The sequence below is a fragment of the Streptomyces sp. NPDC102278 genome, assembly GCF_044766345.1.
In the GTDB taxonomy this organism is placed as follows: Bacteria; Actinomycetota; Actinomycetes; order Streptomycetales; family Streptomycetaceae; genus Streptomyces.
The window spans coordinates 1-115,027 of the sequence record NZ_JBIWLV010000016.1; the positions used below are offsets into that span (position 1 = coordinate 1).

98 protein-coding genes, 9 pseudogenes and 3 CRISPR repeat arrays (1 of these 110 cut by a window edge) are annotated in these 115,027 nt (G+C 69.4%); of the genes and pseudogenes, 54 read left to right on the forward strand and 53 right to left on the reverse strand.

Features of this window, described 5'->3' with window-relative positions:
- Positions 1-253, reverse strand: a pseudogene (locus tag ACIRO3_RS29500) (hypothetical protein); the annotation flags it as partial.
- 136 nt (positions 254-389) lie between these two features.
- On the opposite strand from ACIRO3_RS29500, the gene ACIRO3_RS29505 reads away from it, so the two are divergent.
- Positions 390-830, forward strand: a complete 441-nt coding sequence (locus ACIRO3_RS29505) for a hypothetical protein (protein WP_404141785.1) — start codon at positions 390-392, stop codon at positions 828-830.
- On the opposite strand, the pseudogene ACIRO3_RS29510 reads toward ACIRO3_RS29505, so the two are convergent.
- From ACIRO3_RS29510 to ACIRO3_RS29520, 3 genes and pseudogenes are all read right to left on the reverse strand, one after another.
- Positions 780-2,030 (reverse strand): annotated as a pseudogene (locus tag ACIRO3_RS29510) (IS110 family transposase). The gene ACIRO3_RS29505 and the pseudogene ACIRO3_RS29510 sit on opposite strands and share 51 nt — an antisense overlap.
- A 494-nt stretch (positions 2,031-2,524) precedes the next feature.
- Positions 2,525-2,899, reverse strand: a complete 375-nt coding sequence (locus tag ACIRO3_RS29515) for a toxin Doc (protein ID WP_404141787.1) — start codon at positions 2,897-2,899, stop codon at positions 2,525-2,527.
- On the reverse strand, positions 2,900-3,145 hold the full coding sequence (locus ACIRO3_RS29520; RefSeq protein WP_404141789.1) for an antitoxin MazE7: 246 nt from the start codon (positions 3,143-3,145) through the stop codon (positions 2,900-2,902).
- Between the two features lie 361 nt (positions 3,146-3,506).
- Here ACIRO3_RS29520 and ACIRO3_RS29525 point away from each other — a divergent pair.
- Positions 3,507-3,811: pseudogene (locus tag ACIRO3_RS29525) on the forward strand (IS5/IS1182 family transposase); the annotation flags it as partial.
- Here the strand turns inward: ACIRO3_RS29525 and ACIRO3_RS29530 are convergent.
- Entirely contained in the window at positions 3,798-4,958 is a 1,161-nt protein-coding gene (locus tag ACIRO3_RS29530) for a helix-turn-helix domain-containing protein (protein WP_404141791.1), read from the reverse strand. The pseudogene ACIRO3_RS29525 and the gene ACIRO3_RS29530 sit on opposite strands and share 14 nt — an antisense overlap.
- Positions 4,959-5,125: 167 nt before the next feature.
- Here ACIRO3_RS29530 and ACIRO3_RS29535 point away from each other — a divergent pair, with 167 nt between their 5' ends.
- Complete coding sequence (locus tag ACIRO3_RS29535; protein WP_056789649.1) at positions 5,126-5,731, forward strand: hypothetical protein; 606 nt, start codon at positions 5,126-5,128, stop codon at positions 5,729-5,731.
- Positions 5,732-6,061: 330 nt separating this feature from the next.
- Here the strand turns inward: ACIRO3_RS29535 and ACIRO3_RS29540 are convergent, their stop codons facing one another.
- Together ACIRO3_RS29540 and ACIRO3_RS29545 are read right to left on the reverse strand one after the other, a co-directional pair.
- On the reverse strand, positions 6,062-6,493 hold the full coding sequence (locus ACIRO3_RS29540) for a ribosomal protein L7/L12 (RefSeq protein WP_404141793.1): 432 nt from the start codon (positions 6,491-6,493) through the stop codon (positions 6,062-6,064).
- A gap of 282 nt (positions 6,494-6,775) precedes the next feature.
- Positions 6,776-7,663, reverse strand: coding sequence for a hypothetical protein (locus ACIRO3_RS29545; RefSeq protein ID WP_404141795.1), 888 nt, complete (start codon positions 7,661-7,663; stop codon positions 6,776-6,778).
- A gap of 203 nt (positions 7,664-7,866) precedes the next feature.
- Here ACIRO3_RS29545 and ACIRO3_RS29550 point away from each other — a divergent pair, with 203 nt between their 5' ends.
- Positions 7,867-8,112: a hypothetical protein gene (locus ACIRO3_RS29550; protein ID WP_361777738.1), complete on the forward strand. Its 246-nt coding sequence runs from the start codon at positions 7,867-7,869 to the stop codon at positions 8,110-8,112.
- 1,087 nt (positions 8,113-9,199) lie between these two features.
- Here the strand turns inward: ACIRO3_RS29550 and ACIRO3_RS29555 are convergent.
- Positions 9,200-9,502: a hypothetical protein gene (locus ACIRO3_RS29555; protein WP_404141797.1), complete on the reverse strand. Its 303-nt coding sequence runs from the start codon at positions 9,500-9,502 to the stop codon at positions 9,200-9,202.
- 844 nt (positions 9,503-10,346) lie between these two features.
- On the opposite strand from ACIRO3_RS29555, the gene ACIRO3_RS29560 reads away from it, so the two are divergent.
- Positions 10,347-11,078: a hypothetical protein gene (locus ACIRO3_RS29560; RefSeq protein ID WP_404141799.1), complete on the forward strand. Its 732-nt coding sequence runs from the start codon at positions 10,347-10,349 to the stop codon at positions 11,076-11,078.
- Positions 11,079-11,114: 36 nt separating this feature from the next.
- Here ACIRO3_RS29560 and ACIRO3_RS29565 read toward each other — a convergent pair whose 3' ends face one another.
- A complete protein-coding gene (locus tag ACIRO3_RS29565; protein ID WP_404141801.1) occupies positions 11,115-11,981 on the reverse strand; it encodes a recombinase family protein in 867 nt (288 codons plus the stop codon).
- A 324-nt stretch (positions 11,982-12,305) separates the two neighbouring features.
- Here ACIRO3_RS29565 and ACIRO3_RS29570 point away from each other — a divergent pair, with 324 nt between their 5' ends.
- The 5 genes and pseudogenes from ACIRO3_RS29570 to ACIRO3_RS29590 all read left to right on the forward strand — a co-directional run bounded on the left by ACIRO3_RS29570 (position 12,306) and on the right by ACIRO3_RS29590 (position 15,393).
- The gene (locus ACIRO3_RS29570) at positions 12,306-13,160 is read left to right on the forward strand and encodes a hypothetical protein (RefSeq protein ID WP_404141978.1); all 855 of its coding nucleotides are present in this window, start codon (positions 12,306-12,308) and stop codon (positions 13,158-13,160) included.
- Complete coding sequence (locus ACIRO3_RS29575; protein ID WP_404141971.1) at positions 13,100-13,513, forward strand: Mu transposase C-terminal domain-containing protein; 414 nt, start codon at positions 13,100-13,102, stop codon at positions 13,511-13,513. Before ACIRO3_RS29570 ends, ACIRO3_RS29575 begins: the two co-directional genes overlap by 61 nt.
- Positions 13,514-13,867, forward strand: a pseudogene (locus ACIRO3_RS29580) (hypothetical protein); the annotation flags it as partial.
- Positions 13,868-13,995: 128 nt separating this feature from the next.
- Positions 13,996-14,271, forward strand: coding sequence for a hypothetical protein (locus tag ACIRO3_RS29585; RefSeq protein ID WP_404141980.1), 276 nt, complete (start codon positions 13,996-13,998; stop codon positions 14,269-14,271).
- A 63-nt stretch (positions 14,272-14,334) separates the two neighbouring features.
- Entirely contained in the window at positions 14,335-15,393 is a 1,059-nt protein-coding gene (locus ACIRO3_RS29590) for a hypothetical protein (RefSeq protein WP_404141803.1), read from the forward strand.
- Between the two features lie 111 nt (positions 15,394-15,504).
- Here the strand turns inward: ACIRO3_RS29590 and ACIRO3_RS29595 are convergent, their stop codons facing one another.
- From ACIRO3_RS29595 to ACIRO3_RS29605, 3 genes are all read right to left on the reverse strand, one after another.
- Positions 15,505-16,296, reverse strand: coding sequence for a recombinase family protein (locus ACIRO3_RS29595; protein ID WP_404141805.1), 792 nt, complete (start codon positions 16,294-16,296; stop codon positions 15,505-15,507).
- 64 nt (positions 16,297-16,360) lie between these two features.
- Positions 16,361-16,732, reverse strand: a complete 372-nt coding sequence (locus ACIRO3_RS29600) for an STAS domain-containing protein (protein WP_404141807.1) — start codon at positions 16,730-16,732, stop codon at positions 16,361-16,363.
- Positions 16,729-18,174, reverse strand: a complete 1,446-nt coding sequence (locus tag ACIRO3_RS29605; RefSeq protein ID WP_404141809.1) for a PP2C family protein-serine/threonine phosphatase — start codon at positions 18,172-18,174, stop codon at positions 16,729-16,731. The genes ACIRO3_RS29600 and ACIRO3_RS29605 overlap by 4 nt, the downstream gene beginning before the upstream one ends.
- Positions 18,175-18,499: 325 nt before the next feature.
- Between ACIRO3_RS29605 and ACIRO3_RS29610 the strand changes: the two genes are divergently transcribed.
- The 5 genes from ACIRO3_RS29610 (at position 18,500) to mobF (ending at position 27,686) form a co-directional block, all read left to right on the forward strand.
- Positions 18,500-20,083 carry a Mu transposase C-terminal domain-containing protein gene (locus tag ACIRO3_RS29610; RefSeq protein ID WP_404141811.1) on the forward strand — a complete coding sequence of 528 codons (1,584 nt, stop codon included), beginning with the start codon at positions 18,500-18,502 and terminating at the stop codon, positions 20,081-20,083.
- Positions 20,083-20,847 carry an AAA family ATPase gene (locus tag ACIRO3_RS29615; protein ID WP_404141813.1) on the forward strand — a complete coding sequence of 255 codons (765 nt, stop codon included), beginning with the start codon at positions 20,083-20,085 and terminating at the stop codon, positions 20,845-20,847. Before ACIRO3_RS29610 ends, ACIRO3_RS29615 begins: the two co-directional genes overlap by 1 nt.
- Complete coding sequence (locus tag ACIRO3_RS29620; RefSeq protein WP_404141815.1) at positions 20,844-22,376, forward strand: hypothetical protein; 1,533 nt, start codon at positions 20,844-20,846, stop codon at positions 22,374-22,376. Before ACIRO3_RS29615 ends, ACIRO3_RS29620 begins: the two co-directional genes overlap by 4 nt.
- On the forward strand, positions 22,373-23,170 hold the full coding sequence (locus tag ACIRO3_RS29625; protein WP_404141816.1) for a hypothetical protein: 798 nt from the start codon (positions 22,373-22,375) through the stop codon (positions 23,168-23,170). The genes ACIRO3_RS29620 and ACIRO3_RS29625 overlap by 4 nt, the downstream gene beginning before the upstream one ends.
- A 211-nt stretch (positions 23,171-23,381) precedes the next feature.
- Positions 23,382-27,686: a MobF family relaxase gene (gene mobF, locus ACIRO3_RS29630; RefSeq protein WP_404141818.1), complete on the forward strand. Its 4,305-nt coding sequence runs from the start codon at positions 23,382-23,384 to the stop codon at positions 27,684-27,686.
- 284 nt (positions 27,687-27,970) lie between these two features.
- Here mobF and fxsT read toward each other — a convergent pair whose 3' ends face one another.
- The 8 genes from fxsT to ACIRO3_RS29670 all read right to left on the reverse strand — a co-directional run bounded on the left by fxsT (position 27,971) and on the right by ACIRO3_RS29670 (position 35,723).
- Positions 27,971-30,478, reverse strand: a complete 2,508-nt coding sequence (gene fxsT, locus ACIRO3_RS29635; RefSeq protein WP_404141820.1) for an FxSxx-COOH system tetratricopeptide repeat protein — start codon at positions 30,476-30,478, stop codon at positions 27,971-27,973.
- A gap of 170 nt (positions 30,479-30,648) precedes the next feature.
- Entirely contained in the window at positions 30,649-31,002 is a 354-nt protein-coding gene (locus tag ACIRO3_RS29640) for a hypothetical protein (protein WP_404141822.1), read from the reverse strand.
- A 219-nt stretch (positions 31,003-31,221) separates the two neighbouring features.
- On the reverse strand, positions 31,222-32,343 hold the full coding sequence (locus tag ACIRO3_RS29645; protein ID WP_404141824.1) for a hypothetical protein: 1,122 nt from the start codon (positions 32,341-32,343) through the stop codon (positions 31,222-31,224).
- Between the two features lie 121 nt (positions 32,344-32,464).
- Positions 32,465-33,079: a hypothetical protein gene (locus ACIRO3_RS29650; RefSeq protein ID WP_404141825.1), complete on the reverse strand. Its 615-nt coding sequence runs from the start codon at positions 33,077-33,079 to the stop codon at positions 32,465-32,467.
- Positions 33,080-33,105: 26 nt separating this feature from the next.
- The gene (locus tag ACIRO3_RS29655) at positions 33,106-33,621 is read right to left on the reverse strand and encodes a C40 family peptidase (protein WP_404141827.1); all 516 of its coding nucleotides are present in this window, start codon (positions 33,619-33,621) and stop codon (positions 33,106-33,108) included.
- Complete coding sequence (locus ACIRO3_RS29660) at positions 33,606-34,562, reverse strand: lytic transglycosylase domain-containing protein (protein WP_404141829.1); 957 nt, start codon at positions 34,560-34,562, stop codon at positions 33,606-33,608. The genes ACIRO3_RS29655 and ACIRO3_RS29660 overlap by 16 nt, the downstream gene beginning before the upstream one ends.
- Complete coding sequence (locus ACIRO3_RS29665) at positions 34,559-35,317, reverse strand: hypothetical protein (protein WP_404141831.1); 759 nt, start codon at positions 35,315-35,317, stop codon at positions 34,559-34,561. The genes ACIRO3_RS29660 and ACIRO3_RS29665 overlap by 4 nt, the downstream gene beginning before the upstream one ends.
- Before the next feature lies 1 nt (position 35,318).
- Positions 35,319-35,723, reverse strand: a complete 405-nt coding sequence (locus ACIRO3_RS29670; protein WP_404141833.1) for a hypothetical protein — start codon at positions 35,721-35,723, stop codon at positions 35,319-35,321.
- A 307-nt stretch (positions 35,724-36,030) separates the two neighbouring features.
- Here ACIRO3_RS29670 and ACIRO3_RS29675 point away from each other — a divergent pair, with 307 nt between their 5' ends.
- On the forward strand, positions 36,031-36,636 hold the full coding sequence (locus ACIRO3_RS29675) for a hypothetical protein (protein WP_404141835.1): 606 nt from the start codon (positions 36,031-36,033) through the stop codon (positions 36,634-36,636).
- A 285-nt stretch (positions 36,637-36,921) separates the two neighbouring features.
- Positions 36,922-37,518 carry a hypothetical protein gene (locus ACIRO3_RS29680; protein WP_404141837.1) on the forward strand — a complete coding sequence of 199 codons (597 nt, stop codon included), beginning with the start codon at positions 36,922-36,924 and terminating at the stop codon, positions 37,516-37,518.
- Positions 37,519-37,850: 332 nt separating this feature from the next.
- Here ACIRO3_RS29680 and ACIRO3_RS29685 read toward each other — a convergent pair whose 3' ends face one another.
- Both ACIRO3_RS29685 and ACIRO3_RS29690 read right to left on the reverse strand, forming a co-directional pair.
- Entirely contained in the window at positions 37,851-38,024 is a 174-nt protein-coding gene (locus tag ACIRO3_RS29685; RefSeq protein WP_404141839.1) for a hypothetical protein, read from the reverse strand.
- A 167-nt stretch (positions 38,025-38,191) separates the two neighbouring features.
- Positions 38,192-38,380: a hypothetical protein gene (locus ACIRO3_RS29690; RefSeq protein WP_404141841.1), complete on the reverse strand. Its 189-nt coding sequence runs from the start codon at positions 38,378-38,380 to the stop codon at positions 38,192-38,194.
- A gap of 107 nt (positions 38,381-38,487) precedes the next feature.
- Here ACIRO3_RS29690 and ACIRO3_RS29695 point away from each other — a divergent pair, with 107 nt between their 5' ends.
- Positions 38,488-38,985 carry a glycosyltransferase gene (locus tag ACIRO3_RS29695; RefSeq protein ID WP_404141842.1) on the forward strand — a complete coding sequence of 166 codons (498 nt, stop codon included), beginning with the start codon at positions 38,488-38,490 and terminating at the stop codon, positions 38,983-38,985.
- An 85-nt stretch (positions 38,986-39,070) separates the two neighbouring features.
- The gene (locus ACIRO3_RS29700) at positions 39,071-39,730 is read left to right on the forward strand and encodes a glycosyltransferase (RefSeq protein WP_404141844.1); all 660 of its coding nucleotides are present in this window, start codon (positions 39,071-39,073) and stop codon (positions 39,728-39,730) included.
- Positions 39,731-40,136: 406 nt separating this feature from the next.
- Here ACIRO3_RS29700 and ACIRO3_RS29705 read toward each other — a convergent pair whose 3' ends face one another.
- From ACIRO3_RS29705 to ACIRO3_RS29715, 3 genes are read right to left on the reverse strand one after another with little or no spacing between them, the layout of a single operon-like run.
- Entirely contained in the window at positions 40,137-41,351 is a 1,215-nt protein-coding gene (locus ACIRO3_RS29705; protein ID WP_404141846.1) for a glycosyltransferase, read from the reverse strand.
- Entirely contained in the window at positions 41,348-42,148 is an 801-nt protein-coding gene (locus ACIRO3_RS29710; RefSeq protein ID WP_404141848.1) for a MerR family transcriptional regulator, read from the reverse strand. Before ACIRO3_RS29710 ends, ACIRO3_RS29705 begins: the two co-directional genes overlap by 4 nt.
- A 28-nt stretch (positions 42,149-42,176) precedes the next feature.
- A complete protein-coding gene (locus ACIRO3_RS29715; RefSeq protein WP_404141850.1) occupies positions 42,177-43,727 on the reverse strand; it encodes a hypothetical protein in 1,551 nt (516 codons plus the stop codon).
- Between the two features lie 354 nt (positions 43,728-44,081).
- A CRISPR array of direct repeats spans positions 44,082-44,659; the repeat unit is 29 nt; unit sequence GGGGTCATCCCCGCGCGTGCGGGGAGCAG.
- Positions 44,660-45,400: 741 nt separating this feature from the next.
- Here ACIRO3_RS29715 and ACIRO3_RS29720 point away from each other — a divergent pair.
- The 6 genes from ACIRO3_RS29720 to ACIRO3_RS29745 all read left to right on the forward strand — a co-directional run bounded on the left by ACIRO3_RS29720 (position 45,401) and on the right by ACIRO3_RS29745 (position 51,023).
- The gene (locus ACIRO3_RS29720) at positions 45,401-45,742 is read left to right on the forward strand and encodes a lamin tail domain-containing protein (RefSeq protein ID WP_404141852.1); all 342 of its coding nucleotides are present in this window, start codon (positions 45,401-45,403) and stop codon (positions 45,740-45,742) included.
- Positions 45,743-45,949: 207 nt separating this feature from the next.
- A complete protein-coding gene (locus tag ACIRO3_RS29725) occupies positions 45,950-46,213 on the forward strand; it encodes a hypothetical protein (protein WP_404141854.1) in 264 nt (87 codons plus the stop codon).
- A gap of 270 nt (positions 46,214-46,483) precedes the next feature.
- Positions 46,484-47,305, forward strand: a complete 822-nt coding sequence (locus ACIRO3_RS29730) for a S8 family serine peptidase (protein WP_404141856.1) — start codon at positions 46,484-46,486, stop codon at positions 47,303-47,305.
- A 57-nt stretch (positions 47,306-47,362) separates the two neighbouring features.
- Entirely contained in the window at positions 47,363-48,364 is a 1,002-nt protein-coding gene (locus ACIRO3_RS29735; protein WP_404141857.1) for a hypothetical protein, read from the forward strand.
- A 1,993-nt stretch (positions 48,365-50,357) separates the two neighbouring features.
- Positions 50,358-50,678: a hypothetical protein gene (locus tag ACIRO3_RS29740; RefSeq protein WP_404141859.1), complete on the forward strand. Its 321-nt coding sequence runs from the start codon at positions 50,358-50,360 to the stop codon at positions 50,676-50,678.
- 141 nt (positions 50,679-50,819) lie between these two features.
- Positions 50,820-51,023, forward strand: a complete 204-nt coding sequence (locus tag ACIRO3_RS29745; protein ID WP_404141861.1) for a hypothetical protein — start codon at positions 50,820-50,822, stop codon at positions 51,021-51,023.
- Positions 51,024-51,225: 202 nt separating this feature from the next.
- A CRISPR array of direct repeats spans positions 51,226-51,804; the repeat unit is 28 nt; unit sequence GGGTCATCCCCGCGCGTGCGGGGAGCAG.
- 180 nt (positions 51,805-51,984) lie between these two features.
- Here the strand turns inward: ACIRO3_RS29745 and ACIRO3_RS29750 are convergent.
- Positions 51,985-53,274, reverse strand: coding sequence for a multiprotein-bridging factor 1 family protein (locus ACIRO3_RS29750; RefSeq protein WP_404141863.1), 1,290 nt, complete (start codon positions 53,272-53,274; stop codon positions 51,985-51,987).
- A 359-nt stretch (positions 53,275-53,633) separates the two neighbouring features.
- Between ACIRO3_RS29750 and ACIRO3_RS29755 the strand changes: the two genes are divergently transcribed.
- The 7 genes from ACIRO3_RS29755 (at position 53,634) to ACIRO3_RS29785 (ending at position 59,154) form a co-directional block, all read left to right on the forward strand.
- Positions 53,634-54,749 (forward strand): methyltransferase domain-containing protein, encoded by a 1,116-nt coding sequence (locus tag ACIRO3_RS29755; RefSeq protein WP_404141864.1) that lies wholly within the window; start codon positions 53,634-53,636, stop codon positions 54,747-54,749.
- Positions 54,750-54,846: 97 nt separating this feature from the next.
- Positions 54,847-55,008, forward strand: a complete 162-nt coding sequence (locus ACIRO3_RS29760; RefSeq protein WP_404141866.1) for a hypothetical protein — start codon at positions 54,847-54,849, stop codon at positions 55,006-55,008.
- 215 nt (positions 55,009-55,223) lie between these two features.
- Positions 55,224-55,730 (forward strand): ATP-binding protein, encoded by a 507-nt coding sequence (locus ACIRO3_RS29765; protein ID WP_404141868.1) that lies wholly within the window; start codon positions 55,224-55,226, stop codon positions 55,728-55,730.
- Between the two features lie 19 nt (positions 55,731-55,749).
- A complete protein-coding gene (locus ACIRO3_RS29770; RefSeq protein ID WP_404141870.1) occupies positions 55,750-56,019 on the forward strand; it encodes a hypothetical protein in 270 nt (89 codons plus the stop codon).
- Positions 56,020-56,447: 428 nt separating this feature from the next.
- Positions 56,448-57,083 carry a hypothetical protein gene (locus ACIRO3_RS29775; RefSeq protein WP_404141872.1) on the forward strand — a complete coding sequence of 212 codons (636 nt, stop codon included), beginning with the start codon at positions 56,448-56,450 and terminating at the stop codon, positions 57,081-57,083.
- Positions 57,084-57,397: 314 nt separating this feature from the next.
- Positions 57,398-58,846, forward strand: a complete 1,449-nt coding sequence (locus tag ACIRO3_RS29780) for a hypothetical protein (RefSeq protein WP_404141874.1) — start codon at positions 57,398-57,400, stop codon at positions 58,844-58,846.
- A gap of 125 nt (positions 58,847-58,971) precedes the next feature.
- Positions 58,972-59,154 (forward strand): hypothetical protein, encoded by a 183-nt coding sequence (locus ACIRO3_RS29785; protein ID WP_404141876.1) that lies wholly within the window; start codon positions 58,972-58,974, stop codon positions 59,152-59,154.
- A 371-nt stretch (positions 59,155-59,525) separates the two neighbouring features.
- On the opposite strand, the gene ACIRO3_RS29790 is transcribed toward ACIRO3_RS29785, so the two are convergent.
- Entirely contained in the window at positions 59,526-59,669 is a 144-nt protein-coding gene (locus ACIRO3_RS29790) for a hypothetical protein (RefSeq protein WP_404141877.1), read from the reverse strand.
- A gap of 20 nt (positions 59,670-59,689) precedes the next feature.
- Between ACIRO3_RS29790 and ACIRO3_RS29795 the strand changes: the two genes are divergently transcribed.
- Positions 59,690-59,866 carry a hypothetical protein gene (locus ACIRO3_RS29795; protein WP_404141879.1) on the forward strand — a complete coding sequence of 59 codons (177 nt, stop codon included), beginning with the start codon at positions 59,690-59,692 and terminating at the stop codon, positions 59,864-59,866.
- A 70-nt stretch (positions 59,867-59,936) separates the two neighbouring features.
- Here the strand turns inward: ACIRO3_RS29795 and ACIRO3_RS29800 are convergent, their stop codons facing one another.
- From ACIRO3_RS29800 to ACIRO3_RS29815, 4 genes and pseudogenes are all read right to left on the reverse strand, one after another.
- A complete protein-coding gene (locus ACIRO3_RS29800) occupies positions 59,937-60,962 on the reverse strand; it encodes a PHP domain-containing protein (protein ID WP_404141881.1) in 1,026 nt (341 codons plus the stop codon).
- A 184-nt stretch (positions 60,963-61,146) separates the two neighbouring features.
- A complete protein-coding gene (locus tag ACIRO3_RS29805) occupies positions 61,147-61,794 on the reverse strand; it encodes a GPR1/FUN34/YaaH family transporter (RefSeq protein WP_404141883.1) in 648 nt (215 codons plus the stop codon).
- Positions 61,791-64,049, reverse strand: a pseudogene (locus ACIRO3_RS29810) (molybdopterin oxidoreductase family protein); the annotation flags it as partial. The pseudogene ACIRO3_RS29810 and the gene ACIRO3_RS29805, both read right to left, overlap by 4 nt.
- A 254-nt stretch (positions 64,050-64,303) precedes the next feature.
- Positions 64,304-64,807, reverse strand: a complete 504-nt coding sequence (locus ACIRO3_RS29815) for a hypothetical protein (protein WP_404141885.1) — start codon at positions 64,805-64,807, stop codon at positions 64,304-64,306.
- Positions 64,808-65,168: 361 nt separating this feature from the next.
- Between ACIRO3_RS29815 and ACIRO3_RS29820 the strand changes: the two genes are divergently transcribed.
- The 5 genes from ACIRO3_RS29820 to ACIRO3_RS29840 all read left to right on the forward strand — a co-directional run bounded on the left by ACIRO3_RS29820 (position 65,169) and on the right by ACIRO3_RS29840 (position 70,456).
- Positions 65,169-66,530: an APC family permease gene (locus tag ACIRO3_RS29820; protein WP_404141886.1), complete on the forward strand. Its 1,362-nt coding sequence runs from the start codon at positions 65,169-65,171 to the stop codon at positions 66,528-66,530.
- Between the two features lie 73 nt (positions 66,531-66,603).
- Complete coding sequence (locus ACIRO3_RS29825) at positions 66,604-67,857, forward strand: aromatic acid exporter family protein (RefSeq protein WP_404141888.1); 1,254 nt, start codon at positions 66,604-66,606, stop codon at positions 67,855-67,857.
- Positions 67,858-68,194: 337 nt separating this feature from the next.
- Positions 68,195-68,653 carry a hypothetical protein gene (locus ACIRO3_RS29830; RefSeq protein ID WP_404141889.1) on the forward strand — a complete coding sequence of 153 codons (459 nt, stop codon included), beginning with the start codon at positions 68,195-68,197 and terminating at the stop codon, positions 68,651-68,653.
- Between the two features lie 82 nt (positions 68,654-68,735).
- Positions 68,736-69,440: a DUF6766 family protein gene (locus tag ACIRO3_RS29835; RefSeq protein WP_404141891.1), complete on the forward strand. Its 705-nt coding sequence runs from the start codon at positions 68,736-68,738 to the stop codon at positions 69,438-69,440.
- Between the two features lie 536 nt (positions 69,441-69,976).
- Positions 69,977-70,456 (forward strand): MSMEG_6728 family protein, encoded by a 480-nt coding sequence (locus tag ACIRO3_RS29840; protein WP_404141893.1) that lies wholly within the window; start codon positions 69,977-69,979, stop codon positions 70,454-70,456.
- Positions 70,457-70,681: 225 nt separating this feature from the next.
- Here the strand turns inward: ACIRO3_RS29840 and ACIRO3_RS29845 are convergent.
- Both ACIRO3_RS29845 and ACIRO3_RS29850 read right to left on the reverse strand, forming a co-directional pair.
- Positions 70,682-70,798: pseudogene (locus ACIRO3_RS29845) on the reverse strand (hypothetical protein); the annotation flags it as partial.
- A gap of 119 nt (positions 70,799-70,917) precedes the next feature.
- Entirely contained in the window at positions 70,918-72,342 is a 1,425-nt protein-coding gene (locus tag ACIRO3_RS29850) for an MFS transporter (RefSeq protein ID WP_404141895.1), read from the reverse strand.
- A 273-nt stretch (positions 72,343-72,615) separates the two neighbouring features.
- Here ACIRO3_RS29850 and ACIRO3_RS29855 point away from each other — a divergent pair, with 273 nt between their 5' ends.
- Entirely contained in the window at positions 72,616-72,990 is a 375-nt protein-coding gene (locus ACIRO3_RS29855) for a ricin-type beta-trefoil lectin domain protein (protein WP_404141972.1), read from the forward strand.
- Between the two features lie 122 nt (positions 72,991-73,112).
- On the opposite strand, the gene ACIRO3_RS29860 is transcribed toward ACIRO3_RS29855, so the two are convergent.
- From ACIRO3_RS29860 to ACIRO3_RS29880, 5 genes are all read right to left on the reverse strand, one after another.
- Positions 73,113-73,283, reverse strand: coding sequence for a CsbD family protein (locus ACIRO3_RS29860; protein ID WP_404141974.1), 171 nt, complete (start codon positions 73,281-73,283; stop codon positions 73,113-73,115).
- On the reverse strand, positions 73,280-73,831 hold the full coding sequence (locus tag ACIRO3_RS29865) for an EF-hand domain-containing protein (protein ID WP_404141897.1): 552 nt from the start codon (positions 73,829-73,831) through the stop codon (positions 73,280-73,282). Before ACIRO3_RS29865 ends, ACIRO3_RS29860 begins: the two co-directional genes overlap by 4 nt.
- Before the next feature lie 136 nt (positions 73,832-73,967).
- A complete protein-coding gene (locus ACIRO3_RS29870; protein WP_404141899.1) occupies positions 73,968-76,280 on the reverse strand; it encodes a molybdopterin-dependent oxidoreductase in 2,313 nt (770 codons plus the stop codon).
- Between the two features lie 696 nt (positions 76,281-76,976).
- On the reverse strand, positions 76,977-77,111 hold the full coding sequence (locus ACIRO3_RS29875; RefSeq protein WP_404141900.1) for a hypothetical protein: 135 nt from the start codon (positions 77,109-77,111) through the stop codon (positions 76,977-76,979).
- Between the two features lie 252 nt (positions 77,112-77,363).
- Entirely contained in the window at positions 77,364-77,684 is a 321-nt protein-coding gene (locus tag ACIRO3_RS29880; RefSeq protein ID WP_404141902.1) for a hypothetical protein, read from the reverse strand.
- A 351-nt stretch (positions 77,685-78,035) separates the two neighbouring features.
- Between ACIRO3_RS29880 and ACIRO3_RS29885 the strand changes: the two genes are divergently transcribed.
- Positions 78,036-78,521, forward strand: a complete 486-nt coding sequence (locus tag ACIRO3_RS29885; protein WP_404141904.1) for a lamin tail domain-containing protein — start codon at positions 78,036-78,038, stop codon at positions 78,519-78,521.
- Positions 78,522-78,925: 404 nt separating this feature from the next.
- Here the strand turns inward: ACIRO3_RS29885 and ACIRO3_RS29890 are convergent, their stop codons facing one another.
- Positions 78,926-79,627 carry a transferase gene (locus ACIRO3_RS29890; RefSeq protein WP_404141906.1) on the reverse strand — a complete coding sequence of 234 codons (702 nt, stop codon included), beginning with the start codon at positions 79,625-79,627 and terminating at the stop codon, positions 78,926-78,928.
- Between the two features lie 82 nt (positions 79,628-79,709).
- On the opposite strand from ACIRO3_RS29890, the gene ACIRO3_RS29895 reads away from it, so the two are divergent.
- Positions 79,710-80,591: a glycosyltransferase family 2 protein gene (locus ACIRO3_RS29895; RefSeq protein ID WP_404141908.1), complete on the forward strand. Its 882-nt coding sequence runs from the start codon at positions 79,710-79,712 to the stop codon at positions 80,589-80,591.
- A 26-nt stretch (positions 80,592-80,617) separates the two neighbouring features.
- On the opposite strand, the gene ACIRO3_RS29900 is transcribed toward ACIRO3_RS29895, so the two are convergent.
- The gene (locus ACIRO3_RS29900) at positions 80,618-81,712 is read right to left on the reverse strand and encodes an NAD-dependent epimerase/dehydratase family protein (RefSeq protein WP_404141910.1); all 1,095 of its coding nucleotides are present in this window, start codon (positions 81,710-81,712) and stop codon (positions 80,618-80,620) included.
- A 278-nt stretch (positions 81,713-81,990) separates the two neighbouring features.
- Between ACIRO3_RS29900 and ACIRO3_RS29905 the strand changes: the two genes are divergently transcribed.
- Together ACIRO3_RS29905 and ACIRO3_RS29910 are read left to right on the forward strand one after the other, a co-directional pair.
- Complete coding sequence (locus ACIRO3_RS29905) at positions 81,991-83,352, forward strand: tetratricopeptide repeat protein (protein ID WP_404141912.1); 1,362 nt, start codon at positions 81,991-81,993, stop codon at positions 83,350-83,352.
- Positions 83,349-84,272 carry a glycosyltransferase family 2 protein gene (locus tag ACIRO3_RS29910; protein WP_404141914.1) on the forward strand — a complete coding sequence of 308 codons (924 nt, stop codon included), beginning with the start codon at positions 83,349-83,351 and terminating at the stop codon, positions 84,270-84,272. The genes ACIRO3_RS29905 and ACIRO3_RS29910 overlap by 4 nt, the downstream gene beginning before the upstream one ends.
- Positions 84,273-84,341: 69 nt before the next feature.
- Positions 84,342-85,343: a CRISPR direct-repeat array (repeat unit 29 nt; unit sequence GGGGTCATCCCCGCGCGTGCGGGGAGCAG).
- A gap of 167 nt (positions 85,344-85,510) precedes the next feature.
- Here the strand turns inward: ACIRO3_RS29910 and ACIRO3_RS29915 are convergent.
- Positions 85,511-86,659 (reverse strand): tyrosine-type recombinase/integrase, encoded by a 1,149-nt coding sequence (locus tag ACIRO3_RS29915; RefSeq protein WP_404141916.1) that lies wholly within the window; start codon positions 86,657-86,659, stop codon positions 85,511-85,513.
- Between the two features lie 300 nt (positions 86,660-86,959).
- Between ACIRO3_RS29915 and ACIRO3_RS29920 the strand changes: the two genes are divergently transcribed.
- Positions 86,960-87,403: a hypothetical protein gene (locus ACIRO3_RS29920; protein ID WP_404141918.1), complete on the forward strand. Its 444-nt coding sequence runs from the start codon at positions 86,960-86,962 to the stop codon at positions 87,401-87,403.
- A gap of 1,286 nt (positions 87,404-88,689) precedes the next feature.
- Here the strand turns inward: ACIRO3_RS29920 and ACIRO3_RS29925 are convergent.
- The 6 genes from ACIRO3_RS29925 to ACIRO3_RS29950 all read right to left on the reverse strand — a co-directional run bounded on the left by ACIRO3_RS29925 (position 88,690) and on the right by ACIRO3_RS29950 (position 97,363).
- Positions 88,690-89,361, reverse strand: coding sequence for a response regulator (locus ACIRO3_RS29925; protein ID WP_404141920.1), 672 nt, complete (start codon positions 89,359-89,361; stop codon positions 88,690-88,692).
- On the reverse strand, positions 89,358-90,464 hold the full coding sequence (locus ACIRO3_RS29930) for a sensor histidine kinase (RefSeq protein ID WP_404141976.1): 1,107 nt from the start codon (positions 90,462-90,464) through the stop codon (positions 89,358-89,360). The genes ACIRO3_RS29925 and ACIRO3_RS29930 overlap by 4 nt, the downstream gene beginning before the upstream one ends.
- 107 nt (positions 90,465-90,571) lie before the next feature.
- Positions 90,572-91,117 (reverse strand): hypothetical protein, encoded by a 546-nt coding sequence (locus ACIRO3_RS29935; RefSeq protein ID WP_404141921.1) that lies wholly within the window; start codon positions 91,115-91,117, stop codon positions 90,572-90,574.
- A gap of 317 nt (positions 91,118-91,434) precedes the next feature.
- Positions 91,435-92,034, reverse strand: a complete 600-nt coding sequence (locus ACIRO3_RS29940; protein ID WP_404141923.1) for a hypothetical protein — start codon at positions 92,032-92,034, stop codon at positions 91,435-91,437.
- Positions 92,035-92,105: 71 nt separating this feature from the next.
- Complete coding sequence (locus ACIRO3_RS29945; protein ID WP_404141925.1) at positions 92,106-96,755, reverse strand: putative T7SS-secreted protein; 4,650 nt, start codon at positions 96,753-96,755, stop codon at positions 92,106-92,108.
- Entirely contained in the window at positions 96,755-97,363 is a 609-nt protein-coding gene (locus tag ACIRO3_RS29950; protein WP_404141926.1) for a hypothetical protein, read from the reverse strand. Before ACIRO3_RS29950 ends, ACIRO3_RS29945 begins: the two co-directional genes overlap by 1 nt.
- A 606-nt stretch (positions 97,364-97,969) precedes the next feature.
- Between ACIRO3_RS29950 and ACIRO3_RS29955 the strand changes: the two genes are divergently transcribed.
- Positions 97,970-98,881: a sigma factor-like helix-turn-helix DNA-binding protein gene (locus tag ACIRO3_RS29955; RefSeq protein WP_404141927.1), complete on the forward strand. Its 912-nt coding sequence runs from the start codon at positions 97,970-97,972 to the stop codon at positions 98,879-98,881.
- 220 nt (positions 98,882-99,101) lie between these two features.
- On the opposite strand, the gene ACIRO3_RS29960 is transcribed toward ACIRO3_RS29955, so the two are convergent.
- Both ACIRO3_RS29960 and ACIRO3_RS29965 read right to left on the reverse strand, forming a co-directional pair.
- The gene (locus ACIRO3_RS29960) at positions 99,102-99,983 is read right to left on the reverse strand and encodes a hypothetical protein (protein ID WP_404141929.1); all 882 of its coding nucleotides are present in this window, start codon (positions 99,981-99,983) and stop codon (positions 99,102-99,104) included.
- A 707-nt stretch (positions 99,984-100,690) separates the two neighbouring features.
- Positions 100,691-100,837: pseudogene (locus ACIRO3_RS29965) on the reverse strand (HNH endonuclease); the annotation flags it as partial.
- Between the two features lie 1,032 nt (positions 100,838-101,869).
- On the opposite strand from ACIRO3_RS29965, the gene ACIRO3_RS29970 reads away from it, so the two are divergent.
- Positions 101,870-106,345 carry a ricin-type beta-trefoil lectin domain protein gene (locus ACIRO3_RS29970; protein WP_404141930.1) on the forward strand — a complete coding sequence of 1,492 codons (4,476 nt, stop codon included), beginning with the start codon at positions 101,870-101,872 and terminating at the stop codon, positions 106,343-106,345.
- Between the two features lie 407 nt (positions 106,346-106,752).
- Here ACIRO3_RS29970 and ACIRO3_RS29975 read toward each other — a convergent pair.
- Positions 106,753-107,722, reverse strand: a pseudogene (locus tag ACIRO3_RS29975) (serine hydrolase domain-containing protein); the annotation flags it as partial.
- A gap of 466 nt (positions 107,723-108,188) precedes the next feature.
- On the opposite strand from ACIRO3_RS29975, the gene ACIRO3_RS29980 reads away from it, so the two are divergent.
- The 3 genes from ACIRO3_RS29980 to ACIRO3_RS29990 all read left to right on the forward strand — a co-directional run bounded on the left by ACIRO3_RS29980 (position 108,189) and on the right by ACIRO3_RS29990 (position 110,043).
- A complete protein-coding gene (locus ACIRO3_RS29980; protein ID WP_404141932.1) occupies positions 108,189-108,377 on the forward strand; it encodes a hypothetical protein in 189 nt (62 codons plus the stop codon).
- 279 nt (positions 108,378-108,656) lie between these two features.
- Positions 108,657-109,049: a hypothetical protein gene (locus tag ACIRO3_RS29985; RefSeq protein WP_404141933.1), complete on the forward strand. Its 393-nt coding sequence runs from the start codon at positions 108,657-108,659 to the stop codon at positions 109,047-109,049.
- Between the two features lie 193 nt (positions 109,050-109,242).
- Positions 109,243-110,043: an SAM-dependent methyltransferase gene (locus ACIRO3_RS29990; protein WP_404141935.1), complete on the forward strand. Its 801-nt coding sequence runs from the start codon at positions 109,243-109,245 to the stop codon at positions 110,041-110,043.
- 32 nt (positions 110,044-110,075) lie between these two features.
- On the opposite strand, the gene ACIRO3_RS29995 is transcribed toward ACIRO3_RS29990, so the two are convergent.
- The 3 genes and pseudogenes from ACIRO3_RS29995 to ACIRO3_RS30005 all read right to left on the reverse strand — a co-directional run bounded on the left by ACIRO3_RS29995 (position 110,076) and on the right by ACIRO3_RS30005 (position 112,779).
- Positions 110,076-110,993 (reverse strand): helix-turn-helix domain-containing protein, encoded by a 918-nt coding sequence (locus ACIRO3_RS29995; protein ID WP_404141937.1) that lies wholly within the window; start codon positions 110,991-110,993, stop codon positions 110,076-110,078.
- Between the two features lie 84 nt (positions 110,994-111,077).
- Positions 111,078-111,314 (reverse strand): DUF397 domain-containing protein, encoded by a 237-nt coding sequence (locus ACIRO3_RS30000; RefSeq protein ID WP_404141939.1) that lies wholly within the window; start codon positions 111,312-111,314, stop codon positions 111,078-111,080.
- A 369-nt stretch (positions 111,315-111,683) separates the two neighbouring features.
- A pseudogene (locus ACIRO3_RS30005) lies at positions 111,684-112,779 on the reverse strand (glycosyltransferase family 4 protein).
- Positions 112,780-112,785: 6 nt separating this feature from the next.
- On the opposite strand from ACIRO3_RS30005, the gene ACIRO3_RS30010 reads away from it, so the two are divergent.
- The 5 genes in view from ACIRO3_RS30010 to ACIRO3_RS30030 are tightly spaced (at most 44 nt apart) and all read left to right on the forward strand, a layout consistent with a single transcriptional unit that may run on beyond the window.
- Positions 112,786-113,094 carry a hypothetical protein gene (locus ACIRO3_RS30010; RefSeq protein WP_404141940.1) on the forward strand — a complete coding sequence of 103 codons (309 nt, stop codon included), beginning with the start codon at positions 112,786-112,788 and terminating at the stop codon, positions 113,092-113,094.
- A complete protein-coding gene (locus ACIRO3_RS30015; RefSeq protein WP_404141942.1) occupies positions 113,091-113,279 on the forward strand; it encodes a hypothetical protein in 189 nt (62 codons plus the stop codon). Before ACIRO3_RS30010 ends, ACIRO3_RS30015 begins: the two co-directional genes overlap by 4 nt.
- A gap of 1 nt (position 113,280) precedes the next feature.
- Positions 113,281-114,063: a hypothetical protein gene (locus ACIRO3_RS30020; RefSeq protein WP_404141944.1), complete on the forward strand. Its 783-nt coding sequence runs from the start codon at positions 113,281-113,283 to the stop codon at positions 114,061-114,063.
- 44 nt (positions 114,064-114,107) lie between these two features.
- The gene (locus tag ACIRO3_RS30025; RefSeq protein WP_404141946.1) at positions 114,108-114,698 is read left to right on the forward strand and encodes a hypothetical protein; all 591 of its coding nucleotides are present in this window, start codon (positions 114,108-114,110) and stop codon (positions 114,696-114,698) included.
- A gap of 39 nt (positions 114,699-114,737) precedes the next feature.
- Positions 114,738-115,027, forward strand: partial view of a DUF2637 domain-containing protein gene (locus ACIRO3_RS30030; RefSeq protein ID WP_404141948.1) — the 5' portion only. 466 nt of this gene lie beyond the right edge of the window; only the first 290 of its 756 coding nucleotides appear in the window; it begins with the start codon at positions 114,738-114,740; its stop codon lies beyond the right edge, outside the window.

The window sequence follows — 115,027 nt, forward strand, 5'->3', positions numbered from 1 at the left end:
CGAACACCACTGCATTCGCCGGCGGGGCGAGATAGAGGCCGACGACGTCCCGGACCTTGTCGATCAGGAACGGGTCCGGGGAGATCTTGAACGTCGTGTTGGTCGACGGCCGGGGATGGGGGTCATCCCCGCGGCGCGGGAAGCAGATGGAAACGGTGCCGGTGCCGGTGCCGTCTGCTCGACGGGAGTCACGCCCGCGGGTGCGGGGAACAGATGACCGAACGGATTTCGGACCTCGATGATCAGGGGTCATCCCCCGAGGGTGCGGGGAGCAGTCCGGGCGGCGACAACTCGGGGGGGGTGCCCCTATGGGTTTCGCCAAGCGGTGGGTAACGTCCGCGACAGTTGGCCTTGAGTCGGGGACGCCCGGTTGACCAGGGGCAACGGCTTTGATCGTTGAGTCTGGCGTTGTGGAACCGAAGGGGTTGTGGCGGATGAGGGTTTTGTTCTTGCCCGATGAAGGGTTGGACGTCTCGGGCGATGCGGCGGAACTCGTCGTCCTGGCGCTTGCCCTCGTCGCGGGGAAGGGCAGCGTGGAAGCCACCGCCTCGGCTGAACCGAGCTTCGGCGGCACTGAACTGGCTTCGGTCAAGGTGGTAAGCACCAGCGGTCCGGGTGTCCACATCAGAGTTGACTCGGAGCGCAGCGCTCTGCTCATTGAGGGTGACCGACTGGGCTTGACTGCTCTCGCTGACGAGGTTGGGTCGATTGCGGAGATGGACGACGGCGGGCACCAGCACATCGAGTACTTCCCGGGTCACTACTACCTTGCCGCTGGGTCACTGGCCATGGTCGTGAACAGTCCGCATGGGGGCATGCCGACTCGGTGAGCGACTGATGGCAGTGGCTGGCCGGGGTTCGTAGAAGGTGCCGTCACGGAGCATGGCGAAAAGGACGTCGGCCCTGCGGCGGGCGAGGCAGAGCAAGGCTTGGGTGTGGTGCTTGCCCTGATTGATCTTCTTGTCGTAGTAGGCCCGCGAGGCAGGGTCGGCCAGGGCGGCGAACGCGGAGAGAAAGAAGGCCCGTTTGAGCTGCTTGTTTCCCCTCCGGGAAGGCTGTTCTCCTCGGATCGAGGAGCCGGAGTTGCGGGACGCTGGGGCGAGACCTGCGTAGGCTGCGAGGTGGGCGGCGGATGGAAAATTGCTGCCGTCGCCGACGTCGATGAGGATCCTGGCTCCGGTCCTGATGCCGACTCCCGGCATCGAGATCATGACCTTCGAAGGAGGGTGGGCTTCCAGCAGTTCCTCGATCCGCCCGGCCAAAACTTCCGCTGGTCAAGGACCGCGGTCAGGGAGCCTGCGAGGCTCGGGACGATCAGCGCGGCCGCCTCGGTGCCGGGCACCACCACGGTCTGCTCGTCCAGCGCGTTGAAGATGTCCTCGACCAGCCGCTCTGCCATCCGCGGGGCCTTCGGCCGCAGCAGCGTGACCAGCCGTCGTCGGCCGGCTTTGCGGATCTGGGCCGGAGACCCGAACCGTTCCAGCAGGGCTAGCACTGCCGGGTGCTGCAACCGCGGCTCCACACCCGCTCCAGGGACGGATGGATCTGCGTGAGCAGGCCGTGGAGCCGGTTCGCGACCCGAGTCGCTTCGCCGGCCAGGTCGTCGTCGAAGCCGACGATCATTTGCAGCTCGGCGATCGTCTCGTCTTCGAGGTCGATGGCCCGGAGTGTGTGAGGCATCGCGCGGGCGGCGTCCGCGATGATGAGCGCGTCCTTCGCGTCGGTCTTGGCCTCGCCTGGGTAGAGGTCGGCGATCCGCCGCATCGTTAACCGGGCAGGTAGGCGACCGGGCAGCCCATGTCCCTCGCCACTGCCAGAGGCAGGGCGCCGATCGAGGCTGGCTGGTCGACGACCACCAGCACGGTCCCGTGCTTGGCCTGCAGTTTCGCGAACAACTCGCGGAGCTTGGGCTCGGTGTTGGGCAGCCGCTTGTCGAAGGCCTTCTTCCTGGCCGGGGTCACAGCCGTGGCGTGGTGTTCTCCCTTGCCGACGTCCAGGCCGAGGAAGACGTCGATGTCGCCGGTGTCGATCACGTGCAGGCCCCTCCGGTCGTGCTCCTGCCCGGCCTCACCCACGGCACCGATCGCCACATCCACATTACGAAGAGCCTCCCGACCTGCGAACAAGCCAGTGGTCAAGCCCCTAATCAGCGCTCAGCCAGTGCCTCCGGGGCCGGTGACACCACCGCCCGGATCATGGTTAACAAAGGGGGGAAGTCATGCCGGGCCCGGAGGCCGGGAGCCCCGTTGCGGAGCCAACGAAAACGGTAATGGGGGGGCATCCCCGCGGGTGCGGGGAGCAGCGGAGTCCACCGTTATGACCACGCGGCGCACCGGGGTCATCCCCGCGGGTGCGGGGAGCAGAGGGGCGAGTCCAGCCCCTGAAGAAGAAGATCGGGGTCATCCCCGCAGGTGCGGGGAGCAGGCTTCGTGACCTGCCGTTCTGTCTCGACTCTGGCCCAGTGTCGCGCACTTGTTGAGATTCCGGCATAGTCCCTAAAACGCTCGAATGCCGTCCTCCGTCATTACGTCTGCTGCCAGGAGCGGAGACGGTCGGCGACGTCGTACACGGTGATGCGGAGCGCGCGGATGTCGGCGATGAGTTCGCGCCACTGTTCGTACGGGGCGTCAACCGACTTGCCGGATGCCTCGATGTACGCGACGGCCACTCCGTAGGCGAAATACTCGTTGGACTCGGGGAGCGGGCGGAGGAGGACCATCGCTTCGAGGAGGGCGGCTGCGCGCCAGTAGGCGTCGGGATGGTCGACGGTGAGACTGGGGGAGTCCACGCGGTGTCTGGCGACCGCGGCGATCATCGCCGAGTGGTCGGCCACCTCCACGTCCTTGAACAGGCTTTCCTGCCGTTCGAGCAGCCAACGGTGGTCGATGTGCAGTTCCACTCATGCCGCCCGGGCATTGGTGCGGCCCTTGGCGGGGCCGAAGTCGCGCTCGAATCCCTCGCGGAATCCGGGGCGTCGGACGGCTTCGTCGAACGCCTGGGCGGCGCGGACAAGTCCGGCCTCGTTCTCCTGCGCGGCGACGAGTTCGGAGAGATAGGCGGGCAGGCTGAGGCCCCTTGCCGTGGCGAGTGCGGTGAGACGCTCGTGCACGGCGGTGTCGACCTCGAAGGCGGTGGTGTCGGCCATCCTCCGAGTATGCGCTCCCGGGGTTCGGCGGGAGAGCCATTCGCCAGGGTCAGGGCCAAGCAGGACCCGAGGCCACCGGTAGCGATGCGGTGTCTCAGATGTGACCGTGGTTTACGGACCTGGGCGGCCTCGTTCAGCGCGGCGAGGGAGAACGGCTTCCCACCAGTCCGGCGGACGCCTGCTTCAGGCGGCATACGACCCGGTCTGCCCCTTAACAGCGGGGAGCAGACGGCGACTCCGACCGTGCGCCGGCCGACAGCCGGCGGGGAAACGAGATGGAGCGCCATGACGGGATGCCGATCAATGAACTGTTGTCACTGATGCCTCCCCATGCCGGGGCGGGCTCGGACGTCGACTGGGACGAGGCCGAGCGGGCGTGGGGCTACTCGTTCCCCACCGACTACAAGGACTCCGTGGGGCGCTACGGTGCCGGCGCCATCCGCGGCCGGCCCTGATCCCTCTCGTGAGGGGCATCCCGCCGATCCGCTCGCGCCGTGGCCGACGGCGGCGCAAGCCTGGCACGCTCCACGCCGACAAGGGCTACGACTACAACCACCTGCGACGATGGTTACGCGGGCGAGGCATTACCCACGCATCTCCCGCAAGGGAGTTGAGTCCCCACAACGCCTGGGCCGCCACCCCTGGACCTCGGTCACCCGGTCTGTCCAAGGTCCGAGTCTGTGATCCAGCGCCCTTCGGCGGAGTCGTGCACGTACGCCGGCCTCCCCCTGGTCCCGCTCGCGCGGAACGGCTTCCCGCCGTCCGTGATCCGCACCGTCCCCGTACGGCCCCCGGCGCTCCACTCCAGCTCCAGGTACCAGCGACAGTCGCAGCTCACCGTCCGCGCGGAGACCAGCAGCTCCTCGGGGTCGGAGGAGGTGACCTTATACGGGAAGGAGACGGCCGGGATCTTCCGGACCTCGGCGCCGGAGGCGTCAAGGCCGTCGACGGGCCTCGCGAGCGGGCGCGGCCGGTCGAGGTCCACGGCGAAGTGGCGCGGGGTGACGGCGCCGCCACAGCCGTTGTCCATCCGGTACGCGTTCCACGGCAGCGGCGCGGCGCGGTCGACCACGCGCACGTGCAGGGCATGGAGGACGACGGCGTCGGACGGCGACCGGCCCTGGACCGTGATCCGCACCATCGCCTCCCCGCCGTGCACGGCACCGTGCGTCCCGGCCCACGCCCCGGAGTCGGCCGCGACCGGCGGCGGGGCGACCGCGCGGGGGGCCCGGTCCACGAGGTAGGTGTGCCCGCAGCCGCCCTCCCAGAGCTGGGAACCGGTGCTCCAGGTGAAGGGGAGGGGGGCCGCGGTCCGCCCCGGAGCGGTGGAAGCGGGAGTGGGGGCGGAAGCCGTACGGGTGGGGTGGCTGAGCAGGGCGGCGGCGAGGGCGAGCACGACGAGGGCGACGGCGGCGGCAACGAGGAGGGGAGCGGGGGCGCCACGACGGGGGCGGGCGCGGGGCGCCTCCGGCGCGGTCGGGTCCGGGGCGGTCGGGTCCGGGTTCGATTCCGGCGCGGCCGACACGGCCGGCACAGGCGTGGGCGCGAGCGAGGCCGCTCGGCGGCGGGCGCGGTCCGCCTCCGTCCAGGCCGCCTCCAGGACCCGCCGTTCCTCCTCTTCCGCCCCGCACAGCAGGGCGAGGCGGTCGACCACGGCGAACTCCTCCGGGACGGTCGCGCCCGAGCAGTAGCGGTGGAGGGTGGACGCGCTGACGCTCAGCCGCCGGCCCAGCGCCTCGTAACTCCTCCCGTCCCGCGCCTTCAGCGCGCGCACGAGCCCCGCGAACTCCTCGACGGCGGCATCCTTCGACATTCCATCCCCCTCGCCCCTGCGTCCCATCCTTCACGTCCTTGCACGTCAGCGGGGGTGGAATGGTTCCGGGACGGCTGGTGGGCGCGTGATCGTTGCAGCCGGCGGGTGTCGGCCCCACGCTGGTTGAGCACAGACCGAACGAACGACCCGACGGGGGATCCACCACCATGAACAAGCTCCGCACCGCACTCGCCACCGCAGCCGCTGCCGCACTGGGCCTCGCGGCCCTCGCCACAGCCCCGGCGCAGGCCGCTGCCCAGCCCGCCTTCCTCGCCGCCTCCCAGATGCCGCCGTCGTCGACGCCGTGGACCGCCACCCAGGTCTTCACCGGCGTCCCGGAGAACGGCGGCGTCCTCTGCGCCCCGTACAAGATCCCGGCGCAGAACACCCGCTACCGCGAGTTCAGCACCGAGCTCGACACCAACGGCGTCCAGGTCACCACCGTCGCCCGTACCGAGGCCGACGCCGTGAAGCTGGTCGACACCCTCCGCGGGGCCCTCGCCGGCTGCGGCCCCCTGCTGGAGCAGCAGAACCCGGGCCTGCAGGCCGTCAGCGCCTCCCACGGCAAGCTCGCGGTCGAGGAGGGCGCCTGGGTCTACAGCCTGGACACCGCCGACCCGCAGATCGGCATCTCCGACATCCACCTGTTCTCCGTCGGCCGCGACGGCCGCACCGTCACCCTCGTCCGCTGGGGCCAGATGGGCGACCTCGAGGACGCCCCGCTGACCGCCTTCCGCACTACGACGAAGACCGCCGTCAACAAGCTCCACTGACCCGGGGCTGACCACAGCTCGACAGCGGCGCGGCCGGAGCCCGGGCGCGCCGCTGTCGTGCCCACCTGCTCCGCCGGCGGCGACCACTTCCTGGCCTTCACCAGCACGCCTGCACTCTCATCTGCTACCGCAGACTCGCCACATGAGATGGTCTCTGAAGACCGGGTGGCGCCTCCGCCCTGGGAGAGTTGTGGAACACCTGCGGGACGAGTTTCCTCGTCGCCGGTGTTCCTCAACCGGCGCCAGATCGCCCGCGCTGCTTCGGACATGGTCATCGCATCAGGCTCGCACCGGGCCACCACTCGGAGAGGCATGCTGCGAGGTTGAAACTCAAGCTCGGAGCGTGTCCCTCAGGCTTGGCCGTAAGTCCGTCAGCAGTGGCCGTGTCCGGTCCGTCGTCGGCGGGTAACCCGCCCGACAGGTCTGAGGAGGCCATGGCCCACTACACGGACCCGGGTCAAGCGGGCCGGCAACTCGCGTGATGGTGCGGTCGCACCAGTCGCAGAGCACTGTCGCGTGGGCACCCGCGGCTTCAAGGACACCGGCCGCGTCCTGGGCGGCTTCGAGCCAGTCGGCTTCTGTGACCGCTACGGGCGCACTGTTCAGCAGAAGTCTGCTGTTCCAGAGGCTGAGGCCGGTGACCTTTCGGATCGCACGGATCACGTCTGTCTTCCGGTCTCCTGACTCCGTCAGCAGGACTCGGAATCCTGGCTCCTCCACACACCCTCCCCGGCGCCGCAAGCTGTCCGGCAAGTGAAACACCCCCGCAGCTGAACCCCACCGGGCAGGCCATCGCCGGGCCCAGGCTAGGGCGGCGGCGAGGTGGAGTGCGGCCTGGTAGGAGATGGCGAGCTCGTCCCGTTCGCATGGCCAGGCCGCGCCACTGCTGGATTCACCAGCGGCGGTGGGCTGTCAGCTGCGGCGGAGACAACCGGGCCTCCTCCGCCCCCTCTGCCGGCATCTGCCGGGCGTACGAATCGTGCCTTAGCGGGGCATGCGCGCAGGACCGGTGACCGGTCTGCTCCAGACTGTCGCGGCCCCTGCTCATCCCGAGTCCGCGCCGCGATAGGGCTCGGCGACGTCCCAGACACGGACGAACTGCTCGCAGAAGTAGTCGAACCACTCACCGTCGCCTTCACGTGCCAGCCTGAAGGTGGGGCGCATGTCGTGGTCTCCCAGGAACGAGCCCAGGCGCAGATCCATCCGTCCGGAGGGAAGCCCGGGGTCGTAGGCGTACAGGGTGTACGGGGCGAGGTAGTCGACCTGCCGTACTTCGAGATTGGGGTGGCTGCCCGCAACGCGGGCGAGCAGCCCCAGGTGGTAGTCGAGACCCGCTTGGAGGTGGGACACGTCCGCGGGCCGCAGTTGGCCCGACATGCGGAAGGCGTTCATGTCCATGGCTCGCCCTTGACGGGTAATCAACAACACCTTGATCGACACGTCGCGCACGGCTGCCGCGCCGAAGTACTTGACGAGGTAGTCGAGGTGCATCGTCAGTGTGGCGCCCCACAGCCACACCTCGCTCTGTGCGCTTTTGATCTGTTTGCTGATGTCGAAGAGATCGTCACGCCGGTCGAAGAACATGGCTGCGGGCACCTGTCCGACGGCCTGGGCAGATGTGCTCTGTGGTGTGGCACTCGAATCACGAGTCACGCGTTCGAGTGCCTGGACCCACACGCTGAGGTGGGCCGGGTCGGTTACCCCAAATGCTTTCAGCAGATCCATGAGCAATCGCTGTTGCGGCGGACGCTTCGCCCGCAGCACATCACTCACCGTTGACGTAGCCAGTTCCTTGCCCCGCTCTGCCCCCCACTTTTCGATTCGCTTGAGCGGCCAGCCGCCGGCGCTGTGGCGTAATTCCTGCAAGCAGGCTGCCAGGTCCTCCACCGTCTCCAGACGTGACAGGCGCATGTACAGGTCGTTCTCGTCCAACAGTTTCTCCCCATGACTGGATGGTCTTGGGCCAGAACGCTAGAGCTCCCCACCGCATCCGGCACTGGTTCTCGCTGAACTCGTATCCGGCCGGATACGGCGGACGAACGTTGAGCACCCGGAATTCCGATCGTCGCCCAATCCGTTGCCGGATGCCCACCGGACAGGCGTCATGGTCACAACCGACCCGGGGAGGGAAACCGATGACCGCCATCGATACACAGAGCACTGTGGAATGGCTGACCTTGCTGACGGTGGCGCTGCAGTTCGTCACCGTCGTGCTGACCATGATGACGACGACCCGCGCAGCCCACCGGCACGCCCGCAGCACTGAGTCCCTGCCGGCCTCCCCGGAGACCGGCAGCGGACCGACGCTGTGTGCGCCTGCTCCAGCCCCCACTCATGAGAACGCAGACCGGTCCCGGCTCCCCGGCACTGACCGCTCCTGAGGCGCATTGACGCAGCCAGAGCCGTCTTCCCCTGCGGACGTCCGGGCCATGACGTGATCGGGCCTCATCCGTGGCCGATCCGACCCGATCCAGGGCCCGGGCCGGCAGACCGTGCCACGTTGGAGAAGGGGTGGTTCCACCGGCTCTCGCCCCGGGCGTGGCGCGCACTGTCGGCGTGTGGGGCGATGAGCGCCAGCACCTGCTCGTCACGGGGGTCGACTCGTAGCTCGCGGGACTGTTCAATGCCCACGTGGTGAACTGGGAAAGCCGAGACCTTGATGCGCGAAGCCATCGCCGCATGGCCCGTCCCGCATGCCCGTCCCGCTTCTTCGTCGCGTCCGCCGGTGGCGAGACGCCTTCCGGGACGGCTTCTTGAGTTTTCCGCCCTGCTGCAACTGATCGACGAGCGGTCGGCCGCGTTCCGGAGTGCGGTTGCCGCCGCGTCCAGCCTAGAGGTGATCTTGCCTGGCGGGCGAGCAACTTCGGCGGCCTTCGGTGGCCAGCTCGCGCAGCTCGTCGAGCCGGCTGTGACGGGCCACTTTGGACGGGGCAGTCCGTCGGGTGCCGAGTAGATGTCAGGCGTGCACCATGCGGGTTGGGTGGAACGGCTGACACCGGCCGGCGGTCGTGGGGGAGAGGAGGCGATAGCGGTTGACTGCTCGACGCAGAGATCTCGCTCCATGATTGCTCCGGCCAGGTGTCGTGCCTTCGTGCTGCCCGAGGCGAGGCGCACCAGCCGGGGCAATGCCGCATGGTGACGCGGCGGGCGGCCGTCCCGGAATCGGGCGACCGTCCCGCAATCGCTTACCGAGCTTCTGGCTCTGGTGGAGCGTGAGGACGACGCCGAAGCGTGGACCGAGCTGGGGTACCGGCTGATCCTTGAGCACGACCTGCCATCGCCGGCCGGCCCTGCGAACTGCCCCGTCCTGCGGTAGCACCGTGTGGTCTTGGCTCTTGCCTCATCCCTGCTGGCCAAAGGGCCCACCTCGCGCATGTCGCCTGCGGGACCTGGGTGGCCGAGGCCGAGAAGGCTGCGTGTTGATCGCGTATTGATCGAAGTGTTTCGCGCTGCTGGGCGAGGTCAAGTTCAGGGGATGAGTCCTCCGTTCACGGCGCGAAGAAAGAGCCGTTGGTGCCACTCGTTGGCGTCCGGTCCGGGATCGGTGGCCAGAACAGGGTTCGGACCGGTCTCTATGAGGTGCATGAGCGCCCAGGCGACGCCGTAGCAGTCCTGCGGGCCGAAGCAAGAGACGAGTGCTCGGGCTTCCTCGCTCGTGACCGGCTTCGGAATCTGTTCGAGCTGCTCGGCGCACCTGTCGATCTCTTTTTCGCTTGCGTCCCGGTCGGGGAGCGGGCCATCGACGACGAACGCCCGTACTTCGGGTCTCATGGGCGAATGATCGGTTGCCTTCGCCACGGCGGGCAAGTCGTCTTGGCTGGTCGGGCTGCCGTCCACGCCGCCGCACCGCCGCACCCATCAGGCTGACGGAGCCCGCAGGCCGTTGACCGCAGTGACCACACGAGACGGGACGCGGTGGACGTGCTGCCATGCCCAGCTGCATCCGAGGTCAAGCTAGGTGGTGTCGAGGAGTCCGCTCGCCGGCCACTGATGTCGGGCGCAGAGTAGATGTCAGTGAGACGCGGGGGATTTGTCAGCGGTCCCATCGATCGCGAATACGCCCCGCGGGGAATCACTGCGGGCGTGGGGCGGGGCTGGTAATGCGAGCGGAGGAGGGCATGGTTGGCGTCGCCGTGCTTGCCGCCGGCGGGGACCTATAGGCACCTCGTAGAACACGGCAACCCCCGCGTACAGATCATCGGGCCAACCGGCCTTGGCCGTGGTGCGCTCGGTGTAGCGGGTCGCCGCCGGGTAGCTGGGGCAAGCCGTGCGCGCTGTGCTCCTGCTATCGACGGTGCGCGAGCTGGGCGGCCGACCACGGTGTACAAGTTGCCCCTTCACCCTTTTTCTTCGGTCCCGCATGGGTCGAGACCTATTTGCGGGAACATGGCGAGGAGGAGGAGTATGAGCTGCACAGGGCGGCATTTACACCGTCGGCTCAATTCTGGTCCGGGCGCCGCAATTTGTCACTGTTTCAACAAGCTGAGCCCCTGGGGGTAAGCGGTAAAGCGCTTCACATAAAGCGCTAACCATCTACACGCACATGGATATCGTAATGACTACCAATGCCCGGCGGAGAATTCCCCGGCTAGTCTGCACTTCTGGCGTTAGCGCCTTGCTCCTCGTTTCCGGAGGAGCTACCGCAGCCATAGCGGCCTCCCAGTCACCCTCGGATGTATTGGTTTCGGCGGTTCCCCGGGTCGGCAGTTCGGATCCATCGGGTGATGATCAAGAAACAACGGACTCTTCCACCGACACCGGATCGGACACCGGCAACACGAACGAGGACGCCAGTCACCCGCGCACGGACACCGGCAACACGAACGAGGACGCCAGTCACTCGCGCACGGACACCGGCAACACGAACGAGGACACTGGCGCCAAGCACGGCGACAGCACGGACAATCAACAGACTGGCAACACCAATAGACAGTCCAGTAATGATGGAGGTGGCGCAGCTGATCTGAAACGCGCTTGCGACAAGGTAGGACGTTTGTGGGTCAAGACCTCAAACGGCGGTTACTGTGGCGACTCGTCGCCTAGCAGCAAAGTGAACGACAAAGAGGCGGCCGACGCTCTCAAGGAGACCTGTGCTGGTCTGGTATCCCACAAAATATACGAGCTACTGAACCTCCAGAATGTGGCTGCATCGTACGTACGGGGTGAGGTCGCCAAAGCAGTCGGGCTCAATGAGGCCCTTAGAGGCGCATCAGGACAGGTAGCTTCGGGGATCAGCTCTACTTGGGGCTACATAGACAGCGCCGGGAAGGAGCAGGTGTTCCCAAGCGCATATAAGTGGTGCAGCATCGCTGTTGATTCTCTTCCGCTCGGCTTGAACGGCTCATGAAAGCACTCTCGTTCCCCTGGCTCAGACGGTATGGTTTCAACCTTTCGGACTGTCGGGCTCGCGGCCGGTGGTTATTGCTTCGTCGTACGCGGCGAGGGTGCGGTAGAGGGTGGAGCGGCCGACGCCGAGGTGCTTGGCGATGGCGGTGACGGACTCTTCTGCGTCGCGGCGGCGGAGGGCGACAGCGAGCATGTCGCCGTCGATGGCGGGCGGGCGTCCGCCGTGGTCGCCGTTGGCCGCGGCGGTGTCCAGGCCGACCAGGGTCCGTTCGTGGGTGAACTCCCGCTCGACCTCGGCCATGGCGGCGAAGACCACGAACAGCACCTTCCCGGCGCCCTGCGGGTCGTACATGCCGGACAGTGGGCCGGTGAGGATCTCCAGGCGGTGGTCGCGCTCGGCCAGGTCCTGCGCAGAGGTGATCAGCTCGACCATGTTGCGGCCGAGCCGGTCGAGCATGGTGACGGTGAGGGTGTCGGCTGGGCGGAGGTCGGCGAGGGCGGCGTTGTACTTGGGGCGGATCTTCTCCCGGGTGCCGATCTTCTCGACGTAGATGCGTACGCACCCGGCTTCCTTGAGGAGGCGGACTTGTCCGACGAGGTCCTGGCCCTTGCTGGAGACGCGGGCGTAGCCGATGCGGTCGCCGGCCCGCGCGAGTGCGACGCCGACGCCGAGGTCGGGTTCGGGGCCGGGCTGCCGTGGCCGGTCCGGCCCTCGCGCGGCGGGGATGCGGATCGCGGGCCCGGACTTCAGTGCGGGGATCTTGCCGTAGCGGCCGGTGTGATAGTCGACGGCGACGACGCCGGAGTTCGTCCGGCATGGGGAGCCGGGTGGCGCTCCGCACCGCGGGCAAGGTTCGCGCTCGACGAGCTCGGCGCGGGCGATCTCGTCCAGGTCGCCGTTCACGTGCTCCCCTCCCGTCCGGCCGCTCGAAGCAGCCCGTCCCGAATATCCGTCCCGCTTCTCCGCCGCGCCCACAGGTTTCGGGACGCCTTTCGGGACGGCTCTCGCGTTCCAGTCGCCGTGGCGGGCAGCCGTCCCGGATTCGGTCGTTTCCGGGACGTACGGGCGAACGGCGGCCGTGCAAAGCTCCGGCCGGACCACACGCCGCCATGATCAGCGTGGACGCGGCCGGGGAGACTGCCCGCCGATCACCCCTCGTTCGCTCGTACGGATGAAGGGGCCCGGTGCCCTGAACACGTTTCGGGATGCTGCCGGAGACTTCCGATCATGGAGGGGGCGGACGATTCGAAGCGTGCTGCGGTGGTGGCCCGGCTGGTCCAGCTGCGGGACGCCGAGCAGCTGTCGGCCGCGCACGTGCGCCTCGCCGCCGAGGGCCTGGGGGTCAGCGAGCGCACGGTGTGGCGGTGGCTGTCCGCCGGCACCCGCGTTCCCGAACACCGCGGGCCCGAGCCGTACGTGCTGAGCGAGACCGACCGGGAGGCGTACGCCCTCTCCCGGGGCAACGTTGCCGCCGTGCACCGCGCCCGCCAGGCCGTGGTCGATGGCGACGGCACCACCGCCGGCGCCCCGGTCCCCGACTTCCTGCGCGAGGGCTGGGCGGATGCCGCCCCCGTCGCGCTGCGCACGATGCAGGTCGCCTTCGCCCGTGAGCTGACCCCGGCCCAGCGGGCCGCGTGGAAGGTCGGCGAGTCCGGGCGCCGGGCGAAGTCGGTCCACCTGCGGCGCCCTGACGAGGTCCGGGGCCGGGTGTGGGAAATGGACCACAAACAGCTCCCGATCCTCGTGCACCCGCCCAAGGGCAAACCGATCTCCCCGTGGATGACCACGATCGTCGACGACGGCACCCGCACCCTGCTGGGCTGGTCGCTCGCGGTGAGCCCGCACGCGGGCACGGTCCTGACCGCGATGCGCATGGCCCTGGTCCACGATCCCGAGGTCTCCCCGTTCGGCGCGGTACCGAGCCGTGTACGGATCACGAGGCACCCCTGCACCGGATCGACGCGGACAAGCTGCGCCACCTGCTGCTGGCCGGCGACGAGCGCACGATCCAGAAGGACGGCATCCACCGGGGCGGCCACGCCTACGTTGCGCCCGAGATCCACGGACGGGTCGGCCAGGTAGTCCAGATCCGCTACATGCCGCACGACGACCGGTCCATCGAGGTCTACCTGGGCGGCAAGCACCTGTGCACCGCACTGCCGACCGGCCAGCTCACCGCCGAACAGACCGACGCCTTCCGCACCCAGCAGCGCGAGGAAGCCGCCCGACTCGGCCGCGAACGCCGCAAGGCCTCCCGCCGGGCCCGCCGCGAACTCGCACCCATCACTGGAGACAGCCCGGCCACCGAATCCCGGCTCGTGACGGGCAGAGTCGGCCGCGGCTCCTCCCGCCAGGCACTCGACGCCGCCCTGCGTGCCCGCTCATCGACCTCCCTGCTCGGCATCACCCCGATCACCAAGAACGAGGAGAGCTGAATGCCCCGGCACTTCGCCGACCTGACCGGCGCCGCGACGCTGCCGACCGGCACCTTCCAGCTCGCACACCGCATCGTGGACGACCTGGTCGCCAACAACGCCACGGGCGTCATCCATGGCCCGGCCAGCACCGGCAAGACGTACGCGGTCGAAGCCGCCCTGGAATACCAGGCCGCCCGCGGCGGGCCCACCGTGTGCACACTCGCCTTCACCGCCCGCCCGACCATGCGCCTGGTCGCCGACCACCTCCTGGCCGCGCTTACCGGCACCGAGGCCCCCAAGTCCCGCAACCGGTTCCACATCACCAACCGGCTCCTGGACCTGCTCGCCCACCCCAAGCGCCTGGTCGTCGTCGACGAAGCCCAGCGCCTCAACAGCGACTGCATCGAACTCTTGCGGCATTTGCACGACGAGCCGAAGACGAAGTCCATCTGCTCTACGTCGGCGGTAACGGCTGCTGAGAGGTCCTCTCCCGCGAACCGATGTTCCGCTCCCGCGTCTTTCGCCGTCTGCCCTTCCGCCCGCTGGCCACCGGCGAGATCCCCACTCTCATGCGGGACTACCACCCCATCTACGCGGACGCCGACGACGCCCTGCTGCGCCAGATCGACGAGCTGTACGGGCAGGGCACCATGCGCGACTGGGCCGCCTTCACCCACACCGCCGCCGGACTGTGCCAGGCCGCCGGGCGCCCACGTATCGACGTCGAGGTCATCGAGAACTCCCTCACCCTCCTCGGCGGCGGCGTGTATGCCTGACACCACCCCCACCGAGGAGCCCGCCGGAGCCCCCAACCGTGCCCGGGTCGCCGGGCCCGGCTCGTGTTCGTCCACAATCGCGATGACGACCACCGCGTCGTGCCCCGTCTGGCCGCCATCGAAGGCCCCAGCCGGCTCGTCGTCCGGCCCACCCCCGGTGGCCGCACCAGCGACCTCGCCCTCGACATCCTCACCGCCACCGGCCGCAGTCCCGCCACTCTGCTCGCCGATCGCCCCTCGACCCCGGACGCCTGGCGCCAGGCCGCCGCCTGGCTGACCACCGACCAAGTCCGCCACATCGTCATCGACCGCAGCCACTGCCTCCCCGACGGCGCCCTCGACCTCCTCGCCGAACTCGGCGCCCGCACCACAGCCACCATCTGGCTCATCTGGCCCGATACCGAGGACAACGACTACGCCGCACCACCTCTGCGGGCATTTCTCAACGCTGGGTACGACTTGCACCAGATCGACCTCGAAGAACTCCCCGACCTGCCCGTCCGCGTCCTGCTCGAACTCGCCCGCCGCCTCGACATCAACCCGGCTGACCTGATGCCCGGCTCCGACGAACTCTTCGAGCGCCCCCGCCACCGCCAGATCGTTGACCGCCGCCCAGCCGGCGCCGACCACGACGCCCTCACCCTCATCACCGCACTCGCGTACACGGACGGCCCCCTCACCACTGCCACCCTCGCGCTCGCCCTGTCCTGGACTAGCCACCGGCTCGACGCCGCCCTTGACCACGCCCGCGCCCACCCCGACACAGGCGGCGTGCTCGCCCTACGCCACGTTCCGCCCGACGCGTACACCGTCACCCCACGCCTCGACGTCCTCGCCCCGCACCAGGCCGATGCCCTCACCGGACGGAAGAACCCCCGCCCCGACATCCGCGGCCCCATCCAGCCCGCCGAGGCCGAGGTACTCCTCCGTGTCTGGGTCGACGGCGGAATCGACACACACGACGCCGCCCAGCGACAGGCCTTCGAAGACCTCGCTGCCGCCGAGATGGTCACCCGCGGCGAGATCATCGACCGCTTCCACGACAACGTGCTCTACAGCCTGCGGATGCTCCCCGAGCCGCCAGCGCCTACTGACACGGACTCTGCGCCGCCATTGTCATAACCCTGCGCATCCCACTGACATCAACCCTGCGCACGATAACTGACATCCGACTGTCGTCCGAAATCCTTGTCGGCCGACGCGGAAGTGTCAGTGCTTCCGACACCGGAAGTGTCAGTGGTCCGTACGGTCGTTGTCCGGCGCGGCGTGCGCTTGGTCCCGCTCGTCGACGTCGTTCTCGGTGTCGCCTACGGCCAGAAGGCGCGGTCTCTTCGGCGGGGCGGGGATTACCGGGTGCTTTTTTCGAGCTGCGGCGGGGAGGCGGGAGGTCCGCAGTTCCCTGAGGTCGGGGATGTGGTTGTAGAGGGTGCCCACCGACACGCCGAGCAGGGCGGCGATGGTCTCGATGCTGTTCTGCGGGTTGGGCAGCATGTCGCGGGCGGCGCGCAGCAGCTTGTCGTTGACGACGGTGGGGCGGCCGCCGACGCGGCCGCGGGCCCGCGCGGCGGCCAGGCCCTCGTTGGTGCCCTGCACGATCAGCTCCCGGATGAACTCCGCGAGCGCGGCGAAGACGTGGAAGATCAGGCGACCGCCGGGGGTGGTGGTGTCGAGCCGCTCGTGCAGCGAGGTGAAGCCGATCCCGCGTACGCGTAGCTCGGCGACCATGTTCACGAGGTCCTGGAGGCTGCGCCCGTACCGGTCCAGGGAGGGGATGACGAGGGTGTCCCCGCTCTGGAGGAAGGCGTGGCATGCCTTGAGTTCGGGGCGCAGGTCGTTCTTCCCGGACTTCTTGTCCGCGAAGATGCGTCGGCATTGCGCGAGGGTGAGGGCGTCCATCTGACGGTCGAGTTTCTGTCCGCCGGTGGAGATCCGGGCGTAGCCGATGCGGATCTCGGTTGGGTGGAGGGGGAAGGCGCTCAGGGGGCCGTCGTCCACTGTGTTGAGGGCGCTGGTGAGGCTGTCCACGTGTCGATCGGGCCCTCTCTTGACGCTGCGGTGGCCGCCTTTGCCTGGCGGCCACCGCAGGGGGTTACGCGGTGGCCGTGTCCTGGCTGGGGGTGTGAGCGACGAGTGCGTGGGCGGCGGTGGGGTGGGCGGGCAGCAGGGCGCTCAGGCCGGTGAGGTCCAGCAGCCGCTCAAGACGGTCAGGGACGGCGGCAAGGGCCAGGGTGCCGTCGGCGGTCTTGGCGCAGCGGTAGATGCCGACGAGAGCGCTGAAGCCCGTGGAGTCGCAGAAGGTGACGGCTCCGAGGTCCAGGATCAGGTGGCGGTGACCTTGGTCGATCAGGGCCAGTGCCTGAGCGCGAAGGTGGGGGGCGGTGGTTATGTCGAGGTCTCCGACGACATGGGCCAGGGCGAGGTCGCCGTCGGTGTGCTGTGCGGTGAAGCGGAAGTCGGTCACGGGCGGCTCTCCGACATCTCGTCGGCGGGGGCGATGGTGTGGGCGATGGTGTGGGCGGTGGCGGTGGCGGTGAGGCCGTCCGCGGTGCCGGTGAGGGGGACGGACAGGGCCAGCAGGGCGACGTCGTCTCCGGCCCCGTGGGGCGTGGCGCTGATGAGGTCGACGGTGTCGTCTATGACCGCTGCCGCGCTGATGGGCCCGGTGCGTGCGGATAGGAAACGGGTCAGGCCCTCTTCTCCGATCATTCCGCCGCCCAGGGTGCGGGCCTCGGTCAGCCCGTCGGTGTAGAGGAGCAGTCCTTCGCCTGGGGCGAGGTGGATGGTGTGGGAGGCGAAGCGCGCCTCGGCGAGGGCGCCGATGAGCATGCCGCCCGGGGGGCGCACCGCTTCAACTGTCGCCTGGCCGCGCAGGTGGTAGGCGGGGGGGTGCCCGCCGGTGGCCACCGTGACAGTGAACCCGTCCTTCTCGTGGGGTTCGAGGATGCCGAAGACGGCGGTGCAGAACCGGGTACCGACGGCGGGGTCGAGGAGCAGCGCCGTGTTCAGGGCGGTGAGGACTTTTTCGGGGTCGGGGTCGATCTGGGCGGCGGCGCGCAGGGTGTAGCGGGTCAGTGAGGTGACGGCGGCCGCTTCGGGTCCTTTGCCGCACACGTCTCCGAGGAAGAACGCCCACCTCGTGCCGTCCAGGGGGAAGACGTCGTAGAAGTCACCGCCCACGTCCTGCGGGGAGGCGGTGGCGTAGTGGCAGGCCAGCTCCAGCCCCGGTACCACCGGCAGTGCCGGGGGCAGCAGGGTGCGTTGGAGGGTGGAGGCGAACGCCTGGATGGCGGCCATGTCGCGCTCCGCGCGCTCGCGGGCGGCCTCCTGCTCGATGCGCCGTTCCTGCTCGGTGCGCAGGGCGTTCAAGGCCGCCAGGCGCATCTCCAGCTCATCCAGCACGATCGCGGCCAGGTCGGCGAGGGTGGCGGTGTCGTCCTCGGTGATCAGGCGCGGCTTGTTGTCGAGGATGTTGACGGTGCCCAGCCGGTGCCCGTCGCTGGTGATGATCGGGGCTGCGGCGTAGAAACGGACCGCCATCGGACCGGTGACCAGGCCGTTGTTGAAGGCGACGGGGTCGGTGAGCGTGTCCGGGATCACCAGTGTCTCGTCGGCGAGGATCGCCGATCCGCACAGGCCCGGCTCCCGGCCGATCTCACTGACGCCTTCCAGCCCATGGGCGGCCTTGAACCAGATCCGGTCCTCATCCACGATCGTCACGCTCGCCACCGGCACCTTGAACAGCCGGGCCGCCATCGCCGCAACGCGGTCGAACGCGCCGTCGGGCGGGGTGTCGAGGATGTCGTAGCGGCGCACCGCGTCCATCCGGGCCGCTTCTTCTGCCGCACTGAGCGTCTGCCGCCCCGGCGTGTCCGCCGGGCCGATCGCGTGTCCCGCTTGCGGCATCGATTGCCTTCCTTGCCGCGCCGGCCTCGATGGCCAACGACTGTCGCAGCCTAGACGGCCTCCTGTCGTCAAGAAACCAACGTTTTCTGAGGATCGGCCGACGATCACCGAAAGGGGCCCCAGAGCCTTCAACAACTCCCTCAAAAACCCCGGCCCGTCAGAAAGCCCGCACCACCCTTTGATGAGGGAACCCGGGTCCCTCCGGCCGTATCTGAATCATGCCGGACCCACGCACGCCCACCGGTTCGGCAAAGGTCCATCCGGACGTGTGGATGCGGGCGCATGTTCGGGGACGGCGGCGCCGACACCACTGACACTTCGGTTCATGGGGAGGGTGTCGGCGGAGAAGCGCCGGGCGGCCGTCGAACGGCTGTCCCGGCTGCGGGAGGACGAGGCGCTGACCGCCGCGCATGTCCGTACCGTCGCGGACGCGCTGGAGGTCTCGGAGCGGACGGTGTGGCGGTGGCTCGCGCCGCCGAATCCCGATGAGCCGGCCGCGCGGCCCCGCTACGAGCTGAGCGACACCGACCGGGCGGCGTTCGCGTTCTACCGGGGCAACGTCGCCGCCCTGGCCCGCGCCCGGCACGCGGTCACCGCCGGAGACGGCACTACCGCCGGGGCACCGGTGCCCGACTTCCTCGCCGAGGGGTGGGCGCGGGCGAAGGCCGTCACCGAGCGGACGCTGCAACGCGCCTTCATCGCCGACATGACCGCCGCCGACCGGGCGGCGTGGAGGACCGGCGAGGCCGGACGCCGGGCCGCCGCGGTCTACCTGCGCCGCCCGGACGCGCTGCGCGGGCGGACCTGGGAGATGGACCACAAGCAGCTCCCCCTCCTGGTCCTGCCGCCCAAGGGCAAGGCGCTCGCACCCTGGCTGACCACCGTGGTCGACGACGGCACGCGGGCCCTGCTCGGCTGGGCCATTGCTGTCACCCCGACCTCCGGCACCGTGCTGACCGCGATGCGCATGGCGCTCACCCACGACCCGGCCCGCTCGCCGTTCGGCGCGGTGCCCGAGCGCGTACGGATCGACCGGGGCCTGGAGTTCGCAGCCGGCTCCGTGAAGGAGGTCCTCGGCGGCCTGGCCGTGGTCATGCACCGCCTGCCCGCGTTCACCCCGCACCGCAAGGGCAAGGTCGAGCGGCTGAACCTCACGATCGAGCAGACGCTGATCTCCCAGCTCCCCGGCTTCACCGGCGGCCCGCGCGACGCCGGCGGGAAGCTGTACGGGCCGGTGAAGGACTCCGTCGCCGCCCAGCGCGCCGCGAAGACGGCCGCCGAAGGCGCCGGCCCGTTGCGTATCGAGCGGTTCGTGGACCGCTTCGCCGCCTGGGCCCGCTGGTACAACACCGAGCGCCCGCACCGCTCCCTGGCCGGACGCACCCCGCTGACGGCCTGGAACGAGGACACCGCGCCACTGCGACGGATCGGCGCCGACCAGCTACGCCACCTCATGCTCGCCGGGGCGCAGCGGACCGTGCAGAAGGACGGCATCAACTTCGCCGGCCTGGCCTACGTCGCCCCCGAGCTGTACGGACGCGGCGGACAGCGGGTCCAGATCCGGTACATGCCGCACGACGACCGCAGCATCGAGGTCTACGACGGTGAGACGCACCTGTGCACCGCGTTCCCGACTGGGCAGCTCACCGCGGCCCAGACCGACGCCTTCCGCGAGCACGCCCGCGCGGAGGCCGAGCGTCTCGGCCGCGAGCGGCGCCGTGCCTCCCGCCAGGCCCGGCGCACCCTCGCGCCGATGACCGGCGACGGCGCCCCGCCCGCCGAGTCCCGCTTGGTGCCCGAAGGCGACGGCCGTACCCGTACGCAGCGCGAGCACGACCAGGCGCTCGCTGCCAGGGCCAGCACGAGCCTGCTCGGACTGATCGACCCCACCGCCGACCCGGAGAGCTGATGCCGCGCCACTTCGTCGACCTGACCGGGGCCACCGCCCTGCCCACCGGCCACTTCCAGATGACCGCCCGCATCGTCCGCGACCTCGTCGCCAACGCCGCCACCGGCGTCGTCCACGGCCCGGCTGGCACCGGCAAGACCTTCGCCGTCGAGGCCGCCCTGGAAGCCCTCGACCTGCTCGACCCGATCGCCCGGCCGCGGGTGACCGTGCTGACCTTCCCCGCCCGCCCCACCATGCGGATGATCGCCGACCAGCTGCTGCGCGAGCTCACCGGCACGGAGAACCCCTCCTCCCGCAACCGCTTCGACCTCACCACCAAGCTCGTCGGCCTGCTCGCCACCCCGATGCGCCTGGTCGTCGTCGACGAGGCCCAGCGCCTGACCGGCGACTGCATCGAGCTGCTGCGCCACCTCCACGACCACCCCAAGACCCGCTTCGCCCTGCTCTACGTCGGCGGCGACGGCTGCTGGGAAGTCCTGTCCAAGGAGCCGATGCTCCGCTCCCGCGTCTTCCGCCGCCTCCCCTTCTCCCCGCTCGACCCCCTCAAGGTCCCCGCCCTGATGCGCCGCTACCACCCCATCTACGCCGAGGCCCACGCCGATCTCCTCATCGAGGTCGACAGCTCGTATGGCCACGGCACCATGCGCGACTGGGCGGTCTTCACCCACACCGCCGCCTCCCTGTGCGAGGAACAGGGCATCACCACCGTCGACGAGGCCACCGTCCACAACGCCTACGCCCTCCTCGGCGGCGGCCTCCAGTGACCGAAACCCTGGACACCGCCCTCACCGACGATCCCGCCGCTGCCCCGCCCACCCCGCACCGCACGGTGCGCGTCGTCATCGACGGCAACGACGATCCGAATCTCTCCCGCCGCCTGGCCGCGCTGGAGTCCGCCGACCGGATCGTGGTCCGCCCCAACCCGGTGCGCTCTGCCAACGACCTCGTGTGGGACGTCCTGGCCGGCTCGGGCAAGAACCCGGCCGCCGTACGGACCTGCCGCCTGAGCATCGCGGACGCCTGGAAGGCCGCCACGGCGTGGATCACCGCCGCGCACATCACCGACATCCTCGTCGAGCGCGCCCACCGGCTCAGCTCCCGCGAGGCGCTCCAGCTCGCCGAACTCGCCGACCGGGCCGACGCCGACCTGTGGCTGATCTGGTCCTCCGCCAACAGCCCGACCCGGCTGTGCAACGCGATCGAGAGCCTGGGCCGATCCGAGCGCAAGGGCGCCGCCCGCGGGCACATGCCCTTCGGCGGACCACACCGGCCCGTACGGGCAATGGGCGGCGACACCTTCGAGCGCGTCCTGCCGCTGCCGGCCCCGGCGTTCTCCTTCCCTCTCCAACCCGACGAGCACGCCGACCCCGACGGCGACTGGCCCCCGCTGCCCGCCGCCGACTTCCCCCTCTTCCTCGCCGCCTGCCGCCGCCGACTGGCCGGGGACACCTTCGAGGAGCTCCACCTCACCTACCGGAGGGAGGCCCAGGCCACCGACGCCTTCGTACGCCGCAACCGCAACGAACTCGCCGAAGGCCGCACCGGCAACACCTTCAAGCGGGCCCTGAACGCCTACCTGCGCGACGAACGCCTCGGCCCCGCCGCCGGCGGACGCCTCGCCCTCATCCGGCTCCGCGCGATCCAGGCGTCCCTGCTCACCCGCGGCATCCTGCTGCGTTGGCAGTCCGCCGCGCTCGGGCCGGCCGCCCCGGACAAGCTGACCACCTGGCTCACCCCCGGCATCTGCCGGGCCCTGCGCGCCACCGTCTCCACCCACGCGGCCGCCGCCACCGTGCTCTCCCTGCACCTGGCTGCCGCCCCCGACCACTTCTCCCACCTGCTGTGCCGCAACATCGACGAGCACGGCCGGTACCTGTACCTGCCGACGCATCCGGACTCCGCCGTCTTCCTCCGCGCCGACTGGGCCCACGAGCTCGACCGGCGCCCCGAGGACGAGACCCCCAGCTACGGGCACACCACCGGCAAGACGACCCTGCCCCCGTACGCCGCCGAACTCCTCGCCGCCCACCTCGCCCACCGCCGCGCGGACGGCTCCGGCACCCGCCGCCGCTACTTCGCCGACCCCAAGAACCTCGCCCTCGACGCCTCCTACCGCTCTCTGGTCGAGACGATCGGACGGACCTGCCGCCGAATCGGCGTCAACCCGTTCTGGCTCCACCGCGGCATGTGCGAAGTCGCCGGGATCGGCGCCGGCCCCGCCCCCCTGACCGAATGGATGACCGCCCGCCGCATGGACGTGGTGATCCTCTCCGAGGACGGCCCCGACCAGTGACCGACCGCTTCCACCCGCCCCCGCGCTACAAGCCCTCGGGCTGGGGCAAGGAACTGCGCCGCCGCCTGCACAACGCGGGCCTGTCCGCGTGGGAGCTCGCCGACCTCCTCGGCGTCCACGAGAACGCCATCACCATGGACGCCCTGCCCAACCAGCCACTGCACGTCGTCCTCGAACTGGCCCGGCGCCTGGACCTGCACCCCTCAGACCTCACCCCGTACGCAGAGGCCGTCTACCGCCTGCCCCGCTACCGCGACGCCGAGCACCCGCCCCAGGACCCCGGCGCCGACGCGGACGCGCCCGCCGTCCTCAACGCGCTCGCCCACGCCGGCCGCCCGCTCACCGCGGACTACCTCGCCGAGTCACTTCGCTGGACCTACGACCGCACCGCCGACGCCCTCGCCCACGCCTGGGCCCACCCCGAGCTCGGCGGCCCGTACGCCCTGCGCCGCGCGGCACCCCACCACTTCACCCTGAGCCCGCGCAACGACGTCCTCACCGACCAGCAGATGGATTGGCTCCACCCCGCCGACCACGACCGGTCCTGGCGCACCCCCCACCGGCCCCCGGATCGCGACGTCCTCACCGACCTCGACGCCGCGGTGCTCTTCCATGCGCACCATGTCGGAAGCGTCTCCCCGCACGACCGGGACTCACCGGAGTGGGCCACCGCCATCGCGGGGCTCATCGACTCCGGCCTCCTCGTGCACACCAACGGCCACACCGCCGTTCTCTCCGACGACGTTCAGTACGGCCTACGTCTCATCGACTCCGATGAGACCACTACCTACTGACACACCTCATGTCGGAACTACTGACGTCACCTGTCGGAACCCACTGCCATCCTCATGTCGTCCGACAATCCTGGTGTCGCCCGACAGGATCATGCACCGGTCGAGTCTCGACCGGTGCATGATCAAAGACAGAGGATGGACAAAGGCAGTTCCCCTCTGCCAGGGGGAACTGCGGGGCGCCCGGTAAGGCGCGAGCGGTGGGGGATCTCGGGTGGCGTGGCTGACGGCGATCGGCGCTGACGAGCAGGTCGAGTACCGGCTCAAGGAGCGAGCCGGCTGTGACCTGCTGGTCGAGGAGCGGACCGAACTCGACGAGGGCACCGACCGGGCGGTCGACTACCGAACGCGACAAGAGGGGGAGACCCCGCTGGTGTGGATGGGCTCCGGTCTGGATGCCGTGGGGCTGTCCGCCGGGCAGGTCCTGGATGAAGAGGGCAAGGCGGCGGCCCGTCGTCTGATGAACGGCTGTCACCCCCGGACCGGGGCCAGGCTGTGCACGTCACGGAACGCCTCGCGCGCCCACCCGAAGGCCAAGCTGACGGTCGCCCGGGTCACCGCCGCGATCGAGGCCGCCGCCGCCCAGAGGGGTGTCGAGCCGGCCGCGCTCTTGGCGGGCAAGGCGAAGCAGCAGCGGCTCCTGGCCCAGCAGCAGCGGATGGTCCACCGCTTCGGCGAGGGGCATCGACTCCAGGTCGCCACACTCCAGAAGCTCGCCGGGGCCGCAGGCATCGACATCGCGGACGTGTTCTCCGCGGCCGAACTCGCGACGGCGCGCGAACACCAGGACGAGCGCGTCGACACCCGCGTCCGCGGCTTCGACCTCGTGCTGGACATCCCCAAGTCGGACAGCGTCCTCGCCGGGCTCCTCCCCGACGACGCCGAGCGCACGTACCGGACCCTGGTCCACAAGGCTGGCCGCGACGCCCTCGCCCTGTACGAGCGGTGGATCGGGTACTCCGTCGGCGGTGAGGACGGCGAGATGGTCCGGCTGGCGACCGGCGGTCTGCTCGCCTGGTCGACCGAGCACCGCAGCGCCCGCCCGGTCGGCGACGGCACCCCCGGGGACCCCCACCTGCATCTGCACATCAGCATCGCGAACCTCGGGCTGTGCGAAGACGGCGTCTGGCGCTCGATCGCCGCCCGCGGCCGGGACATGCACCGGCACGCGTCCGCGATCGACGGGTTCTTCAAGGCGCGGCTGCGGGCGCTCACGTACGAGCGGTTCGGGGTGCGGCGGGAGCAGGCGGAGCGGACCGGGGCGTGGGAGGTCGCGGGGATCCCCGCCGGAGTCCGGGACATGTACTCGCGGCGGGCGAGGGCGGTTGTCGAGATCGCCGGCGAGGGTGCGGGACGGGAGGAGATGGCGCGGGCATCGGCGGCCACGCGCCGAGCCAAACACCCGACCGGCTCGGCGGCGATGCGGGAGTCGTGGCGGGCGCGGGCCGAGTCGAGGGGCATCGACGTCGAGGCGTTGCTCGCCGCGGCCGCGCCGGGACCGCCCGGACCGGACGGCGGGGCCGGCATCGACCCGGTCGGGGGCGGCCCGCGCATCCCGCCGCCGGCAGAGCTCGCGGCGATCGTCTTCGACCCGGACACCGGGGTGACCGCGTTCCGGAAGGACTTCGACCGCGCCCAGCTCCTGGCCGCCGTCGCGGGCGCGTTGCCGTACGGGATCGGAGCCGACATCGGCGACCTCGACCGGCTCGTCGACGAGGTCCTGCGCGTCGAGGGGCACGCGGTCGCCCTGCCCCATCTCGGCGCCACCTTCATGTCCTCCACCGACCGGTACACGACCCGCGACGTCCTGGACGCGGAGGACGTCGCCGTCACCCAGGCGAGGTCCCGGTTCGGGGACCGCAGCGTCGTCCTGACGCGGGACCAGGTTGCGGCGGCGCTGTCCGTGTTCGAGGTCGCCTCAGGGTTCGCGCTGTCCGGGCAGCAACGCCAGGCGGTGACCCGACTCCTGACGGCCGGCCACGGGATCGAGGCCGTCATCGGCGTGGCCGGTGCGGGGAAGAGCACGCTCATGGACGCCTGCCGCATCGCGTGGGACGCCACCGGCACCACGTACGCGGGTGCCTGCCTCTCCGCGGTCGGCGCCCAGGGCCTGCAGGACGCCTCGGCGATCCCCTCGCGGACCGTCGCCGCCTGGCTCGGGCAGATCGAGACCGGCACCGGCCTCACCGGGATCGACGTCATGGTCCTCGACGAGGCCGCGATGACCGACGACCGCTCCGCGGCGCGACTGCTGACGGAGGCCGCGCGGACCGGCACCCAGATCATCGCGATCGGCGACCCCCAGCAGCTCCAGGCGATCGGCGTCGGCGGTTGGTTCCGCGAGGTCCACCGCCTGGTCGATGGCGAGGTCCTCACCGAGAACCGGCGCCAGGAAGTCGAGGCCGAACGGTCCGCGCTGGAGGTGTGGCGCACCGGCGACCGCCAGGGTGCGCTGGAGATGCTCGCCGCCGGCGGCCGGGTCCACGCTGTGGAGACCGCCGACGAGGCCCGCTGCGAGATGCTCACCGCGTGGGACGAACTGCGCCGACAGTGGCCGGGCGAACAGGACCTCCTGGCGAACCTGGTCGTCCTCGCGGCCCGCAACGCCGACGTCGACGCGCTGAACGCGGGCGCCCAGCAGATCCGGCGGGCCGCCGGTGAACTCGGCACGGAGCACACCTACGCCCTGCCCGGCGGGACCAGGCTGACCCTCGCCGAGGGCGACGTCGTCCGCGTCCGGATCAACGACTACCGTTCCCGCCGCAGCGAGGGACCCGACGTCCTCAACGGTTACCGCGCCGTCGTCGCCGAGGTCGCCGACGACCACCGCGTCCGGATCGAGTGGGAGGCCAAGGACCGCACCGAGTCGAGCGGCCGGCGGACCGAGACGGCGTGGATGAGGCCCGACGACATCGCCGCCGGCTCCCTCTCCCTCGGCTACGCGATGACGATCGCCGCCTCGCAGGGCATGACCTGCCACACCTCCCTGATGTACGGGCTCGGCGCGAACGCGTACGCGACGTACCCGGGCATCACCCGCGCCCGGCGGGCCAACCACCTGTGGCTCCCCTTGCAAGCCATCGAGACCGAGGACACCCAGGCCCGCCTCGGCGCCGCCCGGTCCGAGACCGAACTCCTCCAACGCGCCGTCCTCGCCTTCGCCCAGTACCTCGGGCAGTCCCGCCCGGACGGGATGATCTCCGACGAGCTGCGGGCCGCCCCCGAGCCGGTACGCCTGCCGCAGCAGGTCGAGCACGTCGCCGCGCGCGACGGAGCCGCCGGCGCTCTGCGCCGAGCCGAACGCGACCCGCAGGACCGCGCACCCCAGTCCGGCGGCCGTCCCGGTACGACCCGGGAGGAGACCGACGCCGACGTGCGACAGGCAGCCTCGGCCAGTGCCGCGCGGACCAAGCCGCCGTCCGTGCGGACGATGGCCGAGGAGGAGAGCAGGCGCGACGCCGACCGCCAGGCCGCCCTCGCCGACAAGCTCGCCGCCCGGCCCAGCCAGGAGCCGGCCCGCAGACAGAAGGAAGGCTCCGCCCATGCCGCCCTCAGTACCGAGCAGGAGGGGCAGGTCGCCCAGCTCAAGCTGGACCGGGAGATGCGGGAAGTGCCCGCGGCCACCGCGCGCCCGTACGGCCTGCGCACCGACGAGGAACTCGCCGGGAACCTCGCCTACTTCCTCGCCCAGGCCGAGGACTATCGGGTGAAAGCCGCAGCCGCCCGGGAGGCACACCAGGCGTTCAGGGACCAGCTCGATCGGGAAGCGGCCATCGGCACCACCCGGGGGCTCCGGTGGGCCAAGGACGCCGAGGCCGTCCTGCACACCGCCATCGCACTGCTGTGCACCCACCTCCAGGAAACGCAGAACGCCGAGAAGGGCGCCGACAACGCCCAGAAGGCCCGGGAGACCCTCCGGGAGGCCGAGAAGCACAGGAACGCGGGGTGGCTCGCCCTGCGCCTGGCCGGCACCAGCCGCAAGGAGCTCGACGAGCTGCACGCACATCAGCTGGGGCAGGCCGCAGCCGGCGACGCGGAGACCCAGCGGGCACGGGAGGCGAGCCGCGAGGCGATGCTCGCCTCCTGGGAGACCGTCCGTGCCGGCGCGTACGCGAGCCGGCTCGGCGCGACCGGCTACCCGCCCCGGGACGCCCACGAACTCGGCGAGAGGCTCGCCGCGATGCGCGCAGGGCTCATCCAGCACGCGCAGGACATCGACGGAGACAACGAGCGAAAGGCCGGCCGACTCCACGGCGACGCCGTCAGGGCAACCGAACAAGCCGCCTACTGGCACGGGCACGCCCGGTTGGCGATGACCGAACAGGCCCAGCGGCGGGAGATCGCCGTACGGTTCCCGCAGCTACACGAGCACGAGACCGCCGCACGTCTCGCTGTGGCTCGACAGCAGCGGGCTGCGGCGGCGGCCGAGCGGTCAGACCAACGGGAGGCCGCATGCCGGCACGCCCCTCCGGCGACTCCGTTGGGACCCCAGCAGCGAAGCCCTCGCGCGAGCTACTGAAAACGGTCCAGGCGCAACTACGCGCAGAGCCGCAGCAGTCTTACGGCTCGGGGGTGGCGCCGGGGCCGAGGGCTCGCCCGGCGACGACCTGGGGCGCTGCCGCTCCCAGGGGAGCGCTGGCCTTCGGGATCGTCGTCGAGAATCAGGTCGCGGTCCGTGTGGCCGCGGACCGGAGCGGGCGGCTCGTGCGGGCGGCCGCAGTGCGGTCAATGACGGCAGCCGGGGGCTTACTACCCCGGGGCGCCCGTCAGAACTCTGTCATCCACCGTGAATGAGAATGTTCATTACGTAGACGTGTCGATACTCGATGCCCCGGGCGTCCTCTCCGCTTCCGTCCGCCAGTGGTCGAGGTTCCGTCGAACGATCCGCACTTGAGGGTGGTCTTCGCCGAGCACCCGCACCATGGACTCCAGCAGGTCGGTGAAGGCCTGCGCCGCTCCGGCCGCGTCCCCCGACCGCCGCCGCCAGACGGCCAGGTTGTTCCGCGCGGTGAAGGTGTTGGGGTGGCCTTCGCCGAGCACCCGCATCATGGGCTCCAAAAGGCCGGTGAGGGCCTGCGCCGCTCCGGCCGCGTCGCCCGATCGCCCCCGCCAGGCGGCCAGGTTGTTCCGCGTGGTGAGGGTGGCGGGGTGGTCTTCGCCCAGCACCCGCACCTGGTCGGCCAGTAGGTCGGTGAAGGCCTGCGCCGCTCCGGCCGCATCGCCCGATCGCCCCCGCCAGGTGGCCAGGTTGTTCCGGGTGGTGAGGGTGTTGGGGTGGTCTTCGCCGAGCACCCGCACCACGGACTCCAGCAGGCCGGTGAAGGCCTGCACAGCGCCGGCCGCATCCCCCGCCTCCCCCCGCCAGGTGGCCAGGTTGCCCCGCGCGGTGAAGGTGTTGGGGTGGTCTTCGCCCAGCACCCGCACCATGGACTCCAGCAGGCCCCCGAACGCGGTCGCGGCGCTGGCCGCATCCCCCGCCTCCCCCAGTACGGTGGCGAGGTTGCCCCGCGCGGTGAGGGTGTTGGGGTGGTCTTCGCCCAGCACCCGCACCATGGACTCCAGCAGGTCGGTGAAGGCCTGCACAGCGCCGGCCGCATCTCCCGCATCCCCCAGCATGGTGGCGAGGTTGCCCCGCGCGGTGAGGGTGTTGGGGTGGTCTTCGCCCAGCACCCGCACCATGGACTCCAGCAGGTCGGTGAAGGCCTGCACAGCGCCGGCCGCATCTCCCGCATCCCCCAGCATGGTGGCGAGATTGCCCCGAATGGTGAGCGTGTCGGGATGGTCGGGGCCCAGGCGGCTGGAGGCGGTGTCGGCGAGGTGCTGGAAGTGGTCAATGGCGACGGTTACCTGACCGGAATCGCTGAGGCTGTGGCCAAGGCGGTACAGCACCGCGTGCGCGTCCGGCCGGTACAGGGCGTCTTGGGCGTGGCGGGTGAGGGCTTCGGTATTGGTGCGCAGGGTCTGGGCGAGGTCGGTGTCGCGTTCGATCTCGGGCCAAGCCGCCGTGAGGGCGTCGGCGGCGGTGAGCGCGGCCTGGTCGTGCTGGTGGGGGGTGAGGGTGTCGCGCGTGGCGCGCTGGATGAGCTGGTGTACGCGGACGGCTTGATGGGGGGTGTCCGGTTGGTGGTCGATGAGGCTGAGCCGGTCCAGGGCACGCAGGGCGCGTACCGCGTCGGCGGGGGAGACGGTGTCCGGTTGCGGGGCGGGGCTGGTTGCTCTCCGGTGTGCGGCGAGGTGGTTTCGGGCACTCTGGCTGGTCAGGACGTCCTGGGGGATGCCGTTGGCGTCGAGCAGGGCGGCCAGGTGAAGCATGGGCCGGGCCAGGCCGGCGGGGCGGAGCGTGTCGGCTCGGTCGATGGACAGGGACCAGGCGGCGGCGAGGGCGGTGGCCTGCTCATCGGGCAGGGCGTCGGGGGTGAGGTGGTCGAGTTTCGTGGCGCGGTCGGCCAGCAGGTCACGGTAGGCGGCGGCGGTCTCGCCCGAGTCGACGAGATAGGCGGCGGCCTGGGCCAAGGCCAGCGGCAGGTGCCCGAGGTCGCGGGCAAGGGCGGTGAGCTGGTCAGCGGGCTCGATCCGGCCATGGGCGGTCAGGGACGCGGTGAGATAGGCGACCGATTCGTCGGGGGTGAACAGGCCCACCTCGATCCGGCGGCGGCCTTCTCCGAACAGGGCTGCATCGCGGCGGCGGGTGGTGATCAGGGTCCGGCCGTGCGGACTGGCCGGCGGCCACAAGCTGTAGCGGTTGGCGGGGTCGTCCGGGTGGACGATGAGGTCGCCGGGGTCGGCGACGTCATCGAGGACAACCAGCCACCGGCAGGGCCGTTGCCCGGGTTTGGGGGCCAGCCAGGCCAGGAATTGTTTCGCGGCCTGCTCAGTGTCCTCGGGGTCGGCCCGACACAGGGCGACGCCGGCCTGCGCGTAACCGCTCACCACGGGCGACTGGGCGCTTGCGGTGACCCAGACCAGGACGTCCAGGCCTCCGTCGTCCCAAGCGGCGCGGGCGTAGTCTGCGGCGAGTTGGGTCTTTCCGACCCCGCCCATCCCGGTCAGTACCTGGGACAGTACGGCGGTCCCTCCTCCCTCGACCGCCGATCGCAGCCGGCCCACCTCCCCGCGGGACTGGAAGGACCGCGCCGGAGACGGGATCACACCGACCTGATGCGGCCAAGAGGCCGGCTCCCGCAGTGGGCGCTGCCCTACGGTCAGCGTTTCGATGCTCACCCGGTGGATGTAACCGGTGTTGACGACCGCGCCCTCCGAGCCGGTGGCGTTCCCGGTGCCGGACACCCGCACGGCAGCGGCTTCCGGCACCGGTCCGCGGTAGCCGGTCGACGCGCTGGCCCCGGATCCGGATGCAGCGTTTCCGGTATCGGTCACCGTGACCGCTGCGCCGGCAACGTCCGCGGCTGGTTGGCGGCTCTTGTCTCCCGTGCCCACGCGTCCGTCTCCCCGTTGCGTCTGTGCTCTTGTCGGCTGGGTGGTCAGCTGTAGTCGATGCCGGTGACGGCGCTGCTGCCGTTACCGTCGGCAGTGGCGTCACCGGTTCCCTCGGCGGTTGCCGACCCGAGCCCCTGACCCCCGGGACGCTTGACACCCGTCACAGCCGAGCCCCCGTCGGTCGTTCGTGCGCGTCCGGTCTGGTTCGCAGTGTCGTCCGTACGGTTCTCCGGGTGCTGAAACAGAGCCCAGACCAGGGCGGCGATGCCGGCGGCGGCCTGGACAGTGGCCCCGACCAGTTGCCCCGCACCCGGGCCATCGAGAAGCCAGATCACCGGTGTGGACAGGACACCGACCGTCGCCAACAAAATGACCGTGATCTTCCATCCCTGCGACACAACGGTTCCCCTCGCCAGACATGTTCACCGCCACATGACTGACGGCCCACCACTTCGCATTGTCTCGCGAACGCTTCACCCGAACCAGAAGAACCCAATTCTTCGGCAACGCGGTCCCTGTGAGACCCGGCGCCCGCCATGTTGCCCAGCCGGGCCCCCGCACATCGCCGAACCGTGGCCGGGCCGGGACGCCCACAGGTCGCCTGGACGGAGTTCCGATCAGAAGATGCCGGCCTGCAAGAGCTGCGTGAGGTCGTCGAGGATCGCGCGCAGCCAAGGACTGCGGACGGCCGGCAGGCGAACCAGCGTGTGTTGGAAAGTGCCCGGATCGGCCCGGAAGAGGTGACGTGCGTGTGGCGCGGGGGAGTCGAAGTCGTCGCGGAGGACGCCGTCGGGTAGGACGCCCGAGGCGGGCACGGGCAGCTCGGGCTCGGGGAAGGCCAGCCACAGCCACACGCCGAACGGAAGCGGTACGAGGTACGCGGTGCTGTCGGCCGAACCCCACACCACGCCGGTCTGTGGATGGGTCGGCACGAGGAGGATGTCGGCCTGTCCGTCGGGAACTGGTCGTCCTGGTCCGGCCAACACCGCGCGCCGCGCCTGCGAACCCGCCGGCAGCATGGTGTCGAGCGCCCGCTGGAACACTTCCCCGGCCAAGCCGTCCGGGACGACCACCGGCCGGCCCTCCGAGGCCGTCAGCAAATGGGCGAGCGCCCGGCCGGCTGCCGCCTCCCACTGCGGGCTCCACGACCACACGTGGTTCGACCAGTGGCCCGCATTCAGCCGCAGCCCCCACCCGGCGAGCGGCTCGAAGGGAGGAGTGCCCCTTGCGTCCGCCATCAGCTGCGCCCAGGAGGACGGAACAGCGTCGGCTCCGTCCACGGGTAGACGGTGTACGGCGTTCGGGGCGAGCCACAGTGCCTGCCAGAGCGAGCAGTCGTCGATGCGGCTCGCCACGGGCAGCGCGCACTCCGCGCAGGCCACGTTGGGACCGTCGGCTCCGTCGAGGCCGCAGCAGTAGCCACCTCCCCGACCTTCCGGGACCAGCACGGTGTTGCGGGCATCGCCGGGAGCGATGGCGATTGCGCCCGGCAGGCCGTCGGACAGGGCGTAGACCGGCGCGTGGACACCGCGGGCGGCGGCTTCGTCCGGATCAAGGTCCTCCCATGTCCGCCACGGCGGGCCCCAGGGCTCGGAGTCGAGGGCGAACGTGCCCGACTCCATGAGCACCGGGAGCTGAGTCCCGTTCCCGTACTTCTGATGGGCATGGACCGGCAGGGCCACCTGGGACAGCGCGGTGGTCAGCTCAGCGCCGCACCCCGCACACACGAAAACGAACAAACGTCCTCCGTCTGGGAAACAGAGGCAGCATCGCAGCTCGGCAAGGGCCGGCCAATCCATTTCTCGGGCGGTCGCGGTCGCCCGGGCGATGACGATCCGTCACGCCAACACGTCGCCGTCCTCAGCAGGCACTGCCCCGAGGAGCGGGGTCGGCGGTCTCCCGAAGCTGTTGCAGATGCTCCCGCATCCGAGGGACTGCCCGGGTCCCGGCGCCCTGCACCTCGGTGAAGACCTCGATGAGATCGCCGGCGACCCGAACCGCGTCCGGGGCGGGCAGTGCCTTCCACATGCTGTAGGCCCTGCGGACCGCGAGGTCCGTCTCGGGGTGTTCGGGGCCGTGGAGGCCTGCGTGCAGGCGGACCACGTGCAGGTACCAGGCCACCGCGCTCTCGTGGTGACCGGTCATGAGCGTGAGGTAGGCGCGGACCTCCCGGATCCGGATCGTCTCGATGTGCGCCTCGCCGCGTGCGGCCGTGGTCGTGGCGTCGAGCTCCTCGGCGAGGATGTTCGCCCGCGCGAGGTCGACGGCCGCGGCCGCCTGGATCTCGGCCAGGTGTCCGGCGACGTCATCGCTCACGGTGGCCGTGTTGTCGACGGCAACCGCGTCCTCTACGAGGGAGTCCTCGGCGGGGAAGTCCGCGGCGGGGGAGCCCGCGGTGGGTTCGGTGGCTTCCGCGCCCGCCCAGAACCTCGGGTCGACGACGCCCCAGGGGCGGAAGAGGGGTTGATCGGCCATGGGAGTTCCGCCGTCGCTCGTGTCGGTCACCAGGCCACCACTCGGCGGATGCCCGTGGCCCGGGTCATGTAGTGGGTCGAGTTGCGCCAGCTGCTGTACGGGACGATGCGCGTCCGGACCCCGGTGCGCGGGGATTCGATCAGCAGACCCGACCCGATGTACATGCCCACGTGCCCGGGACTGGCCGCAGAGCCGTCGCTTCCTGCGTTGAAGACCAGGTCGCCCGGCTTCGGGTTGTCCAGGCCGACCTGGATGGGGAGGTTGATCTGGTCGAAGGTGACGCGGGGGATGTCGATGCCCGCCGCCTTGTACGCCTGTTGCATCAGGGAGGAGCAGTCGCACCAGTGCTTCGGGAGCGCCCCGAGGGCGTTGGTGCAGTCGCCGCCGAGCTGGTACCAGCCGCCCTTTTGCGCGAGTGCCCAGGCCACGGTGGTGCGGACCTGCGGCGGGGTGTCCGAGGGGAGCTCGAAACCGGCCGGCAGCTCGACCGCCGCACCGCTGCCGCCGACTCCCGAAGCGGTGTACTTCACCGACTGAGCCATGATCGCCTTGACGTACTTGTACGTCTGTCCCTGCGCGAACCCGATGGGTGGCACGCCTTGAACTGGTCGACGCGTCCCCAGCCCGCGTTGTAACCGGCCAGGGCCAGCTCGATGGGCGACCCGTTGTACTGGGGATGTGCCTTCGCCGTCCTGAGTAAGCCGCACATCATGCGGCCCTGACTCGGGATGGCGTCCTTGGGGTCCCACACGTCCTTGTCGCCGTCGCGGTCCCCGTCGATCCCGTGGCGGGCCCAGGTCTCCGGGATGAACTGGGCGATCCCGCTCGCGATCGGATTGCCGGCGGAGTCCCGGGACACCGCCGTCGGGTCGAACTGACTCTCGGCCCAGATTTGTGCGGCGAGGATCGACGGAGGAAGGCCCTGATCGCAGGCTGCCGCCGCCTCCAGGATGAGGTCCGCGTACTGGGCCGGGACACCGGCCGCAGCCCGCCGGACGACCCATGGTGCGGCTGCGGCCATCTGCCATCCGGTGGCGGAGAGCCGGTACGCGGAGGCGGCCAACCCGCCTTCTCCGCCGGCGTCCGCGACGATGTCGGCGGCCGGCCGGGCCGCTCCGGGCGGCTGCTCAGGGGTCCACCGCGGGCCGAACAGCAGCTGCCCCGAACGCACCACGCTCGTCCGGGCGATCGCCACGGCGGGATGCGGGTCGGTCGTCGGAATGGACACCGGCTTCCCGTTCAGGCCCTGGGCCTCGCCCCGGGAAGGCTCCTTCGGATGGCTCGTGTCCACGAGGGCCTCCCACCCTTGGGCGGCGGTTCTCCAGGCCTGCGAGGCCGCCCTCAGCTCCGCTGCGGCGTTCTTGAAGCCGTCCCGCACCGCTCCCTCCTGCATGTCCGCGGTGACGTGGAGCAGGGTCCGCCCCGCCAGCAGCCGGCCCATGGCATTCCAGCGGGAGATCTGCTGGAGATCTGTGCCGCTCAACCGCTGTTCGGCGCGGTCGTGGAGGGCTTCGTACGCGGCGCGAGAGAGGCGTTCGCCGTCCTCGGCAAGGAGGCTGGTGAGGGCACTGGTCGGATCCGCCGGCCTGCATGGGTGGGCCGTACCGGGAGGGCCGCTGAGAAACTCCCGAAGACGCGATCCGTGTCGGGGGAGGAGGCCCGCACGTTGACGGACGCGCGGTCGAGGGAGCGCCAGGCCCGGTCAAGGGCAGCGCCTGCCCGTGGATATTCGGCTTCCTGAGCCAGCCGATGCACTACTTGACCGGCGGCCCAGGCCACTTCGGAGTACCGACTCGCCAGGTAATCGAAGGCGTCCTGTTCCCGCAGGAGGTAGGCGTACGGAGTCAGTGGCGCCCGGTCGGGGCCCAGATGACTGCCGATCGTGTCCCGCACGGCCCCCACAGCCTGCGACGCGGCAATAACCCCCTTGGCTGCCGGGCCGCCCGTTTCTGCCTGCGGGGACAGGTACTGCCGCGCGGTGCCCAGCGCACCCCGGGCCTGCACCAGCCACCCCCTCAGGTCCCGCTCCATGTCGGTCAGCTTCCGCTCCTCCGACGTGGGAACCGGCGTGTACGCCTGCGGGCCGAGGCCGTCCTGTACGCGTAAGAGCAGACCGTCCACTTCCCTGGCGGGCAGGGACCGTTCACCGGACTGGAGGGATCCGAGCGGCGTTCGCGCGACTTGGCGCAGATGCGTGACGGCGACGTCGAACAGGTCCCCGATCGTTGTCGTTGCCACGTCAGCCTTCCCGGACCCTGGCCAGCGCCGCAGCCGCATCGGACGCGAGCTCGGCAGCCCGAGCCAGAACGTGCGCTCCCGCCTCGTCGCCACGCAGCCCGGACAGCGCCCCACCGACGTGCTCCAGGAGCCGTACGTACGGTACGAGGCCGGCGGTGCCAGGGGCCGGCGGCGAGAACGTGACCGGCCGCCCGGTCTCCGGCAGCGGAAGGAGACCCCGGGCCTCCGCACACTGCTGCGCGGCCACCATCGCCTGCAGTTCGTCGCTGCCCTCCTCGAACGTGATCCGGTCGCATACTTCGGTCGCCATGCGGAGCGCGTCCCAGGCCGTCGCCAGTACCACTGCCGCGTCCTCGGAGCCCAGCCGGTCTTCCAGTTGTTCCATCGCGCATGCGGACATCGACATCTCCTCCTTCGTGTCGGAACAGGCCTGATCGTCCCAGCCCGAAGCCCACCGCCGCATGCCCTGTGGATAACCCCCGGAGACGGGCGGGCCCCGGGTACCGGGCAACACCTGTGGGCGGTTCATCCCTGCGGGTGCGGGGAGCAGAAGGCCTGCACCCTGAATGGCCCTGCCCGATGGAGGACGCTCCGGACCCGCACCCACAGCAGAGGTCCTCAGGTTCGGCCGATTCGCCAACACGGCTGCCTGGTGTGCGAGATCGTCCGACGAGGGCGGGGAATCCGCCCACGGTGCGGTGTGGGAGGTACTGGTGGAGAAGGACGAGATCTGGACGTCTGACGAGTACGGCAAGTCGCACGAGGGTCGGGTCGGGACGCTCCTGGCAGACGGAAGCAGTCCCAAGCCGGTGTACTTCGACTCGAACTCCGGCAGCTTCGGTTGGGAAGTCCGCCACTGGTCCGTCTACGACGGCGGCACCCACCCCCGGCGCCCCCAAGCCGACGCTCTGCAGGGGGAGTGCTCGTGCGGCTGGCGGGGCGAGCCCCGCACCGTGGACTGGACGACGACCGGCGATCTCCCCTTCCGCGAGCACGGCTGGGAAACAGTCGGCGAATGCCAGGACGACTGGGACCGGCACATCACAGCCGTCGCCGCCACCACCGTCCCCCTGCCCGCCGAACTGGAGACACTCCTCCAGAACGTCGCCGAAGCCATCGAGCGGCTCGGCCAAGACGCATCGACCTCCGCCCTGAAAGCCGCCCGCACTCTGGAGCTCATCGCCGGACGCACGGCGCACGGGCCCGCCCACGACGCCCGTGGGCAAGACCCAGACAAGGTAGCCGCCGCCCTGGGGCTGAACGTCGACGACTCCCGCGCCCTCCTGGCCCGCTACGGCGGCTGGAGCCATTACTGCTGACCACCCGTTCCTGGCTGACCAGCTGCTCCTGCGGCCGGGGATCAGCCGGAGGCGATCACAGCCCGCCCGCCCGGGCGGACTGTGATCGCCTGGCCGAGGCGCAGGTCAGGCGCGAGCACCTCGGTCCTGGCCGAAGGGCCGTCACGGGGCGCGTTCGTAGACGACGGTGGTGAGGCATTCCTCGGCGAGCCCGAGCCCGAGCCAGCAGACGTGCACCCTGATTGCTGCCATCGAGCGAGACCAGGGAAGCGCAGCCTCACAGTTCATGTGGTCGACAATGACCGCATGGACGTCCCTGAGCTGCTCGAGTCGGCTTCCCTGCTGGTTCCGGAAGAGACCGCCACCGAGAACGACATCACGGTGGGAGACATCTGGGACTACCTCGTCCACGACGAATGGGATGTTGCCCTGGCGCTGCTGGAGGAGCTCGCGGACGCTCGCCCGCTTCCTCTGGCGTTTTGGGAGAAGCTCGCCGAAGCGGCTGAGCAGCTCCGGCTGGAACGGAGCGCGGCTTGGTGCCATTGGCGGTGCTCCGAGATCCGCAACGGCATGATCCGCGCGGACCTCACACTCCGCCCTGCCGCCGAGGCGCGACGCAAGACGCCAATCTCCGGCGCCGGTGTTCTGCGACCGATGTGGGACATCGGACACCTCTCGCCCACCGGTGAACGAGCGGTCAGCGTCGCCGCGCTCTGGGTTGAGAACATGCCCGTGCTGGAGCCCGGCGGCCGGGCCACGATTCGCCTCCTGCCCCTCACCCCCTCCCATTGGACGCACCTCCAGCCCGGCCGGCAGATCACCATGCATGAGGACCGATCCGTGGCCGGCACCGCAGTCATCCTGGAGGTTCACCGCCCTGCCGCCGCGAAGCCGGCGCGATGACGTGACTGGCTCACGGCCTCCCTACTGGTGTACGTATCTCCGTGACTTGGTGGAGGGCATACAGGGGTACGCCGACATCTCCCCGACGGGGAAGTGACGCCGAACCCGAAGGCGCCCGCAGCAGGTGGTCAACCGCGCTCATCCCCGCGCGTGCGGGGAGCAGAGGACCGGGGTGGCAGCGGGCCTCGTTCCCGGGAGGGGGCAGCCCTCACGTCCTGCTCGGCTGGATCATCTTCCCCTTGGGCCCGTACGCGAGGGCCGCGGACTTCATCAGGCCCCGCACCGCCTGCTTGCTCGTGCGCGGTGTACGCGGCGCTGTTCGGTCGCGCTCCTTACTCGTCCGCCATGGTGGCGAGGTCGAGGGTCTTGTCGCAGCGGCCCGGCATCGCGACGGCCGAGCCGAACTCCGTCCCGGGTGCGAGCGAGCCGCACAGCGTCGCGAACAGGTACGCGCTGTCCAGGGGCTGCGGCAGAGCTGCACCACGTGCCGCATCAGCCGCGTCCACGCTGCCGCGTGCGTACCGCCGCGTGAGGTCGAAGCGGAGGTGACAGCCACCGGCCATCGATCTCAGGTACAGCTCGAGGGGGTTCGCATACGCAGACAGCAAGGCCGTCGTCAGGTTGTTCCCGGGGTCCCGCCGCGCATGCGCCACCGCAGCCGTGAGCCGCTTGGTCATGGCCGCCGCGGCCGCAGACTCAGCTCGACCAGGCCCCGGGTCCGCTCCACCGTCAGACCCAGCAGCTGCGCCACCGCCGCCGTCGAGACCGGCAGCGCGAGATCCGCGACCAGGTCGCCACCGCCACGCGCACCGAATCTGTCCAGCGCACGCTCCACCGTCGAGCGCAGGTGACCTTCGGGCACGCTGCACGGATCGTGGACCAACCGTCGGTCCCTCCGAAAGTGAACGGCATAAGATGGGCAGCAAGTACATCGCTGTGCGCGATTCTGCTGAATGACAGAATGGCACCATGCGTGTACTTATCGTGACGGCAGGGAGCTGGGGGGACGTAGCTCCCTACACCGGACTCGGAGTACGGCTGAACTCCGCGGGACACGAGGTGGCAGTGGCCACCCACGACCGCTTCCATGACGCGGTGACGGCCTGCGGACTGGACTTTCGGCCCTTGCCCGTAGATCCCAGGCAGGAACTGGCTTCTGCGGCCGGCCAAGACCTGGCCCGATCGATGAGCCCGGCGGTGGCGATGGCTCGTCTGATGCGGATGGTACGGGCCTTCATGCCCCGGCTGGCTGCCGGCGTCTGCGACGCCGTACAGCAGGGCACCGACGTGGTGCTGACCTCGACCATTACCGACCCCATCTGCTCAACACTCGGAGAGGCGATGCGGCTGCCGGTCATCGGTGTCTACCTTCAGCCGATCCAGCCCACGACGGCCTTTCCCCCGCTGATCACCCGCGCCCGCTCGATGGGCGCCTTCGGCAACCGGCTCGCCGCCCACGCCCTGTAGGGCCGGCACCGAACCGATCTTCACCCCCGCGGTCGGCAAGCTACGCCGCGAACTGCGCCTTCCCCGCCAGCGGTTCGGCGGACCGTTGGGCCTGCCGCGTGGGCATACCGTCCTGCACGGTTTCAGCCCGCGGATCGTCCCCCGCCCCACGGACTGGCCCCAGGGCCATCAGGTCTGCGGCTACTGGTGGCCAGAATCCCCGCCCGGCTGGCAACCCGAACCCCGCCTCCTCGATTTCCTCACCGCTGGCCCGCCCCCGGTCTTCGCGGGCTTCGGCAGCTTCGTCGCCGCGGACGCCGAACGGCTCAGTACCCTCATTGCCGCAGCCTTCCGTCGAGCGGGGGTACGCGGCATCATCCAGTCGGGCTGGAGTGGTCTTCGGGGCGAGGGCGACGACCTGATCACCGTCCAAGAGGTCCCGCACGCCTGGCTGTTCCCGAAAACCGCCGCCGTCATCCACCACGCCGGCGCCGGCACCACCGCGGCCGGGCTCCGCGCCGGAACCCCCGCCGTCGCCGTCCCCGTCCAGCTCGACCAGCACTTCTGGGCCGCCCGTCTGCACACCCTGGGAGTGGCCCCGCCCCCATTGCGCTACCAGCGACTGACCCCCCAACGCCTGTCCGAAGCCATCGTCACCGCAACGCGAAACCCAGCCCTGGGCACCAGCGCCCGCCGGCTTGCCAGGGACCTCGCCGAGGAGGATGGCGCACGAGACGTGCTCACCGCTTTGGAACGCCTCGCTTGACGCTACGCGGCGCAGACGTGGCCGGTGCTGCCATCCCGTACGAGGAACTGCTGTGGCCGAACGCAACACCGTCCTGCGCAGTCTTCACGACGTGGGCTCGGCCGCCTGGTGGGCCCCGGCTCGGTACTGGTTACCGTGGATCGTTCTGTGCGGAGCCGCCTGAGGGGCGTGATCCGCACCGCCAGTACGACGGAGGCGGAGATGGCGAGGAGCCCGAGAGAACCAAGCAACAGCCGTTGGCCGTCCTTGCGTAGGAATTCCATCGCGCCCCCTCGGTGACCTACCGCCGGACCTCAGTCCTTGACGCCACAACCCGGGGGCCTCGCCTGTTACGTGCCCTCAGCCGTCACCCGATCGGTGCCCAGACTGAAGAAGCGCAGTGACGAGAGCGAGGAACGGATTGGCGTCATCTGTCGGTCAGCTGCTCGATGGCCTTGAGAGCCTGGCCAGATCCGTTCTCGGTCACCAGGTGTTGCGCCGCTTTTGCGGTAGCTCGACTGTGTGCCTGCTGCTTCACTACTTGGTGAAGTGAGTCGGCAAGCCGTTCGGCGGTGAGGGATCGGAAGGGGATTGGGTCGGTGGCGGCGCCTATGGCGGCAAGTCGCCCCGCCCAGAACGGCTGGTCCGCTGTCACCGGTACGGTGACCGCGGGCACTCCAGCGCGCAATGCGGCGGCAGAGGTGCCGGCCCCGCCATGGTGTACCACCGCGGCCAGCCGTGGGAACAGCAAGGCGTGCGGTACGTCCCCGATGGTGAGCACGTCGTTTCCGTCGGCGGCGAGCCCGGCACTGCCGGATTGGAGGATCCCGCGCAGCCCGGCGCGGCGCAGGGCTTGCACAGCGATCTCGCTCAGCCGTTCCCCGTCGCCGGACGCCATGCTGCCGAAGCCGATGAGGACGGGTCGGGGTCCGGCACGCAGGAAGTCCTCCAGATCAGTGGGCAGCCGTTCGGCCGCGTCGTGAGGGGGCCACCAGTTGCCCACGACCTCCAGGCCGGAGCGCCAGTCGGAGGGGCGAGGCACCAGGGCCGTGCTGAAGCCGTGCAAGATGGGCCAATTCGCCTGTTCCTGCCGCTGACGCATCTCGGAGGGCGAGGTCGGGGGTAGCTGGAGGCGGTGGCGCAGCTTTGCGACAGCCTGTTCGTAGACGCGGTCGGCCATCCGCAGTGCGAAGCGTCCGGTGGCTCGGTTGGCGAGACGGCCCAGTGAGCGGGAGCCTGTGACGACGGGCGGGAAGTCGCTGGTGGGTGCGGTGGGTTGGAGGTACACGCCGAGGTTCGGTGTGCCCGTGGCCTCGGTGAGGTGCCAGCCGAGCGGAGCCGTGGTGGTCGTCAGCAGGAGCAGGTCCGTGCCATCGTCCATCACGTCGGCGAAGCCCTGACCGAGTTCGGTGATGAACGCGGCAGCGGTGCGCATAAGCTCACGTTTGCCTGTGACGCCGCCACGCACCGTTGTGTCGGCGGGGAGGCTGCGAAATTCCAGCCCTGCGTCGCGTACGAGGGGTGCGAAGGTGTCTGTGGTGGCGAGGGCAACGTCGTATCCGGCCCGGCACAGTTCGGCGCCCAGACCCGTGTAGGGCGCGACGTCGCCGCGCGATCCGGCCGCGGCGATCAGGATCCTCATCGGTTCTCCTCGGAATCGGTACGGCCACCCGCGTGGCGGGCCGCGTTGGCGTGAACCGCCTTGCGCGTGTAGGCGGCCAGGCCCGGGCGTTGCTGCGACGCCGGTATGACCAAAGCGAATGCGCGGGGGTCGGCGACGAAGTCGTCCGCGATGCGCCCGTGCATGTCGGGTGGGCAGGAGGTGAACCATCGTGAGATGTGCAAGCGGTGCTCCTCGGCGAGGTCCATGGCCCGCTCGCCGTTGCTCAGCTCCCCCTCGTCGAAGGCCGCGAGTAGCTCCGCGCGCCAGGCGGCGGCCTCGCCCATGAGCCGGCGCCAATCCTCTTTGGTGTGAGCAGCCGCGCGCGCCATCGCTTCGCGCTGTCCCTCCGAGTGCGCCCACTTCAGTTCTGCCTCGGTGGCATAGCTCAGGTCGAAAGTGATTTCACCGAAGACCTCGAAGCGGTCCTGAGGGGTCAGGGACACTCCGGTCTTCTGGACCTCTATCGCCCGTTCCGCCACCTCGGCCAGCCGCTGCAGCCTGGCGATCTCCTCACACAGTTGCCGCTGCCGGGCCCGGAGCCGTTCCAAGGCGTTTACCTGCGGATCCTTGAAGATCGCGGCGATCTCGTCGAGGGGGAAGCCGAGCTCACGGTAGAAGAGGATCTGCTGGAGACGGACCAGGTCAGCCTCACTGTAGAGCCGGTATCCGGCGTGGCTGCGGTCACTGGGCGAGAGCAGCCCCGCCTTGTCGTAATGATGCAGTGTCCGCACCGTCACCCCGGCGAAGGCCGAGACCTGCCCCACTGAGTAGCTCATCCACCTGCCCTTTCGTCGGTACACAGCCTCAAGCCTGACGTAAGGGGAGGGTCAACTTGCGCTCGCTGCGCCTCGGGGTTGAAGAACGGGGAATGCGCCCGGGCCGGTCGAACGTGGCCAGCACCGCCGCCCGCTCGACGACCAGAGCGGCGACCAGGTCCCGCAGCATCGTGGTCTTGCCCGTGCCAGGAGGACCGTTCACGGAGAACATCCCGCCCTCGTTTCCCGCCCGGTCTGCGAGCATGCGGTCGATCGCGAACTGCTGGCTCAGCGCGAGCGGGAACCGCGCCGGTGCGGGCCAACGGCCGGCCGGAACCAGGTCCGGAGCCACCCCTTCCAGGACGATCCCGCGCTCCCGGCGTACATCCGTACGCGCCCCCACTGCGACGGAGTCGAGCTCGGTCAGGTACGCCTCCAGTGCAGGGCCGATCCCCTTGCCGATCCCTTTGCCGACGGCCGCGGACACCCGGGCCAGATCAGGCGGGAGCAGACTGTTCAGGAACGGAGCTGCGGCGGCAACCTTCGTCCGCGGGTCCTTCGGCCGGTGGACCAGCCTGCTGCGTACCCGGATCACCTGCGGCCGCAGATGACCCTGTACCCCGCACAGGTCGGCGATCTGCGCGGTTAGGGCGACCAGGTCGGCGAACCCGAGCGCACGGAGAGTGCTGCCGCTCCCGGGCTCCGTCGATGCGTCAGGAACACCGGCCGACGCCCCCACGGGAACGCTTCCGGCACCGTCCGGCCGCTCGGACTCCGCCTGCTCCTCGGCGGGGCGGCGGGCCGCGACCCAGTCCGCGGCGCGGCGAACCAGGGGCTCCGCCGCGCCCTGGAGCGCGGCGCCGGCGACCTCCCCGAACAGGGCCCCGACCGCGCCGACGGCCGCGCCGCCCAGGATCTCGGCGAGCAACCGCTGCCAGCCTCCGCCGTCGGATCCGCCCGGTGCTCCCGCCGCGCCGTCGGATCCGGGCCACCGCTCGGACGCCGTTCCGGCGGCCGGTGGCGTGGGTCCGTAGGCGATCGCGGTGGCCGTGAGCTCGTCGATCGCCCGGCCGAACGCGTCGTCGAGCTCATCGAACCCGTCCAGCCACCCCGGCTTGGACGGCCCCGGATCGAAGAGGCGACCGGTCGCCCAGGCGCACGCGGAGACCACGGAGGTGTCCTCGATCGGCCGGCCCTCATCGTCCAGGACCAGCGCGAACATCGCGCTCTGGCCCAACAGCACCAGCTCGGTCTGCGGAACTCCGGGGTCGGGATCGGTCCCTGCGGGCAGTACCGCGATCATCGCCTGTCGGAGCAACTCCAGATCGAAGACTCCGCAGTAGACCTCATGCCGCCACATCCGACCGAACGGTGCTCGCTGTTGCCCCGTCTGCGGATGGTCCGCGGCCCACGGCAGGAGCGGCGGTACCCGACCCGGCCCGGGCGTCAGGTCCACGACGTACTCGTCCCTCGGCCCGGAGCGCGCGGCGGGACGTCGGCGGGGCAGCGCCGGGATGGTCGGCGGACTGAACAGCTCGATCGCGCGCCAGCACTCCAGTAAGGCCCCCCGCCGCTGGTCCTGCGCGTGTCCACTCCGCACCCACTGCCCCCGTGTCCCACGCGCGGCCCCCGGCCGCTCCCCTGAAGATCAGCTGCACCGCCGAATCTACCGGACCGTCACCAGGGCCCGGCCCGGGCGGCAGCGGCGCCTCCGACGGCGGAACGCCCGGGGGAGGGAAGGTGCCAGGGGCGCAGTGGAATTCAGGCGGGCCCGACTGCCGGTACGAGAGTCAGGGGCGGTGCGTGCTTGTCCAACGCGAGAGCTGCCAACGTCAACAGGGCTGGGGGCTACGGCACGACCCGCTGTCCTGAACGGTCATGCCGCCGACTGGCGACCACGTACTCCGCAGCCAGTCGAGGACGGCGGCCTGTACCCGCCGCAAGAGACGGCCGAAAGATCATCCCTGCGGGCGCGGGGACCAGTCGCCGGGCTTGAGCTCCTCGGGGACGTGCACGGGGTCATCCCCGCGCGTGCGGGGAGCAGTCCGTCGGCGGGGTCGACAACGGCCCGAGGCCGGGGTCATCCCCGCGCGTGCGGGGAGCAGGGCAGCGTCGCCTCTTCGTTGTAGGCATACGCGGGGTCATCCCCGCGCGTGCGGGGAGCAGCCGTTGACTTCAAGTTCATGACCGACCAGATCGGGGTCATCCCCGCGCGTGCGGGGAGCAGCCGGAGGCGAGCAGCCGGCCCACCGACCTGGAGGGGTCATCCCCGCGCGTGCGGGGAGCAGGACTTCGGCAGCGGCGCCACCCACCACATCGAGGGGTCATCCCCGCGCGTGCGGGGAGCAGGCCACCTTCTCCTCATAGGGCACGCCCCGCTGGGGGTCATCCCCGCGCGTGCGGGGAGCAGTCGCCCAGGCGTCACGACCGCCACTGACGATCGGGGTCATCCCCGCGCGTGCGGGGAGCAGAGGTTCGGCTCCAGGCCGTGGGCCGCCGGGTTGGGGTCATCCCCGCGCGTGCGGGGAGCAGGCTTGCTGAGCTGCGACGATATCTTGCTCAGCTGCCGTTCTGACTCACTTCTGCCGAATCCGGCATACGGGGTGAATGGCACATCCAGGCGGCGAACATCAAGACATGGCGTCCCGGACGAAGATCTACGGCGCTTTTGCCCGGAATGGGCGCGACCGCCTGCCGGGCAGCCGCCTGTATCTGGAACGCCGGCGCCTCCGCTGTGACCACCGCAACACCACCAAACCAGCGGCGGCAGTTATCGCTCTGTTCTGTTGATTCCGCCATTCCGTGCGAAGAATCGTGCAGAACGATCGTTACGGCAGTCTGTGCTCCGGTTGGGTGGCGAGATGGTTGAGAGCGCCCGGTGGTGCGCCGGTGTGCGGTGATCGTCTTGTCCGTGTGCGCTCTGGGTGGGTGCGACGCTCACTGGATGTCAGAGTCGTGGTCGCGCGGATTGCGTGTAGGGCGCAGGCGAGAGTGACGGAAATGTCCGTGATCGGTAACCGGCCTTGTCGGGCGCTGCGGCGGGCCGGGTGGCGGGTCGAGAGTGTGGGCATCGGCCCATCGACGGGCCGGGCACCCGCACTTGGTACGTGATCCGTATCGGCGGGTGAAGTCCTGCTCTTGAGGGGCGTCCACCGTATGTCTGCTTCGTCGAATGTTCGTCGTGTCGCCGCGACCGTCCTCGCCGCCGGTGCCATCGTCTCCGCCGCCGCGCTTCCCGCGACGGCTGCAGATCGGGGTCGCCAGCACTCGAGGGTGGAGATCAGCCGGGTCCAGGCCGACAGCCCGGGACGCGAAGACCATTCCAACCGCTCCCTCAACAACGAGTGGGTCGAGATCCGCAACACCACCCGCCAGCCCGTCAACCTCCGCGGCTGGACCCTGCGCGACGCCGACGGCAACCGCTACCGCTTCCACGACATCCGCATCGCCGGCCGCGCCACGATCCGCGTCCACACCGGGACCGGCCGCGACTCCCGCACCGACGTCTTCCAGGGCAAGCGCGAGTACGTCTGGGGCAACCGCGCCGACACCGCCACCCTGCGCGACGACCACGGCCGCACCGTCGACACCGACTCCTGGGGCCGCCGCCGCTAACCAGGCCTCGGCCCGCCGCCCGTAAACGGGCGGCAGCCGAACTCTCGTGGAGACCTTGTGCCGGGCAGCTCGAAGCTGCCCGGCACACCCATGCCCGGTCGCCCTCGGAGACTTGGAATCCGGCGCGGCCGCAGCTCACCGTCCTCACCCCGCTACGCGTCTGATGGCATCAAGCCACTTCGCGGTTCCGCCAACGGGACACGGCACATGGACCTGCTCGTGCGCTGGACGGATGGTTCGGTCTCCCTTTTTCAGGGCGCCGACCACAACGATCCCCAGTACCCCTTCGCCGCCGAGCACAAGGTCGCGACGCCCAACAGCGTGTGGCGGTACGCCCGCGCACTCACCGCCGGAACCGCCGCCCCCGGCCCTGCGCGCGACGTTCTCGTGCGCTGGACGAACGGTGGGCTCAGCCTCTTCCCGGCCATCGACCACACCGGAACGCACGCGGAAGTGAAGCTCGTCGAATAGCCCCGCTCACCATCGAGGGCGCCAACGATCCGGGAGAGGGAGAGACCAGGGTGTCGAGCGCTTCGTGCAGGGGTACGGGCCTTCAGGCCCCTGCGCGTTGGCGGCCCCCACCCAGGCCCGGCCGGAGGCCCGGAGAGTAGCGGCTGGGCGCGCCGGCGTCGCCGGCGCGAGGTAATCTGAAAGTACGCAGGGGGCGTGGTCGTGGGGCCGTGATCGCAGATGCTGATGCCTCCAAGACTTCCTCTTTCCCTGGATTCGCTCGCTGACCTCATGGCCAGAAGCACCGGGGCGGCCGGTCTGCGGGTAGGGCTCGTGGACGGGCCGGTCATGGTCGGCCATCCAGGGCTTTCCCGGGCGAGGATCGAGTGGTTCTGCCCGCGGGATGTGGCGGATGCCGCCGCGGATGACGTAGCGGCCGTGCACGCCACCTCCGCCGCAGGCGTACTGGTGGCCGAGCGCAGCTCGGGTGCCTTGGGCATCTGTCCGGGCGTCACCCTGGTCACCCGTTCCGTCTTCCGTTCTCCTGCCGCGCGTTCCGCCGGCGCCGCCACGTGGTCAGAGCTGGCCGACGCGTTGGTGGAGCTCGCGGACGCCGGCGTACGCATCCTGAACATGAGTCTTTCGCTCGCAACGGCTACCGCGGACGGACACCGCGCTGTGCAGGACGCCCTCGACTACGTGGCTGCTCGCGGGGTGGTCGTGGTGGCGGCAGCCGGCAACGAGGGTGCGGTCGACGGGACGGTCGTCACGCGCCACCGGTCGGTCGTGCCCGTGGTGACCTATACGCGGCAGGGTCGGCCGGGCCGGATGAGCAACGTCGGGCGGTCCATCGGTCAACGGGGGATCGGCGTCGTGACGGACGGGATGGTGAGCCTGGGCCGGCGCGGACAGGTCCTGCCGTTCGGCGGTACCAGCGCGGCGGCCGCCGTCGTCACCGGGGTCACGGCCCTCATCTGGTCCGAGCTCCCGAAGGCCGCGCCCGAGGAACTGATCGACGCGTTGAAAGGGGGCTCGTCACGCCGCACATCGGTCGTGCCACCCCGGCTGGACGCCTGGCGTGCACTCGAGTCGTTGCTCGCTACACGACGCTGACTCGGCAAAGGGCTCGCGACAGGACGCTGACTCGGCAAAGGAAGGAGCCTGGAGCTCATGGACGGAACCACGGCATCCGCGGGCGAATCAGCCCCCGTCGTCACCGATTCGTCGGCCGGGAGTGCGAGGCGAGGCGACGCCTCCGGGGAGCCGGCCGCTCCCGGGGTGTACCTCGCGTCCTCGGCCGTGAACGATGCCCCGCAGCCCCACGGAAAGTCGGCCTGCGGGTGCGGTGGTGGCTGCGGTGGGACCGGCCCCGCACCCGCCGACGTGCGCCCGTTCGAGACGTACTCGCCGTTCGTGTACGCCTTGGGACGGCTCGAACCCCGCATACCCAGCCTCGGGGTCGAGAAGGAGCTCGCGCAGGCGACCGGCCGGGCCGAGACGACCAACCTGACGGACAGGCAGACCATGCACGCCGTCCTGTCGGATCCCCAGAGCCGCTATCTCGCCAGGCACCTGTGCTACGTGCTGACGATCGAGGGAATCGACGCGTACGTCCTGCGCCCACGTGACCCCGCGGACTACGACCTGCTCGTGGACGCGGTCGGCATGTCACCCCGGGCGAGTGACCTCCACGTGGTGATCGGGCTACGGGGCCCCGTCGCCCCGCCCGACCTGTGCAACGGACTCATGCTGCCCGTGGTGGCGTTCGATCAGGTCTACGCCTTCGACACGGACTCGCTCGTGGCGGGTCTGCCCAAACCCGACGACGTCGACGAGGAACCGTTCCGCTCGGCCTCGCGGGAGCTCTTCGACCGGGTGAGACAGATCGCCGACAACGCCGGCTCGTCCGACGAGCATCGCGCCCTCAACTACTGCGCGGTGCGGTACGCACAGATCTACGCGAATACCGCTCACGCCTTCGCGTCGGGGCTTTCGCTCACGGCCATCGAGACACGGCCATCACGCCTCAGCGGCAGCAGAAACATCCAAGACGTGGTGTTCTCCTACACCCATCGGACGACCGACGTGACGGAGAAGTACTTCATCCGTGTCGACGTGACGGAAGTCTTTCCCTTCCTCGTGACCAAGCTGTCTCCGTACTACGACCGGTAACCGGCCGGAGGGAGGTCGGTGGCATGACAGCCCCAACCGCCACGGCGGACGCCTCGCTGTACCGCACGAGAGGCGTGTACCGGTCGGCCCCAAGGGTGCGATCGGCCCCAGCGGTGCGATCGGGCCCGGGCACCGTCGGATCGGGCCTGAGCACCGTCGTACTGGCCGGGACCTGCTACGACGAATGCGTGAGTGACTGTGGCCCCGAGATGGAGAGCCACGAATGCGCACAGTTCTGCCAGATCGAGTGCGCACCCGGGCATCCTCCGCCGTGCCATGGAGAGCTGTGCCTCTTCGGCCCGCAACGCCACTGCTGCCCCTACGGAAGTTCCTGTTCCTTCGGCTACGAGTACCCGTCGGGACGGCAGCTCATCGGCTGCTGTGCGCCCGGGCAAACAAGCTGTAACGGCGGGTGCTGCGCCGAGGGGCGACCGTGTTGCGGCAACAAGACCTGGCCGCCGCCGAAATGTTGTGCTCCCGGCGAGGAGTGCTGCGACGGGGTCTGCTACACACCGGGCCAAGGGGTGGTGTGCACGGGCGAGGGCGTCTGTCCTCAAGATCGCCTGTGCGGCGCGGGATGCTGCTACCCGGGGGAAGTGTGCAAGAACGGCACGTGCTGCAGGCCGGGTCCTCCGTGCCCCGGTGCCGTGGGCGGGCGGTGCTGCGAGGGCGAACAGTGCACGGGGAACGGTACGTGCTGTCCTCAGGAGCGGTACACGGCGACACTGGGCTGCTGCCGGCCGGGGCAAGTCGCATGCAAGGTGAAGGTGTGGCCCCCGCCCGGACCGGACTCCGACCCCGCACCGTACATCCAAGAACAATGCTGCCCGCCAGGCTTTACGTGTGCGGAAGGAGCCTGCTGCCCGCCCGGCGAGTGCTGCGCGGACAACACGCCGTGCCCCCCGGGAAAGCACTGCGACAAGGGCAAGTGCTGCGCACCGGGGCAGCAAGCGCAATTCGACCCCACCACGGGATCACTTCGCTGTTCCTGAAGCCTTACGGAGGAAACGTCTCCGTACGACCTGCTGACCGGTAACCGGCAGGAAGGAGGAAGGTGACGATGCCGGCCCCCACCCCCACAGCCGCTTCCTCGCTGTACCGGACGAGCCACACGTACCGCTCAGCCCCCGGTCGGCAGCACTCCGGCCCGAACGTCGCCTTGGCCGACAGCTGCTATACGGACTGTCTCTGGAGCTGCCGACTGGAGGGGTGGGACAGCTACGAGTGCAAGAAGTTTTGCAGGCAGGCGTGCTTCGGCCCTCCGGCTTGCGTGGGAGAACTCTGCGTTTTCGGCCCGCAACGCCGCTGCTGTCCCTTCGGCAGATCCTGCTGCCTGGGCTACGAGCACCCCTCCTTGCGTCAGATCATCGGCTGCTGTGCACCCGAGGACGAATGCTGTTCGGGACAGTGCTGCCGGCCCGGAGAGAAATGCTGCCGCGGCACGTGCTGTTCCCCCGGCCAGGAATGCTGCGGCGGAGAGTGCTACACACCGGGCCACGGGGCCGTCTGCACAGAACACGGGCTGTGCCCCCAGACCCGCCTCTGCGGCGCGGGCTGCTGCTCACCGCAGGAGCAGTGCATCGGCGGTAAGTGCTGCAAGCCAGGCCCTTCATGCGCCGGCGGCCGATGCTGTGAGGGCGAGCTGTGCACTCCGGGCGGCACATGCTGCCCACAGGAGCGGTACACGACAACGATGGGCTGCTGCGAACAGGGCCAGGTGGCGTGCAAAGTGCGCATATGGCCCCCGCCTGGCCCGGACTCCGACCCCGAACCGTACGTCCAGGAACAGTGCTGTCCGCCCGGCCATCTCTGTCTGGGCGAGGCCTGTTGCCGGCTCGGCGACTGCTGCAAATACAACGTGGACTGCCCCCCGGGTAAGCACTGCGACAAGGGCAAGTGCTGCGCGCAGGGGCAAAGGGCGGAATTCGATCCCTCTTCAGGAGAAATCCGCTGCGTTTGAACCTGGTCTCGACACAGAGGGAAGGTGCATGAAATGACCACGGTCACTCTCAACACCCTGCAATGCCACTCCACGACATCGGGCCCCGGTGCTGATGACGTCTACATCAACGTGGATGGCGTAAAGGTCTACGGAATCCACGAGTTCGACGACAACGACTCGGAGGAAATCGGCGTAACGCGAAACTTCGAGGACAAGGCGAAGATTGTCGTGCGGGACTACGACTCGACCAACCCCGACGACCTCATCGGAGCTTTCTGGGTCCACAAGAGTCAGGCCGGAACGGGAGAGCACGCGGAATCCCTGACCGGCGACGGATCGTCGTATGACATCTACTACGATGTCACGACCTGATCCGTAGTCGAGGGCAAGGCGCCGAGCCCTTGGCCCTGACGGGGTCCAAGACTCGAGTTCCGCCAGGGGTTCGGCGTCCGACTCACGGTCCGATTCATGGACTGCCAGGAGTTCCAGGGGTTTCACCGGAGGTGGGTGCACATGGCTGATCACGAATCCGGTAGACGTGACGCGGCGCGCAGGCCGATGCGTGTTCGACTTCCCGGTTTCATCGACGCCGAGGTCGGTCTGGGTGACGTGGTCAAGATGGTCACCTATCGCGCCGGCCTACGCCCCTGCGCCGGCTGCGAACAGCGCGCTGCCGTACTGAACCGCTGGGCGGTGTTCTCCGGCCGGGGACGTTGAAACGGGGCGGGCGGCGGGGGCTCCATCCGCGCAGGTGCGGGAACCAGGTGGTCACCCCCGAGAAGAGGGTGCCGGCCTCCGGTGCATGGTGCACCTGGGTTCATCCTTGCGGGGAGCAGGCCCTGAGCACGTCTCAGATCTGGCTGGACACGAGCCAGGCCCGGGAGTAGGGCGCCGCGTAGAGGGTCGCGTACTCAAGCTCGGGGTCATCCCCACGCGTGCGGGGAGACAGGTGGTGTCGGTGCCGGCCGTGGGCCGCTCGGTGCGGTCATCCCTGCGCGTGCGGGGAGCAGCATTCGTCCACGGCCGCCAGCACGGATGGGTGGGGGTCATCCCCGCGCGTGCGGGGAGCAGAGAAGCCAGGCCTCCAACGGGAGGAGCAGCACGGGGTCATCCCCGCGCGTGCGGGGAGCAGCACGTCCAGGCTCAGCCCCAGCTTGCGAGAGTTGGGTCATCCCCGCGCGTGCGGGGAGCAGGCAACTGACGATCGCAATCGGCTGAGCCCCGCAGGGTCATCCCCGCGCGTGCGGGGAGCAGTCCAGGTCCGTGATGCGGATCTTGACGGAGGGGGGGTCATCCCCGCGCGTGCGGGGAGCAGGACCGCACGCTGCCGTGCCCCGAGGGCATCATGGGGTCATCCCCGCGCGTGCGGGGAGCAGCTGGCCGCCCAACAGGCCGACGAGGCCCGAGGGGGGTCATCCCCGCGCGTGCGGGGAGCAGGCCAGGGCAGAGCAGGTGACCCACGGTTCCTCGGGGTCATCCCCGCGCGTGCGGGGAGCAGGCTTCCTGAGCTGGGACGATATCTGGCTCGGGCGTAGTTTTGAAGCACTTCCATGGAATCCGGCATTCCGGGCGTACGGCGCGAGCGGGTGGGCGTCAACCGGCGAGCGGGAGCTCGTCGCCGGTCACCCACACCCACACCGAACTCGTCTACGACGGTGATTGCTGACGGTGGGAGCGATCAGGCCGGGAGCTGCCCCGTAGCGAGGGCGAACAGGTCCTTCACGCCGACGGTGCGCGGGTGACGGCTGTGCAGTTCGGTGATGACCTGGCGGATCTGGGGCCGGTCGCGGATTTCCGAGCGGGAGACCCGGGCGGCCTTGAGGAACTCGGTGGCCGCCTGTTCGGGCTTTCCTCGTTGCCACCAGACACGGCCGAGGTCGGTGTGCATCCGGCCCTTGCGTTCGGCCGTGGGGAACTGGTCCGGGTGAAGCCTGCGACCTGCTTCGAGGGCGGTTCCCGCGTCGCCGAGCGCCCAGTGCACGCCGACGGCGTACAGGTCGATGGTGGCCGGCGTGACGGGGAACAAACGGCCGGCCGGGGCTTGGTCGGGCAGGTCGCGAGCGGCGCGTGCGGCTTCGCGGATCATGGCGAGGGCCTGATCGCGATCGTCGGCGATGGCCGCCGTGTACGCGGTGGAGGCGAGCATCTGTGCGTAGGCGGAGGCCTGCGCGGCGGTGGTCAGGCCGGTGGCCTCGACGCGGGCGACGGCGGCTTGGATGTGGCGCTGCGCCGCTGTCTCCTGACCCTGGTGACGCAGGACCGCGGCGAGTTCGCGTGCCGCTGCCGCGGCCGCGAGCGGGGAGCCGGAGACTTCGGCGTAGGTCGCGGCCCGGTCCGCGGTCAGCCTGGATTGCCGGTACTCCCCGAGCTTGTTGAGGACGGTCGCCGCAAGGGTGTACGCGGTGGAGAGCCGGGCGTAGTCGAGGTCCCGGCGCCGGGCCGCGGCGTGGTGGGCGTCTCCCAGGAGCCCGGGCAGGGTGGCCAGAAGTTCGTGGTGGCGGCCCGCGTCGAAGAGGCCGCGTGCGGATGCGAGGCGGGCGTCGAGCGGAAGCGGGGATCCGGTGGGGTCCGGGGTGATGGCCAGGGCCGTTTCCAAGCCGCCCACGAGGCTGAGGGGCGCGGCGAGGCCGACGGCGGCGATGACGGTGCGGCGGCGCATCGGGTCCTCCTGTGCAGGCAGCGGATCAGCAGCAACTGTAGGGCTCAGCTGGGCCCTTAAGCCCAAGGAGGCCGCCAGCAGATCGACGGGAACGCCCACTTCGCCCGCCGCGCGGCGCAGCAGGGCGAGGTCGGTGAGACGGCCGGATTCGAGGCGGGAGATGGTCGATGCCGAGCAGCGCAGGCGGACGCCGAGGTCGGCCTGGCGCAAGCCGAGGGCCTGCCGTCCTGCGCGAATGAGGCTGCCGGCGTTCTGTCCCCGGGGCAGGGACCTGATCGTGCCGGTGCTCCGGTTGAGGTCCGTACTCATCAGGCCCCCTGGGCGGGAACACGGGACTCATCGGCAGATGAGCCCACCTACGGTAGCGGCTCGAAGGCCCGCAAGGCTGGGCGATTGCAGGATCTGCACGTGGCGTGCAGGGGCTGAAAATGGCTCACCTCGGCCGGTCCCGCGGTGGTCTAGTGGTGCCGGCCGCAGGAGCGGAAGGCCTGGAAGGCAACCGCTATCGCAACTGCGTGTACGACCGATCCTCGAAGGAGCGCGCCGTGGGTACGCACAACAAGCCGAGCCCCGATCCCAGCACGGGCAAGCCGCCGCCGGGAAACAGTGACGGACAGGTCCCGAAGTCTCCTCCGCCGTCCGGCACTCGCAGGAAGTAGCGCGTCGACATGTACCTCGATGACCGTCGGCTCGCGCTGACGGAAGCCATGGATACCCAGGGCTTGTGGCCGGCGGACTCCCCGTGGGTCCGCCGCGTCATCCTGGAAACCGTCCCTCGCCACGCGTTCGCGCCCGAGCGGCTGTGGACGTGGGACGGCGAGGCGTACGTACCCGTCGACCGCGCCGTTGACCCTGAGCGCTGGGCCGACCTCGTCTACGCCGACCCCTACGACTCGACGATCACGCAGATCGTGGACGGCCTGCCCAGCTCGAGCCTGTCCTGCGTCTCCGTCGTCGCCGACATGCTCGATTCCCTGATCCTGGAGCCCGGACACCGCGTCCTGGAAGCGGGCGCGGGTGCGGGCTGGAACGCCGGCCTCCTCGCCGCCCGCGCCGGCGGGGGGCTGGTCACCACCGTGGAGGTCGACGGGACGTTGACCACCGCCGCTCGCGAGCGCCTCGATGCCTCCGGTCTCGACGTGGCCGTGCACACCGGCGACGGCAACGACGGATGGCCGGCCGGAGCCCCGTTCGACCGGGTGATCGCCACCTATGCCGTGGACGACATTCCATGGGCGTGGATCGAACAGACCAGACCCGGTGGCCGCCTGGTCGTCCCCTGGGGCCGGCTCGGGCACGTCGCGCTCACCGTCGCGGACGACGGGAAGTCAGCCACTGGCTGGATGCAGGGCCTGGGAATGTTCATGCCCAGCCGGGGAACCGACCAGGGCCGCGAGCATCACACCATCCGCGGCGCCGACCCGGCGCCCGTCCGCGAGGTCCCCGTGCAGCAGGATCTCCGCCCGCTCGCCGACACGGATCTGCTGTTCGCCCTGCGCGTCTCCCATCCCGACATTCGCATCACCAGCATGGACACCGAGCAGGGCTTCACCGTCCGGCTGCACGACGGCCTCAGCTCGTGGGCCACGGCCGTCACCGACAGCTCGGGCGCGACCGCCGCGCAGGAAGGGGGACCCCGCCACCTTCTGGCGGAGGTCGAAGAGGGACGACGGCTCTGGGAGGAGCGCGGGAGCCCGCGCCTGTGGGACTTCGGGATGACCGTGACGCCGGATCGCCAGTTCGTGTGGAGCGGCAGCGCCGAGGCAGAACCGTACCGACTCTGACCGGGGCCTGCGTCGCTGTCCGCAAGCCGAGGCGGAGGGATGTCGCGGGGGTGTTCCTCCATCACGGTTGCGCGAGGAGGAACACCCCTGGGATCGGATGAGTTCAGCCTCGGACCAGGCCGAGAAAGTCGGCCCAGGCACGGGCCTGGACGAGCAACACACCCTCCTCCTCCTCGAAGGCGAGCTTCGAGTCTCGGACGCCATGCGCCTTCCGAGGATGGCCGTCGTCACGCAGTTCCCCTCGGCGCCGCTGCTGTAAGAAGACTGTTCGGCGTCTCGGATGGATCGAGAGCCGCTGCTCGCAGGGCATCGAACCTGCGGGAGAACTTGCCGACGTCGGGTTTCTTGTCGGTGGACTGCCCGTACCCAGGCTTTGGCGCGCTGCTGCGTCTTCCCTCGCCCTGTCAGAGCAGGCGGGATACGGGCGGCGAGCCCAGTCCCCTCGTACACCGCCTACTCGGACAGGTGTGGACCATGACGCAGACGATCACCCCGCACCAGGCCGCATCGGCATCGGAGCCGCCTGCGGGCCGTATCCGCCCTACGGACGGCCTGATGCAGTGCGCCTTCGAAGTCGAGCGCGTTGCCGGGGGCGGCGGCCCGGTGTCGGCCGTGGATGCCCGCCGGGTCGGCCACATGCGGACGATCGTCGCCGCCCGCCTCCGTCATGTGGGCCTCCATGCCTTGGTAGAGGTGGCGGAGCAGATCGTCAGCGAGCTGGTCACCAATGCGATCGAACACGCCGGCGGTGCGATCACGCTGTCTCTGCTCGTGACCCGCGCGGAGGCCCGTCTGCTGGTGCAGGACTCCGGTACGGGCCGGCCGCACCCGCGTGACCCCGGTCCGGACGCGGAGGGAGGCCGCGGCCTCCTGATGGTGCAGCTGCTGGTGGACGAACTCGGCGGAAGCTCCGGCTTCAATCCCGAGACCCGGACGGCCTGGTGCTCGATCCCCCATCTGCGTAGCCACCGACTCTCATGAGGCGCACCCCACGTATGCCATGACGCTTCTCCCCGTCGCCCAGGCCAAGGAACTGGACAACCTGTTCCACGCCCGGATGGACGAGCAGCTCGCTCCCGGGTACGTCCGCAGCGGCGAAGGGGCCGACCTCATAGACCTGATCCGACTCCCGAGGCCCGACATCCCCATGCGGCCGGTAGATCTGTGGCGCGAGGACGCTCTCGTTGCGGCCTTCGCGCTCCAGGACGGAACGCCCCAGGACGGAACGCCCCAGGACGGAACGCCCCAGGACGGAACGCTGGCTTTGTAGGCCGGTTTCGAAAACGTGTGTTGCTCAGCGGCGAGAACACCCTGTTCCACAAGGAAATGATGTCGCTGAGATTTGGAAACGCCTGGGTGGTTGTTCGGAAGAGTGGGCGTGCTGCGCCCAGCCGAGGCTGCAAGCACGCTGCGCACCGTCCTGCCTGACAGACCAGGTAGGGCCCCTCGGGCTTCGCGGGCCGGTTGGCACCTGTGCGCGTGGATCAGGGTGATTGCTCATGTGGGTGACACGCGAACCGGTCGGTCTTCAGACGTCACTGTGGACGCAATTCATCCATTTTCTGCACATACCGGAAACATGGGTGGATACTTCAGGCCAGCATGTGTTCTGGTGCGAAAGGCCTCCTTGCGGTGCGTTTCGGGTGATGTCGATCATGGGGTGATTCCGCATCCGCAACCCGTGTAGGGGGTTTTGCCGTGCCCGATGTCAGCATCGACCTGCCGATCGGCTTCGAGGTCCCGACCGCGTTCACCGACATCGACTTCAAGCTGTCGGCGGAGGCGAACACGAACAAGCTAATCGAGCGGCTGAACATGGTCGATCCCAAGCCGTCCGACGCCGAGATGGCCCACGCGGTCCTGGCCCAGCAGACCATGTACGAACTGCTGTCCGCCGCGGGGGCCGTCTACGCCGGGACGCTCTTGTACGGGCCGACGAAGGACAAGCCCGACGAGAAGCTGTCCTCGGTAATCCTGACGGTGACCGCCCGGCCGGCGGAGTTGTCGAACGAGCAGACGGTGCACCGGCTGGCCCGCACGATGGGCGCCATCTATCCCGACGCCGAGGTCGGCGTCGTCATGCTGGAGACCGGCCCGGCTGTCCTGCTGACCGAGGAACGCAAGGTGGAGAAGCCGGTCAACCTCCTCAACGACGGCGGCGGCCCCACCATCGTCCGCCAGCTCCATACCTTCGTCCCGATCCCGGGCCGGCTGGCCATGGCGGATTTCGCGATCGCCACGGAGAACCTCGACCACTGGGAATCCTGCGTCGAGATCCTTGCCGAGGTCTGCCGCACCATCACCTTCCCCGAGACCGGCGCGACCGCGGCCTGAGAGCACGCTGGAACGGGGCGTGCGGATGGCCTGCGAACCCTCCTGCACCGACAGCTGCTCCGGCTCCATCGACCGCCAGGGCTCCCTGGGAACCGCCGCCAGGATGAGCGGCACCGCCCCTCCCGGCCACATTCACCCGCCTCATCGGCCGGCAATGGGCATGCCTTCGCCTTGATACCCGCCGCGGCGACCGCAGGGGGTACGGGCGCCTTCCCGCAAGGTCCCGCAGGAGCGGACGCCCCTGACGCATCCCTGCCCGCAAAGACCGATTCCCCGGCCCGGTCCGGGCCGGACGACGACTCACGGAGAACATGATGAAGATCCAATATGCACCCGTATTCGGAGCGTGCCTGGAGTACCGGGACGAGTACCGGGGCGAGTACTGGATCCGTGGCTTCGAGCCAGGGCACGACAAGATCATCGGCGCCGTGCACTCCGAGCTGAACATGTACACCTGCAACGCGCAGGAGGCTCTGAAGATCTGGGGCTGGGATCCCAAAGCCCTCACCGACGTCGAGCGTTACCGGATCGACCAGCTCCTGCGCATGTTCGTCGCCCAGGAGAACCAGATCACCGCCGCGTTCCGCCGCCTGAACATCGAGTTCACGAGGTACCTGGACTCCGACGAGAAGGTGGTGCAGCAGGCGTCCGACTTCGTCAAGGCCCTGCCCCGTCTTACGAAGGAGGCGGTCGAGAGGGAGAAGCAGAAGAAACCCATGACCGGGGAAGAGATTGCCGCCCACTTCGAGTGGCTCGTCTATGAGTTTGACCAAGACAGCGTCCAGGGAGTGATGTCGTGGCGCCACCCGGACATCGCCCGCAACATCGGGTCCAGCGCCAGCCTCGCGATGGGCGGCCGCAGCTTTGAGGGCGCTCACTGGCGTCTGAAGGACTGCGGTTACCCCCGCGAGTACATCAAGGACCAGCGGCTCTACGACCTGATCGACACAGCCCTCGCGATCCAGGCCGAATTCCAGCTGCAGTGTCTCCTCACCGACCGGGAGTTCACCCGGATCATCGAGACCCGCGGTGCCGAGTTCGAGTGGCTCAAGGCAGAAGCCGCCCGAAAGGCAGCCGCCGAGGAGAGCGGCGGCTTCTGGGGGCTCTTCGGGGACATCCTCGGCATCGTCTCCGCCGTCGCCGGCGTGCTGGCTCTCATCCCCGTACTCACCCCGCTCTGCGGCCCCATCGCCGTGGTCACCGCGATCGCCTCCCTGGGCGCCCACACCATCGATGCCGCGATCAAGGGCGACTGGGACGCCGCCACCATCGCCGGCCTCGGTGCCGACGTCTTCGCGGCCCTGCCGGGCGTCGGAGCGGTCGCCAAGAGCCTCAAGGCCGGAAAGGCCATCACGAAGACCTTCGGCGTCGGCGCCAAGCTCGGCACCAAGGCCAGCGTCTCGGTCCGACGCGCCGGCCTCACCTTCCTCGCCGAGACCGCCGGCTCCGGGGCCTCCGACGCCTCCAAGGTCTTCAACTACATCGGCACCAAAGGCGCCAAGGTCCTCGGCGCGTCCGAAAAGGCAGGGCAGATCACCGGCAAGGTCCTCCAGGGTTCCGTCAACCTCAGCACCCAGGTCCCCCTCGTCACCGAAATGGCCACCGGCGCCGACATGACCGACGGAAAGTCCGCCGCCACCGGCACGGCCCTCACGGCCAACTACGGCCAGACCATCGGCAGCTGGGGTGCCGTCGGCTCTGCCGCACAGAAGACCGGAACCGTTTCCCTGGGCCTCTTCGCCAAGGTCATCGGCCGCCGCTGAACCCGGCCACACGTGGGCTCGCCGCCCCCGACCCGGAGGCGGCGAGCCACGAAACACCGAACACCCCCACCGGCTCCTTGCCCGCACCCCCATCCCCCCACCAGCACCGCAGGAGCACCCCCTTGGTGACCGACGACGACCGACCGACCGCCACCCGCACCGCCCTGGTCAAGGCTGGCCTCGCCGCCGCAGGTGTCGCCTTCTTCGTGCTCGCTCTCGCTCTACCCGCCCGCTGGGCCTACGCCCCTGCAGCTATCCTCCTCGCCGCCTCCGTCCTCGTCGGCCGCCGCCCCGGCCGCCGCTCTTGATGCAGGACGGGCCGCGCCACCCATGACGAACGACGAGCTGAAGGGCGTTCTCAGAACTCGCCAACATGTCAGCCATCACCAAGTCACGAACGTTCTCCAAACCCGCCTACATACGTTCCGCGTTCTCGCCTGCGTAGCCAGAACGCTCCAGGACGGAACGCTCCAGGACGGAACGCTCTTGGCCGGGTGGACCGACGAGGAGCGAGCCGAGTCGAGTCGAGCCTGCTCGTCCGGACACCGGTGCCGACACGCTGACGCGGCACAGGACGCACCTGGATCCGGGACGCTTTGTCGGCCGCGGCCGGCGGGTGGGCAGTCTTGCGGGGACCGGTCGGGCTGTCGTCGGTCCTCCTGAAAGCCGCTCCGGGATGTCAGGCCGCGAGGAACTCGATCGCGCGCTCGTCGAGGTCGACGGCGCATCGCAGGCCGCGGGTTCGCAAGGGGGCGAGGTCGGTGCGCATCGACTTGACGGCCTTGCGTGTGCGGACGGAGTGGACTCCGTCCATGTGGTCCATGGCCTGGCCCCAGGTGGCGCATGCCTTCTACCCGTTCACCGGCGCGGGCCACCCGCAGAGCGAGGGCGTGGTCGTCGGTCGCTCCGGCGCTGACCTCCACCGACGACGACATCACGTTCCTCTCCGGGGCGCTCACCGGCGTGCTGAGCGCCCTGGGGCGCAGCAACCAGGCCGCCCCCGGCGCCGGCGGCCGATGACCGGCAGCGCTTCAGCCCCTCGACAGCGTCCGGGCGGGCGTGTGCCGCGTGCGACGAAAATCAGGAGCGGTCAGCCCGTACTCGGAGGTTGGCGACGCGGGCTGCCACTTCTGCTTCTCAGCAGTCGACCCAGGGGCCAGGTGGTGATCAGTCGGTCTGCTCCCAGGCCGATCCGGGCCGCGCGCGCGTAACCCGTGCTCTGCCAGTGGAGCTGTTCGGGGGCGTGGGCGTCGGTGTCCACGGCGAAGCGGCAGCCCGCGTCGGCGGCCAGCACGAGCAGGTCGTCCGGCGGGTCGCGCCGTTCGGGGCGGCAGTTGATCTCCACGGCGGTGCCGGCCTCCGCGCACGCGGCGAACACGGCCTCGGCGTCGAAACGGGACTGCGGGCGCCCCCGGCCGGTGATGATCCGTCCCGTGCAATGGCCCAGGACGTCGACGTGCGGGTTGCCCACGGCGGCCAGCAGACGGGCGGTCATCGGCTCCGGTTCCGAGCGGAGCTTGGAATGGACGGATGCCACGACGATGTCGAGTCGGCCGAGCAGGTCTTCGTCCTGGTCGAGTGAGCCGTCGTCGAGGATGTCGCACTCGATGCCGGTCAGCAGCCGAAAATCTGAGCCCAGGCCGGCATTCACGGTGGCCACGGACTCCAGTTGGCTTTCGAGGCGCTCGGTGCTCAGTCCGTGGGCGATCGTCAGCCGCGGCGAGTGATCGGTCAGGACGGCCCACTGGTGGCCCAGCGCGCGGGCGGCTTCGGCCATGTCCTCGAGCGGGCTGCCGCCGTCCGACCAGTCGGAGTGCAGGTGGCAGTCCCCGGTGCTCGCAGTCGCGAGCTCCCAGCCGGCTTGGGCGTGCGGGTCGGCTTCGGCTGTGAGGCGGGCGAGATAGTTCGGTACCGATCCGGCCGATGCCTGGGCGATCACCTCGGCGGTGACCGGTCCCACGCCGCGCATGCGTTCGGCCTGGGCGGCCTCCATCGGGCCCGGTGGCAGGTCGCGGACGGCGTCGGCCGCCCTGTGGAAGGCCCGCACGCGGTAGGGGGACGTCCCGCGCCATTCGAGGAGGAAGGCGATCCGACGCAGGGCTTCGTTCGGATCCATGCCTTCAGTGTCGGCCTGCTGTAGGGGAGCGCGCACCCAGGGGTCCAGTCGTGGCCAGAACCCCGCGGCGATGGCGATGGCGATGGGGTGCCGGGGTGAGCGGCGACGTCGGAATACCGTCGCCGGGTAAGGGAAGGCGCCCTTGCAGTCGCCGGGCCGGGGGAGGGGCCGTCAGGCTTCGCTGTCAAAGCAGCGGACGGACGCCGGGCTCGGCTCCCTCCTCCACGGCCCGGGCTCCGGATCCGTACCGGCCCACCGGCAGCACCGGCCGGCCCTGGGTGTCCTCCAGGGCGAAGGCCGCGGCGGCATAGAGCGCCAGGGCCCCGAGGGCGAGTCCCGTCGCGCCGGCCGCATCCTCCCAGGCTGCGGACTGAGTGAACTGGTGGATCCCCGCCAGGGACAGGCGTACCGCTGCCATTCCGATGACGGCTGAGGCCACGAGTTTGCCCCGACCGGCCGCAGCGAGAGGGACGAGCAACGCGGCAGCGGTGATGAGGAGGAACAGCCCCAAGGTGTGGCGGACTTCCGCGGGCGGGCCATCGGCGAGGATGGCGCTTTGGACGAGCCAGCTCGTGGCCAGGACGCCCATGGCGGTGCCGAACGCCGTGTCCCGGCAGCGGAATCCCAGGAGTGCGGCGATGAGCTGGAGCGGAAACGCGTAGGCGAGCATGACCAGCGCCACTGCATGCCGTTCGTGGGCCGGAATCCATCCGAGCTGGAGGGCGGACACGACGAGAGCGCCGCCCGCGAGGCCCAGGAAGCCCAGGGGCACTGGCGTCGCGAACGGCCGCAACATCGTCGTGGTGCTCGCAGTCGTCGTGGGAGGCGTCATGAAGGACCTTCTCTCCCGGCGTCCGGGTGGGGCCCTGAGCGCCGGCCTGTCGGCGCGGAAGCCGTGTGGAGAGGCGCCGGTGCTGCTCCCGGGAGGTGGGCCACTGCGGTGAGGCGGGCCGCGCCTGTCTTGAACAGGGGCTGCTTGGAGGCGGGGTCCCAGGTGGTGGGGGTGAGTTCGTTGGCGGCCCGGTGGTGGCCGTCACCGTCCGGAGCGTCCCAGTAGCCGTAGTGGAACGGCAGGAAGAGGACGCCCTCGCGGATCCCGGTGACGCGCACCCGTGCGCGGACGGACCCCCGTCGCGTGGACACCTCGGCGAGGTCGCCCTCTCCGAGGCCGGCGGCAGCCGCGTCGGCTGCCGAGACCTCGATCCACATGTCCGGCGCTGCCGAACGAAGTTGGGGGACGCGGCCGGTGCGGGTGCGGGTGTGGAACTGGTAGAGGGTGCGACCCGTGGTGAGCCACAGGGGATACGCGTCGTCGGGCTCTTCGGGGGGCGGGACGTACGGGGCGGTGCGCAGGACGGCCTTGCCGTGCGGGTTCAGGGACCTGTACGTCTCCTCGTCTTGCGGCGTTCCGGTGAGGAGGTCCTTGCCGTAGGTTTCGCAGTCCTCGGGCCGGCTGCGGAAGTCGCCGCGGGTGTACAGGCGTTCGGTGCCGTTGGGGTGCTCGGCGGTGCAGGGCCACTGGATCCCGCCGTGCTCGCGGAGCAGGGAGTAGCTCAGGCCGCTGTAGTCGCAGGGGCGGCCGCGGCTGCATTCCTTCCACGCCTCGAAGACCTCCTCCGGACCCCGCCAGGGGATCAGCGGGGCGTTCGATGCGTCCCGGAGATCCATGCGGCGGGCGAAGTCGAGGAAGATGTCGAGGTCGGGGCGGGCCTTGCCGGGCGGATCGACGGCCTTGAGCGAGAGGTGCACGGTGCGGTCGGCGTTGGTGAAGGTGCCGGTCTTCTCACCCCACCCGGCTGCGGGCAGTACCACGTCGGCGAACTCGGTGGTCTCCGTGGGGAAGAGATCCTGGACGACAAGGAAGAGCCGGTCCTGACCGAGCACGGTACGGATGCGCTCCAGGTCGGGCAGGGACACGGCGGGGTTGGTTCCGGAGACCCACAGCATGCGCAGGGTGCCTTCTTCGGCGAGGCGGATCATCTGCATGGCGTGCGTGGGCGGTCCGTCGTGCGGGATGCGGTCGGGCGGGACGTTCCAGATCTTCGCGAGTTCCTCGACATGGCGGGGGTTGGCCCAGTTCCGGAAGCCGGGGAGGTCTCCGTCGGCGCCGCATTCGCGGGTGTTCTGGGCGGTGGGCTGGCCGTTCATCTGCAGCACGCCGCATCCAGGCCGCCCGAGCATGCCGCGGATCAGGTGCAGGTTGTTGACCTGGACGGCGGCCGCGGTTGCCTGGTGGGACTGGTAGAAACCCTGCAGGACCGTGGACACCAGGCGGTCGGCCTGGCCGAGCATGCGGGCGGCGGCCCGGATCTGCTCGGCGGGTACGCCAGTGGCCGCGGCGGCGGCCTCTGCCGGGAAGCCGGCCACCTGGCGTGCGAGCTCGTCGAAGCCGACGACGTGCGCGTCGATGTACGGGGCGTCGATCCAGTCGCCGGCGATCACCTCGTGCAGGATCCCGTTCATGAGGGCGAGATTGGTGCCGGGTTTCGGCTGGAGGTGGATCGTGGAGGCTTCCGAGACCGGCCCGGGCCGGGGATCGACGCAGAGCAGGACGGGCGGATCGGCCCCGGCGATGCGGTCCAGGATCCGGCTCCACAGAACGCCCTGGGTCTCGGCCATGTTGTGGCCGAACAAGGCGATGGTGTCGGCGTGGTCGATGTCCGCGTACGAGCCGGGCTGGCCGTCGCATCCGAACGACTCCTTGAGCGCCTCGGCGGCGGTCGCCGTGCACAGCCGGGTGTTTCCGTCGAGGTGCTTGGTCCCCAGTCCACCGCGGGCGATGACGGCCAAAGCGTAGTACTCCTCCAGGAACAGCTGGCCGCTGGTGTAGAAGCCGATCGACTCGGGGCCCGGCCCGTCCAGGAGCGCCCGCGTACGGTCGCTGATGCGGTCCATCGCGGTGTCCCAGTCCGTCTCCCGGAGGACACCGCCCTCCCTGACCAGGGGCCGGGTCAGACGGTCCGGCGAAGCGATCGCCTGCCAGCCGTAGAGGTCCTTGGGATCGAGCCGCCCCCGGTTGACCCGGTCGCCGGCCACGCCCCGGACACCGACCAGCCGGCCGTCCCGTACCGCCAGCTCCATCGCGTCCACGGCAGGCCAGGGCCCGCCGGATCAGCTGCGGGCCGTACCGCTCGTCGCCGCGGCATTGACACCGTCACGGCGCTCTGGCTGGAGCACCCCGCACGGGACGCACAGCGTCACCTCTTCATCGGCGGCGCACCGGAAAGATGGTCCTCGCGTGCCTGGCTTCCGGTACCGCGGGCCGGGCACGGTGCCGCACCCCCGCTTCTTGGCGCAGGCCTTGGCCCGCGAAGGCGGGGAGAGGCGCGACGACAGTTGCGTCATGAGCGTCCACATCGTGGGCGACGGCTTGGCCTGCGGCCGCGCGTGAAGGCGAGGATGCTTCCGACGACGGCGATCACCGTCACGGACAGCGCGATGCTGACACCTCCCAGGGTGTCCCAATACACGTCTTCCAGGCTGATCAACACCGCTGCCTCGTCGAGGATCAAGGCCAGGCCGACTCCGTAGGCGAGGCCCATCCAGGCGCGTGTCTGCGCCGTGCGGTGGACCAATCCGGCCGCGCCGACCCCACCGAGCAACATGATCCCCCACACGTAGTGGTGGATGTGCACCCCGCCGGCCTCTACGTCACCCACCCCCGCCAAGTCGATGTGGATGAGCCAGGTGAGCAGCCGCATCCCGCCGAAAGCAAGGGCGAATCCCCACCACGCGAGGACGAAACCGCGTCGCTCCGGGGAGACGCCCGGCAGTAGCCGCAACCACACGGACCGGCGGCCATCGGGCCGGTACGTCGTGCGGTGAGCTTTCTCGTGCGCTGTCACAGCGCTCCTCCTGTCGTGAATTCGAGGACCGGCGTGGCAACGGGGTCGGCACCCGACCGGGCTCCCGCAGAACGTGGTCGGCCGCCGGTACGGGGCGCCGCCTCCAAGGCAGTCACTTCTTTCCGCAGGGTCCCTGCCCCTTTACGAGGCGAGGACACCGTCACGGTGCTGAAACAGGTCTTCCGGCCGTAGACGGGGGACGTTCGATCCTCGCCCTGCCGGGGGCATCGGGGGAATTGATTTCCGAAGAATGCCCCTGTTTGGAAAGGTCCCCTGCGGCCAGGAGTTCCGTAGTCCCGACCGGCGTGGCGGACCGACCTCTCGTCCGCGTCGGTACCCGTCCGGCCCTACGACAGAACAGATGAGGCCCATGCCCTCCCGTACTGCCGACACCGGTGTGCAGCAACCGCTCCGCAAGGTGCTCACCACGCGCCTGCTGTACTTCTTCATCCTCGGAGACGTCCTCGGCGCGGGCGTGTACGTACTGATCGGCGAGGTGGCCGCGAAGTCCGGAGGCGCCGTGTGGATTCCCCTGACGGTGGCTCTGCTCCTGGCGCTCCTGACGGCCGCTTCGTACGCGGAGCTCGCCACGAAGTACCCGAGGGCCGGCGGAGCCTCGTACTACGCCACCCGGGCCTACGGCCCCGCCGTGGGGTTCTTCACGGGGTACTGCATGCTGGCGGCCGGCATCGTGTCGGTCGCGGCGCTCGCCCGCGGATTCGCCGGGGATTACCTGACCGCCCTCGTCTCGCTGCCGGTGATCGCCGTCGCCGTCGTCTTCCTCGCCCTCCTGGCACTCCTGAACGCGCGCGGCATCCGGGAGTCCACCCGGGTGAACACGGTGGCCACCCTGGTCGAGACGGGCGGGCTGTTGCTCGTGGTGGGACTCGGCGTCTGGGTCGTCGTACGGGGCGACGGCGACGTCGGCAGGCTCACGCAGCTCGGGACGGACTCCGCCTCGCCCGTGGCCGCCGTGATGGGGGGAGCGGTGCTCGCCTACTACTCGTTCGTGGGGTTCGAGACGTCGGTGAACGTGGCCGAGGAGACGCTCGACCCGGCGCGTTCCTACCCGAGGGCCCTGTTCGGGGCGCTCGCCACCGCCGGACTGATGTACGCCGCCGTCGGCGCCGCGGCTTCCGCGGCCGTGCCCACGGGCTCCCTGGCGGCCTCCGACGGCCCGCTGCTGGAAGTCGTCCGTGCCGCCGGGGCCGTTCCGCCGCGGCTGTTCGCCTTCATCGCGCTGGTCGCGGTGGCCAACGGAGCACTGCTCACCGGCATCATGAGTTCACGCCTGGCGTACGGGATGGCCAGGGAGGGGCTCCTCCCGGCCTTCCTCACGCGCGTGCACCCGGCCCGGCGCACTCCGTGGGCGGCGATCGCCGCGACCACGGCCGTGTCCGCGCTGCTCGCGGCCACCGGTGAGATCGATGTCCTCGCGGGCACCCTCGTCCTGCTCCTGCTCGCTGTCTTCCTCACCGTGAACACCGCCGTCCTGGTCCTGCGACGCGACAAGTCCGCCGCCCCGCACTTCCGCGCCCCCACGGTCATACCCGTACTCGGAGCGCTGTCGTGCCTCGCCCTGGCGACGCAGATCGAGGCCAGGATCTGGGCGCGGGGCCTGGCACTGATGGGCGTCGGCGTGGCCATGGGCGTGCTGGTGCTGTGGCAGCGCCGTCGCCGGGTCGCGTCACCGGACGGAACGTCCCTGCCGGACGGCCACTGACCCGCGAGTGGAGCGGATTCACCCGCCAACCCAGCCGTCGAGAGCCAGCACGACGAAAGACGAGAACACCAGGATGCGTGGATGGCAGGGGACGGTCCAGGAGATCCACTGCGCCCGTGCTGCCGCTCTCAGGGCGCTGCGGGAGCGGGGGGCGGAACGCGTCCAGGCGATACAGGCGCTGAAGGCCGCGGCGGCAGCCGTCCTGGCCTGGAGCATCGCGGGCTGGTGGTGGGAAGCGCCGATGGCGATGATGGCGCCGTGGTCGGCCGTCCTCATCGTGCGGGCCACGGTGTACCAGTCCGTGCGCTGCGCCGGACAGCAGTTTCTCGCCATCGCCCTGGGCACCGTGGCCGCCGCGGGAGCCGGGACCCTCACCGGCGGCACCCTTGCGGCCATGGCGCTCGCCCTCCCGCTCACCGCCCTGGTCGGCAGTCATCCGAAGTTCGGCGAGTACGGCCTGTCGGCGTCCGCGACCGCTGTCTTCGTCCTCACCTACGGCAGCTACTCCGGCGCGGACATCGGGCACCGTCTCGTCGAATCCCTGGTCGGCTCCGTGATCGGGATACTCGTCAACGCCTTGGTCCTGCCGCCGCTCGACCTGCGGCAGGTCGAGCAGTCCCTTGACCACATGCGCCGCCGGACCGCCGAACTGCTCTCGACGATCGCAGCGGGTGCTGGGCACGGCGGCGGCGTACATGCGGCGAAGCAGTGGCACGAGGAGTCCCGCCGCCTGGGGTCCGCTCTCACGGCGCTGCGCGACGCACGGCACCGCACGGGCGAAAGCTGCCGGCTTAATCCGGTCCTCCTGGTGCACGGCAGCCGCGAAGCCCTGCCCGCGCAGTGGTGGGACGAGCACTGGGAAAGGCTCGCAGAGCACGTACGGGCGCTCACCGGCACCCTCGTCCATGTGGCGGCGGAGCCCCGCGTCCCGCCGCACCTGCCGGCGGTCGCCGAACTCGCGGGGATCCTGGCAGCGGCGTCCCGCCTGTGCGAACTCGAACCCGTCTCGCCCCGGGAACAGGACCACTACGACGGCCGTGACTTCGAGGAGGCGCGGCGCACCGCTTGGAAGGCCCACGCCCGCCTCACCGCGTACGCCGCGGGTGCGGCCACGGACTGTGCCGGCGCTGCGGCCATCGGAGCGCTGTCATCGCACGCGAGGCTCCTGCTCGAAGAACTGGACCATGCACGCCGACGTGCCCGAGAACCGCAGTCGGCCGATCGTCACGGCACAGGGACGCGCCGGCGCTCAACTCAGGACGCGGCGGGCGACCGCACCACTCTGACCAGGCTCTCCCGCAGGAACCGAGGCGGAACCAGGCCCTGACGGCGGGGCCGCCCGGTGGCGCAGTGCCCGGTGGCGCAGTGCCCGGTGGCGCCGGATCGGGTGGAGTTTTCGGACGTGGCACTGCACACCGGCCGCGAGGAAGCGGTTCTCCTGGTCCACCGTTCCACCCCGCCTCCGTCGGGTTTGAGGAGAGGCATGACCAGCACGCACCCCGAGCCGCCAAGCCCCGGCAGAGTCCATGCGCGGAGAGGGACCGGCCCCGTCGTCGGATGCCCGGCTGGTCGGGTGGTCTGCGGGAGACGGAGGAGGTTCGTTGGTACTGGCGGGGCATACGTGTGAGATGCCGCTGTGGTGGTGCCCCCCGAGGAGAAGCCGCGTGAACCCGACCCTGCTGTCCGGAGCGGTTTGGCCGGGTAGACCGGCGCCGGCGCGTTCAGTTCGCGCACTCCTGTGCGCGGGCACGGTCGCTGTCCTCGTCGGCGGGTGCGGAGCACCCGCAGCCCGGGTGGACGGGGCGCGGGCCGCCAGTGAACGGTTCGAGCGGGCCTTGGCCTCCGGGGACCACGAAGCTGCCTGCCGCTTGCTGGCACCCGAGACGAGCGGGCAGCTGGAGCAGGATGAAGGAAAGGCGTGCCGAGAGGCGCTGGGCGCGGAGGAACTGCCGGCGGCGGGGGCGGCCCGCGCTACCGAGGTGTACGGGCGTCAAGCCGTGGTGAGGCTTGTCGGCGACACGCTGTTCCTCTCGCAGTTCAACGGGGGATGGAAGGTCGTTGCGGCAGGCTGTACCCCGCAGGGGGAGCAGCAGCCCTACCAGTGCGTGCTGAAGGGCGGCTGAGGATGCGCTTCCTCTTCGTGACCTGTCTCGTCGTCGTGGTGGGCGGGCTCGGCTACTTCATCGCGATCGGGGCGATGCAGCGATGAGCGACGACGCGCGCGGGAAACCACGGCGGAGTGGGTTCTGGCGGGACAACAGCCTCACCCTGGTGTTCGGGATCGCGTTCCTGCTGGTCCTGGTCGGGCAGGCCGTCGCAGGACACGCCGAGTTCAACGACCAGTTGACCGTTGACGGTCTCCAGCGGATTGGTCTGGGGGAGTACGTGACGACCTCCGACTTCGCCGTGGACGTCACCGAGAACTGGCAGTCGGAGTTCCTGCAGTTCTTCCTCTACATCTTCGGCACCGTATGGCTCGTCCAGCGGGGCTCCCCCGAGTCCAAAGAACTCCACAAGATCGGTACCGAGTCCGATCGTGAGCAGCACCTGGGCGATCACGCGAGGAAGGATTCCCCCCGCTGGGCCGGCACGAAGGACTGGCGGCAGCGGCTGTACTCCCGCTCGCTGGGCGTCGTCATGGGGTGTCTGTTCATCGGGTCCTGGTTCGCGCAGTCGATCGCGGGCACGGCGGCGTACGACGAGCAGCGGCTGCGGCAGCTCCAGGACCCCGTCGGCTGGGGCACGTACCTGACCCTGCCCGACTTCTGGAGCCGCACCCTGCAGAACTGGCAGTCCGAGCTCCTCGCGGTCGCAGCCATGGTCATCCTCTCCGTCTACCTCCGCCAGCGCGGCTCACCAGAGTCCAAGCCCGTCGGCACAGCCCACACGTCGACGGGCGTCGAGGGCTGACAACGCACGGGCACGGCACCGACCTCCCGGGTGCACGGGAGGTGATCGTGTGCGCGTTTTGACGTGATTTGGCAGGGAAGGCGCGTGCCACGAACCGATCCAGAAGACCTGTACTCGAAGCGCCGGCCCCTGACCACGAAGGCACTTCTGCAACCGGCGCGCGGCCGCCCTCCTGCTCATCGCCTCCGGCGGCCTGAATGAGCAGGGATGCGGTCCCGTCGTCCCTGTGCGCGCTGGGACCTGCACAGAAAATCGCCTGGGCGCATCCGTACGCGGGCGCTGCCGGAACCCGGGTGTGGCAGTTCCTACTGCACCTACCGCGGACGGACGGGGCGTGTCTGACCCTCTTCCAAGGTGCCGGGGCGCTCGGGTCGGGCCTCGGGCCGTGCCGTTCGCCGCCGCACATGGCAGACCCTGATCCGACCGTCCGGCGGGATGTGTGCGGGCGCGTTGCGCCGGGGCCTCTGTCAGGCTCGCACTGTGCCCTCAGGGCGCTGGGTTGCGGCTTGCACTGTGTATCGGAGGGAGAAGGCCCTGTGCAGACGTTCCTTCCGTTTGCGTCGTTCGACGCCTCTGCGGCCGTGCTGGACGTACGAAGGCTCGGCAAGCAGCGCGTCGAGGCTGTGCAGGTGCTGCGTGGCCTGATCGTTCCGGGTTACGGCTGGCGCAGGCACCCCGCTGTGCGGATGTGGGCCGGGTACGAGGAGGCGCTCGTCCGGTATGGGTTGGAGATCTGCGGGGTGTGGACCGCCGAAGGGCGTGCCGATACTTGTGCCGTCACCCTGATCCAGGATTTCGGGGCCTGGCAGCCGGGGGGAGCACCACGGACGCAGGAGCAGTTGGCCGACGACGGGGACCTGCCGCCGTGGCTGGGCGCGCCGGACTTCCATCGAAGCCATCAGTCCGCGCTGGTGCGCAAGGATCCGGCCTTCTACGGGGAGTGCTTCCCGGACGTACCTGACGACCTGCCGTACGTATGGCCCCGGTCCGACCGGGATGCGGAGGGGGCGTCGTGAGAGCCCTGTGGGGGAGGACGGCTCCGGTCGGGAGCGCCCGCACTCTGCCGCTCGGGCGTCAGGTGCCCGCCGCCGCCTTCGCCCGGTGGCGGGCGGCGGCCAACAGGTACTTCTTCGTCTCCGGCGAGAGCTTGGTGTCGTACTCGGCCTGGGCGACCTGGCGCCGTCCGCGGCCCGGCGTTCCACCAGGATCGGCAGGTAGGTACGTACGCGCGCGTATCTGGGTTCTTCATACGCCGTCTGCACCGAGCTGTACACGAGGGCGGCACCCAGCTGAGGATGCGCCTTCGTCAGCCGCTCGGTGACATGGCGGATGACGAGTTCGTCCTCGGGCTCCACCATGGTTGCCTCGACCCTCCGTCGGTGGTCGCCCAGTCTCGTTGCACGGTCGTCTTCGGACGCACCCGTCGCCGGGCCTTCGCCCGGTCCTGCGGCCCGCCGTGTTCCGGCCGGGTGGCGTGTCAGGGCCTGTCGGGTGGCCCTGTGTCGGGTGTGGTGGTCGCTGTCGGGTGGGTGTGTGGGAGCAGGGCGGCGGCTGCCAGGCCGGCGACACCGACGACGGCGAGGGCGGCCATGGCCGTCGCGTATGCGCCGGTGCTGAGCCCCGACACGAGGATCGTTCCCGCCACGGCTGTACCCAGGGAGGAGCCGAGGTTGGAGACGCTGCGTGAGAGGCCCGAGATCTCGCCCTGTTGGGACTCGGGGAAGCAGGACTGGACCATGTTCACCGACGGGGTGAGCATGACCCCCAGGCCCAGTCCGATCAGCAGGAGTCCGGGGGCGAACGCCCAGGGGTTGGGTGTCCCGGCGACCAGGGCGAGGAGCACGGCGATGCCGGCAATGGTCGTGGCGAAGCCGGCCATGATCAGGGTGCGTTGCGCGCGCCGGCGGGCGAGTTTCTCGGCGGCCAGGGAGGAGGCGAGGATGCCGAGGGTGGCGGCGGTGAAGATCACGCCGGTCTGGATCGCGTCGTAGCCGCGGACGACCTGCAGGTAGGCGGCGACGGTGAACGAGACACCCATGAGCATCAGCCACTGGGTGTTCTGGGTGATCAGGCCCAGGTTGGAGGTGCGGTTGTGGAACATCGCGGTCGACAACAACGCCTCACGGCCCGCCCGTTCCCGCCCCCGTACCCAGGCGAAGAAGCCTGCCAGCACCAGCGCTCCGGCCAGCAGTAGACCCAGCGCCAGGCCGCCGTCGTCGTCGATGGCGAGGATGCCGGTGACCAGCAGTACGAGTCCCGCCGCCGACAGCACGGCCCCCACGGTGTCGAAGGGGCGGCTGGGGTCGGGAGGCAGCGGATCGTCGATCCCACGGGCCAGCGCCAAAATCACCACGATCACGAGAGCCTGGAACACGAACGCCGCCCGCCAGCTGATCGCACTCGTGATCAGCCCGCCGATCAGCGGGCCCGCGGCCGCACCGATCCCGCCCATCGCCATGATCACCCCGAACGCGCGCGCCCGGGCCGTCGTGCCGGTGAACAGCAGTGTCGTCAAGATGTAGACCGGCGGGATCAGCAGGGCCGTGCCCACGCCCTCCAGGATCGAGTTCCCGATGATCAGCACACCGAGCCGCGGCGCCACCGCGCTGATCACCGCCCCCAACCCATACACCACCAGACCCACCATCAGGCAGCGCTTGCGGCCCCACTTGTCGGTGAGCTTCCCGCCCGGGATCATGAGCGCGGCCATCACCAGCAGGAAGATCGTGATCGCGACCTGCACGCCCTGCACCGTGGTGTCCAGATCCTCGCTGATGTCATTGATCATCACGTTCATGTTCGAGCCCGCGAAGCTGCAGATGAACTGTGCCAACGCCAGCGGAGCCAAAATCCGCCGCGCGCCCGGCACACCTCCAGCACCAGAACCAGCCGCTCGTGCCATACCCACCATCCCGTCCACCCAAGATCCGAGGCGTCTCACGCCGGCACCCGAAATCCCGCTCGCCGGCAAGCGCCACCACGACCGTCCCACGAACAACCACCATCACCACCGCAGGCGCGCGCCCGGTCAGCCCCCCGTAACGGCCACGTCGCCGGTACCCGCGAGCACGACGAGTTCGCCCTCCGCAAGACGCTCGCCCTCACGACGCTGGCGCTGACCGCTTCCCTCCTGCCGGCCGCCGGGGCACAGGCCGCCGCAACCGTATCCCCGGCGCTGCGCGCTCCCGGGCTCTACTGCCTCGCGAATGCCTGGAACACCCCGAACGTCTCCACCAAGCCGTGCGACCCGAAGGACCAGGGCCAGCACTGGACCCTCTCCGGCCACCAGATCTCCCTGACCAACGCCCCGGCGTACTGCCTCGCCAACACCTGGAACGCCTCGAACGTCTCGGTGAAGCCATGCGACCCGAAGGACCAAGGGCAGTACTGGAATGTCTCGGGCCAGCAGATCGCCCTCTCCTACGCCCCGGCCTACTGCTTCGCCAATGCCTGGAGCACCCCGAACGTCTCGACAAAGCCGTGCGACACGAAGGACCAGGGCCGGCGCTGGGTGATCTTCAAGGACCAGATCAGCCTCGCCGCCGCCTGACCCTCTCCGGCCCAGACCGTTGTGGTCGGCATGTGTCCTGGCCGACGGTGAACGTGTCTGGGCCCCGACCTGGGGGAGTAGGTCGGGGCCCAGCGGGCGCAGCGGCCGGGGCCGTGCGCGGGTCAGTGGCGGAAGGTGTCCTTGACGTCTTCCTCGGCCTGGCGGGCGTTCCCCTTGGCCTGGTCGGCGTGGCCTTCGGCGGTCATGCGCTGATTGCCGACGGCGCGACCTACACCTTCCTTGACCTGCTCGACGTGCGCCTTGCTGCAGGGGCGGGGTTTTGGGGGCGTCAGCCGGCGACTTTCCCAAAGAGGTGGTTGGCGGGAGCGTCCGGGTCGTTGCCGTAGAAGAACTCCGTGAGTGCCTGGTGGAATTCGGTCCGGTCCAGCGCGCCGGAGGCGTCCCGGTCCAAGGCGGCGAAGACGGCGGCGCAGTCGTCACCGGGAACGCCGGCGACTGCGTCGAACATCTGCCGGAACTCCGCCTGGTCGATCTTGCCGTCTGCGTTGAGATCGACGAGGTCGAAGAAGCAGTTGGTGACCGGCTCGATCTGTTCCGGGTACAGGGCGGGGTCGGTCAGGACCCGCCTGAATCCTTCGGTCATCTCCCGCAGGTCGACCTTCCCGTCACCGTCCTGGTCCATGGGGGCGATCACGTTGGTCCAGAACCCGTCCATCCCGTCGGTGAGCAGACGGGCGGTCGTGGGGTCCGGAATAGTGCCGCGAGCGGCGATGTAGCGCTCGCTCATCATGCGGACGTCTCGCTGGGTGATGAACCCGTCGCCGTCGACGTCGGCGCCCCTGAACCACTGGCCGTACTTGAGGTCTTGAAGTGCAGTCACAAACGCGCACAGTATTCATACGGTTACGCAAGCGCAAACGTGCATGTGGAGAGCCTCATGGCAGGCGGGTGCAGCCTGTCACGCACGTGACGATGGAGGGCGTGGAGGCGGCCCGAAGAGGCTTGAGGGTTTCGTCTCAGTGTTCGAGGTCGGGTGGCGTGAAGGCGAGCACCTCGGGAGGGGGATCGGCGTACGGCTCGACGTCGACCAGCGCGCTGAGGGCGCTGGGCCCTTGGGAGAGGCGCGAGCATGGCCGATCCGCCGTGAGGACGTTCGGATTGCCGTGGCGGTCCAAGGTTCCGCTGAGGCCCGGCTGGACCGGATCCCACCACGCGCCGGTGGACAGTTGTACGACGCCTGGCATGACGTCGTCCGACAGGACCGCGCCCGCCAGACAGCTGCCGCGGTCGTTGAAGACTCGTACGATCATGCCGTTTTCGATGCCGCGCGAAGCGGCGTCCGATGAGTTGAGGGTCACGGGCTCACGGCCACGGATTTTTGAGCTGAGGCTGTGGCCGCCGTTGTCGTACTGGCTGTGTAGCCGCGAGGCGGGCTGATTCGAGATCAGGTGCAGAGGGAATCGGTCCGCCAGGTCAGCGTGAAGCCACTCGGTCGGTTCGAACCACGTCGGATGCCCGGCGCAGTCGTCGTAGCCGAACGAGTCGATTTCCTCGGAGAAGATCTCGATCCTGCCCGACGGTGTCGGCAGGGGGAAACGCCGTGGATCCGAGCGGAGTGCCTCGAAGCTCCCGGGAAACGGTTTGGCCAGCGCCGGCAGCGCAGCAGTGGAACTGCGCCAGAATTCCTCGAAGCATGGCACGGCGGCCTCGGCGCCGAGCTCGGATCTCGTCTGCTCGTAGAGGTGACGGACCCATTCGGTCTCGGAACGCGACTGTGTGAACTCCTTCTCGTAGCCGAGCCGGGCGGCCAGGGCGGCGAAGATCTGGTGGTCGGTGCGCGACTCGCCTTCCGGTTCGCGGACCTTCGGCATCGCGACGAGGTGGGGGTCGGAGAAGCCGGCGGCGAAGTCGTCGCGCTCCAGGCCGGTGGCGACGGGAAGGACGATGTCCGCGAACTTGGCCGTGGTATTCCACCAGGCTTCGTGGACCACCACCGTGTCGGGCCTCTGCCAGGCACGGGTCAACCGATGGAGGTCCTGGTGGTGGTGGAACGGGTTTCCACCGCACCAGTAGATCAGGCGCAGCTCGGGCAAGGTGAGCCGCTGCCCGTCGTAGTCGATGGTCTTGCCCGGATGCAGCAGGGTGTCGGCGATCCTTGCGACCGGGATGAAATCCGCAACGGGGTTGGAAACCGCCGGAATCGTTGCCACCGAGGGGCGGCCTGGGGCAACGCCGGTCGCGTCCATCGTCGCGTACCCCGCGCCCCAGCCGCAGCCAGGCCGGCCCATCGAGCCGGCCATGGCGGCCAGCACGACGGACATCCAGATCGGCTGTTCGCCGTGGTCTGCCCGTTGCACCGCGTAGTTGACCATGATGAGGGAACGCTGGGTGGTCAGGCGGCGTGCGAGGTCGGTGAGCGTGTCGCGGCTGATGCCCGTGATCTCCGCTGCCCATGCGGCGTCCTTGGGGACGCCATCGAGTTCGCCGAGCAGGTAGGAGGCGAAGCGGTCGAACCCGGTGCAGCACCGGCGCAGGAAGTCCTCGTCGTGCCAGCCGTTGACCAGCATCGTGTGGGCGATGCCGAGCATCGCGGCGGTGTCGGTGTTGGGGACGACGGGCAGCCACTCGGCGTCGAGGAAGCCGGCGACGTCGCTGCGGATGGGACTGACGTTCACGAACCGCACCCCGGCCTCACGGCACTGGCGCTGCAGGTTCCGCGTCTGGTGCCTTGCCAGCCCGCCAGGGTTGATCTGGCTGTTCTTCAGGGCCAGCCCGCCGAACGCCACCACCAGCTCACAGTTCTCGGCGATCTCGTCCCACATCGGCATCCGGGACTGGTAGCTCCACGGATGCCCGCCGATCACGTGAGGGAGGATGACCTCCAAAGCCGCGGTGCTGTACGTGTTGCGCGAGTCGGTGTATCCCCCGCCTAACGACAGGAACCGGTGGAGTTGCCCCTGCGCATTGTGGAAGGCACCCGCACTCGCCCAGCCGTAGGATCCGCCGAACACCGCACTGTCTCCGTGCTGTGAACGCACCCGAGACAGCTCATCACTGACCAACGTGAGCGCGTCGTCCCAGCTCACTTCCACGAAGGCGTCCGCGCCTCTGGCCGTGTCGTGGACGCGCGGCAGGCCGTTCAGCCAGCCTTTGCGCACCGCGGGGCGCAACACGCGAGCGTGGTCGTCGGCGGCCGTCACCATTCCGGGGCCGATAGGCGACGGCGCAGGGTCGTCTCCCCTCGGCTCGATTCGCACCAACCGGCCGAATTCGACCACCGCGACAAAACTGCCCCAGTGCGTCGCAACCGACATGCGTCGTTCCACCATGCACCCACCCCACCCTGGAAGGTTCCCCTGCTCTCGCACAGTGGCTGCGTACGCCACGGGACCCCCATCGAGCAGAGGTCCGCAGGGCAGAGACTTCCCCTGAGGTCTGCTGGTCAACCCCACCTGTCGGTATGTCGGCGCGAGCGATGAGTGTGTGGCCCGTGGTGTCGCCGGGTGCTGTTCCACGCGCTCCAGGCACCGGTGCAGGCCCTTGATGAGGCGGGCTCGGCCCTGTGCGTAGGCGAGGACGCCGCACCCAGAGGACGTCACCGACAGGCGCCTGTCCGTCCCGGCCAGGGTGTACGCCAGGAGTTCCCCGAGCCCAGACCTACTTGGCAGGGTGGCGGCACGGACTTCCAGCTCTTCCCGAATGACCTCGCATGGCCCGTCAGGCCGAGTGCGGCCAGGTACATGTCGTCTGCCGGCGCTGCTGTCGCCCGGGTCCAGGCGAACACCTGGGCCGCCGGCATCAAGTGAAATTCACGTCGAGCGGCAGACCGCGCCCGACGGTTGGGCTGTCCACGTGTGCAGACGGCTGTTGGCGCCGTCCTGCGTCTCGGCGTTCTCGTCGTTGAACCAGTAGTCGCCGGCAGCCAGGTATCGGAAGAAGTGGGTGCTGCGGCGGGCAGGGCGACGGTGACGGCCCGGTTGCCGTCCTCGCGGGGGCGAGGGTGTGGACACTGGGCTGCCAGTCGTTCAAGTCGCCGACCACGCCGCCCTGCGCGGCCAGGTGTCGGCGGGCAGGACGAATGTGACCTCGGTGCGGTCCTCGCGCGGAGTGCGCTCCAGCACGGTGATCGACTCCTGATCTGCGGGGATGGGTCGGGTCATCTTCGTCAGTGGGGCCACTTCGTCAGTGGGGCCACTTCGTCAGTGGGGCCACAACCCGCACGCCGGCACGGGCCGGGCTCTCCACCACACTGCTGACCGACTGGACGGCATAGCCGCAGGCGACCACGTGAGCGGGTGGCATGCGGTGGCCAGGGAGCGTCGCAAGACGCCGCACACCGCACACCGGGTAGGGGCTGCTTGCCGCGGCCGGGCCGCGCCCGCAGGCGCCGGTTTGCGGCCCCGGCCGACACGTCACAGGAGATCGCTCAGGTCGTACAGGCGCTGATGCCACCAGTCCCCCCTGCGGTGCGCCTCTCGGTGGGCGAACGGGTCGGGGATGGTCCTGCGTCGCAGCTCGTCGTCCAGTCCGGCCAGCAGGGCCTCCAACTCCCGACGCGGCCACCGGGGAAGCCTGCGGACGGCCAGTTCGAGGAGCTCCCGGGCCACGGCGATGTCGTTGTGCAGGTCGCACTGCTCGCAGGGGCAGTAGTCCCGCCGCAGGTACAGGTAGCGGCCCGGACGGGCGAGGGGAGCATCCAGTAGCTCCTCAGGCCGCCCCGCGGGGCAAGTCACCTATGCAACGACCCGGGGGCTCGAGGCTGTTACGAGGCCTTGAACCCGTTTGGCGCAGGGGCTGCTGATGGTCGAGAGGCCGGTGGCGCGTCGGGTGGGGCGCTGCTGCCCGTATGCCTTCCGGACGTGGCGCGGATCGGACTGCCTTCGAGGGTCAACCTGCCTTGACCCGTGTCCTGTGCAAGGGAGGGTCACAGAAATGTCGGCATTGGGCAACACCGGCCGTTTTCGCAGCTTTCGGGTCGGGTTGGGGTCCAGAGTGTGGCTTCTCGGCAGGACGCCGGGAACTGTTCGAAGTCCTCCCGGCTTGCACGAGGCCGGGCCGGACTGCCTGTTGAAGGAGCCTCACGTATGTCTGCTTCTCTCGTCACCCGCCGCACCCTCGCCGGCCTCCTGGCCGCCGGAGCCCTGATCGGCGCCGCTGCGGTCCCGGCCGCCGCAGACGACCACCGGCGCGACCGCGACCACCGGGGCCAGCACGCCTCCTCCCTCGTCATCGGTGACGTCGAGAACGCCGGCCGCGGCCGCGACAACCGCGCCCTGAACAGCGAATGGGTCGAGGTGAAGAACACCGGCCGCCACAGCGTTCAGCTGCGCGGCTTCACCCTCACCGACAAGCAGGGCAACCGCTACCGCTTCAACGACTTCCGCCTGGAGGGCCGCTCCAGCGTCAAGGTCCACACCGGCCACGGCCGCGACACCCACCGCGACGTCTACCAGGACCGCCGCCACCAGATCTGGGACGAGCGCGACACCGCCACCCTCCGCGACAACCGCGGCAACATCCTCGACACCGAGTCGTGGGGCCGCCGCGGACACCACCACCACAGCCACTGACCCCCACTAGGCAGCCACACCCACAGAGCGTGAGTGTGTGACCTGCCAGATACCGCACGGACCGGCGTGCCACGGCAAACCAGCCGCGGCACGCCACACTCATGTACACCTTCCGGCACCCCACCTCGCGACTTCGGATCCGCTACCCCGGGCTTTCGGGGTAGCGGGGTGCCGGACGGCCTGTGCGGGGTAGGGCAAGCCCAAGGGGAGCCTGGGCAAGCCACCAGCTCGCACCCCGAGGCCGTCTCCGGCCTCCACGGGCAGGTGGGCAGCCACGCTCCGCAGGGCAGCGCTCACCGGGTGGGTGGGGTTGTTGGGGCCGCTGACACGCGCCCGGCTCCGCCACCCCGCTACCCTGCCGGGCTCAGCGCTCAGCGACGTCTGGCGGGTGATCGGCACGCAGATCAGCGCGCGAAGGTGCTCCGGTGGCGGCGGACGCTGGTTTCGGTGGCTTGCGCGGCCGTGACGGTGCAGTCCTTCGGGACGGTTCGGATGGCCAGGGTCACGCCGCTGGTGATCCGGCAGCGGCGGCCGATGGAGACACCGGGTCCGATGCCGATGTTGTTGCCGGTCTGGGTGTCGTCTCCGATGACGGCCCCGAACCGGGTCGTGCCCGTTCGGTAGAGGCCGCCGGCGGTGCGCATGATCACTTCTCGGTCGGGTTTGCGCATGTCGGTGGTCATGTTGATCGCGGCCACGGTGACGCCGGCGGAGAGGTGGGTCCGGGCTCCGAGGAGGGTCCGGTTCACGCTGATCCGGTGGCCGAGGACGGCGTCCTGCCCGACGAACGTGGCGGTGACTTCGCAGTTGAAGCCGACCTGGACGCCGGCGCACTGGACGCTGCCTTTGCGTACGGTCGTGAACTCGTGGACCTTGACGTCCGGCCCGATGATCACGTCGTCCCCGATGATCGCCGTGGGGTGGATGTACGCGGACGGGTGGATGCGCCGGCTCTCCCCGAGCGTGACGAGGGCTTCGCGTTGGAGTCCCGTCCACTGGGCCAGGAACTCGGCCAGTTCGAATCCTTCCAGGCCGCCGTACGGGGTGCTGGAGATGCTCCCCTCGGTGGGGGCGCTGACGTAGTCGCCGAGAATGATCTGTTCCATTGCGGTGTCCTCTCGCATGGTCCGGGGCCTGGGTTCGGCGGGGGTACGCTCGCCGTTCATCTGGCTCCGTGGGGAAGTGGTGATGGTCGTGGCCCGGCCGCGTGTGGGTGTCGCCGTGTTGACGATGGGCGACCGGATGCCCGAGTTGCTGGCCCTGCTGGACTCGGTGGCCAAACAGGACGAACCGGCGGTCCGGGTCGTGGTGGTCGGTAACGGCACGGCTTTGCCGGGTCTGCCCGAGGGCGGGTGTGGGGTGGAGTTGGCGGAGAACTTGGGAGTGTCGGGAGGCCGGAACGTCGCCTGGCGCCGCCTGCGGGACTTCGGGGACGTCGATGTCCTGGTGGACCTGGACGACGACGGCCTGCTGATCGAGGCGGACGTCGTCCGGCGCATCGCCGACCTGTACGAGGCGGACCCCCGGTTGGGCATCGTCTCGTTCCGGATCGCGGACGAGACCGGTCACACGCAGCGCCGGCACGTGCCCCGCCTGCGGGCCGACGATCCGATGCGCCGGGGCCTGGTGACCACGTTCCTGGGCGGCGGACACGCACTGTCGATGCCGATGCTGGAGGAGACCGGGGGCTGGCCGGACGCCTTCTTCTTCACGCACGAGGAGACCGACCTGGCCTGGCGGGCGATCGACCGCGGGTGGGACATCCTCTACGAACCGGCGTTGGTGCTCCAGCACCCGAAGACGTCCCCGGCCCGGCACGCGGTCTACTACCGGATGACGGCGCGCAACCGGGTCTGGCTGGCCAAACAGCACCTGCCCGCCCCGCTGGTGCCGGTCTACCTCGGTGTGTGGATCGCGCTGACCGTGGCCCGTACCCGGTCCGCGACGGGACTGCGGGCCTGGTTCTCGGGGTTCGCCGAAGGCGTCCGGACATCCTGCGGCCCCCGGCGACCGATCCGCTGGAGGGCGGTCTGGCGACTGACCCGGTTGGGCCGGCCGCCGATCATCTAGCCGCCGGATCGTCCAACCTTGGCTGCCTAGACTGCCGCGGGCTCGCGCCGCAGCCAGTCCGGGGCGGCGGCCGGAGTGTTCCGGAGCCATTTCACGTAGCGGGTCACCCCCTCGGTGATGGTGACCTTAGGCCTCCAGCCCAGGACGTTCTCCATCCGGCGCGTGGACGCGTACCCGCCGAGGGGGTCGCCGGCCGGGAGCGGCGTTTCCAGGAGCGGTGTGTTCGGGTAGTGGGCCTGGACGAGTTGGGCGACCTTCCTGACGCTGGTGGGAACGCCGGTGCCGATGTTGACGGTCTCGGTGTGCGCGTGGGGGCTGGTCAGGGCCCGTACGGTGCCCTCGGCGATGTCGTCCACGTGGACCATGTCACGCACTTGGCGGCCTCCGCCGTTCAGGTGGAGCGGCAGACCGAGGTGGGCTCGCGCGGCGAACCAGGCCACGACCCAGGAGTGCGAATCCTGCTTGATGGTCTGTGGTTCGCCGTAGACGGAGAAGTACCGCACGATCGCGTACGAAGTGCCGACCTGGCCGAGGACGAGCGCGGTCTGTTCCTCGCCCCACGCCTTCGTGTTGCCGTACACGGACTTGGGACGCGTGCGGGTGAACTCGTGGAACTGGGGTGGGATGCGTCCGTGGACGGACTCCAGGAGTTGGCGCATGGTCAGGAGCTCGGGGCTGTCGCTCTCCTCGGGGTTTCCGTCGCCGTAGACGCTGGCGGAGGAGACGAACACCATGCGTCGGACGCGGTCCGTCGCCGCCACGGCGTCCAGGACGTTCTGGGTGCCGGCCACGTTGGTGTCGATCGCGGCGAGCGGGTCTCGGGTACAGGCGGCGACGTCCGCCAGGGCGGCGGCGTGGATCACGTAGTCCGAGTCGGCGACCAGCTTCCGGACCAGCGCGGTGTCCCGGATGTCACCCAGGACCACGTCGGGGTCCCCGGCACGGACTCCGAACAGGTCGGCGTACACCTGCTCGGGGTAGGCGTTCATGGCGCACAGGGCCACGGGGCGGGCGCCGAGGCCACGCAACTGCGTGGCGATACGAGAGCCGATGAGCCCGGCGCCGCCGGTCACCAGGACGGTGGCGCCGGCCAAGGCGGCGAGGTCTGAGCGGTGATGCACGATGCCTCCGTGGGCAGGTTCGGGTGGAACGTGGCAGGAGCCGCCCGTCGGGCAGCGCCCATGGGCGGGTGATGCGGTCGGCGTCCGGGTTCTCGGGGCAAGGCGAGGGCCGGTCGTTGCGAATCCGTGGCCGCCGTGCCGCGTAGGTCGGTGGGGGAGAGCCGGTAAGGCGCCCCCTGCGCGCTTGCAATCAGTGAACCGGCGATCACTGTGCGCGGGTACCGTGGGCGGTGCGGCAGCCTGTTCAATCTGTTCAAGATCGCTTCAGGGAGTGCGAGTTGACGGAAAGTCGGATTCCGAACACCGCGCTGGCGGACGCCATCGCCGAAGCCGGATGCACGTACGAGGTCCTGGCCAGGGAGATTCGTACCGTCGCCGGCGAAGCCGGGGAGCAGTTGCACACCTCGCGCTCGGCGGTTCACTCCTGGGTCGCCGGCGGTACACCGAGTGGTCGGACCCGCGCGTACATCGCCGAGGCTCTCACCAGAAGGATGAAGCGCAAGGTCACGCTCACCGAGATCGGTCTAGGCTGCGCAGGCATCGGGGAGGCCATGGGTGCCGATCCGTTGGCCAGTGCCACCGATCTCGGGAGATTCGTGATGCTCCGTCGCAGGGACTTCCTCAACGCCGCCTTCGCGACGGCCGCGGTCGGTCTGCCCCTCGCCTACGACCACGAAGCCGTCGCCGCCACCCTCAGGGCGGGCGAGCGCGGCGGCAGCGTCGGCGCGGAGGAGGTCGCCACCGTTCGCGGGCTCACCGAGACGTTCCGCGGCGTGGACGATCGGCTGGGCGGCGGCCACGGACTGACGACGGTGACCGCGTACCTCACGGACACGGTCGTCCCCATGCTGGAGGGACGCTTCCCGTCCGATGCGGTGCGTCGAAGCGCGTTCGGGGCAGCGGCCACGCTGGCGTGCCTGGTCGGCTGGAAGCACCACGACCTGGGCCACGAGGGCGCCGCCCAGCGCTACTACCTGCTCGGCTTCCAACTCGCCTGCGAGTCCGACCCGGACGGGCACGGCGCGTGGATGATGCGGGCCCTGACCCATCAGGCGCTCGACCTCGGCCACCCCGGATCGTGCATCGGCCTCGCCGAGGAAGCGGTACGCCGCGCGTCGGGCAAGGTCGACCGACAGACCGAAGGACTCCTGCTCGTTACATGCGCCAGGGCGTACGGCGCCGGCGGCGAGGGCGGCAAGGCGGCGGCCGCGCTGCTCTCGGCCGAAGACGCGATGCTCGCCGGGGACGACCAGGTGGCCTCGTACGCCGCCGCCTCGGGACCGGTCGCGGCCACCATCGCCTCGCACACCGGCAAGACCCTCACCGAGATGCGGGACCACAAAGCGGCCGAGAAGCACTACCGCACTGCGCTCAGAGGCCGAGCCCCGGGCACCTACCAACGCGTGCACGGCCTCACCCTGGTCAACCTCGGCAAGTCGGTCGCGGCCCAGCACCGCCACGAGGAAGCAGTGGTCCTGTGGAGCCGCTCCCTCGACTTCATGGACGGCGTGACGTCCGACCGGAACCGCAAGGAAATCAGGTCGATCCAGTCCGCCGCGGCCGGCTACCGAAGGCGCAGAGTCCCGGGGGCGGAAGCCCTGAACCGGCGCGCCGCAGACCTCCTTCGGGCCCAGTCATGACCCCTCCCCACACGACTCCGCGAAGGACTTCCCACACGGACACGCCGACCGTCGGCGTCGTCATCCTCACCATGGGAGACCGGGACACGGAACTCCGGGCCCTCCTCGACTCGGTGACGGCCCAGGAGGGAGACCCGGCGACGGTCGTCGTACTCGCCCAGGGCGTGGATCTGCCCGTCCTCCCCGTCCTCCCCGAACACGTCGCCGTTGTCGAGCTCCCGGAGAACCTGGGGATTCCCGGGGGCAGGAACGCGGGGGTGCGGTGGCTGCGAGAGCACGGCGGCGTGGACATCGTCCTCGTCCTCGACGACGACGGCCTCCTGCCCCGGACCGACACGCTGCGACTCGTACGTGAAGCGTTCATCGCGAACTCCCGTCTCGGGATCGTGGGCTTCCGCATCGCGGACGAGAACGGCCACTCCCAACGCAGACACGTCCCCCGCCTCCGCGGCGCCGACCCCCTGCTCTCCGGCCCGGTCACCACCTACCTCGGCGGCGCCCACGCCATCCGGGCGCGTGTGATCGACGAGGTCGGCGAGTTCCCCGCGCCGTTCTTCTACGCGCACGAGGAGACCGACTTCGCCTGGCGCGCACTCGACGCGGGCTGGGACATCGACTACCGCGCAGACCTCGTACTGCACCACCCGCGCACCCCGGCATCCAGGCACGCGGTCTACTACCGCAATACCGCCCGCAACCGCGTCTGGCTGGCGAAGCGCCACCTGCCCGCCGTCCTGGTTCCGATCTACCTCGCCTCATGGGCGGCGTACACCCTGGCCCAACGGCCCCCCTTGGCGGGGCTGAGGTCGTGGTGGGCAGGCTTCTTCGAAGGCGTACGGACTGCCTGCCCACCACGCCGCCCGATGCGGTGGCGGACGGTATGGCGTATGACCAGACTGGGCCGACCGCCGGTGATCTGACGGGGGATCCCGATCCCCGCGGATGCGGGGAGTATTGACAACGGCATGGGGCTACAAGGGCATCGTCCAGGGACCATCCCCGCGCGGCGGGGAGCAGCCCAGTTCGGCGACGGCGGCGCGGTGGCCTTCGGGGTCATCCCCGCGCGTGCGGGGAACAGGATCACGCGTGGGTGGCCTCCACCAGCGCGCTGGGGTCATCCCCGCGCGCGGGGAGCAGTCGGCGTCGTTGCGGTACGTCGCCCGGGTCCCGGGGTCATCCCCGCGCGTGCGGGGAGCAGTCGCCGGTCGGGCCAGCTGGCTTCGCCGAGCTGGGGTCATCCTCGCGCGTGCGGGAAGCAGGCGGGCGCACTGCACCTGCCGGGTGCGCTGGAGGGGTCATCCCCGCGCGTGCGGGGAGCAGCTGATCGCCGCCACCGTGGCGGCCGCGCGGGCGGGGTCATCCCCGCGCGTGCGGGGAGCAGGAGCGCCAGGTCCGCACTAGCACGGGCTCAGAGGGGTCATCCCCGCGCGTGCGGGGAGCAGGACCTCGACGATCGGGGAGGCCGGTTCTTCCAGGGGTCATCCCCGCGCGTGCGGGGAGCAGCTCAGGCCGGGAAGTCGGAGCAGTCCCTCTGCGGGGTCATCCCCGCGCGTGCGGGGAGCAGCGCCTGGGCGCCGCCGCCCGTGACCGCGGTGAGGGGTCATCCCCGCGCGTGCGGGGAGCAGACCACGGAGAAGGGTCGCAACGTCAAGGGCGCGGGGTCATCCCCGCGCGTGCGGGGAGCAGACCACGGAGAAGGGTCGCAACGTCAAGGGCGCGGGGTCATCCCCGCGCGTGCGGGGAGCAGACCACGGAGAAGGGTCGCAACGTCAAGGGCGCGGGGTCATCCCCGCGCGTGCGGGGAGAAGGGCACGCAGGCGGAAGACCTCGGTAACGCGCTGGGGTCATCCCCGCGCGTGCGGGGAGCAGTGCGACGGGGGGTTAAGCGTGAGGATGCCGTAGGGGTCATCCCCGCGCGTGCGGGGAGCAGGCATGGGGGCAGGCTACCGCTCACCGCTGGAAGGGGTCATCCCCGCGCGTGCGGGGAGCAGGCTTGCTGAGTTGGGACGATACCTGGCTCAGCTGCCGTTTTGAAGCACTTCCAATGAGTCCGGCATATCAGGTGAAAACTGCCATCGAGCGGTTGGAGTATCCCCGGTCAGGTCGACACGTCGTCCACGAGCGTCCGGCAGTTCTCCGTATGCCGGATCGGCCCAGGTCACTGGCCGGTGTCGGCGAGCGTTTCGGCGAGATCGGCGCTGGCCTCGTAGCCCGGGCTGCCGTCCAGGGCGCCGCGGCGGCGGTTGTAACGGTCGGTCGTGCGTGGGTCCTTGTGATCGGCCCAGTGTTGGATCCTGTCCCGGCGGGCGCCGGGGCGGGCCAGGGCGTTGGTGATGGTGGTGTGCTTGACCACGTGAGGGCCCACCTTCCGCTGCGGGAGGCCGGCGCGCTTGGCCAGGGCGTTGATCGCCCTCCACTGTGAGGGTTCGTCGAGCTTGCGGCCGGTGCGGGTCGCCAGGATGTAGCCCTCGGTACGCTCGCCGATCTCGTCCTGGATCGCGGCCCACAGCAATGGGGGAACAGCCTTCCGTACCCAGTAGCCGCCCTTCACTTCCACGTCCAGGACGCGGTGGCCGCCGTCCTGCCCGAGACGCTCGATGCGGGCGCCGAGCGCCGAATCGATGCGTAGGCAACAGTCGTGGAGCATCAGGAGTTCGGTGTACAGGCGGTGACCGGTCGGCCAGCGGTTTCCCCGGTGGTCGAGCCCGTCGCGGGCGGTACGCAGTAGCGTGGCGAACTCGGCCTGCGTGAAGGCCTCGGTACGGCTGTACAGGGGGTCGATCGCCGGGTAGAGCACGGCTTCGAAGGGGTTCGAGTCGAGCTGCTCCTTCGGCAGGAGCTTCGTCCTCAGAAGGAACACGTAGAAGCTGGAGCACGCGGACAGCACGTTGTGGCGGGTGGCGTCACTGCGGGGCGGCCCTTCGGGCACCCGCCGCCCCTCGCGCCAGATCAGGGTGGGCAGCGTCTCCAGGTTGGCGGCGAAGGCGTCGGCGAGGAGGAACCGCACGGTGAGTGGGTGGACTCCGTGCCGGCGGACGTAGGCCTCCAGCAGCTTGAAGTTCTGTGCGTAGGTCTTCGCCGTACCGGGCGACCGCTGGTGGTGGTGGGCGATCCAGGCCGCGGCCAGGGTGCACAGGACGTCGTGCTCACCGTAGACGGCGGCGAGGTAGTCGAACATCTTCCGAGCAGGAGGCGGCCATGCGTCCCGGGGGTCCTGACCCAGGCGGGCCAGGGAGGTACGGGCCGACCGCGGGGCGAGCACCAGCGACGTCGGGGGCACGGGAGGCGTAGCCGGCACGAGCGTCATGCTTCAGTTCCTTCGCGTTCGTCGGTCCTTCTCGCCACTCCGGTTCCTTCCCGCTCGGGACCGGTCGCTCCTTGCGAACACTTCTGAACCGGTTGGAGCTTGACGGTAGCTCAGGGGGCCCCTGGAGGTTACAGGAAAACCGTAATTTTCCTGTAGGTCATCGGAGCCGCCCTGAACATCCGCAACATCTCGTACCGATAGACATGGAGAAGTCGAGGACAGAGGAGCGATGCTCTCGCTACGGTGACATCACGTCAGTGAGACGTCTATCGACGTTTGTTGTAACGGGAGTCCTGAGCCATGCGCATCACCGTGACCATCGAAGAGCCGAACGAGGCGTTCCGTGCCGACCTGCTCGACCTCCTCGCCAAGCACGCCGCTGTCGTCGAGCTCGACACCGAGTGGACGATGGAGCGCGCCCACCGCTTCTACCAGGCAGTGCCGCAGAGGGCCCAGCGCCTACTCCGAGAGGCCGCCGTCAGGGACGGCTTCGTGTCGGACGAGACGCTGCGCGAGGACCTGGACGGCAAGAATCTGCGTGGCCATGCGGGCCCCCTCAAGAGGGCCCTCGAACGCGGTGTCCGCGAAGGATGGTGGCCGGAGGGCATGCAGCCACCCCTCGCCCCGCGGGGCCCCGGCTTCGGCAAGGTCAAGGGCTACCAGATGCCGAAGGAGCTGGTCAGCACCTTCTTCGCGGCCATCACGAACCCGCCTCAGGCCGGGGTCGGCACCACCTCCCCGTAATCGTTACGGGGAGCTCGGAACTGTACGGGCCCACCACCGTGCCGGCTGGGGGCGAGGACTCGGGCGCTTCACCACCCAAGGCTCGGGAGGGACTTTGCCGCACCATCACGCCTCAACGTTTAAGTGGGGGTCTGCGCTTCCCCTGTGTAACTCCGCCAATGCTGAGGGCGGTGGGACCACCTACTACCATTAGTAGGTGGTCCCGCCGCCCTCAGCATTGCCACGGGTCCGAATACCCTCACCAGATACTGCCGGACCATCGGACATCAATCCCGCCGACAATACCGTCAGCAATTCAGTGCAGATGTCCGCAGTGAAATCGTGCATCGACCTGTATGGGAAGGGCGAGGTGCAGTATCGTGTGTCGCGTAACTTACGGAACATCCGGTGGATGTGCGCCGCGCAACGCACACACCTGAGGCCCGCCGCGGCACTTGAATCGCGACGGGCCGACCCCGGGAACAGCCCCCCGGACGTGCCTGAAACACGTCCGGGGAGGCTACCCCCGAAGCGCGCGCACGAACTGCGCACTGTAGGCCAGCAGGGCCACGATCGGGACGGCACTTCGCGCCATCCATCGGACCCGTGCCACCAAGCGCAGTCGGCTGCGCTTTGGTGACTTGCTGTTTTCTTCTTCAGGGTCCTTCACGGCACCCCTTTCTCCACCTCGGGGACCGGCCCGCGGCAGCGGACCTTCGGCACGTCGCAGCATTGCGGCGGCGCACAGAAGGGCAGCGGCAAGACGCCGCCTGCCCCAGAGGGTGCAACAAGGAAACAATAGCCAGTTGCGGAGCAACGGCACAGCCGAAGCAGAGAATTACGGAATTTCCGTAGAATCTCCAGAGGTCAGCAATTCGATAAAATCGAACAGTGCGAAGTGGGTGCTGGAGTCGATGATTTCTCCAGCGAGGCCGCAGAAGGCTGTCGGGCTGCCGGCCCCATGACGAGGCCCGCCGGGCAAGGCGCCCCGACGCCTGAGCCGTTGCCGGGACGTCGCCCGTATCCAGGGCGGCGTCGGAGGCTCCGTGGCGGGGCGGCGACCTTCACCAGGGCAGCCATGTTGTCGTCCAACGCGTTGGACGACAAGGCCGGTTCGAGGCTGACGGCCGGCCTCCCCTGCGAGCCACGTGGCGGTGAACCCGGGGAGCGCGTCCGTGCGGTCTCGGATTCGGACGGCGAGGGTCGCGCCGCTGGTGACCAGGCGGCAGTTGCAGCCGATGGCAACGCCCACCCCTACCCCTACCCCTACCCATGCTGAAGCCGGTGCCGTGACTCCTCGGTCGGGTTCAGGCCAGTCCCGCGGCGATCGCACGGCGTACCGCGTCGGCGCGGTCTCGGATGCCTGCTTTGGCAAACAGGTTGTTGATGTGCGTTTTGACCGTCGCTTCGCTGATGAAGAGCTTCTCGGCGATCGCCCGGTTCGGCAGTCCCTGGCCGATGAGGGTGAGGACCTCACGCTCGCGTGAGGTGAGGTCCTGCGGCAGCGGCGAAGGTTGCGCTGTGGCCGTTGGCCGCGCGCGGGCGGTGGCCAGGAGGCGGTCCTGGACCTCCCGGTCGAGCACGGCCTGGCCCGCGGCGGCGGCGCGGATGGCGCGGACGATGTCCTGCCGTCCCGCGTTCTTCGTCAGGTAGCCGCGAGCGCCGGCGCCCAGTGCGGCCAGGATCGAATCGTCGTCGGCGAAGGTGGTCAGCACCACGACGGCGATCTGCGGGTGTTTCTCGCTCAGTCGGCGGGTCGTCTCGATGCCGTCCATCACGGGCATGCGCAGGTCCATCAGGACGACGTCCACCGCTGCCGTGGCGACGGCTGCCAGCACCTGCGTGCCATCGGCCGCGGCGGCGACGACCTCGATGCCCTCCGCCATGCCGAGCACCGCGGCCAGGGGCTCACGGACGGCGGCCTGGTCGTCGGCGACGATCACCTTCAGGTGCTGCTCGCTCTCGGTCGCTCCACTCATACCGGGATCACTGCCTCCACTTGCCAGCCGCCTTGACCGTGCCCTTCCGTGACCGGGCCCGCGGTAATGGTGCCACCCAGCAGCGCCACGCGTTCACGCATTCCTATCAGCCCCATTCCACTGCCCACGCCCGCGGTCGCCCCGCCGGTCGCGGGGCCGTTACGGATGCTCAGCGTCGCGGAGCCGGTCTGGAACGTCAGTTCCACCCGGACGTCGGAACCCGGTGCGTGCCGGGCCGCGTTGGTCAGGGCCTCCTGCGCGATGCGCAGCAGGTTCTGGGTGACCTGGGCCGGCAGTTCACGGACGGTTCCGGTGACGGTGAGGGCGTCCCGGTGGCCGGAGGACTCGACCATCGCGGTCAGGCTCTCGAGGAGCGGAAGGGAGTCCTCACGCAGTGCGTGTACGGTCCATTGGGCCTGTTTGAGGCTCTCCCTGACCAGGCTGTGTGCCTTGCTGTTCGCCTCGCGGACCTTCTCCAGGTCACCGGTGTCGAGCAGGGCGTCGGCCAACTCCAACTGCATATTGATGCCGGCCAGCGAGTGCGCCAGCACATCGTGGACGTCCCGGGCGATGCGGGCGCGCTCGATGAGTACGGAGGTACGGGCCTCGGCGCGGGCGGCCCGCTCGGCGGACTCGGCGGACGAGATCATCGCCTCCACGGCGCGCTGCCTGCTGCGGCTCAGGATTCCGGCCACGACCGGGGCTGCGACGGTAAGGCCCACGGCCCAGGGCAGCAGTTCGTGTCCGGGGCCGAGGCGGAAGTACAGGACGCCGCTGCAGAGCAGGCCGGCCAGAACGGCGAGCGAGAGGGCCTGCCGGAGGGGGAGCCGGTAGCCGATGTGGCCGACGAGGAAGTACGCGAACAAGTAGCCGGAGCCGGTTCGGGCGGTGCCGATCAAAGCGGCGGCCGCCCCCACCCCGAGCGTCAGCCACAGGAGGGCGGCGCGGGGCGGGAGCCTGGACTCGGAAAGGTGGCGTGCCATCAGTGCCACCGCGTTCACCGCGATCAGCGCGGCCACCGCCAGGCCGCGACCGTCGACTCCCAGCGGGCGGACCGTCACGATCGCGCTGACGATCACCGCCAGGGTGACGGCCCAATGCAGTCGCGGGTCTTGGCGGGGCGCGACCCGGGGGCCGGCCCCCGAGTCCGGGGCCGACCCGGGGCCGGCGGTACTGACGGATGCGGACACGCCGCGACCATAACCCACCGTCAGGCGGCGCGATCGAGCACGGTCGCGCGAGCACGCGCACCCACGGGCAGCTCCTGCTCCCGAGTCACCCGGCGGCTGCGTACGAAGATCGTGGCCAGCCGTGTGACCACCTCGGTGAGCGCCATCAGGACGAAGGCCGCGACCCAGGCATCGGCGGTGGTGATGTCATGGGTGGCGCTGAACCGTGCCACGTCGTCGCCACCGCCATGGTCGACCCAGACCTGGAATCCCATCCGTGCGCCCATGCCGAGCACCCACAAGGCCGCCGAGACGGCACCCGCCTTGATGAAGAGGTGTCCGTCCGTACTGCGGATCCGGGTGTACACACCGCCCGCGATGCCGAGCGCCGCGCCGGCCGCGACCAGCGCACCGATCAGCACGAGGTCATTGCCCGCGGTGGGGACGGTCGTCAGGTACTGGGAGGCCACGAACGCCACGATGCCCAGCGGGAGAAGGTAGGACTTGGGGCCCAGACGGCCTTCCCGCAGCTGCCGGAAGACGATGAGTACCAGGGCGATGTCGGTGATCCAGTCGGTTGTGGTCATGCCCCCAAGAGTGCTGTCGCGCGGCCGTTCTCACCTGGACCCAGGGGTGGAGGTACGGGTGGAGTTCGACGTGCGGCGTCAGTGCCGGGGCGTGGTGGGCGTGGTGGGCGTGAGGGACGTGGCCGAGGCGCGGAGGGGGGCCGGGTCCAGTGGCGTTTCGCTGGTGGACGGGTGTGCGCGGGGCGGGGGAACTGACCCGGGTGACCTGTCGGTGACGGCAGGAGGCCGGTAGAACCGGCCTGGTCCCGCATCGGGCGATGTTCGCCCGCTCTGTAGGGGACGTATGTGCCACTCCGACTTGGCCCTCGTGCCGAACGTCACTCGTAGGTGTTGGTGCCGGGCAAGCTGACGAGCAACTCCTTGCGGCCGATCATGCCGGCTCCCTTGCCAACCAGGGTGACCTTGGCGAGGGGGCCGCGGCGTTGGGTCTCCGGGCGGGGCGGGTACCAGCTGAGGGAGGTCAGGCGCACCTCGATGTCGGGCAGGCCGACGGGCCGGAACACCATTCCCACCTGTGCCTCGCCGGTGAAACTCTCTGCGACGCACACCAGCTCATCCGCGGAAGCCTTGGCGATCTGAAACACGAAGATCCGAGCGGCAGTTGGTGGCGCGGGCTGCGCGGCGATCGCATCGATGATCAGCTCGATGTCCTCCGAGGCGGCAACGCAGAAATCCTGGTCGCTCGTGACGGAGAGATCATGGGGGCCCTCACCGCCTGTGTCGGATTCGGCGATCCGCGAGGGGACGATGAACGAGTTGCGCAGTTCTTTGAAAGTCCAGTCGACATTCTGTGGTGCATCGCGAGTCACGGAGCGGAACATTTCGCCCAGCTCGGGGTGAGGTTCGCTGAAACGCCAACCGATCGTGGGTACTTCGGCAAGGCCGGTGATGGTGTTCGTTTCGCTGTTGGATTTCATCCAAGCCAGAGGGGCGAAACGTTCAAGGGCGCTCCGGGCCCGCTGGAAGCGCGGTAGTCGAGCCGTCATTCCTATCGCCGCCAGTCCGTCGTTCTGTGAAGTTTCGCCAGCTCGTTGAGGTCGGCCTCGCCGTTCAATCTTATGACGCGCTCGCCATTCTGGGATCGCAGGGCTCTCTCGTAATCTCCCCGTGGAATCGGATCTGGACTCAAGGTTGGATCATAAATGTATCGACCGTCGGTGTATACCTGATGGAATACATAATCCTTGACAATGATTCCATCAGGTCCTGTTTCGGGCGTCCTGAGATTTCCCGACGGGGTGATGTAGTGAACGATCCTCCCGTCCCCGTTCGCCTGCCTCATGATGTAGTCCGATATTTCGGTGCAGTCGATGTAGTCACCCTTAGGTGCGGCTCGCATCGCGTCCACCAGGTTCGGCTTCGGGAGGTGATCCGGGTGAGGTTCTCTGAAGTCGTAGGGGCCGCGTGCCGGGCATTCCTCCGGGGCGAGGCCCAGCGGGTCAGCTCCGATGAGGGGGTTGTGGACGTAGGCCGCGGGGTTGGGGGCGGGTGACAGGCCGAGAGGGTCCGGTGTGAGATATCGGGCCGCTTCCGGGTCGTAGGTGCGGAAGAGGTTGTGGTGGAGCCCGGACTCCGGGTCGTAGTACTGACCGGGGAAGCGCATTGGCGTGTAGGCCGTCGCGTCGCTGTTCCAGGTGGTTGTGCCCCACAGGGCACTGCGCGTACGCCAGGCCGTCGTGCCGTCTTCGTAGAGGAGTTGGGTCGGGGTACCGATGAGGTCGGTGACGATCGCGAAGAAGCGGTCATCGACCGACTCGTTGTCGATGCGCTCCGTCTGGGTGAGGGGGTGGTGGCCCTTGTGGGTCCAGGTCAGGGTCACTGGGCCGTTGGTCTGTTCACAGAGTGTGGCGCCGTCCCAGGTGAAGATCGTTTCCTCGACCACTGAGCCCTCGGCCGACAGGCGCTGCTTCGCTTTGCGGCGTCCCAGAGGGTCGTAGGCGTAGCGCCAGCGGGTGCCGTCTGGAGTGACGACGGCCGCGAGCTGGTCCTCCGCGTTCCAGTCGTAGTGCCAGGTCTCGGGCTTGCGAGACAGACGGGTCTTCTGGCGAAGTGTCACCCGGCCCAGTGCATCGTGCTCGTAGCGGATGGCGCCCGCCTGGTTGATTCGGGTTCCGGTGTAGCTCCGCCCGCCTTGGGCCTCCGTTCCCGGGTGCCGATTCGGCCAGGTGGCGCGGGTCTGATTACCTGCCTCGTCGTAGGCGTAGCGCTCCGACCAGCGAGGGGCTTCCACCGCTGTGACGCGCGCCGCCGAGTCGAGGGTGAAGGTGCGGGTGCCCGTCTGCGAGTCGTCGATCCCGGTCAGGTAGCTGTCCGCTCGGTAGCTGTAGTCACGGCGCTGCAGCGGATACCCCTTCGGTCCCATGACCGTTTGGGTGGTCAGGCGGCCGGCGGCGTCGTACTCCTGGGTGAGCGAGAGACCTGCACCCACTGTGCGCGTCAGTTCCTGGCCCGCCGCGTCGCGTTCGAAGGTGAGTGTGCGCCCCGCCGTGGTCAGTGACGTGCGATTGCCGGCCGCATCGTAGGTCCAGGATGACGTGAGGCCGGTCGGGGTGACGCGGGTGGTGCGACGCCCCGTCGCGTCGTGGGAGAAGGCGAGGGTGCGGCCGTCGACTGTCTCCGAGATGACGGTGCCGGCCTTGTCGCGCTGCCAGGTGATGGTCGAATCCTGGAAGGACACCGAGGTCGGGCGGTCACAGGCATCGTATGTGTAAGTGGTCGTACCAGCCGGCGTCGTCTTGCCCACGATCTGCCCGAGTGCGTTGCGGTCGTAGGTAGTGGTCTGACCCAGTGCGTTGGTCCGGGAGACGAGGGAGCCCGACGCGTCGTAGCCGTACGTCAGAGTGCGTGAGTCGAAGTCCGTCTCCGCGGACAGCCGACCCGCCGCATCGTACGTGTAACCCCACTCCAGACCTTGGGGGCTGGTGACCGTGGTGAGCCGCAGCTCCGTATCGTGTGCGAAGGAGTAGCGGGCACCGTCCGGGCCAGTACGCGCGGTGAGCAGATCGAAGTCGCCGTACTCGCTGGTGGTGACCCCTCCCGCCGCATCCGTCTGAGTCAGGAGATTGCCCTCACCGTCATACGTCCAGGACTCGGAGTCGCCCGCAGGGTTGACCCGACGCAGGAGACGGCCCTCGACACTCCACGTCAGTCGGGTCGTGCGGTCCAGGGCGTCGGTGATCGTGGCGATGCGGCCGAATGAGTCGCGGCCATACGTCGTGGTCGCCCCCAGAGGGTCGGTCGTCGACATGAGGAGGCCTGCGGGATTGAACCGTGTGGTGGTCGTATGACCATGCGCGTCCGTCGCCGCCGCCAGGTGGCCCCGCTCGTCGTGGCGAAAGACGGTCGTGGCTCCGGACGGGTCGGTGAGAGAGGTGCGGTTGCCCTGGGTGTCATACGTCTGACGAATCGTCGTGCCGTCGGGATTGACGACCAGGGTCGGCAACCCCAGCGCGTTGTATTCGGCGCGTGAGACTCGCTCGTCCGGGCGGATTATGGAGGTCAGGTGTCCCGAATCGTCGTAGGAGAGGCGGATCGAGCGACCGAGCGGGTCGATGCGAGTGAGGAGCCGGTTGTAACGGTCGTAGGTGAAGTAGGTGGTCGCTCCTGTCACGTCCGTCTCCGCTACGACTTGCGCATGGTCGTTGACCACATATCGGGTGGCGTGGCCCAGTGAGTCGGTGCGGGTGGTGATGCCGTCCTCGTAGGCGAAGCGGACGTTCAGATGGCCGTTCGTACTGGACTGAGCGATGCAGCGGTGACGAGCGTCGTAGACGTAGTTGAAGTGACGGTCGTTGGTGTCCGTCCAGGAGGTGATCCGGCCCAGTGCGTCGTAACCGAAGCGCAGCGGGCGGCCGGAGGAGTTGGTGACCTCGGTGAGATGGCCGTCCGAGTAGCCGTAGCGGAGGATCTCGGTGCCGTCGGCAAGGGCGAGGCCGGTTATTCGGCCTTCCGCCGAGGTCATGTGCACCTCGTAGCCCCCGCTGTGGGAGAGGGCGAGGGGGGCGCCCGTCTCCTCCTCATAGGTGAAGGCGATCCAGGCGCCGTTCCGGTCGTCGATCTGTGAGAGGAGCCCGTCCTCCGAGAAGTGGCGGACCTGGCCCGTTTCCGGGTCGGTGACGGTGTACCAGCCGTCGGCGTCGCGGGTCATGGGCAGGCGACGGCCCAGGGTGGGCAGGACGGGTGCGCCGGCCGGTTCGGGGTGGGGGTACTCCAGCAGGCTGCCGTCCGGTTGGACGAGGATGACGCCCTCCGCGTCGATCTCCAGGCGCTGGTCGACCGTCGAGGCCCAGGTGGGGCCGAACCAGCGACCCGAGCGGTACGAGGACTCGAAGGTCCTGCCGAAGACGAGAGGGAGCGAGCCCGGCAGGACGAGGTCCGTCTGCGGGAGGACCATCCGACCCGTCGCCACGTCCACCGGGTCGTCCACGCAGGTCTTGCAGTCCTGCTCCCGGGATTTGTCGGGCTTGTTCTCGTTGAGGTTGTCCCGGGCCGAGGGCTTGTGATCGGGCGCGTCGGGCAGGTGTGGTTTCGGGAGCTCGCCATTGGCCAGGCGGCCCAGGGTCGCACCCCTTCTGATGGCGCTCGCGCCCGCTCCGACTCCCTTGGTGGTGGCGGCCTCGAAGATGAACTTCCCGACACCTTCCCCCGGGTCCTTCATGAACCCGTCGTACATCCGTGAGGCTGCCGTGTTCGGGTCGTTCACCATGCTCATGAGGCCGACGCCCATGCCCGAGAGCTGCATCTTGTACTCGGCCGGATGCATGCGGTTGTACGGATCCGTGGGATCGACCGCGCGGAAGAAGCTGATCGCCCCTGCGGCGCCCTTGACCACGCCTCCGCCGAGGTGTTCGGTTTCGACGCCAATCTGGAATATCTGGGACGCCAACTGCATGGCCGCCGACGGCAACGGCGGAGCGGCGTCCCGCGCCGTCCGCAGCGACTGAACCACCGCTCGGGCTGCCTCGTCGCGTTGGCGGCGGGCCTCGGCCAGCTTCTCGCGAGCCGCCTTGATGCCGTCCGTACCGGGGTCGGTGAAGCCCATGGGGCGTGCCGGCAGGGGATCCTGCTTGGCACGGACCGCCACGTTGTAGGAGTCGACCCACTTGTTGTACGCGTCGTGCGCGGCGACCGACATCTCCACGGCCGTCTTGTACTCGTCGAGCGCCTCCTGGGCCCGACCCTGTGCCCACTCCACCGTGTCGGCGAAACGATTCAGCGCGCCGGCGGCTGTCTCGAAGGCGTCCGCGGCCGCGAACCAGAGCGGAGGTTGCTTCTGGGCCTTCGTACGGAAGCCCTCTGCGGACGCCCCCTGGATGCCGTCGTGGTCCAGGCCCTTGAGGCCCTCGCCCGTCAGGTCGAACGCGGTCTGGAAGTCGCTCAGGTGGGAGGCGGTCGCCCGCAGCTTGGACGCGCTGCCGTGGATCAGCTTCTTCGGATCGTCGGTCTGGCCCAGCGCGACTTCCCCGACATCGGCCCCGAGCCGGTTCGCGACGGCGTTCGCCCCGCTGCGCACGGCGTTGGCACCGTCCTGCCAGCCGACCTTCTCCAGCCCGTCCGCGGTCTTGTCGCCCGCCCACTCCAGGCCTTCGCCGATCGCCTTGCCGCCGGCTTCGAGCCAGTCGTTCAGGTCGCGCGCCATCAGTGGTCACCCTCGGTCGCATGAGCCCGCGCCCGGTCGAGGACCTCACGGTCCAAGCCGGCGTGATCGGCGGCTTCATCCAACACCTGGGCGGTGAACCCCTTCGTCATCGAGTCCCGCTTGGCCTGCTCCCAGATCTGCTGGAACTCGTCGCGGGCCTTCTGGGCCTCTTCCGGGGTCTCTTGCCGGAATGGAGCCTTGATCTCGTCCCAGGACTTCTGCTCGGTCTCGTCCTCGTCCGCGTGCGGATTGCCGACCACGGAATTGACCGCGACCTTGAAGGTGCCCTCGCGGTACTGGTCCTCTTCCCAGACCATGCCCGCAGAGATCCCCAGGTCGCTCGCCAGGCCGCTGGCACTGAGGACGAGGCCGCGCACGCCCCACTCCCAGCGCGTGCAGAGTTCCTCGAACACCCCGGCCACCTCCCCATGGCCGGCTTCCATGCCGGTCATTGCGAGGCCCTTGAAGCCGGCACCCATCGTCGCGGAACCCGCGGCACCGAACTCGCGCAACTCCCCGATCGCGGCACGCAGGCCGTCCGTGATGTTCTTGACCGCGACCGGATCCATCTCCAGGTCTTGGCCGCCGTTGCCTGTCACAATCCCCACCCCCATGATCATCTGCAAGGATACGGAACTTCTCGGAGCAGCTCAGCGGGGTAAATGGCCAAACAGAACCGGTGGTCGAGTGGGGGGCCGGCCCCATGATGCAGGTCGCCGGATCCACTGCCCGCGGGTGTGGCCTCGGTCCGGTGGCGTTCGCGAATTCAACTGTTGCCACTCCCGCCGGGGTCCCCGGCCTGGGCGTACGTCCGGAACGACGACGACCTTCGCCGAGAATGGGAACGCAAGAAGGGTGACGGGCGTGGATGGCGGCGCGAGGCCCTAAGCAGCGCCGGCCAGTCAACGGTCTCTGCCGTGAGGAAAACGGGCGCAACCGAGGTCGGACGACTCGCAGTGGGGACAGGATGCGCGCACAGGCCATGGTGGTCTGCGCGTCGGCGACTTCCCACGTTCGGCCGGTCGGCCAGGGGTTCGATGGCGAACGCCTACGCGTCGTCGACGCCTGAGACGACGAGGTGCAGGGGGAAGTCGTGCGTGCCGAAGGTGACGAACAGTTTTTGAGAAACCCCTCTCCAACTTCGTCCAAAGCGGGTTCTCTTGGCCTCACCTGTTGCGACCGACCCATGGGGGACGGTCGTAAGGAGAACCAAGATGACGAGCTTCACCCCGCGGGCCACGCCCTGCCTCAACTGTGCGACCCGGGTGGACCTCCTGGACGTCCTGGACGCGCCGGTCGCCGTCGAGACCGAGGAAGTCCCGGTGTACAGGGACGCGACCCGTTGGTGCGGCCGCTGCATGCGCTACCTGGACGACTGGGAGCGGTTCCACCTGCTCTACCAGCCGCGCGTGTACCGCTTCTGCCTGGCTCTGCTCAAGGGGATCCTGCCGGACAACGAGGACTACACGCAGGCCGCGAAAGACATGACGCAGGAGACGATGATCACCGCGCACGAGCACTTCCAGGACTGGGACAGGCCCGAGCGTGCCCTGTGGTGGACGGCCCGACGCAAGATCTACAAGAAGTGCGCGACCTACCGCTTCTTCACGAAGGACGGCTTCCCCGTCACGGTCCGGTACAGCGCGAACCCGGTCGAGGACGATCTCGCCGCCACCGTGACCGCCGATCCGACCGAAGCCGTCATCGACAGGGTGGTGCTGTACTCGGCCCTCGCCGGGCTGCCCATCGGGCCGCAAGAATCCCTCATCGCGCACAAGGCCTTCGACCTTCCCGCGGCCGAGGCGGCCCGGGCACTCGACCGACCTGCGACCACCGTCAAGTCCCAGGCGAAACGCGGCCTGGAACTCCTCCGAGAAGCCGCCGCCAAGGGCGCCTTGATCCTCCTTCCACCCGCCGGCATGTACGGCCTGTTCAAGGCCCTTGAACAGATCCCTCTCGACACGGTCGCCAACGGCGCCCTCGATGCCCTTGCCCAGCCCCACATCTACACGCTGGCCGCCGGCGTCGGGATGAAGTACGGCTACGCCTACCTTCGCGATGTACGCGACCGCCGCAACAACCGCCGTCGGTCTTCCGCCTCAAACCGCGAGCACGACCCGAGGTAGGCCGCCCTTCCGCGCACCCGGCCGGCACGCATCTGAATGCTGAATGAGGAGAGGCTGAAAGAAACGTCAGGGCGCTCGAAGCTCCGCTCGGGCGCTCTGATGGGCCGGCACCGGCCCCAACCAGCTGCTGCGCTGACCTCAAGAGCTGTTGCGTGGCGTGGGCTGCGAGACGGACGCGTGTAGTGCCGACCCCGATCGCTGCGGCTGAACCCGATCGTGGTCAGGCCGTGTGCTGCGCGGCGGGTGAGTGGGTGACGGCGTCGGCGGATAGTTTCGGTGCCAATTCCTCGAGGTCGGGATGGGTGGCGGCCACCGCGCGCAGGATGCGGATGAGGGACTGGGGTTCGAGTGGGCGGCCGTTGACGGTGGTGAAGAGATAGCCGTTGTCGGGAAGGGCGCCGGCCCGGTGCGGTAGGTACTCGTCGATGGCGCGGACGGCGTCGTGGTGGACGGGCTGGAGGCGGGTGGCGTCGGAGGCCGCGTTCTTCTGGGGGACGTCCCAGGTGGTGCGGTGCTGTTCCTGATGACGGCCGCTCAGGCGCATGGCGGTGATCTGACCGGGGCGCAGGACGTCGGCGTCGCCGTGCCGGCCCCACAGGTAGTGGTTGAGGCAGAGGTAGACCAGGGCGCGGGCGCGGTGGGGGCCCTCGCGCCGAGTGCCGGGGTAACGGTCGGCGGCCTGGGCGAGCCAGCGGCACTGGTCGGGGGTGAGGAGTTCGCGGCCGGGCAGGCCAGCGGCGAAGTTGCCGCCGCGCTGGAACTGGAGGGACTTCGCGGTGCCCGCCGGTACGAGATCGGGCCCGCCGGCTGCCGCGAGGCTCTCGGCCCAGCGGTAGAAGGAGCGGACGGCGCCGCAGGCGGCGTCGCGGGAGCGGGCCGCGGTCGCGTAGTCGATGGCCCAGTTCTGCAGTGCCATGGGGGTGGGCTGGAGGTACAGGTCGGGGTCGGGGCGTCCTTCGAGCCCGCAGCCGACGGTGAGCCAGTGCAGGACGGCGGGCCGGTAGTGCTCGAGGGCCTGGTAGCCGAAGTGCCCGTTCGCCTCGGAGTTCGGGCCGGCGAGCCACTCCTCGACGAGCCCGGCGACGTCGTGTTCCACATCCATGCGGTCCAAGTTACCTGTACGGGCTTGTCCGCGTGGTCTCGTGTATCCGCCGCCTGTTGCCGCGGTGGGCGTCGGCCTCTGCCGGTTGTTGCGAGGGCCGGCGGTGGCAGGGCCGTCCGTGCGGGTGGCCGCCGATGGCTTGGACAGGTCAGTATCCGTCCCAGCGTGCGTAGCAGTCGCCATGTCGATCGCGGCCGCCTGGGTCGAAGGCTTCCTCGGTGTACTCCTGGACGCCGCGGCAGACACCCGCCTCAAGCTCCTCACCGACACGCACGGGCGGTCATGATGCTGCTCGGCGCCCTGGAGGAAGAGACCCGTTCCGAACAGGTCCGCCAGGCCGCGGGCGAGATGCGCTTCCGCCTCGGCTCACGCCTCGCCCTGCCCACTGATCACACCAGCCCGCCAACGCACAGGGTCTGGCGGATGTGGTCTGCGGGCGGGCCCGCCGGTAGGAGCACTTCGTGGGTATCCGGCCGACGGGTTTGGTTCCCCGCGGCGGCACCTCGTACGCCGGATCCCGCGCAAGGGCCGACGACAAAGGGGTCGCCCGCCTGCTTACGGGGCGTCCGAAGGCGAGCTCCACCTGGGTGTCGCCGCATTCGGCTGCGATGTCGGGAGCAGGCGGTCGCGTTCCGGTTCGTCGATGGCCAGGCCTCAGCGGAGCTTGGTCGCGATCCGATCCACTCGGCGCCCTACCGGTACAGCGGGTCCGCGGACGGGGGCAGCCATTCGGCAGGATCCTGGTCGGACTTCTGGCGGTTCGAGTGGGCCGTGACCGCCACCAGCGACGCCTGCCGGCCAAGGTCCTTGACGTACGCCTCCCGCCGCGCGGCCGTCCAGGCCGAGGCTCCAGCTGAAGGGGAGCCTCATGGGACCCGGCGGTACTCCCTGCCTGCCCCGCGCATTGATGATCCGCAAAGTGGTGTCAGCGGCCGTCGTAGCGCCGCTCGTATCGCCACACCGCGTCGAGTTCTTACACCCGCGGGGTGCCGGGCGGCTCTGGGGGAAAGCGGCGTGCCCCTCCCACGTAGCGCTCTTCATCGTGAAGGGCCGACCCGTACACGGTGGCCTGGACTCGGAGGTCCGCGTCAGGTGCGCCCTCGCCGTTCTGGCGGTCAGATCCACACGGTTCAGCAGGTTGCCCGCATTGCCGCCCGAGCCGCTGGACCGGACGCATCGACTGGTCCGCTGCAACGCCGGCTACAACCGTGCCGGCCTCGTCGCCGCGCAAGCTCTCATCGAGCTGGGTTGGGAGGCGACGATGGCCATCGTCGAAATCCGGAGGAAGCCGTCCCCTTGGCTCTGAATGGCCGGGTCTTCGAGGAGTACCTCACCACAGGCCTCGACGTTGCCCGGCTACTCGGCCGATCCGGACACGCCGAACTGACCGGATCGAGGTCCGAGTTTCGCGTCGGGTGGCGATTCTCTCGATGTCGGTCTGAGGCGGGCCATGCGCGTCCCAGCCGGCGTCTCAAGGCGGGCTGCCTCGTGCCACTGGGAACGATGGAAGTAAACGGTCGAGCTGGCGCATTCGTGACCGAGAATCTCATGGCGTATGCCGTTACCGCCGGGTACGGTGATCACCGCGTGAGACGGTGACCGTGACCTGGTCGCTGTTGCACACGTTCACGGCGGCCGGGGGGACCAGCGCCGCTACGGGGGAATGACACAACACCGCGGGGCTGCTTCACGGCCTCCGCGTCAACGGGTGCTGCCTTGCTGTGCTTTTGCGCGGTGGGTTCGATGCGCGCGCCTGCTCTCGAAGCGAAACATCCCCGTCTGCCTTCGCATGCCACGAGGGGAGACACATTTTGCTGACAAGGTCAGGCCGGGGTTCCCGTAGATGGTGGAGACCCGGTTTCCTCACTCCCGCTGTCACATCCGTTGTGGCGCTGGCCGTGCTGGGCACGGTGGCCGTTCAACCAGGCCTGGGCAACCGCGATCCCGGCCGGAGAACTGCCGCAGCCGGCAGTTCCTACGACTGGCTGGATGACACCGCTGCGGAGCAGTGGCGTCAGGACCAGTGTCTGATGACCGATGTGCTGCGTCTGGGCGGCCCGTCCATGGCCAAGGCCGCGCAGGACGGTCTCAACCTTCCACAGGACAAGCTCCATGTCCTCGCTGACCGTAAGCACTGGGAGCAGACTCCGCTCGCCGCCGCGTACGACAAGGACCAGGACGCGGCCAACGCCGCGATGACGGCTCTGCACGCCACGCGGGACGGGTGGAAGCAGCCGCTGGCGGGGCTGGACACTCCGGCCGGGATCAACGACGCGGACTTCCACTGGCCTCCGGGTTCACCGGGCAGCAACACGGAGGACTTCCACACCCAGACGGGTCTGAGCAAGTGGATCTCGGAGCGGTATTGGACCCAGGAAGGCACCTTCTACGAGGACCCCACGCCGAAGGCCTCCGGGCCGACGGCGGCGGCGATCAAGGCTCTGGGCGCCCCTCTCTACGGCAAGGATCCCGTCCCTAATACTCCCGGGGGTGACTGGAACCGGGACCTCGCAGAGCACAGCGCGTTCGAGCACCTGACGCAGTGGTCGCTGGAGCCGACGGGCGCGGACAACGCGCGGATCTTCCTGGCCTCGGGCGGCTTCCCCCGCACCGCGCCGCAGCCGGGCACCCCGGAGTACCGCATCGCGGTCGAGGACCTGAAGTCCCGCTTCGCCGGCTGCGCGTGGCGCGACCCCATGGACCCCGACAACGCGCTCACCGACGTCACCGCGGCAGCAGCAGCCGAGTGGCAGCAGGAGATCGTCTCCCAGCAGGCGCAGCGCAATCAGATCCTGACCGCGAACACGGACGCCACCAAGGCGCTCACCGCGGGCGCGAAGGCCCTGGGGGAGATGCTGGGGCACTCGTGGGTGGCCGATCACGCCGCCCGCTTCCAGGACTACTGGTCTCCCGGCGGGGTCGGCGCGGTCGGCGACAAGCCCGCGGTGATCGCGGTGCACGCCGCGAACGGCAAGTGCCTGGACATCGAGAACGGCGGAACGGGCAACGGCGCCCCGGTGCAGATCTACACCTGTAACGGCACCGCCGCGCAGCAGTGGACCATGTTCGGCGACGACCACGGCTTCCACCTGCGCAGCGCCACGTCGCAAAAATGCCTGGACGTCTCGAACGCCGGCTCCGCCAATGGCACCCGGATCCAGATCTGGACGTGCAACAGCACCCCGGCGCAGACGTGGGAATTCAACCTGCGCGCCACCACGAGCATCAAGAACGTGGGCTCGGGCAAGTGCCTGGACCTGCACACCTACGACCTGGGCAACGACGCCTGGCTGTGGGAGTGCAACGGCACCGGCGCCCAGCAGTTCGACATCAAGCCCTCCGGCAACGGCGGCGTTCCCGGGCAGTCGCAGTTCACCAAGGCCAAGGCGGCGATCGCCGGGGCCCAGGCGGGCGCGAAGAAGCAACTCGATGTCCTGAAGGCGCAGGCCGCGGCGGCGAAGAAGGCGGCCACGACCTCGGACGCGGCCGCGCAGGCCGCCTACGGCATCGCCGACGCCGGCGGCGCGCCGCGAGGGCGTGGTCTGTTGGTGGGTCAGCAGAAGGCGCAGGTCACCAAGGGCGCGGTGGCCGCTCTGGACGCGATGGTGAAGGCCGGGGAGACCGCCGAGGCCGCGACGAGGGCTTCCGCGGCTGACAGCGAGACCATCGCGCAGCGGGCGCTGGCCCAGGCCGCGCAGGCGAAAGCGGAGTTCCGCAAGGAGGCCGCCCGTACGGCCGAGGCGCAGGCGAAGGCCGCGGCCGACGGCGCGAAGGCGCACCGGGACAACGCGAAGAAGGACGCCGCCACCGCGAAGGCCAAGCTCGGCGACGCGGTGAAGGCCGAGGCCGCCGCGAAGGCCGCCGCGGCCGACGCCCGCGCCAAGCGACTTGCCGCCGAGGCCGAGGAAGCCACGGCGAAGAAGGAGAAGGCAACCGCCGCGACCAAACAGGCCGAGGCGGCGCAACACAAGCAGAACGCCCAGACCGAGGCCGCGAACGCCCAAACCGCCAAGGCCAATGCCGAGGCATCCGAGAAGACCGCGGTCGAGCGGAGAGACGGCGCCGTCACGGCCCGCGACACTGCCAAAGCCACACGAGACGACGCCTGGGACGCGGAACAGAAAGCGGACGCCGCGCGCGCCAAAGCCGACGCCAAGGAAGCCTACGCCGCCTCGCTCGACGCCGGCACCGAGGCCGACGCCGCCCGCGCGGCCGCCGATCAGGCGGACACGTACGCGACGCAGGCCGAGACCGCGGCCGGCAGAGCACGCGGCGAAGCGGACGCCGCGACCAAGGCGGCAGCCGACGCGGACGCCGCGGCCACCCGCGCCGAAGCCGCAGCCAAGCGATCGCGCGCGAACGCGGACGCCGCACAGGCCGCGAAGTTGAAGGCGGACGCCGCCGTACGCACCGCGACCAGCGCCGCCGCCGACGCCATCAGCGCCTCACAGCACGCGGCATCCGAAGCCCGGGCGGCCGTCGCCCTTGCCGACGAGGCCGACGGCAAGGCGAAGACCGCCAAAACCCAGGCAGACCTGGCCGGCCAGGAAGCCGTCAAGGCCGTGGCCGCCTCCGCCAAGGCGGCCGGCTACGCCTACGTCACCGCGCAGGCAGCGGTCGACGCCGGCAACGCGGCCGCGGACGTCGCCAAGCCCGCCAACGACGCCATCCAACTGGGCTCCCCCTACACCACCACCGACTCGACCGCAGGTCTGCTGGTACTGACGGGACAGGCGTCGAAGACGATCGCCGAGCAGCAGAAGGCCATCGCCGACGCGCACGCCAAGAACGCCCAAGACGAAGCCGCCTCCGCCAAGGTCCTTGCCGACCAAGCACAAGGAGACACCAAGGCCGCCTACCAACACGCGGCCAACGCCGCCGGATACGCGGCCGACGCCCGCGGCTACTCCAAGGAAGCCCTCAACCACGCGGCCGACGCCGCGAACAGTGCCTCCCTTGCGGCGGCGTCCCTGGCCCGCACCACCGAGTTCGGCCGCCAGGCCGCCGCCGACGCAATCGCAGCCGACAAGGCCGCCGACCGCTCCGAGGGCTACGCCAAGGAGGCCCGCACCTCCGCCGACCAGGCGGCACTCGACGCGGCAGCCGCCCGCAGCGCAGCCGCTCAAGCGGAACAGGCCGCCAAGGACGCCCGCGCGGCAGCCGATCGCGCCGCCACCGCGGCCACCGAAGCCGAACAGGCGGCGAAGGACGCCGACAAGTACGCCAAGGAAGCCCAGGAAGCCGCCGACAGAGCCGAGAAGGCCGCGAACGCCCAACAACTCAAAACGGGGACCGTCCCAGACGGATCCGGTTCCTCCATCGGCAACGTGTTCTACGTAGTCGACCACACCGAACAGGTAGGCAAACCCGAGGTCCTTACCAAGACGGCCGCCTGCGAAGGCTTCATCGACGCCCTCTTCTACCGGGGCGGCTGCACGATGACGGTAAAGATCCGGTACAAGGCCTACCTCGACATGTACCTGTGCACGGCGCCGGTTCTCAACCCGGCTCTGTTCTGCTCAGCGTCCGAAAAGATCTACCTGGGGCAGCACCAGACGGACGAGCTGTCGCAAGAGGTCACGCACACCATCACGATGGCCGAGTACCAGGCGGGCGTCGACCCGGTGGACATTCTCTTCGGAAGCTGGATCAAGTGCGCTGAGAAGTTCTCATCCGGATTTGAACGCGGAAGCTGGGGCGGCTGCGCCTGGGCAGCAGTGGACGTCGCGCTGCTGTTCTCGGGCAAAGTCCTCCGACCCATCGCGGATGCTGTGAAGGCCGTTGACGCTGCCGCTAGGACTGGCATCGGATTCGCAGATGCCTACAAGGCCTTGCGCAATATGGGCCTATCTGAGACTGCCATTGCCGGAATCACCGGAAAGGCCATACAGAAGCTGCGCGAAGCTTGTGCGAAGGGGGGTATGTCGACCGGAGGAATGGCATTCCTGGCTGCTGTCAAGGCTGGCTCGGCAAAGTGTCGTGACTATGCCAATGATTACGGCACCGGAGGGCACGGAGTTCTCGCTTATATCGATGAAGAGGAAACCCTGAACCTCGTAGTGCTTGCAGAAAAGGGCGTGACTCCTCCTGGCAGTGAAATGATAGCCGACGCCATGGCGGCGATCGGTGGAAATGCCAAGGGAATGCGGGGCACCTGGCTCGGCGGCGGCTCCATGAAGGACAACCTGGACAGCTTCAATGCTGGCATCCAGAGCCTCCGGTTGAGCGAGGAGGCAGCAGCGAGACAGACTTTCACCGGTAAGATGGCTTCCAACTATGGTTTCAATGGAAAATTTGAAATTGTAAAAAAGGAAGGCACTCCCGGTAACTATGTTAAGGTTGAAGTGGTGTTTTGGAGATGAGAGATCCCAAGGTTATCGCCCTCGGCATTCGCGAGCGCGCAAAAGGGGGTGCGGATTCGATCGATATCGCACTGTGGGTGAAGGGTGAACTGGGAGATGAACCTACCTTCCTCGCCTTCCTTTTTTGCTTCTACTACGGCCTGGGAGTTCCTCTCCCCGCGATGAGGCACCTTGAGGGATGGAATGGTGTGGGAGGAAATCGGGGCGTGTCGGATTCGGATGTGACGGCCAGTCTGGACCCGTACGTACTGCCACTCAGGCAGCAACAGTAAATACCACTGGCGAGCGGAGCGGATCCCCCGAGCCGCTCCGCTCGCCAGCGGCAATCGCGCCGACCGAAATTCAACTGGGCGGGCACGGACGTCGTGCCACTGTTTCTTGGCAAGATCTCAGGCCGATCGCGGATGCCTTTTGGTCAGCAGGACGGCCCACCGGTCCAGGTTCGGGGAGAGCCACATGCCCGTGCCGGTGAAGCCGTAGTGCACCCACACGTCCTGATCGTCTGTGGTGCCCGGGGCAGGGTGCCAGAAAAACCCGCGTACGGGCTCCAGAGACCCGGTCTGGACAGTCAGTGAGGCCATGGGTCCACTCCTTACCGAAACCCGCGGTAGTGGGGGCTGTGGCCGCGTCCAGCATGTACCGAAGGAAGGCGGCGAGGTCGTCGAGGACGGTGAAGACGCCGGCGATGCCGCACACGCCGTCCAGGAGGCGGGCGGAGAAATCGTGAGCGACGCCTTTGAGGTGGCTTCCGGTGTTCTCGTCGGTCTCGGTCGGCGCACAACGGGAGGCGATCTCGGCCGGCATGGGGCCGAACTGCGTCGAGCCCATGCCCAGCGGCCGCCAGGTCCGGGCGGCGGCGAGCTGGTCGAGGCTCTGGCCGGAGAGGTGTTCGGCGAGGTAGCCGAGGATGAGGGCGGCCCGGTCGGTGCACTCGACCGCCTCGCCCGGTGGCCGGTGGAGAGCTTCGTGCAAAACGCCGTCCCGGATCGCTTTGGAGTCCGCGCCGTACAGGCTCCTGAGCTGTGCCCGCAGCGGAAGGCCCGCGGTGTGTGTCAGCAGCTGTCGAGCGGTCACCTGCCCGAGCGGGTGGTCGGTCACCTCGGACCAGAAGGTGCCGAGAGGCTGGTCGAGGTCGAGGGCGCCGTCCTCCCACAGGGCTCCGACTGAGGCCCAGACGGCGAGGATCTTGGTGAGGCTGGCGGCGTCGAAGACGGTGTCCGTCTGCATGTGCAGGTTGGGCTGGTCGGGGTCGAGGACGCCGGTGGTGCCGCTGGCGAGGGTGCCTGCTGTGTTGCCGACGGCCCATACGGCGCCGGGGTAGACCTTGTCGCGGATTCCTTGGTCCAGCAGTGTCTCGATGCGTTCGAGGTCGATCATGGTCCCCTGTTCGCCGCAGGGCCTTTCCCGCCAGCCTAATGACGGTCCGGGGGCGGCCACCGGTCCGGCGCGGCCTTCAGACCGGTTCGGATCCGGGCCTGCGGAGGCCGGATCCGAACCGGTCTGTGTATCGGATGACAGACCCGGGCCGGGGCCGCTGACGATCCACAGTGACCGAGCGATGGCGATAAGCGAGCATGACTGACTGGTCGTGATCGATTCAGATCGAATTGCGGCAGCCCTGCTATGTGACTTTGCAGGAGGGGCTTCCCGGGCCTGAGGGGTGATTTCCGCGCTGTAGCGTCGTACCTGCCTCGCCGAAGAGGCCCGCCCCAGAGGTGGTAGGCGCCACCCCTGGGATGCGAACCGACCAAGAACAGGAATGCGAATGCTTGACCGAATTCGCCGAGGGTACGCGCAGGTCCCCTCCGGGCAATTTCACGGTACCAGTTTCGATTTCCCCACTGTGGGGCTTCGCGAGTTCATCGCCGGCGCCGTCTCGGTACGTCTGAGCGCCGTTCTGGCCTTCGTGATGGTCGTCTGGGTGCTCGTGGCCGGCGGGGAGATCGACCCCACGACGTCGGCATTCCTCATCACGATGACCGGCTTCGCCTGGCACGCCAGCATCCAACTGGCCTGGTTCCGCGGCAGGTAGCACGTCTGATGGGGCCTGCCGTGTACGGGAGGCCCCATCAGGTATCGCCTTGGCCGATCAAGCGCTGCCGTCGGCGCCACCGGAGTTATGCGAACCCGAGGACCAACCGTGTGGTCTCGAAACGATCTTTGGGGTGTCCCCCTCTCGTGCACCAGCCGCTCTTACCCTCGTACGGATGTAGGGCCACTTCGTGCGAGCCGTGACTCTGCCGCTGTTCGGCTGCCCGCGCCGATGCGGCCGCGGCGGTTCAACGGGCTGGAGTTCGCTGTCCTCGTCCAGATGAACGAGACCTTCTACCTTCGTTACGCACGGGCCCGAGCACTCGATGAAGGCACTGCAGCGGCGGCGGTCGACTCGACCCTGGCTGAAGCAGCCAGTCAGTGGCCTGTTCTCCTGCACGGCCCACAGCCGGCAGCCGCCATCTGGCTCCGGCTTCGCCTCAATGTGGAGGAGATGAACCGGCATGTCGCTCACCGGAATCCGCTGGTCGACAGGCTCTATGGATCATTTTCAAGTCTTGTGGCAGACGCCGTCGTGCTCCATCACCAACTCCACCTGTCCGTCGACTCTGCCGCAGGGGTCATGGGCGTAGAGCGTTCGACTGTTGCCGGAGCCCTCCTGACCGCGAGGCGGGTCTTCCCCTCCGCGTTTGACGGCCTGAAGGAGGGATAGGACCGCGGATTCGTCACGCATGCCCCCGGCTCGCAAAGTGACCCCGGAGGGACGGGGTTCACGCCACCACTCGCCACCTTGCGCCACCGTCACCCGTACTGGCGGTGGTGCTGTTCGCCATGCCCTCCTAGGATTGATCCCCTTACTACCCCGGGACAGCACGGGGCTCTAACTCACGCGAGGGGACTGTCCGTTGCCGGACAAGAAGCGTGTTGATCTGACCGTTCCGAGCGCCGCCAGAATGTATGACTGGCTGCTTGGCGGGAGCAACAACTTCGAGGTGGACAAGGTGGCCTGCGAGCTGCTGCTGAAGGCCGCGCCGACGACCAAGGCGCTGGCACTGAACAACAGGTGGTTCCTGGAGCGGGCGGTGCGTGCGCTGGCCGAGAAGTACGGGATCCGGCAGTTCATCGACTTCGGCTCCGGTCTGCCGACCCAGAACAACGTCCATCAGATCGCGCAGGCGATCGACCCCTCATCCAGGGTCTGTTACGTGGACAACGACCCAGTCGTACTGGGGTACGGGAAGTCCCTGCTGGACGAGAACGACCGGACGGGCATCATCGGCTCAGACATGGTGGAGACGGAGTTCATCTTCAAGCATCCGGACTTCGAGCGTCTCATTGACCTGGAAGAACCGGTGGCAGCGCTCTTCGTCTCCGTGCTGCACTGCCTGCCGGACGATGCGAAGCCTGATGAACTCGTGCGGCGCGTCATCGCCAAGCTGAAGCCCGGAAGCTTCGTGGTGATCTGCCACCTGGTCAGCGACAGCTCACGGCTGCGGGGCCAGGTGACGGATCTCATGCTGGAACTCACTCACGGCAACTGGGGTCGCGTTCGGGAGAAGAGCGACGTGCACGGCTACTTCGAGGGACTCGACGTGAAGGAGCCGGGGCTGATCGACGTCACCGACTGGAGGCCCGACTCCGAACTGCGCCAGCGGCAGCGCAGCATCGAATGGACCGAGTACGGAGGGCTCGCGGAGATCCCCTAGAGGGACGAGTGCGCCGATATCTGGGCGGGGGCCTACACGGTGAACCGCTCGATGGCTGCGATCAGCATCCGGCGGCTCGCCGCCCGTGAAGCGGCAGCTTCCGCACTGAGACGCAGCAGCAACTGGACGTGCCGCTCCAGGTCGTCTTCCTTGGTGCAGTAGCTCGCCTCTTCGTACCCTTCCAGGTACACCATGTCCGGCGGCCCGCCGACGCCGAACTTGAGGTGGGTCATCGAGCCCGAGCCGGCGGACGCGGCGTTCGCCGCGATGGCATTGTCTTCCAGCACGAAGCGGATGCTGACGTCCGGCAGGTCGGACATCTCCAGCAGCTTGCGCATCTGCCCGGCCATGACCTGGTTGCTGCCGGCACGGCGCCGCAGGACGGCCTCGTCCATCAGGAAGGTCACCCGCGGGGGCTCGGCCTGCCTGAACACCCGGTTCTGACGCTCCTCCCGCAGGGCGACCCTGCGGTCGACCTCATCGCGGTCGCGGTCATGCAGTCCGGTACGGATGACTTCCCTGGCGTACTCCATGGTCTGGAGAAGACCGGAGACGACGCCGGACTCGTAGTTGAACAGCTCGCTGGCCTGGCTCTCCAGACCGAAAAGCCGGCGAAGCCACTGGGCGGTGCAATCGTTGAAGCGATCCTGGAACCACTCCGGTTCCAGAGCGCGGGCGGTGAGCCGCTCCAGCACCTCGATGGCCTCGGGGGACACTCCGTAGCTGTGCGCCAGCACGAGGACATCCCGGATGTCCGGCGGGCTTTCCGCCCTCTCCAGCCGGCTGATCTTGGACACAGAAGCGTTGATCGCCTTCGCAGCGACCTTCGCGGGTGTCTTGCCGCGCAAGTTCCGGAGGTCCACACCGAGCATGACCGCGGCGGCGGTCGGGCTTGCTTCCCGCGTGAATCGGCGGAAGAGCGGAACAGGGTCATCGGGCACAGCGGACACGCGAACTCCGTTCATCGATACGCATATGCCCGATGATGGCATGACGGAAGCCCGCGTGTCGCTCGAACTCTTCTTTGTCTGCCCTTAATTCGCTGCCAGCCGGTCGAACTCGCCTTTCTTGGCACCGTCCAGGAAGGCGTCGAGCTCTTCGGTCGTGAAGAGTAATGCCGGACCTTCCGGGTCCCTCGAGTTACGCAGTGCGATCAGACCTTCCTCGAGCGGCGCCAGCTCGATGCACTGGCCGTTCGCCGCGCTCTTCCGGCTCTTTGTCCATACTGCACGAAAAGAGCTGGCCGGGATTCCGTTTCTGTAATTCTCCACGACGACACTCCCTGTAGTTCGATTATCAGACCATTCCACACCTCTCACCGGAGGCTCGCAGGGAAACCGCAGGTGGGGGAGTCATGCAATCCCGTCATGCAATTGCACGGCTTGGCGTGAGGGAATCGTAGCCCCGAGTAATCGAACTCCGCCGTCCCTCGAACGAGTGGCTCAGCTGTAGAACGGGAACGAGTTGCCGACCCGCCGGGAGGGGTGTCCCATGGTGGATTGCCATTGGCATGTGCTCCTCGCGGCCTTGCCGCATCAGCCTGGCAGACACGGAGCGTGAGGTTCGTTCGCAATCTTGTGTACGCGGCGGTCGCCCTCTCATGCGCGGCGGGTCGCGTGAAGGTTCGACAGCGCTGGCTGTCAGGCGAGTTGGCGTCTGACTTCGTTCAGGGCCCGGACGGTGGTGGAGAGCGGGTAGTGGGCGGCGTTGGCGTATCCGGCTTCGCGGTACGCGTCGAGCATCTGCGGGCTGGCTCGCAGGCGGGCGATGTCACGGGCGACGGCGCCGGGCTGGGTGAAGTTGGTGGCTTCGGCGCTGCCGCCGAGGGCTTCACGCAGGCCGGGGACGGGCTGGTAGAGGACGGGCAGTCCGCAGGCTTGGGCTTCGAGAGCGACCAAGCCCATGGCTTCGAGGGTGGTGGAGGGCATGACGAGCAGGTCATGTTCGGCGAAGGCTTGCCACAGCTGGGGACGGCGGAGCCATCCCAGGTAGCGAGCCCGGATCCCGGCCTGTCTGAGCTTCGGCGCCAGTGCCTGGAACTGAGGTCGGGGGGCAGCGATGCTGAGCTCGATGGCGGGGGTTCCCGCCAGGGCCCGGATGAGGGCGTCGCCGCCCTTCTCGGGCGTGAGCCGGCCCGCGTAGAGGAGTCGCAGGTGGCCGCGGCTGCGGGCCGGGCGGGTCGGCCGGTGGGCGATGAGGTGGTCGGGGATGCCCCAGGGGATGTGGCGGATCCGGTGCCGGACGGTCTTGGGTGCCAGCTCGAGGAGATGGTCGGCCATTGCCGTGGTGGGGACGACGATGGCGTCGGCGGCGCGGGAGGTCTCGCGGAGGATCTGCAGCTGGTCGCGGTGGGCTTGGGCGAAGAGGAGGTCGGTGCCGTGGACCAGGGCGATCCGGGCAGGGCCCGGAGCAGGGCAGGGGTGGCGCCGAAGGCGAGGTGGTGCAGGTGCAGGACGCCGATCGTGTCGGGGTCGATGGCAGCGGCCAGGGCCCGCCGCAGGTCGGTGACGTAGCGGGTCAGAGCCCGGCCTTCGAGGGCCTTGCCGCGGACGTCGAGGACGTCCAGGCCGGGCGGCGGGATGGGGCGGCGGCCGGTCGGGGTGAGCATGAAGGCGCGGGCCGGGATGCGGGGCGTCTCGCCGGTGTAGAGGTCGAGGAAGAGTTCGACGCTGCCGCCGGGCTTCCGGCCGGCAGGTCGAGGCAGGTGGCGATGCCGCCCGCCCGGTCCGCGTCCACGTGGGCATGACCTTCGGCACCGAGCCGGTGCTGAAGATCAAGAACCAGCAGACCGGCGAGGTCGCCACCGACCGGGAGACCGGGGAGTCGCTCTACACCGTGACCGTGATGCTCATGGAGGACGGGCGGGCCGAGGTCCTGAAGATCACGGTCCCGCAGTCGGGCCTGGCGGCCGGGCTCAAGCCGGGTGCGATGGTGCGGCCGGTGGACCTGTTCGCGACCCCGTGGGCGCGGATCTTCAACGGGCAGCTCTCGGACGGTGTCGCCTACCGCGCCGCGCCCCTGGAGCTGATCACCGTGGAGGCGGCCCAGTGATCCGCTTCGAAGGACCCGCGCCGGAGCGGGAGGTATACCCGCTCCAGCCCCTGCCGGGGACTGAGGGCAAGGCGACGTTCTCCGTCTCGGCGGCGGTACTCGACCTGCTCGGCCTGAGCCCTGCTGCCGCAGCGACCCTGGACCTCGGCGACGTGTTCCACCTGATGCCCGTCGAGGGGAAGTGACATGGAAGTAGTGATGGATCACGCGCCGGGCGTGCTGCTGGTCGCAGCTGGGCTGGTGAGTGCGTGGCTGCTGCTGACGGTATTGCGCTTCGTGCGCGCCGACCGGGGTACGCGGGTCAGCATGCGGCAGGCCGTTCGGGTCCGCTGGGGCTGGGTGCGGCTGGCACGGATGGCGGGTCTGACGGTCACCGACAAGACGCCGGGCTTGCTCGCGCAGATCACCGCGCAGAAGGACGGTCCCGCCCCCGCAGCTCGGGTGTTGACTCCGAGGATCAAGGTAAAGCCGGATCAGTTCGGCGTGATCGTACGGGCCAGGACCCTACCGAAGGTCGGACTGGTCGAGTACCAGAAGGCGGCGCGGTTCCTGGCGGATGCCTGGCGGTGCACGCGGGTCTCGGTACTGCCGGACGGTCCCGGCCGGGTGGTGATCCGGGGCGTGCGCTCCGATCCTCTGACCACGCCGACCGAGCACCGGCCCACCGGCCGCCCGCTGGAGGATGTGGCGCGCTGGGAGCTGGGCGTGGACGAGTACGCCGCGCAGGTGTGTGTGTCCTTGGCGAACGTGCCCGGCGTGACGGTGGCCGGCACCCCCGGGGCGGGCAAGACCTCGACGGTCAACAAGTTCGTCTGTGATCTCGCACCGTCGGCGGCCGTGCAGTTCGTGGGCTTCGACGGGAAGGTGTCGCGGGCCTCAGAGGGCGACTACGCCGACCTGGCAAGCGGATGTTCGCGTTCTGCGGTGACGATCTGGACGAGTCGAACGCTCTGTTCAGGCGGCTGGTAGAGCTGCGCCGACGGCGGTCGTCGGTGATCCGGGATGTGCTGGGCGTGAAGAACATGTGGCACGTCGGCCCCTCACCGGAGTGGCCGCTCACTGTGGCGATCATCGATGAGGCGCACACGTTCTTCCGCGAGTACAAGGGCAGCGACGCCGAGACGAAACGTTTGGCCGCGCTGACGGCAGAGAACGCCCGGCTGGTGGAGGACCTGGTCAAGAAGGGCCGCAGCGTCGGGATGCTGGTGATCCTGATCAGCCAGAAGACCACCGGCGACGCCATCCCCACCTTCATCCGCGACGTCTGCCCCATCGGGCTGTCCTTCGCGCAGAAGACCGCAGAAGCCGCGGTGGCCGCGCTGGGCGACGACATCCGCAACTGGCCCGACGCCAGCCCGGTCACCTTGCAGGACCCCGCATACGTCGGCGTCGCGGTCATGGCGATGCAGGGCCGCCCCGGCTACACCCGCATCCGCACCCCCTACGTCTCCGACGCCGACGCCGCCCGCATCGCGGAAGCCACCTCCCACCTGACCGCCGACCCCGCCCTGCGCCTGGACGCCCTCCTCGACACCACCGGCCGGGCAATGCCCGGGGACGACACCGATCCGGACGACCTCGACGTCACCCCGGATAAGCCCTGAGCGCCACCGAACCCCACATTTGAGAGGAGGACTCCGCACATGGCGGAGGAACGGTTCACCCGGCGCACCGTGACCGTGGCCATGGCGGTCATCGCCGTCCTGGCCTTCGTCTTCTCCTTCGGCAATGTCTGGGCGCTCGGCCTGCGGCTCGGCGTACCCCGCCCGATCGCGCCGCTGATCGCACCCATGGTGGACCTGTCCGTCGTCGGGCTCCTCGTCGCCCTGCGCTTCCTCGCCCTGCGCGGCATCCCCAAGACGGAGTTGAAGGCCGGCACCCGTCTGCTCCACCTCTGCGGCCTGCTCACGCTCGCCCTGAACACCGCCGAACC

Excerpts from the sequence above, each read along its gene's own strand:
- ACIRO3_RS29520 (WP_404141789.1), bottom strand. The coding sequence starts at position 3,145 with ATGGCCGACACCACCGCCTTCGAGGTCGACACCGCCGTGCACGAGCGT.
- ACIRO3_RS29530 (WP_404141791.1), bottom strand. The coding sequence starts at position 4,958 with ATGTCGAAGGATGCCGCCGTCGAGGAGTTCGCGGGGCTCGTGCGCGCG.
- ACIRO3_RS29535 (WP_056789649.1), top strand. The coding sequence starts at position 5,126 with ATGAACAAGCTCCGCACCGCACTCGCCACCGCAGCCGCTGCCGCACTG.
- ACIRO3_RS29550 (WP_361777738.1), top strand. The coding sequence starts at position 7,867 with ATGACCGCCATCGATACACAGAGCACTGTGGAATGGCTGACCTTGCTG.
- ACIRO3_RS29555 (WP_404141797.1), bottom strand. The coding sequence starts at position 9,502 with ATGAGACCCGAAGTACGGGCGTTCGTCGTCGATGGCCCGCTCCCCGAC.
- ACIRO3_RS29570 (WP_404141978.1), top strand. The coding sequence starts at position 12,306 with ATGGAGGGGGCGGACGATTCGAAGCGTGCTGCGGTGGTGGCCCGGCTG.
- ACIRO3_RS29585 (WP_404141980.1), top strand. The coding sequence starts at position 13,996 with ATGTTCCGCTCCCGCGTCTTTCGCCGTCTGCCCTTCCGCCCGCTGGCC.
- ACIRO3_RS29605 (WP_404141809.1), bottom strand. The coding sequence starts at position 18,174 with ATGCCGCAAGCGGGACACGCGATCGGCCCGGCGGACACGCCGGGGCGG.
- ACIRO3_RS29610 (WP_404141811.1), top strand. The coding sequence starts at position 18,500 with ATGGGGAGGGTGTCGGCGGAGAAGCGCCGGGCGGCCGTCGAACGGCTG.
- ACIRO3_RS29615 (WP_404141813.1), top strand. The coding sequence starts at position 20,083 with ATGCCGCGCCACTTCGTCGACCTGACCGGGGCCACCGCCCTGCCCACC.
- ACIRO3_RS29650 (WP_404141825.1), bottom strand. The coding sequence starts at position 33,079 with ATGGCCGATCAACCCCTCTTCCGCCCCTGGGGCGTCGTCGACCCGAGG.
- ACIRO3_RS29655 (WP_404141827.1), bottom strand. The coding sequence starts at position 33,621 with ATGGCTCAGTCGGTGAAGTACACCGCTTCGGGAGTCGGCGGCAGCGGT.
- ACIRO3_RS29670 (WP_404141833.1), bottom strand. The coding sequence starts at position 35,723 with ATGTCGATGTCCGCATGCGCGATGGAACAACTGGAAGACCGGCTGGGC.
- ACIRO3_RS29680 (WP_404141837.1), top strand. The coding sequence starts at position 36,922 with ATGGACGTCCCTGAGCTGCTCGAGTCGGCTTCCCTGCTGGTTCCGGAA.
- ACIRO3_RS29695 (WP_404141842.1), top strand. The coding sequence starts at position 38,488 with ATGCGTGTACTTATCGTGACGGCAGGGAGCTGGGGGGACGTAGCTCCC.
- ACIRO3_RS29705 (WP_404141846.1), bottom strand. The coding sequence starts at position 41,351 with ATGAGGATCCTGATCGCCGCGGCCGGATCGCGCGGCGACGTCGCGCCC.
- ACIRO3_RS29710 (WP_404141848.1), bottom strand. The coding sequence starts at position 42,148 with ATGAGCTACTCAGTGGGGCAGGTCTCGGCCTTCGCCGGGGTGACGGTG.
- ACIRO3_RS29725 (WP_404141854.1), top strand. The coding sequence starts at position 45,950 with ATGGACCTGCTCGTGCGCTGGACGGATGGTTCGGTCTCCCTTTTTCAG.
- ACIRO3_RS29730 (WP_404141856.1), top strand. The coding sequence starts at position 46,484 with ATGGCCAGAAGCACCGGGGCGGCCGGTCTGCGGGTAGGGCTCGTGGAC.
- ACIRO3_RS29735 (WP_404141857.1), top strand. The coding sequence starts at position 47,363 with ATGGACGGAACCACGGCATCCGCGGGCGAATCAGCCCCCGTCGTCACC.
- ACIRO3_RS29740 (WP_404141859.1), top strand. The coding sequence starts at position 50,358 with ATGACCACGGTCACTCTCAACACCCTGCAATGCCACTCCACGACATCG.
- ACIRO3_RS29745 (WP_404141861.1), top strand. The coding sequence starts at position 50,820 with ATGGCTGATCACGAATCCGGTAGACGTGACGCGGCGCGCAGGCCGATG.
- ACIRO3_RS29750 (WP_404141863.1), bottom strand. The coding sequence starts at position 53,274 with ATGAGTACGGACCTCAACCGGAGCACCGGCACGATCAGGTCCCTGCCC.
- ACIRO3_RS29755 (WP_404141864.1), top strand. The coding sequence starts at position 53,634 with ATGTACCTCGATGACCGTCGGCTCGCGCTGACGGAAGCCATGGATACC.
- ACIRO3_RS29760 (WP_404141866.1), top strand. The coding sequence starts at position 54,847 with ATGAGTTCAGCCTCGGACCAGGCCGAGAAAGTCGGCCCAGGCACGGGC.
- ACIRO3_RS29765 (WP_404141868.1), top strand. The coding sequence starts at position 55,224 with ATGACGCAGACGATCACCCCGCACCAGGCCGCATCGGCATCGGAGCCG.
- ACIRO3_RS29770 (WP_404141870.1), top strand. The coding sequence starts at position 55,750 with ATGACGCTTCTCCCCGTCGCCCAGGCCAAGGAACTGGACAACCTGTTC.
- ACIRO3_RS29780 (WP_404141874.1), top strand. The coding sequence starts at position 57,398 with ATGAAGATCCAATATGCACCCGTATTCGGAGCGTGCCTGGAGTACCGG.
- ACIRO3_RS29790 (WP_404141877.1), bottom strand. The coding sequence starts at position 59,669 with ATGGACCACATGGACGGAGTCCACTCCGTCCGCACACGCAAGGCCGTC.
- ACIRO3_RS29795 (WP_404141879.1), top strand. The coding sequence starts at position 59,690 with ATGCCTTCTACCCGTTCACCGGCGCGGGCCACCCGCAGAGCGAGGGCG.
- ACIRO3_RS29800 (WP_404141881.1), bottom strand. The coding sequence starts at position 60,962 with ATGGATCCGAACGAAGCCCTGCGTCGGATCGCCTTCCTCCTCGAATGG.
- ACIRO3_RS29805 (WP_404141883.1), bottom strand. The coding sequence starts at position 61,794 with ATGACGCCTCCCACGACGACTGCGAGCACCACGACGATGTTGCGGCCG.
- ACIRO3_RS29820 (WP_404141886.1), top strand. The coding sequence starts at position 65,169 with ATGAGGCCCATGCCCTCCCGTACTGCCGACACCGGTGTGCAGCAACCG.
- ACIRO3_RS29825 (WP_404141888.1), top strand. The coding sequence starts at position 66,604 with ATGCGTGGATGGCAGGGGACGGTCCAGGAGATCCACTGCGCCCGTGCT.
- ACIRO3_RS29835 (WP_404141891.1), top strand. The coding sequence starts at position 68,736 with ATGAGCGACGACGCGCGCGGGAAACCACGGCGGAGTGGGTTCTGGCGG.
- ACIRO3_RS29850 (WP_404141895.1), bottom strand. The coding sequence starts at position 72,342 with ATGGCACGAGCGGCTGGTTCTGGTGCTGGAGGTGTGCCGGGCGCGCGG.
- ACIRO3_RS29870 (WP_404141899.1), bottom strand. The coding sequence starts at position 76,280 with ATGGTGGAACGACGCATGTCGGTTGCGACGCACTGGGGCAGTTTTGTC.
- ACIRO3_RS29875 (WP_404141900.1), bottom strand. The coding sequence starts at position 77,111 with ATGACCCGACCCATCCCCGCAGATCAGGAGTCGATCACCGTGCTGGAG.
- ACIRO3_RS29885 (WP_404141904.1), top strand. The coding sequence starts at position 78,036 with ATGTCTGCTTCTCTCGTCACCCGCCGCACCCTCGCCGGCCTCCTGGCC.
- ACIRO3_RS29890 (WP_404141906.1), bottom strand. The coding sequence starts at position 79,627 with ATGGAACAGATCATTCTCGGCGACTACGTCAGCGCCCCCACCGAGGGG.
- ACIRO3_RS29895 (WP_404141908.1), top strand. The coding sequence starts at position 79,710 with ATGGTCGTGGCCCGGCCGCGTGTGGGTGTCGCCGTGTTGACGATGGGC.
- ACIRO3_RS29910 (WP_404141914.1), top strand. The coding sequence starts at position 83,349 with ATGACCCCTCCCCACACGACTCCGCGAAGGACTTCCCACACGGACACG.
- ACIRO3_RS29915 (WP_404141916.1), bottom strand. The coding sequence starts at position 86,659 with ATGACGCTCGTGCCGGCTACGCCTCCCGTGCCCCCGACGTCGCTGGTG.
- ACIRO3_RS29920 (WP_404141918.1), top strand. The coding sequence starts at position 86,960 with ATGCGCATCACCGTGACCATCGAAGAGCCGAACGAGGCGTTCCGTGCC.
- ACIRO3_RS29925 (WP_404141920.1), bottom strand. The coding sequence starts at position 89,361 with ATGAGTGGAGCGACCGAGAGCGAGCAGCACCTGAAGGTGATCGTCGCC.
- ACIRO3_RS29935 (WP_404141921.1), bottom strand. The coding sequence starts at position 91,117 with ATGACCACAACCGACTGGATCACCGACATCGCCCTGGTACTCATCGTC.
- ACIRO3_RS29940 (WP_404141923.1), bottom strand. The coding sequence starts at position 92,034 with ATGAAATCCAACAGCGAAACGAACACCATCACCGGCCTTGCCGAAGTA.
- ACIRO3_RS29945 (WP_404141925.1), bottom strand. The coding sequence starts at position 96,755 with ATGGCGCGCGACCTGAACGACTGGCTCGAAGCCGGCGGCAAGGCGATC.
- ACIRO3_RS29955 (WP_404141927.1), top strand. The coding sequence starts at position 97,970 with ATGACGAGCTTCACCCCGCGGGCCACGCCCTGCCTCAACTGTGCGACC.
- ACIRO3_RS29960 (WP_404141929.1), bottom strand. The coding sequence starts at position 99,983 with ATGGATGTGGAACACGACGTCGCCGGGCTCGTCGAGGAGTGGCTCGCC.
- ACIRO3_RS29985 (WP_404141933.1), top strand. The coding sequence starts at position 108,657 with ATGAACGAGACCTTCTACCTTCGTTACGCACGGGCCCGAGCACTCGAT.
- ACIRO3_RS30010 (WP_404141940.1), top strand. The coding sequence starts at position 112,786 with ATGACCTTCGGCACCGAGCCGGTGCTGAAGATCAAGAACCAGCAGACC.
- ACIRO3_RS30020 (WP_404141944.1), top strand. The coding sequence starts at position 113,281 with ATGGAAGTAGTGATGGATCACGCGCCGGGCGTGCTGCTGGTCGCAGCT.